At 70.1% G+C, this 111,319-nt stretch carries 107 protein-coding genes and 1 tRNA gene (1 of these 108 cut by a window edge); 65 read left to right on the forward strand and 43 right to left on the reverse strand.

Translation table 11 applies throughout. The features are described from left to right. Window positions 1–850 precede the first annotated feature (850 nt). Window positions 851–935 (forward strand) — tRNA-Leu (locus tag AC06E6_RS13815). A gap of 137 nt (window positions 936–1,072) precedes the next feature. Here AC06E6_RS13815 and AC06E6_RS13820 read toward each other — a convergent pair. Genes AC06E6_RS13820 through AC06E6_RS13835 form a run of 4 tightly spaced genes read right to left on the reverse strand, consistent with a single transcriptional unit; the run spans window position 1,073 to window position 5,769 of the window. Next, complete coding sequence (locus AC06E6_RS13820) at window positions 1,073–2,632, reverse strand: DHA2 family efflux MFS transporter permease subunit (protein ID WP_161614643.1); 1,560 nt, start codon at window positions 2,630–2,632, stop codon at window positions 1,073–1,075. A gap of 11 nt (window positions 2,633–2,643) precedes the next feature. Then, a complete protein-coding gene (locus tag AC06E6_RS13825; RefSeq protein ID WP_240211798.1) occupies window positions 2,644–3,816 on the reverse strand; it encodes an HlyD/EmrA/EmrK family protein in 1,173 nt (390 codons plus the stop codon). Window positions 3,817–3,826: 10 nt separating this feature from the next. Further along, window positions 3,827–5,329, reverse strand: coding sequence for an efflux transporter outer membrane subunit (locus AC06E6_RS13830; RefSeq protein WP_240211797.1), 1,503 nt, complete (start codon window positions 5,327–5,329; stop codon window positions 3,827–3,829). Then, the gene (locus tag AC06E6_RS13835) at window positions 5,326–5,769 is read right to left on the reverse strand and encodes a MarR family winged helix-turn-helix transcriptional regulator (RefSeq protein WP_104939183.1); all 444 of its coding nucleotides are present in this window, start codon (window positions 5,767–5,769) and stop codon (window positions 5,326–5,328) included. The genes AC06E6_RS13830 and AC06E6_RS13835 overlap by 4 nt, the downstream gene beginning before the upstream one ends. A gap of 213 nt (window positions 5,770–5,982) precedes the next feature. Here AC06E6_RS13835 and parC point away from each other — a divergent pair, with 213 nt between their 5' ends. Together parC and AC06E6_RS13845 are read left to right on the forward strand one after the other, a co-directional pair. Further along, a complete protein-coding gene (parC, locus tag AC06E6_RS13840) occupies window positions 5,983–8,226 on the forward strand; it encodes a DNA topoisomerase IV subunit A (protein WP_240211796.1) in 2,244 nt (747 codons plus the stop codon). 605 nt (window positions 8,227–8,831) lie between these two features. Then, window positions 8,832–9,491 carry a thiopurine S-methyltransferase gene (locus AC06E6_RS13845; protein ID WP_240211795.1) on the forward strand — a complete coding sequence of 220 codons (660 nt, stop codon included), beginning with the start codon at window positions 8,832–8,834 and terminating at the stop codon, window positions 9,489–9,491. A gap of 76 nt (window positions 9,492–9,567) precedes the next feature. Here the strand turns inward: AC06E6_RS13845 and AC06E6_RS13850 are convergent, their stop codons facing one another. After that, complete coding sequence (locus AC06E6_RS13850; RefSeq protein WP_104939187.1) at window positions 9,568–10,056, reverse strand: bacterioferritin; 489 nt, start codon at window positions 10,054–10,056, stop codon at window positions 9,568–9,570. Window positions 10,057–10,198: 142 nt separating this feature from the next. Between AC06E6_RS13850 and AC06E6_RS13855 the strand changes: the two genes are divergently transcribed. Next, window positions 10,199–12,619 carry a penicillin acylase family protein gene (locus AC06E6_RS13855; RefSeq protein WP_478061709.1) on the forward strand — a complete coding sequence of 807 codons (2,421 nt, stop codon included), beginning with the start codon at window positions 10,199–10,201 and terminating at the stop codon, window positions 12,617–12,619. A 37-nt stretch (window positions 12,620–12,656) separates the two neighbouring features. On the opposite strand, the gene AC06E6_RS13860 is transcribed toward AC06E6_RS13855, so the two are convergent. The 8 genes from AC06E6_RS13860 to map all read right to left on the reverse strand — a co-directional run bounded on the left by AC06E6_RS13860 (window position 12,657) and on the right by map (window position 21,296). Beyond that, window positions 12,657–12,872 (reverse strand): RidA family protein, encoded by a 216-nt coding sequence (locus tag AC06E6_RS13860; RefSeq protein ID WP_478061711.1) that lies wholly within the window; start codon window positions 12,870–12,872, stop codon window positions 12,657–12,659. A 6-nt stretch (window positions 12,873–12,878) separates the two neighbouring features. After that, window positions 12,879–13,082, reverse strand: coding sequence for a hypothetical protein (locus tag AC06E6_RS13865; protein ID WP_478061713.1), 204 nt, complete (start codon window positions 13,080–13,082; stop codon window positions 12,879–12,881). A 152-nt stretch (window positions 13,083–13,234) separates the two neighbouring features. Next, window positions 13,235–14,920 carry an asparagine synthase B gene (gene asnB / locus AC06E6_RS13870; protein ID WP_409475620.1) on the reverse strand — a complete coding sequence of 562 codons (1,686 nt, stop codon included), beginning with the start codon at window positions 14,918–14,920 and terminating at the stop codon, window positions 13,235–13,237. Between the two features lie 352 nt (window positions 14,921–15,272). After that, the gene (dapE, locus tag AC06E6_RS13875) at window positions 15,273–16,400 is read right to left on the reverse strand and encodes a succinyl-diaminopimelate desuccinylase (RefSeq protein ID WP_478061716.1); all 1,128 of its coding nucleotides are present in this window, start codon (window positions 16,398–16,400) and stop codon (window positions 15,273–15,275) included. A gap of 13 nt (window positions 16,401–16,413) precedes the next feature. Next, window positions 16,414–16,770: an arsenate reductase gene (locus tag AC06E6_RS13880; protein WP_104939190.1), complete on the reverse strand. Its 357-nt coding sequence runs from the start codon at window positions 16,768–16,770 to the stop codon at window positions 16,414–16,416. Between the two features lie 46 nt (window positions 16,771–16,816). Beyond that, the gene (gene dapD, locus AC06E6_RS13885) at window positions 16,817–17,860 is read right to left on the reverse strand and encodes a 2,3,4,5-tetrahydropyridine-2,6-dicarboxylate N-succinyltransferase (protein WP_478061718.1); all 1,044 of its coding nucleotides are present in this window, start codon (window positions 17,858–17,860) and stop codon (window positions 16,817–16,819) included. Then, window positions 17,860–20,508 (reverse strand): [protein-PII] uridylyltransferase, encoded by a 2,649-nt coding sequence (locus tag AC06E6_RS13890; RefSeq protein WP_478061719.1) that lies wholly within the window; start codon window positions 20,506–20,508, stop codon window positions 17,860–17,862. The genes dapD and AC06E6_RS13890 overlap by 1 nt, the downstream gene beginning before the upstream one ends. Beyond that, complete coding sequence (map, locus tag AC06E6_RS13895) at window positions 20,505–21,296, reverse strand: type I methionyl aminopeptidase (RefSeq protein ID WP_233996193.1); 792 nt, start codon at window positions 21,294–21,296, stop codon at window positions 20,505–20,507. Before map ends, AC06E6_RS13890 begins: the two co-directional genes overlap by 4 nt. 324 nt (window positions 21,297–21,620) lie before the next feature. On the opposite strand from map, the gene rpsB reads away from it, so the two are divergent. From rpsB to AC06E6_RS13980, 17 genes are all read left to right on the forward strand, one after another. After that, on the forward strand, window positions 21,621–22,427 hold the full coding sequence (gene rpsB, locus AC06E6_RS13900) for a 30S ribosomal protein S2 (protein ID WP_104939194.1): 807 nt from the start codon (window positions 21,621–21,623) through the stop codon (window positions 22,425–22,427). A gap of 131 nt (window positions 22,428–22,558) precedes the next feature. Next, window positions 22,559–23,440: a translation elongation factor Ts gene (gene tsf / locus AC06E6_RS13905; protein ID WP_104939195.1), complete on the forward strand. Its 882-nt coding sequence runs from the start codon at window positions 22,559–22,561 to the stop codon at window positions 23,438–23,440. 184 nt (window positions 23,441–23,624) lie between these two features. Continuing rightward, on the forward strand, window positions 23,625–25,130 hold the full coding sequence (locus AC06E6_RS13910) for a GGDEF domain-containing protein (protein ID WP_161614657.1): 1,506 nt from the start codon (window positions 23,625–23,627) through the stop codon (window positions 25,128–25,130). 109 nt (window positions 25,131–25,239) lie between these two features. Beyond that, window positions 25,240–25,968, forward strand: a complete 729-nt coding sequence (gene pyrH / locus AC06E6_RS13915) for a UMP kinase (protein ID WP_054666822.1) — start codon at window positions 25,240–25,242, stop codon at window positions 25,966–25,968. A gap of 131 nt (window positions 25,969–26,099) precedes the next feature. Continuing rightward, window positions 26,100–26,657, forward strand: a complete 558-nt coding sequence (gene frr, locus AC06E6_RS13920) for a ribosome recycling factor (RefSeq protein WP_104939197.1) — start codon at window positions 26,100–26,102, stop codon at window positions 26,655–26,657. Window positions 26,658–26,684: 27 nt separating this feature from the next. Beyond that, window positions 26,685–27,434: a polyprenyl diphosphate synthase gene (uppS, locus tag AC06E6_RS13925; protein ID WP_427851927.1), complete on the forward strand. Its 750-nt coding sequence runs from the start codon at window positions 26,685–26,687 to the stop codon at window positions 27,432–27,434. After that, entirely contained in the window at window positions 27,431–28,252 is an 822-nt protein-coding gene (locus tag AC06E6_RS13930) for a phosphatidate cytidylyltransferase (RefSeq protein WP_161614658.1), read from the forward strand. The genes uppS and AC06E6_RS13930 overlap by 4 nt, the downstream gene beginning before the upstream one ends. Window position 28,253: 1 nt before the next feature. Beyond that, on the forward strand, window positions 28,254–29,459 hold the full coding sequence (locus AC06E6_RS13935; protein WP_240211790.1) for a 1-deoxy-D-xylulose-5-phosphate reductoisomerase: 1,206 nt from the start codon (window positions 28,254–28,256) through the stop codon (window positions 29,457–29,459). Window positions 29,460–29,485: 26 nt separating this feature from the next. Next, complete coding sequence (gene rseP / locus AC06E6_RS13940) at window positions 29,486–30,835, forward strand: RIP metalloprotease RseP (protein ID WP_161614660.1); 1,350 nt, start codon at window positions 29,486–29,488, stop codon at window positions 30,833–30,835. Between the two features lie 71 nt (window positions 30,836–30,906). Then, on the forward strand, window positions 30,907–33,372 hold the full coding sequence (gene bamA / locus AC06E6_RS13945) for an outer membrane protein assembly factor BamA (RefSeq protein WP_240211789.1): 2,466 nt from the start codon (window positions 30,907–30,909) through the stop codon (window positions 33,370–33,372). Window positions 33,373–33,598: 226 nt separating this feature from the next. Beyond that, window positions 33,599–34,621, forward strand: a complete 1,023-nt coding sequence (gene lpxD, locus AC06E6_RS13950) for a UDP-3-O-(3-hydroxymyristoyl)glucosamine N-acyltransferase (RefSeq protein ID WP_104939202.1) — start codon at window positions 33,599–33,601, stop codon at window positions 34,619–34,621. Further along, window positions 34,618–35,076 (forward strand): 3-hydroxyacyl-ACP dehydratase FabZ, encoded by a 459-nt coding sequence (gene fabZ, locus AC06E6_RS13955; protein ID WP_104939203.1) that lies wholly within the window; start codon window positions 34,618–34,620, stop codon window positions 35,074–35,076. Before lpxD ends, fabZ begins: the two co-directional genes overlap by 4 nt. 19 nt (window positions 35,077–35,095) lie before the next feature. Further along, a complete protein-coding gene (gene lpxA, locus AC06E6_RS13960) occupies window positions 35,096–35,887 on the forward strand; it encodes an acyl-ACP--UDP-N-acetylglucosamine O-acyltransferase (protein WP_161614663.1) in 792 nt (263 codons plus the stop codon). Next, window positions 35,884–37,161, forward strand: coding sequence for a lipid-A-disaccharide synthase (gene lpxB / locus AC06E6_RS13965; protein WP_478061722.1), 1,278 nt, complete (start codon window positions 35,884–35,886; stop codon window positions 37,159–37,161). Before lpxA ends, lpxB begins: the two co-directional genes overlap by 4 nt. Further along, complete coding sequence (locus tag AC06E6_RS13970) at window positions 37,158–37,793, forward strand: ribonuclease HII (protein WP_104939206.1); 636 nt, start codon at window positions 37,158–37,160, stop codon at window positions 37,791–37,793. The genes lpxB and AC06E6_RS13970 overlap by 4 nt, the downstream gene beginning before the upstream one ends. An 88-nt stretch (window positions 37,794–37,881) precedes the next feature. Then, window positions 37,882–41,472, forward strand: coding sequence for a DNA polymerase III subunit alpha (gene dnaE, locus AC06E6_RS13975; protein WP_161614665.1), 3,591 nt, complete (start codon window positions 37,882–37,884; stop codon window positions 41,470–41,472). A gap of 76 nt (window positions 41,473–41,548) precedes the next feature. Further along, the gene (locus AC06E6_RS13980) at window positions 41,549–42,508 is read left to right on the forward strand and encodes an acetyl-CoA carboxylase carboxyltransferase subunit alpha (protein ID WP_104939208.1); all 960 of its coding nucleotides are present in this window, start codon (window positions 41,549–41,551) and stop codon (window positions 42,506–42,508) included. A gap of 79 nt (window positions 42,509–42,587) precedes the next feature. Here AC06E6_RS13980 and AC06E6_RS13985 read toward each other — a convergent pair whose 3' ends face one another. Further along, window positions 42,588–43,043, reverse strand: coding sequence for a CopD family protein (locus tag AC06E6_RS13985; protein ID WP_104939209.1), 456 nt, complete (start codon window positions 43,041–43,043; stop codon window positions 42,588–42,590). A gap of 62 nt (window positions 43,044–43,105) precedes the next feature. Between AC06E6_RS13985 and AC06E6_RS13990 the strand changes: the two genes are divergently transcribed. Both AC06E6_RS13990 and AC06E6_RS13995 read left to right on the forward strand, forming a co-directional pair. Continuing rightward, window positions 43,106–43,702, forward strand: a complete 597-nt coding sequence (locus AC06E6_RS13990; RefSeq protein WP_478061725.1) for a class I SAM-dependent DNA methyltransferase — start codon at window positions 43,106–43,108, stop codon at window positions 43,700–43,702. A gap of 294 nt (window positions 43,703–43,996) precedes the next feature. Beyond that, on the forward strand, window positions 43,997–45,313 hold the full coding sequence (locus AC06E6_RS13995; protein WP_478061727.1) for a polyhydroxyalkanoate depolymerase: 1,317 nt from the start codon (window positions 43,997–43,999) through the stop codon (window positions 45,311–45,313). A gap of 115 nt (window positions 45,314–45,428) precedes the next feature. Here AC06E6_RS13995 and AC06E6_RS14000 read toward each other — a convergent pair whose 3' ends face one another. After that, window positions 45,429–46,412, reverse strand: a complete 984-nt coding sequence (locus tag AC06E6_RS14000) for a sensor domain-containing protein (protein WP_478061728.1) — start codon at window positions 46,410–46,412, stop codon at window positions 45,429–45,431. Then, window positions 46,409–46,774, reverse strand: a complete 366-nt coding sequence (locus AC06E6_RS14005) for a PadR family transcriptional regulator (protein WP_104939213.1) — start codon at window positions 46,772–46,774, stop codon at window positions 46,409–46,411. The genes AC06E6_RS14000 and AC06E6_RS14005 overlap by 4 nt, the downstream gene beginning before the upstream one ends. Before the next feature lie 152 nt (window positions 46,775–46,926). Here AC06E6_RS14005 and AC06E6_RS14010 point away from each other — a divergent pair, with 152 nt between their 5' ends. Next, the gene (locus AC06E6_RS14010; RefSeq protein ID WP_478061730.1) at window positions 46,927–47,823 is read left to right on the forward strand and encodes a peptidylprolyl isomerase; all 897 of its coding nucleotides are present in this window, start codon (window positions 46,927–46,929) and stop codon (window positions 47,821–47,823) included. Between the two features lie 59 nt (window positions 47,824–47,882). On the opposite strand, the gene AC06E6_RS14015 is transcribed toward AC06E6_RS14010, so the two are convergent. Then, complete coding sequence (locus AC06E6_RS14015; protein WP_478061732.1) at window positions 47,883–48,755, reverse strand: DMT family transporter; 873 nt, start codon at window positions 48,753–48,755, stop codon at window positions 47,883–47,885. A 187-nt stretch (window positions 48,756–48,942) separates the two neighbouring features. Here AC06E6_RS14015 and AC06E6_RS14020 point away from each other — a divergent pair, with 187 nt between their 5' ends. Together AC06E6_RS14020 and AC06E6_RS14025 are read left to right on the forward strand one after the other, a co-directional pair. Continuing rightward, on the forward strand, window positions 48,943–49,236 hold the full coding sequence (locus AC06E6_RS14020; protein WP_478061734.1) for a hypothetical protein: 294 nt from the start codon (window positions 48,943–48,945) through the stop codon (window positions 49,234–49,236). A gap of 126 nt (window positions 49,237–49,362) precedes the next feature. Beyond that, a complete protein-coding gene (locus AC06E6_RS14025; protein WP_104939218.1) occupies window positions 49,363–49,593 on the forward strand; it encodes a hexameric tyrosine-coordinated heme protein in 231 nt (76 codons plus the stop codon). A gap of 283 nt (window positions 49,594–49,876) precedes the next feature. Here the strand turns inward: AC06E6_RS14025 and AC06E6_RS14030 are convergent, their stop codons facing one another. Continuing rightward, window positions 49,877–50,233: a GFA family protein gene (locus AC06E6_RS14030; RefSeq protein WP_104939219.1), complete on the reverse strand. Its 357-nt coding sequence runs from the start codon at window positions 50,231–50,233 to the stop codon at window positions 49,877–49,879. Window positions 50,234–50,339: 106 nt separating this feature from the next. On the opposite strand from AC06E6_RS14030, the gene AC06E6_RS14035 reads away from it, so the two are divergent. The 6 genes from AC06E6_RS14035 to AC06E6_RS14060 all read left to right on the forward strand — a co-directional run bounded on the left by AC06E6_RS14035 (window position 50,340) and on the right by AC06E6_RS14060 (window position 54,714). Then, complete coding sequence (locus AC06E6_RS14035) at window positions 50,340–52,142, forward strand: DUF885 domain-containing protein (protein WP_478061736.1); 1,803 nt, start codon at window positions 50,340–50,342, stop codon at window positions 52,140–52,142. Window positions 52,143–52,360: 218 nt separating this feature from the next. Continuing rightward, on the forward strand, window positions 52,361–52,834 hold the full coding sequence (locus AC06E6_RS14040; RefSeq protein WP_409476809.1) for a LuxR family transcriptional regulator: 474 nt from the start codon (window positions 52,361–52,363) through the stop codon (window positions 52,832–52,834). A gap of 107 nt (window positions 52,835–52,941) precedes the next feature. After that, window positions 52,942–53,280 carry a tRNA-binding protein gene (locus AC06E6_RS14045; RefSeq protein WP_240212082.1) on the forward strand — a complete coding sequence of 113 codons (339 nt, stop codon included), beginning with the start codon at window positions 52,942–52,944 and terminating at the stop codon, window positions 53,278–53,280. An 18-nt stretch (window positions 53,281–53,298) separates the two neighbouring features. After that, on the forward strand, window positions 53,299–53,550 hold the full coding sequence (locus AC06E6_RS14050) for a DUF6868 family protein (protein ID WP_104939223.1): 252 nt from the start codon (window positions 53,299–53,301) through the stop codon (window positions 53,548–53,550). Between the two features lie 46 nt (window positions 53,551–53,596). Next, window positions 53,597–54,094, forward strand: coding sequence for a hypothetical protein (locus tag AC06E6_RS14055; protein WP_478061737.1), 498 nt, complete (start codon window positions 53,597–53,599; stop codon window positions 54,092–54,094). 44 nt (window positions 54,095–54,138) lie between these two features. Next, on the forward strand, window positions 54,139–54,714 hold the full coding sequence (locus tag AC06E6_RS14060) for a TMEM175 family protein (protein WP_478061739.1): 576 nt from the start codon (window positions 54,139–54,141) through the stop codon (window positions 54,712–54,714). 215 nt (window positions 54,715–54,929) lie between these two features. On the opposite strand, the gene AC06E6_RS14065 is transcribed toward AC06E6_RS14060, so the two are convergent. The 4 genes from AC06E6_RS14065 to AC06E6_RS14080 form a co-directional block, all read right to left on the reverse strand. Continuing rightward, window positions 54,930–56,750 carry an ATP-binding response regulator gene (locus AC06E6_RS14065; protein WP_478061740.1) on the reverse strand — a complete coding sequence of 607 codons (1,821 nt, stop codon included), beginning with the start codon at window positions 56,748–56,750 and terminating at the stop codon, window positions 54,930–54,932. After that, complete coding sequence (locus AC06E6_RS14070; RefSeq protein WP_478061742.1) at window positions 56,743–57,396, reverse strand: LuxR C-terminal-related transcriptional regulator; 654 nt, start codon at window positions 57,394–57,396, stop codon at window positions 56,743–56,745. The genes AC06E6_RS14065 and AC06E6_RS14070 overlap by 8 nt, the downstream gene beginning before the upstream one ends. Before the next feature lie 87 nt (window positions 57,397–57,483). After that, window positions 57,484–58,188: a hypothetical protein gene (locus AC06E6_RS14075; RefSeq protein ID WP_478061744.1), complete on the reverse strand. Its 705-nt coding sequence runs from the start codon at window positions 58,186–58,188 to the stop codon at window positions 57,484–57,486. Between the two features lie 53 nt (window positions 58,189–58,241). Beyond that, window positions 58,242–59,468 (reverse strand): hypothetical protein, encoded by a 1,227-nt coding sequence (locus tag AC06E6_RS14080; protein WP_478061746.1) that lies wholly within the window; start codon window positions 59,466–59,468, stop codon window positions 58,242–58,244. A 183-nt stretch (window positions 59,469–59,651) separates the two neighbouring features. Here AC06E6_RS14080 and AC06E6_RS14085 point away from each other — a divergent pair, with 183 nt between their 5' ends. Next, window positions 59,652–60,005, forward strand: coding sequence for a hypothetical protein (locus AC06E6_RS14085; RefSeq protein ID WP_240212087.1), 354 nt, complete (start codon window positions 59,652–59,654; stop codon window positions 60,003–60,005). A 129-nt stretch (window positions 60,006–60,134) separates the two neighbouring features. On the opposite strand, the gene AC06E6_RS14090 is transcribed toward AC06E6_RS14085, so the two are convergent. Then, window positions 60,135–61,967: an ABC transporter ATP-binding protein gene (locus AC06E6_RS14090; RefSeq protein ID WP_478061749.1), complete on the reverse strand. Its 1,833-nt coding sequence runs from the start codon at window positions 61,965–61,967 to the stop codon at window positions 60,135–60,137. Between the two features lie 393 nt (window positions 61,968–62,360). Between AC06E6_RS14090 and AC06E6_RS14095 the strand changes: the two genes are divergently transcribed. Further along, the gene (locus tag AC06E6_RS14095; protein ID WP_478061751.1) at window positions 62,361–62,801 is read left to right on the forward strand and encodes a hypothetical protein; all 441 of its coding nucleotides are present in this window, start codon (window positions 62,361–62,363) and stop codon (window positions 62,799–62,801) included. Window positions 62,802–63,047: 246 nt separating this feature from the next. Here the strand turns inward: AC06E6_RS14095 and AC06E6_RS14100 are convergent, their stop codons facing one another. Further along, window positions 63,048–64,628: a serine hydrolase gene (locus AC06E6_RS14100; protein ID WP_478061752.1), complete on the reverse strand. Its 1,581-nt coding sequence runs from the start codon at window positions 64,626–64,628 to the stop codon at window positions 63,048–63,050. Between the two features lie 97 nt (window positions 64,629–64,725). Here AC06E6_RS14100 and AC06E6_RS14105 point away from each other — a divergent pair, with 97 nt between their 5' ends. The 3 genes from AC06E6_RS14105 (at window position 64,726) to AC06E6_RS14115 (ending at window position 67,049) form a co-directional block, all read left to right on the forward strand. Further along, entirely contained in the window at window positions 64,726–65,157 is a 432-nt protein-coding gene (locus AC06E6_RS14105) for a VOC family protein (protein ID WP_478061753.1), read from the forward strand. A gap of 64 nt (window positions 65,158–65,221) precedes the next feature. Further along, window positions 65,222–66,082, forward strand: a complete 861-nt coding sequence (locus tag AC06E6_RS14110) for a DUF72 domain-containing protein (protein WP_478061754.1) — start codon at window positions 65,222–65,224, stop codon at window positions 66,080–66,082. Between the two features lie 46 nt (window positions 66,083–66,128). After that, window positions 66,129–67,049: a DMT family transporter gene (locus AC06E6_RS14115; RefSeq protein ID WP_161615379.1), complete on the forward strand. Its 921-nt coding sequence runs from the start codon at window positions 66,129–66,131 to the stop codon at window positions 67,047–67,049. Between the two features lie 9 nt (window positions 67,050–67,058). Here the strand turns inward: AC06E6_RS14115 and AC06E6_RS14120 are convergent, their stop codons facing one another. The 4 genes from AC06E6_RS14120 to AC06E6_RS14135 all read right to left on the reverse strand — a co-directional run bounded on the left by AC06E6_RS14120 (window position 67,059) and on the right by AC06E6_RS14135 (window position 72,708). Next, window positions 67,059–68,123: a sensor domain-containing diguanylate cyclase gene (locus AC06E6_RS14120; protein ID WP_312346184.1), complete on the reverse strand. Its 1,065-nt coding sequence runs from the start codon at window positions 68,121–68,123 to the stop codon at window positions 67,059–67,061. Window positions 68,124–68,212: 89 nt separating this feature from the next. After that, window positions 68,213–68,935 (reverse strand): pseudouridine synthase, encoded by a 723-nt coding sequence (locus tag AC06E6_RS14125; protein ID WP_104939235.1) that lies wholly within the window; start codon window positions 68,933–68,935, stop codon window positions 68,213–68,215. A 7-nt stretch (window positions 68,936–68,942) separates the two neighbouring features. Beyond that, complete coding sequence (locus AC06E6_RS14130) at window positions 68,943–70,598, reverse strand: sensor domain-containing diguanylate cyclase (RefSeq protein ID WP_478061757.1); 1,656 nt, start codon at window positions 70,596–70,598, stop codon at window positions 68,943–68,945. Window positions 70,599–70,785: 187 nt separating this feature from the next. Next, on the reverse strand, window positions 70,786–72,708 hold the full coding sequence (locus AC06E6_RS14135) for a DEAD/DEAH box helicase (protein ID WP_240212095.1): 1,923 nt from the start codon (window positions 72,706–72,708) through the stop codon (window positions 70,786–70,788). Between the two features lie 325 nt (window positions 72,709–73,033). Between AC06E6_RS14135 and AC06E6_RS14140 the strand changes: the two genes are divergently transcribed. Then, window positions 73,034–73,246, forward strand: a complete 213-nt coding sequence (locus AC06E6_RS14140; protein ID WP_104939238.1) for an RNA-binding S4 domain-containing protein — start codon at window positions 73,034–73,036, stop codon at window positions 73,244–73,246. Window positions 73,247–73,262: 16 nt separating this feature from the next. Here the strand turns inward: AC06E6_RS14140 and ubiM are convergent, their stop codons facing one another. Then, entirely contained in the window at window positions 73,263–74,444 is a 1,182-nt protein-coding gene (gene ubiM / locus AC06E6_RS14145) for a 5-demethoxyubiquinol-8 5-hydroxylase UbiM (protein WP_478061759.1), read from the reverse strand. A gap of 101 nt (window positions 74,445–74,545) precedes the next feature. After that, a complete protein-coding gene (locus AC06E6_RS14150) occupies window positions 74,546–75,673 on the reverse strand; it encodes a COG3904 family protein (RefSeq protein ID WP_104939240.1) in 1,128 nt (375 codons plus the stop codon). Window positions 75,674–75,835: 162 nt separating this feature from the next. Between AC06E6_RS14150 and AC06E6_RS14155 the strand changes: the two genes are divergently transcribed. The 3 genes from AC06E6_RS14155 (at window position 75,836) to AC06E6_RS14165 (ending at window position 79,127) form a co-directional block, all read left to right on the forward strand. Continuing rightward, on the forward strand, window positions 75,836–77,305 hold the full coding sequence (locus AC06E6_RS14155) for an AlkA N-terminal domain-containing protein (RefSeq protein ID WP_478061761.1): 1,470 nt from the start codon (window positions 75,836–75,838) through the stop codon (window positions 77,303–77,305). Beyond that, window positions 77,302–77,811, forward strand: coding sequence for a methylated-DNA--[protein]-cysteine S-methyltransferase (locus AC06E6_RS14160; protein ID WP_478061763.1), 510 nt, complete (start codon window positions 77,302–77,304; stop codon window positions 77,809–77,811). The genes AC06E6_RS14155 and AC06E6_RS14160 overlap by 4 nt, the downstream gene beginning before the upstream one ends. A 62-nt stretch (window positions 77,812–77,873) precedes the next feature. Continuing rightward, a complete protein-coding gene (locus tag AC06E6_RS14165) occupies window positions 77,874–79,127 on the forward strand; it encodes an alkaline phosphatase family protein (protein WP_478061765.1) in 1,254 nt (417 codons plus the stop codon). Between the two features lie 120 nt (window positions 79,128–79,247). Here AC06E6_RS14165 and AC06E6_RS14170 read toward each other — a convergent pair whose 3' ends face one another. Continuing rightward, the gene (locus tag AC06E6_RS14170; RefSeq protein WP_054666917.1) at window positions 79,248–79,430 is read right to left on the reverse strand and encodes a 30S ribosomal protein THX; all 183 of its coding nucleotides are present in this window, start codon (window positions 79,428–79,430) and stop codon (window positions 79,248–79,250) included. 108 nt (window positions 79,431–79,538) lie between these two features. Further along, complete coding sequence (locus AC06E6_RS14175; protein ID WP_104939245.1) at window positions 79,539–79,949, reverse strand: MerC domain-containing protein; 411 nt, start codon at window positions 79,947–79,949, stop codon at window positions 79,539–79,541. Window positions 79,950–80,079: 130 nt separating this feature from the next. Between AC06E6_RS14175 and AC06E6_RS14180 the strand changes: the two genes are divergently transcribed. The 5 genes from AC06E6_RS14180 (at window position 80,080) to AC06E6_RS14200 (ending at window position 87,605) form a co-directional block, all read left to right on the forward strand. Continuing rightward, window positions 80,080–82,290, forward strand: coding sequence for a TonB-dependent receptor (locus AC06E6_RS14180; protein ID WP_478061767.1), 2,211 nt, complete (start codon window positions 80,080–80,082; stop codon window positions 82,288–82,290). A gap of 163 nt (window positions 82,291–82,453) precedes the next feature. Further along, a complete protein-coding gene (locus AC06E6_RS14185; protein ID WP_161613440.1) occupies window positions 82,454–83,020 on the forward strand; it encodes a TetR/AcrR family transcriptional regulator in 567 nt (188 codons plus the stop codon). After that, window positions 83,017–84,669 carry an MFS transporter gene (locus AC06E6_RS14190; protein WP_478061768.1) on the forward strand — a complete coding sequence of 551 codons (1,653 nt, stop codon included), beginning with the start codon at window positions 83,017–83,019 and terminating at the stop codon, window positions 84,667–84,669. Before AC06E6_RS14185 ends, AC06E6_RS14190 begins: the two co-directional genes overlap by 4 nt. 10 nt (window positions 84,670–84,679) lie before the next feature. After that, entirely contained in the window at window positions 84,680–85,813 is a 1,134-nt protein-coding gene (locus AC06E6_RS14195) for an HlyD family secretion protein (protein ID WP_478061769.1), read from the forward strand. 88 nt (window positions 85,814–85,901) lie between these two features. After that, window positions 85,902–87,605 carry an amidohydrolase gene (locus AC06E6_RS14200; protein WP_478061770.1) on the forward strand — a complete coding sequence of 568 codons (1,704 nt, stop codon included), beginning with the start codon at window positions 85,902–85,904 and terminating at the stop codon, window positions 87,603–87,605. Between the two features lie 45 nt (window positions 87,606–87,650). Here the strand turns inward: AC06E6_RS14200 and AC06E6_RS14205 are convergent, their stop codons facing one another. After that, window positions 87,651–88,139 carry a transcriptional repressor gene (locus tag AC06E6_RS14205; RefSeq protein WP_161613444.1) on the reverse strand — a complete coding sequence of 163 codons (489 nt, stop codon included), beginning with the start codon at window positions 88,137–88,139 and terminating at the stop codon, window positions 87,651–87,653. Between the two features lie 16 nt (window positions 88,140–88,155). Beyond that, the gene (gene gltX, locus AC06E6_RS14210) at window positions 88,156–89,559 is read right to left on the reverse strand and encodes a glutamate--tRNA ligase (protein WP_478061771.1); all 1,404 of its coding nucleotides are present in this window, start codon (window positions 89,557–89,559) and stop codon (window positions 88,156–88,158) included. Window positions 89,560–89,780: 221 nt separating this feature from the next. Here gltX and AC06E6_RS14215 point away from each other — a divergent pair, with 221 nt between their 5' ends. Beyond that, window positions 89,781–90,614: a S1 family peptidase gene (locus AC06E6_RS14215; protein ID WP_478061773.1), complete on the forward strand. Its 834-nt coding sequence runs from the start codon at window positions 89,781–89,783 to the stop codon at window positions 90,612–90,614. A gap of 48 nt (window positions 90,615–90,662) precedes the next feature. On the opposite strand, the gene AC06E6_RS14220 is transcribed toward AC06E6_RS14215, so the two are convergent. Continuing rightward, window positions 90,663–91,103: a copper chaperone PCu(A)C gene (locus AC06E6_RS14220; RefSeq protein WP_478061775.1), complete on the reverse strand. Its 441-nt coding sequence runs from the start codon at window positions 91,101–91,103 to the stop codon at window positions 90,663–90,665. 38 nt (window positions 91,104–91,141) lie between these two features. Here AC06E6_RS14220 and AC06E6_RS14225 point away from each other — a divergent pair, with 38 nt between their 5' ends. The 4 genes from AC06E6_RS14225 (at window position 91,142) to AC06E6_RS14240 (ending at window position 94,774) form a co-directional block, all read left to right on the forward strand. Further along, entirely contained in the window at window positions 91,142–91,924 is a 783-nt protein-coding gene (locus AC06E6_RS14225) for an enoyl-CoA hydratase/isomerase family protein (RefSeq protein WP_240212107.1), read from the forward strand. A 129-nt stretch (window positions 91,925–92,053) separates the two neighbouring features. Next, the gene (tesB, locus tag AC06E6_RS14230; RefSeq protein WP_104939254.1) at window positions 92,054–92,950 is read left to right on the forward strand and encodes an acyl-CoA thioesterase II; all 897 of its coding nucleotides are present in this window, start codon (window positions 92,054–92,056) and stop codon (window positions 92,948–92,950) included. 2 nt (window positions 92,951–92,952) lie between these two features. Beyond that, the gene (locus tag AC06E6_RS14235; RefSeq protein ID WP_478061777.1) at window positions 92,953–93,492 is read left to right on the forward strand and encodes a putative signal transducing protein; all 540 of its coding nucleotides are present in this window, start codon (window positions 92,953–92,955) and stop codon (window positions 93,490–93,492) included. Between the two features lie 67 nt (window positions 93,493–93,559). Continuing rightward, complete coding sequence (locus AC06E6_RS14240) at window positions 93,560–94,774, forward strand: RNA polymerase sigma factor (RefSeq protein ID WP_161613450.1); 1,215 nt, start codon at window positions 93,560–93,562, stop codon at window positions 94,772–94,774. An 82-nt stretch (window positions 94,775–94,856) separates the two neighbouring features. On the opposite strand, the gene AC06E6_RS14245 is transcribed toward AC06E6_RS14240, so the two are convergent. Continuing rightward, complete coding sequence (locus tag AC06E6_RS14245) at window positions 94,857–95,423, reverse strand: EF-hand domain-containing protein (RefSeq protein ID WP_293756572.1); 567 nt, start codon at window positions 95,421–95,423, stop codon at window positions 94,857–94,859. Window positions 95,424–95,583: 160 nt separating this feature from the next. On the opposite strand from AC06E6_RS14245, the gene AC06E6_RS14250 reads away from it, so the two are divergent. Then, window positions 95,584–96,342: an arginyltransferase gene (locus AC06E6_RS14250; protein ID WP_104939256.1), complete on the forward strand. Its 759-nt coding sequence runs from the start codon at window positions 95,584–95,586 to the stop codon at window positions 96,340–96,342. Window positions 96,343–96,392: 50 nt separating this feature from the next. After that, on the forward strand, window positions 96,393–97,595 hold the full coding sequence (locus AC06E6_RS14255) for an endonuclease/exonuclease/phosphatase family protein (RefSeq protein ID WP_293756575.1): 1,203 nt from the start codon (window positions 96,393–96,395) through the stop codon (window positions 97,593–97,595). Between the two features lie 78 nt (window positions 97,596–97,673). Here AC06E6_RS14255 and purT read toward each other — a convergent pair whose 3' ends face one another. Next, window positions 97,674–98,873 carry a formate-dependent phosphoribosylglycinamide formyltransferase gene (gene purT / locus AC06E6_RS14260; RefSeq protein ID WP_312346136.1) on the reverse strand — a complete coding sequence of 400 codons (1,200 nt, stop codon included), beginning with the start codon at window positions 98,871–98,873 and terminating at the stop codon, window positions 97,674–97,676. A gap of 118 nt (window positions 98,874–98,991) precedes the next feature. Here purT and AC06E6_RS14265 point away from each other — a divergent pair, with 118 nt between their 5' ends. The 7 genes from AC06E6_RS14265 to AC06E6_RS14295 all read left to right on the forward strand — a co-directional run bounded on the left by AC06E6_RS14265 (window position 98,992) and on the right by AC06E6_RS14295 (window position 103,365). Then, the gene (locus AC06E6_RS14265; protein WP_293756581.1) at window positions 98,992–99,873 is read left to right on the forward strand and encodes an SPFH domain-containing protein; all 882 of its coding nucleotides are present in this window, start codon (window positions 98,992–98,994) and stop codon (window positions 99,871–99,873) included. 10 nt (window positions 99,874–99,883) lie between these two features. After that, a complete protein-coding gene (locus AC06E6_RS14270; RefSeq protein WP_054666946.1) occupies window positions 99,884–100,171 on the forward strand; it encodes a hypothetical protein in 288 nt (95 codons plus the stop codon). Further along, window positions 100,168–100,350 (forward strand): type II toxin-antitoxin system antitoxin, encoded by a 183-nt coding sequence (locus tag AC06E6_RS14275; protein WP_054666948.1) that lies wholly within the window; start codon window positions 100,168–100,170, stop codon window positions 100,348–100,350. The genes AC06E6_RS14270 and AC06E6_RS14275 overlap by 4 nt, the downstream gene beginning before the upstream one ends. After that, window positions 100,347–100,529: a DUF4177 domain-containing protein gene (locus tag AC06E6_RS14280; RefSeq protein WP_054666950.1), complete on the forward strand. Its 183-nt coding sequence runs from the start codon at window positions 100,347–100,349 to the stop codon at window positions 100,527–100,529. Before AC06E6_RS14275 ends, AC06E6_RS14280 begins: the two co-directional genes overlap by 4 nt. A gap of 1 nt (window position 100,530) precedes the next feature. Then, window positions 100,531–101,832: an alpha/beta hydrolase gene (locus AC06E6_RS14285; RefSeq protein WP_478061779.1), complete on the forward strand. Its 1,302-nt coding sequence runs from the start codon at window positions 100,531–100,533 to the stop codon at window positions 101,830–101,832. A gap of 82 nt (window positions 101,833–101,914) precedes the next feature. Further along, window positions 101,915–102,475, forward strand: a complete 561-nt coding sequence (locus AC06E6_RS14290) for a PH domain-containing protein (RefSeq protein WP_237723409.1) — start codon at window positions 101,915–101,917, stop codon at window positions 102,473–102,475. A gap of 89 nt (window positions 102,476–102,564) precedes the next feature. Beyond that, on the forward strand, window positions 102,565–103,365 hold the full coding sequence (locus AC06E6_RS14295; RefSeq protein ID WP_478061780.1) for a M15 family metallopeptidase: 801 nt from the start codon (window positions 102,565–102,567) through the stop codon (window positions 103,363–103,365). 181 nt (window positions 103,366–103,546) lie between these two features. On the opposite strand, the gene AC06E6_RS14300 is transcribed toward AC06E6_RS14295, so the two are convergent. The 5 genes from AC06E6_RS14300 to AC06E6_RS14320 form a co-directional block, all read right to left on the reverse strand. Continuing rightward, a complete protein-coding gene (locus tag AC06E6_RS14300; protein ID WP_478061782.1) occupies window positions 103,547–104,218 on the reverse strand; it encodes a DNA-3-methyladenine glycosylase family protein in 672 nt (223 codons plus the stop codon). A gap of 4 nt (window positions 104,219–104,222) precedes the next feature. Continuing rightward, on the reverse strand, window positions 104,223–104,594 hold the full coding sequence (locus tag AC06E6_RS14305) for a DUF423 domain-containing protein (protein WP_478061806.1): 372 nt from the start codon (window positions 104,592–104,594) through the stop codon (window positions 104,223–104,225). 172 nt (window positions 104,595–104,766) lie between these two features. After that, window positions 104,767–105,903, reverse strand: a complete 1,137-nt coding sequence (locus AC06E6_RS14310) for a polyketide cyclase (protein WP_293756594.1) — start codon at window positions 105,901–105,903, stop codon at window positions 104,767–104,769. Between the two features lie 355 nt (window positions 105,904–106,258). Then, the gene (locus AC06E6_RS14315) at window positions 106,259–106,900 is read right to left on the reverse strand and encodes a response regulator (protein ID WP_054666964.1); all 642 of its coding nucleotides are present in this window, start codon (window positions 106,898–106,900) and stop codon (window positions 106,259–106,261) included. Then, window positions 106,900–108,099, reverse strand: a complete 1,200-nt coding sequence (locus AC06E6_RS14320; protein ID WP_161613459.1) for a sensor histidine kinase — start codon at window positions 108,097–108,099, stop codon at window positions 106,900–106,902. Before AC06E6_RS14320 ends, AC06E6_RS14315 begins: the two co-directional genes overlap by 1 nt. A 148-nt stretch (window positions 108,100–108,247) precedes the next feature. On the opposite strand from AC06E6_RS14320, the gene AC06E6_RS14325 reads away from it, so the two are divergent. Genes AC06E6_RS14325 through AC06E6_RS14345 form a run of 5 tightly spaced genes read left to right on the forward strand, consistent with a single transcriptional unit; the run spans window position 108,248 to window position 111,236 of the window. Beyond that, window positions 108,248–108,838 (forward strand): GNAT family N-acetyltransferase, encoded by a 591-nt coding sequence (locus AC06E6_RS14325; protein WP_161613460.1) that lies wholly within the window; start codon window positions 108,248–108,250, stop codon window positions 108,836–108,838. Window position 108,839: 1 nt separating this feature from the next. Continuing rightward, complete coding sequence (gene minC, locus AC06E6_RS14330) at window positions 108,840–109,598, forward strand: septum site-determining protein MinC (protein ID WP_240212118.1); 759 nt, start codon at window positions 108,840–108,842, stop codon at window positions 109,596–109,598. A gap of 36 nt (window positions 109,599–109,634) precedes the next feature. Further along, the gene (gene minD, locus AC06E6_RS14335) at window positions 109,635–110,444 is read left to right on the forward strand and encodes a septum site-determining protein MinD (RefSeq protein WP_161613462.1); all 810 of its coding nucleotides are present in this window, start codon (window positions 109,635–109,637) and stop codon (window positions 110,442–110,444) included. Window positions 110,445–110,446: 2 nt separating this feature from the next. Next, a complete protein-coding gene (gene minE, locus AC06E6_RS14340; protein WP_104939267.1) occupies window positions 110,447–110,704 on the forward strand; it encodes a cell division topological specificity factor MinE in 258 nt (85 codons plus the stop codon). Window positions 110,705–110,750: 46 nt separating this feature from the next. Next, entirely contained in the window at window positions 110,751–111,236 is a 486-nt protein-coding gene (locus AC06E6_RS14345; protein ID WP_312346118.1) for a hypothetical protein, read from the forward strand. Between the two features lie 73 nt (window positions 111,237–111,309). Here the strand turns inward: AC06E6_RS14345 and AC06E6_RS14350 are convergent, their stop codons facing one another. Next, on the reverse strand, window positions 111,310–111,319 hold the end of the coding sequence (locus AC06E6_RS14350; protein ID WP_313247814.1) for a sensor histidine kinase. Its footprint extends 1,268 nt past the window's final position; the window shows 10 of its 1,278 coding nt (coding positions 1,269–1,278); its start codon lies off the right edge, out of view; the stop codon is at window positions 111,310–111,312.

Genomic DNA, 111,319 nt, shown 5'->3' on the forward strand with positions numbered 1-111,319 from the left:
TTCGGTTTGTCGTGCTTCGTATTCCCAATCTTCCATTGCGTTCCTCACGGAGCATTGCGTTGCCGTGCTCTCGTGAGGTATTTGTAATGCGATTTTACATTTCGCAATTAGGAGCCGGATATGGCAAGGCCCGGAGGCAACCCAGACTTAAAGATGGTCCGGAACGAAGACACGGACAGCGCCAACGCGAAGCGGCGAGCACTCGCCCATGCCTATGCCATGAGTACCGCTGAAAAGCTCTTGGACGCTTCAAGACAGCAATCGGGGATGACCGATACGCAGTACGCCGAATGGCTCAACGCTGAAGGCTGGCCGACCCGACGCGGCTCCCTCTGGACCGCCACCCAAGTTCGTCGAGTATTTCGTCATTTGGGGCTGAGCAAGCCCCCTCGCGTCAAGAAGCCTCCACGACGGAAGGCCAACCAACCATAGCCAAGCCTGTGTCGATATGCGACGATGATATGTGACATCTGGGCACCAAAACCGAACACAAAGCTTTATCAATCAACAACTTGAGATGGATAGGACCGTCAGAGCGCCAGTCCTCTCCTGGGCACCACGACTCAACAGATCAAACCCGCGCAAGCGGGTTTTTTCGTATCTGCGACCATGCACCATGCGTCGGGCGCACGCCGGCAGACGGCGGCCCTGGTTTCATTCCCAGGCGCGTCGTCCGGAACCGGCTGCCATCTTCCGGCGGCGATCGACGCACGGCAGCGGAACCCCGCACCCGCTGCGGCGTGCACGCCCTGTATTGCACGCCTCCTTCCCTCCCTGCGCAGCGCGCACGAATGCCTGCACGAAGCGTTGACACCGCGTCCGGCCATCGGCACAATTGCCGCCCTGAGTCGCCCAGGTGGCGGAATTGGTAGACGCACTAGTTTCAGGTACTAGCGGGTAAAACCGTGGAGGTTCGAGTCCTCTCCTGGGCACCACGACTCAACAGATCAAACCCGCGCAAGCGGGTTTTTTCGTATCTGCGGCACGCTGCGACTCCGCCGGGGTTGCGCCCCGTCCACCGCCCCCGCCCGGATACGACGATCCCCGCCTTGCGGGCGGGGATCGCGGTGACTCAATGACCGCCGGCACTGGCCGCGCCAGCACCGGCGCCGAACGGCGGTTTGGCCAGCCACAGGAAGGCGATGATCGCCAGGAACGTCCAGCCCAGCAGATAGAAGATGTCGTTGAAGCCCATCTGCGAGGCCTGGTGGTCGATCATGCTGTTCAACAGCGCGGCGCCGTGCTGCAGGTCACCGTGCCCCATCGCCAGCACCTGCTCCTGCATGCCGGGCGTATACACCGATACATGTTCGGTCAGGTGCGCATGGTGCTGCTGGGTACGGTGCGCCCACAGCCAGGTGGTCAGCGACGCGGCGAAGCTGCCGCCCAGCGTGCGCAGGAAGGTGGCCAGGCCGGAGCCGGCGGCAATCTCGCGCCCGTCCAGGTCCGACAGCAGGATCTGCAGCACCGGCATGAAGAACAGGGCCACGCCCACGCCCATGATCAGCTGCACCCCGGCCACGTGCTGGAAATCCACCTGCAGGTTGAAACCCGAGCGCATGAAGCTGGTCAACGACAGGAACACGAAGGCGATGGAGGCGAGCATGCGCATGTCGTAGCGCGACGCGTACTTGCCCACCAGCGGCGCCAGGATCACCGGCAGCACGCCGATCGGCGCCGTCGCCAGGCCCGCCCAGATCGCGGTGTAGCCCATGTCGCGCTGCAGCCACAGCGGCATCATCAGCGCCACGCTGAAGAACGCCGCGTAGGCCACCACCATCGCCAGGGTGCCGGCGCGGAAGTTGCGGTGGCGGAACAGGCGCAGGTCGACGATGGGGTCCTTGTCGGTCAGTTCCCAGATCAGGAACACCGCCAGCGACACCACCGCCACGCACGACAGCACCACGATCTTGGTCGAGGCGAACCAGTCCTCGTCGTTGCCCAGGTCGAGCACCAGCTGCAGCGCGCCGACGCCGATCACCAGGGTGACCAGGCCGACGTAGTCCATCTTCGGCGTGTCGATGTGCTCGGGCCGGCCCTTGAGCTGGGCGCCGACCACCAGCGCGGCGAAGATGCCCAGCGGCACGTTGATCAGGAAGATCCATTCCCAGCTGTAGTTGTCGGTGATCCAGCCACCGAGGATCGGCCCGCAGATCGGTGCGACCACCGTGATCATGGCCAGCAGCGCCAGCGCCTGGCCGCGTTTCTCGCGCGGGTAGATCGACACCAGCAGCGACTGCGTGATCGGGTACATCGGCCCGGCGACGAAACCCTGCAGCGCACGCGACAGCACCAGCATGCCCATGCTCTGCGCCAGGCCGCACAGCAGCGAGGTGATGACGAACGCCAGCGTCGCCCACACGAACAGCCTGCGTTCGCCGAAACGGCGGCTGAGCCAGCCGGTCAGCGGCAGCGCGATGGCGGTGCTGACCGCGAACGAGGTGATCACCCAGGTCGCCTGCTGCGAACTGGCGCCGAGGTTGCCGGCGATGGTCGGCAACGAGACGTTGGCGATGGTGGTGTCGAGCACCTGCATGAACGAGGCCATCGCCAGGCCCACGGTACACAGCGCCACGCTGGGCGGCGCGAAACCGGCGGCCGGCTGCGGCATGGCCGGAGCTTGAGCGGACATGCGCGGCGACCTCAGCCGGCCTGGCGCGGCAGGTTGTCGTGGATGATCCGCGCGATCGCCGCGTCGGCGTCATGCAGTTGCCTGGCGTAGACGTCCGTATCGAACACGGTGCCCTCGGCCGGCTTGGCCGGCAGCACGCCGCCCTTCTGGTCGCGCAGGCTCACTTCGGCCTTCATCGACAGGCCGATGCGCAGCGGATGCTGTGCCAGCTGGCTGGCGTCGATGGCGATGCGCACCGGCACGCGCTGCACGATCTTGATCCAGTTGCCGCTGGCGTTCTGCGCCGGCAACAGCGAGAACGCCGAGCCGGTGCCCAACCCGAGGCTGGTGATGCGGCCCTTGTACTTCACATCGCCGCCGTACAGGTCCGAGCGCAGTTCCACTTCCTGGCCCAGGCGCATGTGCCGCAGCTGGGTTTCCTTGAAATTGGCGTCCACCCACATCTGCTCGGCGGGCACCACCGCCATCAGCGCCGTGCCCGGCTGCACGCGCTGGCCGACCTGCACCGAGCGCCGCGCGACATACCCGGCGACCGGCGCGACGATGCCCGCACGGGCGTTGTTGAGCCACGCCTGGCGCAGCTGCGCGGCGGCGGCCTTCACGTCCGGCTGGGTCGCGACCACGGTGTCGTCGACCAGCGCGCGGCTGCGTTCCACCGTCTCGCGCGAACCGGCCACCGCGGCCTCGGCCGCGGCCAGCTCGTCGCGGGCATGGGCCAGTTCCTCGTTGGAGATCGCGCCACTGGCGGCCAGGTCGCGGCGCCGGGCGAAGTCCTCGCGCACGCGCCGCAGGGTGACCTGGCGGGCGTTGAGGTCGGCCTGCGCGCCTTCCACGCTGCGGTACAGGCCGCGCACCTGGCGCACGGTGCGCGCCAGGTTGGCTTCGGCCTGCTGCAGCGCAACCTCGGTGTCGGCCGGGTCCAGCTGCACCAGCAGCTGGCCGCGCTCCACGCGCATGCCGTCGTCGGCGGCGATGGCGACCACGGTACCGGCCACCTGCGGGGTGATCTGCACCTGGTTGCCCTGCACGTAGGCGTCGTCGGTTTCCTCGAACCAGCGGCCGAAGGCGAAATACCACAGCGCGAACGCCGCCAGCAGCAGGACGACGAGGACAAGCAGGCCGCGCAGCAGCCGGCCACGGCGGCTGCCAACGACGGGAGCTTCAGGAGTGTGGGTCTGGCTCATGGGGTGTTTCTCAGGAATGCGGGGACACGGGGGAAGAGGAGGACAGCGGGGCGGCGACGCCGTCGGCCGACGGCGCATAGCCGCCGCCCAGCGCCTGGCTCAAGCGCGCGGCGGCGAGCAACTGCTGCGAATGCAGCGCGGTCAGCGCCTGCTGCGCACCGAGCAGCTGCGACTGCGCGGATAGCACGTCCAGGTAGTTGCCGATGCCCGCGCGGTAGCGTTGGCCGGCCAGCTCGAACGCCGAGCCGGCGGTGGCGACCGCCTGCTGCTGCGACTGCACCTGCTGCTCGAGCGAGCGCACCGCGTTGACCTGGTCGGCCACCTCGCGCAGCGCATCGACCACGGTCTGGTTGTAGCCGGCCACGGCCAGGTCGTAGCTGGCGTCGGCACCGGCAAGGCCGGCGCGCAGGCGGCCACCTTCGAAGATCGGCAGACTCAGTGCCGGACCAAGGTAGGCGAAAGTGGAACCACTCCTGAGCAGGTCGCCGACGTTGGGCGCGACCACCCCGGCCAGCGCGGTCAGGTTGAAGCTGGGGTAGAACCGGGCCTTGGCGACCTTGATCTGCCTGGCGGCCGCTTCCACCCGCCAGCGCGCGGCGACGATGTCCGGGCGGCGCCCAAGCAGCTCGCTGGGCAGCACGCCCGGCAGCTGCAGCGCGGTGACGTCCAGCGCCTGCGGACGGGCGATGACCAGGCCGCGGTCCGGGCCCTGGCCGAGCAACGCGGCCAGCGCGGTGCGCGCGGCGTCGATCTGCTGCTGCGCGGCCTGCAGCTGCTGCTGCGCGGCGGGAACCCGGGCTTCGGCCTGGCGCACCTGCAGGTCGCTGTCGATGCCGGCGGCGCGGCGCTGGCGCACCAGCTGCAGGGTCTTGCGCGCACGCTCCAGCTCCTGCTCGGCGATGTCGTGGGCGCGCCAGGCACGATCCAGTTCGACATAGGCCTGGACCATGCCCGAGGCCAGCTTCAGGCGCGCGGCCTGGGCATCGACGGCGGCGGCATGCGCCGTGTCCACCGCCGCTTCCCAGCTGGCGCGCTTGCCGCCCCACAGGTCGAAGCCGTAGCTGAAATCGAATGCGACCTGGCCACTGCCCATGTAGCGGCCACCGAGTTCCTCGCCGACCATCGATTCGGGCAGGCGCACGCCGGTGTAGCCGCCGGAGACGGACAGGCTCGGCAGGCGCTCGGCGCGGGCGATGCCGGCCTGCGCCTGGGCCTGGCGCAGGCGTGCGTCGGCCGCGTCCAGGCTGGGATGGCCGGCCAGCGCCTCGGCCACCAGCGCGTCGAGCTGCGGGTCGCCGAAGGCGCGCCACCAGTCACTGACCGGGAATGCGGCCACCGACAGGTCGCTGGTGGCCAGGGTGCGTTCGCTGTGCAGGCTGTCGGTGTCGAGCAGCCGCCCCTGCGGCTGCAGTCCGCCGCTGCTGGCGCAGGCGGCAAGCGCCAGCACCAGCGTCGCCGGCAACAGCGGCCGCGCGCGCTGGCGCATGGAGTGGGAGACGGGGAAAGGGATCATGGGGGCGTCAGGGAGTCGCGGATGCGGGTGAGAAGGGACATCAGCTGCGCGCGTTCGTCGGGGCTCAGGTCACGCATGGCGTAATCCATCACCGCGTCGCCGCGCTTCTTGAGCCGCGCGCACAGCTCGCGGCCCTGTTCGGTCAGCACGATCTGCAGCGCCCGCCGGTCCTGCGCATGCGCCTCGCGGCGCACGCAGCCCAGCGATTCGAGCTTGTCCAGCAGGCGGGTGACCGCGCTGGGCACCTGGTCCAGCGCCTGCGCCAGTTCGTTGGCGGTGCACGGCGCCATGTGCGCCAGCGTCTTCAGGCCCACGAAATGGGTGAAGCCGATGCCGATGTTCTCTTCGGCCATGGAGGCGTCGAGCTGCCGGGCCAGGCCGTCGCGGGTCTGGCGCAGCAGCAGGCCGAAGCTGGGAGGGTTGGTGGTCGCGCAGATCATGGGCGCGCATTTTATTGCATCCGGAATAATTCACAATGGAAATATTCCATCCGGCATGAAATGCGCCGTTGCAGCATTGGATCAATCGCGCCAGCGGCCGGCGCGGGCCCGGGCCCGGGCCCGTGGCTTGGCATCCCCGACCGCATCCGGATAATCACCGGCTCGCGGGGGCGACGGCCGTCGCCGCCCCCCAGCACCAGGTAACAGCCCCGCATGACCGAACTCGTACGCCCCGCCTTCCACGGCTTCGAGCAGCAGCCGCTGCGCGAGTACGCCGAGCGCGCCTATCTCGACTATTCCATGTACGTGGTACTGGACCGCGCCCTGCCCTTCCTCGGCGACGGGCTCAAGCCGGTGCAGCGCCGCATCATCTATTCGATGAGCGAGCTGGGCCTGAACGCCGCGTCCAAGCCGAAGAAGTCCGCGCGCACCGTCGGCGACGTCATCGGCAAGTACCACCCGCATGGCGACAGCGCCTGCTACGAAGCGCTGGTGCTGATGGCCCAGCCGTTCTCCTACCGCTACCCGCTGATCGACGGCCAGGGCAACTTCGGCTCCAGCGACGACCCCAAGTCGTTCGCGGCCATGCGTTATACCGAATCCAAGCTGACCCCGATCGCCGAGGTGCTGCTGGGCGAGCTGGGCCAGGGCACCACCGACTGGTCGCCCAACTTCGACGGCACGCTGGAGGAACCGAGCTGGCTGCCGGCACGGCTGCCACACCTGCTGCTCAACGGCACCACCGGCATCGCCGTGGGCATGGCCACCGACGTCCCGCCGCACAACCTCAACGAGATCGTCAGCGCGCTGGTGCGGCTGATCGACGACCCGGACGCGACCGTCGCCGACCTGTGCGAGCACGTGAAGGGCCCGGACTACCCGACCACCGCCGAGATCATCACCCCGGCCAGCGACCTGCGGCAGCTGTACGAGACCGGCAACGGCAGCGTGCGCGCCCGCGCCACCTTCCTCAGGGAAGGCAGCAACATCGTGATCACCGCGCTGCCGCACCAGGTGTCGCCGTCCAAGGTGATCGAGCAGATCGCCCAGCAGATGCGGGCCAAGAAGCTGCCCTGGCTGGAGGACATCCGCGACGAATCCGACCACGCCAACCCGGTGCGCGTGGTGCTGATCCCGCGCTCCAGCCGCGTCGACGCCGAGCAGCTGATGGGCCACCTGTTCGCCACCACCGACCTGGAGAAGAGCTACCGGGTAAACCTCAACGTCATCGGCCTGGACGGCCGCCCGCAGGTCAAGAACCTGCGGCAGCTGCTGGACGAGTGGCTGCGCTTCCGCCAGGACACGGTCACCCGCCGCCTCAACCACCGGCTGCAGAAGGTCGAGCGCCGCCTGCACCTGCTGGAAGGCCTGCTGGTGGCCTTCCTCAACCTGGACGAGGTGATCCACATCATCCGCACCGAGGACGAACCCAAGCCGGCGCTGATCGCCCGCTTCGGCCTGTCCGAGGACCAGGCCGAGTACATCCTGGAGACCAAGCTCAAGCAGCTGGCCCGTCTGGAGGAAATGAAGATCCGCGGCGAGCAGGACGAGCTGGCCGCCGAGCGCGAGAAGATCCTGTCCATCCTCGGCAGCGCCGCGAAGCTGAAGAAACTGGTCAAGGACGAACTGCTGGCCGACGCCAAGAAGTTCGGCGATGAGCGCCGTTCGCCGCTGGTGCAGCGCGACGCCGCCCAGGCCATCGACGAGACCGAGCTGGTCGCCAGCGAGCCGGTCACCGTGGTGCTGTCGGAGAAGGGCTGGGTGCGCGCGGCCAAGGGCCACGACGTCGACGCCGCCGGCCTGTCCTACCGCGAGGGCGACAGCCTGCTGGCGGCGGTGCGCGGGCGCAGCACGCAGCAGGTGGCGTTCCTCGACAGCGAGGGCCGCGCCTACTCCACGCCGGCGCACACCCTGCCCTCCGCGCGCGGCAACGGCGAGCCGTTGACCGGCCGCTTCTCGCCGGCCGCCGGCAGCAGCTTCGTCACCCTGGCCAGCGGCGACAACGACACCCGCTTCGTGCTCGCCTCCTCGCACGGCTACGGCTTCGTCACCCGCTTCGAGAACCTCACCGGCCGCAACAAGGCCGGCAAGGCCATGCTCAACCTGTCCCCCGGCGCGGCGGTGCTGCAGCCGATGGTGGTGGCCAACCCGCAGAGCGACCGCATCGTCGCGGTCACCAGCGCCGGCAACATGCTCGCCATCCCGGCCAGCGACCTGCCCGAGCTGGACAAGGGCAAGGGCAACAAGATCATCGAGATCCCCAAGGCCAAGCTCGCCACCGAGCGCGTGGTCGCGGTGGTCGCGGTATCGCCCGGCGCCACCCTGCAGGTGCGCAGCGGCCAGCGCACCATGAACCTGTCGTTCAAGGAGCTGGATGCGTACGTGGGCGCGCGGGCCAGCCGCGGGCACCTGCTGCCGAGGGGGTGGCAGAAAGTGGAAGGCCTCGACGTCCAGTAGCCCGTTTCACTGGCGCGCGGCGGCGCGGCCGGCATCGCCGTTGCCATGTGCATGCGTGGCGCGGCAGAAGGTGGAAGGCCTCGACGTCCAATAACCCGTTTCACTGGCGCGCGGCGGCGCGGCCGGTATTGCAGTCGCCACGCGCAGGCGTGGCGCGGCAGAAGGTGGAAGGCCTGGACGTCCAATAACCCGTTTCACTGGCGCGCGGCGGCGCGGCCGGCATCGCCGTTGCCATGCGCAGGCGTGGCGCGGCAGAAGGTGGAAGGGCTGGACGTCGAGCGCCGTCGTAGATGCGGGGCTTGCCCCGCATGGAGCATCGCCGGCAATGCCCCGTGCGGGGCAAGCCCCGCACCTACGGATGGCCTACCGCCGGGCGCAGGATGGCTATTGTTTCCCCCTTGCCCTCAACGCACCGGAAGCCCTGTGCGGGGCAAGCCCCGCACCTACGGATGACCTGCCGCCGGGCGCAGGATGGCTATTGTTTCCCCTTGCCCTCAACGCACCGGAAGCCCTGTGCGGGGCAAGCCCCGCACCTACGGATGGCCGGCCTTCGGGCGCATGAGGGTTATTGTTCTCACCTTGTCCCCAACTCATTGGAAGCTCCCATGCAACCCGAATTCTGGCTGCAGCGCTGGCAACAGGGACAAATCGGCTTTCACCGCGCCGAGGTGATGCCGCTGCTCGAGCGGCACTGGCCGTCGCTGCAGCTCGATCCCGGCAGCCGGGTACTGGTGCCGTTGTGCGGCAAGAGCCTGGACATGCACTGGCTGGCCGCGCAGGGCCACCGCGTGCTCGGCGTGGAGATCTCGCCGCTGGCGGTGACGCAGTTCTTCGCCGAGGCCGGGCTGCGGCCCGAACGCCGCAGCAGCGCGCTGGGCGAGCATTTCAGCGCCGGCCCGATCGAGATCATCCTGGGCGACGCCTTCACCCTCGATGACGCGACCCTGGCCGGTATCGCCGGGCTTTACGACCGCGCTGCGCTGATCGCGCTGCCGCCGGAACTGCGCCAGCGCTACCGCGACACCGTCTACGCACGGCTGCCGGCCGGCTGCCGCGCGCTGCTGATCACGCTCGAATACCCGCAGGCGGAAAAGGCCGGGCCGCCATTCGCGGTGGGCCAGACGGAAGTGGAATCGTTCGCGCCGGCGTGGCGGGTGGAACTGGCCGAGCGCCGCGACATCCTCGCGCAGGAGCCCGGCTTCCGCGCCGAAGGCGTCAGCGCGCTGTCCACCGCGGTCTACCGCATGCGGCGCGCCGGCGACTGACAGGCACGCTCCCTGCATCAACGAAAAGGCCGGGAATTCCCGGCCTTCGTCGCTCATGGGCGTGGGTTGGCCACGCTCAATGCGCCGGCGACCCCTTCGCATCCATCTTGCTGGCCTGGTACAGCTCCAGGCCGATGCGCTTGATCAGGCCCAGCTGCTGCTCCAGCCACCAGGCATGGTCTTCCTCGGTGTCGCGCAGCTGCGCGATCAGGATGTCGCGGCTGACGTAGTCACCGTGCGACTCGCACAGCTTCACCGCCGCGGCCAGGTTGGCGCGCACCTGATATTCAGTCTGCAGGTCCTTCTCCAGCATCTCGACCACGCTCTTGCCGGGGGCGAAGACGTGCGGGCGCATGTCCGGGTCGCCGCCCAGGAACAGGATCCGCCGCAGCAGCGCGTCGGCATGCCCGGTCTCCTCCTCCATCTCGTGGCCGATGCGCTCGTACAGCGCATGCAGACCCTGGTCTTCGTACCGGCGCGAATGGATGAAGTACTGGTCGCGCGCGGCCAGTTCGCCGCGCAGCAGCTCCTTCAGGCAATCGATGACTTCCGGGTGTCCCTGCATGGGGGTGCTCCTGATATGCGTAGGGGCACAGGATGCCCGATCCGGCACGGCGATGATCTAATCGGAATCAGTTTCAGTTGCGCCCTGCGTACGGCACCGCCCTCGCCTACAATCGCGCTTCCTGGGGCCGGGGGAGAGGCGCATGAGGCGCTGGCTGCTGCGTTCGCTGTGGGTCGTGCTGGGGCTTTCGATCCTTGTGCCGGGGGGGCTCTGGCTGCTGCTGCGCGGCAGCCTGCCGGAACTGGACGGCGAGCTCGCCCTGCCCGGGCTGTCGGCCCCGGTCCAGGTGCAGCGCGACGGCAACGGCATGGTCACGGTGGATGCCGCCGACGAGCGCGACATGGCCCGCGCGCTGGGCTACGTGCACGCCCAGGAACGCTACTTCGAAATGGACCTGATGCGGCGCTCGGCGGCCGGCGAGCTGGCCGAGCTGTTCGGCGCCAAGGCCCTGCCGCTGGACCGGCGCATGCGCGTGCACCGCCTGCGCACGCGCGCGCACGACACCCTGGACGTCGCCCTGGGCGAGCGCCGCGCGGTGCTCGAGGCCTACCGCGACGGCGTCAACGCCGGGCTGGCGGCACTGCCGGCACGGCCCTGGCCCTACCTGCTGCTGCGCCAGCAGCCGCGCCCCTGGCGCCTGGAGGATTCGGTGCTGGCCGGGCTGGCGATGTACGCCGACCTGCAGGACCCGGGCAACAGCCGCGAGCTGGCCCTGGCCCGCATCCGCGAAGTGGTGCCACCCGCGCTCTATGCCCTGCTCGCGCACGACGGCAGCAGCTGGGATGCGCCACTGTTCGGCGCCGCGCGCGGCGATGCACCGCTGCCCGATGCGGCGACGCTGGACCTGCGCCAGCTGGCCGGCAGTGGCGGCGGCGAGGCCACGGCCGCGCGTCCTGCCCCCGCGCCGCGGCGGGACAGCGGGATCGGCTGGCCACCGGTGGCGGCCGACAGCGCGCCGGGCAGCAACAACTTCGCCGTCGCCGGCGCGCTCACCCGCGATGGCCGCGCGATCCTGGCCGACGACATGCACCTGGCCCTGCGCGCGCCCAACCTTTGGTTCCGCGTGCGCCTGCGCCATCCCGATGCGGCCGCCCCGGGCGGCAAGGTCGACGTGGCCGGGTTCAGCCTGCCGGGGCTGCCGGTGGTGATCGTCGGCAGCAATACCCATGTGGCCTGGGGCTTCACCAACAGCTACATCGACACCGCCGATTTCGCGCGCCTGCCGGCCACCGCGCCGTTGCGCGAATACCACGAAACCATCGCCGTGGCCGGCGCGCCCGCCGACACCCTGGTCGTACGCGAAAGCGACTGGGGCCCGGTGCTGCACGACAACGCCGACGGCAGCCGGCTGGCGCTGCGCTGGACCGCACAGCTGCCGGGCGCGGTGCGCCTGGATTTCGCCGACATGGCCCGCGCCGGCGACCTGGACGCCGCGCTGGCGGTGGCCGACCGCGCCGGCATCCCCGCGCAGAACCTGCTGCTGGCCGACCGCCACGGCCGCATTGCCTGGCGCCTGGCCGGCGCACGCCCGGACCGCAGCGGGACGTGCACCGCCGGCGGCATCGCCAACACATCCGATGCGCCGTTGCCGCCGGGCACGTCGCCCTTCAACGAACCCTGCCATCCGTGGCCACTGCGCACGGATCAGGCGCCGTCGCTGGTCGATCCCGCCGACCACCGCCTGTGGACCGCCAATGGCCGCGTGCTCGATGGTGCCATGCTGGCCGAGGCCGGCGATGGCGGCTACGACCTCGGCGCGCGGGCACGCCAGGTCCGCGACGGCCTGTTCGCGCGCGAACAGTTCGACGAGCGCGACCTGCTCGCCATCCAGCTCGACGATCGTGCCGTGCTGATGGAGCGCTGGTGGAAGCTGCTGCGCGCCACCGTGGAGCACAGTGACGACCCGGCGCTGCGGCGGCTGGAAGCGGCCAGCCGCCACTGGGACGGCCGCGCCGCGGTCGACTCGGCGAGCTACCGCATCGCCCGCGGCTTCCGCGGCATCGTCCTGGATACGCTGGAGGACGGCCTGCTGGCGCCCGCGCGGCAGCGGCTCGGGGAGGACTTCGTGGCGCCGCGCCTGCCACAGCTGGAGGGCGTGGCCTGGCCGCTGCTGGAACAGCGCCCGCCGCACCTGCTGCCAGCGCCGTTCAAGCGCTGGGACGAACTGCTGGCGCACATCGCGCGGCAACTGGAAGCGGACCTGGCCGCGCAGGGCCACGACCTGGCCGCGCGTACCTGGGGCGAGCGCAACACCGCGGCGATCTGCCACCCGGTGTCGCGTGCGCTGCCTGCGCTGTTCAGGCGCTGGCTGTGCATGCCGGCACAGGCGCTGCCCGGCGACGGCAACATGCCACGCGTGCAGACGCCCGACTTCGGCGCGTCCGAGCGCATGGTGGTCTCGCCCGGCCATGAAGCCGACGGCATCGTGCACATGCCCGGTGGCCAGAGCGGCCATCCGCTGTCGCCGTTCTGGGGCGCCGGCCACGACGACTGGGTACACGGCCGGCCGACGCCATTCCTGCCGGGCGCCACCACCCACACCCTGGTGCTGCGCCCGCGCTGAAGCGGCGGGCGCAGCACGGATCAGCCAACGCGCGGCGCTATTTCAGGCGCACCGTCCATTCGACCTCGAGCATGTCCTCCGCGTTGAACAGGCGGCTGACCTGCACCCAGCTCGCGGCAGGGTACCTGCCGTCGGCGAAGAACGCCTTGCGCGCCGGAATGGCCTTGACCAGCGCATCCATGTCGGTGGTGTACGCGGTTTCCTTCACCACCTGGCTGCTGTCGGCGCCGAAGCGCTGCAGGATCTTCGTCAATTCGCCTTAGCACGCCCGCACCGCGGCCTGCATGTCCTGGCCGCGGCACGGCACGCCGGACACATACAGCGTGTCGCCATCGCGCACCACGCCGCTGTAGCCGATATCCGCTTCCCAACTGCCCAGCGCGTGGCGCTCCAGCGGCACCTCCGCGGCAGCGACAGGCACCGCGCACAGCAGACCGGACACCAGCAACGAATACGCACGCATCGAAAAACCCCCTTGAGCGCAACAGTGAGATGAGCCGCGGCGGCTCCAGGCAGGGACCGCCGCCGCGATGGATACGGACGCGCCGGCCCCAGGGACAGATGCGCCGTGCGATGAGGAAAGACCGGCGGCGCAGCAGCGCGCCGCCGCCCTAGTCATCCCGCCAGCGCCTGCGCGTGCACGCCGGCCACCGCGCGACCGGACGGATCGGCCATCGTCGCGAAGCTGGCGTCCCAGGCGATCGCCGCCGGCGAGGAACAGGCGATGGACTTGCCGCCCGGCACCGTCTCCGCCGCCGCCGGGCTGGGATAGAACTGCTCGAACAGGCTGCGGTAGTAGTACGCCTCCTTGGTCTGCGGCGGGTTGTACGGGAAGCGCTTGTCGGCGGCGGCGAGTTCGCGGTCGCTGACCTGCGCCTCGGCATGCGCCTTGAGCCCGTCGATCCAGCCGTAGCCGACGCCGTCGCTGAACTGCTCCTTCTGCCGCCACAGGATTTCCCTGGGCAGGTAGCCCTCGAACGCCTCGCGCAGCACCGCCTTCTCGATGCGGCCGCTGGCCTTGTCCACCATCTTGTGGCGGGCGTCCATGCGCATCGCCACGTCGAGGAAGGCGCGGTCCAGGAACGGCACCCGCGGCTCCACGCCCCAGGCCATCATCGACTTGTTGGCGCGCAGGCAATCGTAGTTGTTGAGCGCGTCGAGCTTGCGCACCAGCTCCTCGTGGAACTCGCGCGCGTTCGGCGCCTTGTGGAAGTACAGGTAGCCGCCGAAGATCTCGTCGCTGCCTTCGCCGGACAGCACCATCTTCACCCCCATCGCCTTGATCCGCCGCGCCAGCAGGAACATCGGCGTGGAGGCGCGGATGGTGGTGACGTCGTAGGTCTCGATGTGGCGGATCACTTCCGGCAGCGCATCCAGGCCTTCCTCGAAGGTGTACTCGAAGCCGTGGTGCACGGTGCCGAGCATGTCGGCGGCGATCTTCGCCGCGGCCAGGTCGGGCGAGCCGGCCAGGCCGATGGCGAAGCTGTGCAGGCGCGGCCACCAGGCTTCGCTGCGGTCGCCGTCCTCGATGCGATGGCGGGCGTAGCGCGCGGCCACCGCCGCCACCAGCGACGAATCCAGCCCGCCGGACAGCAGCACGCCATAGGGCACGTCGGTCATCAGCTGGCGGTGCACGGCGGCCTCGAAGGCTTCGCGCAGCGCCTGCCGGGACACCTCCACGCCCTGCACCGCGTCGTAGTCGCGCCACGGCCGCGCGTAGTACTGCAGCAGCTCGCCGGTGGCGCTGTCGTACCAGTGGCCCGGCGGGAACTGGGCCACGTCGGCGCAGGTATCGGCCAGCGATTTCATCTCCGACGCCACGCACAGGCGGCCCTGCTTGTCATGCCCCCAGTACAGCGGCACCACGCCGATCGGGTCGCGGGCGATGATCGCGCGCCCGGCGACCTTGTCCCACAGGGCGAAGGCGAAGATGCCGTTGAGCCGGTTGAGGAACGACGCGGGGTCGTCCTCGCGGTACAGCGCATTGATCACCTCGCAGTCCGAGCCGGTCTGGAACGCATAGGGCTGTACCAGTTCCTGCTTCAATTCGCGGTGGTTGTAGATCTCGCCGTTGACCGCCAGCGCCAGCGTGCCGTCCTCGGACAGCAACGGCTGCGAACCGCCGGCCGGGTCGACGATGGCCAGGCGTTCATGCACGAGGATGGCGCGCTCGTCCACGTACACGCCGCTCCAGTCGGGGCCGCGGTGGCGCTGGCGCTGCGATTGTTCGAGGGCCTGGCGGCGCAGCGCCTGCAGGTCGTCGCCCGCCTGCAGGCCGAAGATGCCGAAGATGGAACACATGGGGACTGCTCCTGGTTGTGGGGGCTTTTCGTTGAATCCCGGTCATGGCTGGCCGGGCGCTTGTGGAGGGACCCACGCACGCAACAAAAAACCCGCATCGGCCGATGCGGGTTTTCTGGTCACTGGGCGTATGGTGCTTGTGGCTCAGTCGCAGACCCGCATCGGCCGCGCGCGATTGTTCGCAACCGCATTATTGCGGTTGTTCGACACGTTCACGTTGGTGCGGGCGTTGCGGTTCATGGGGCCGACGATAGCGTGGCCCTGCGACGGCGTGCAACTGTTTCGTGGGCAACCGATGTGCCCGTGCGTGCGCGCCCGCGATCCCACGGCCGCCGCGGCGGCCGCGGGCGGATCAGACCAGCAGCCGCGCGATCAACTGGCGGTACAGGTCGGGAAGCGCCCGCAGGTCGTCCAGGCGCACGTGCTCGTCCACCTGGTGGATGCTGGCGTTGACCGGTCCCACCTCGATGCACTGCGCGCCCAGCGGCGCGATGAAGCGGGCGTCGGAGGTGCCGCCACCGGTGCTCTCCTCGGGCGTGGCGCCGGCAAACCCGGCCAGCACCTCGCGCGCGACGCTGCGCAGGCGTCCTTCCGGGGTGTAGAAAGGCTCGCCACTGCGGTGCCATCGCAGCGTGTAATCAAGGCCATGGCGGTCCAGCAGCGCGGCGATCTCCGCCTCCAGCCGCCCGGCATTCCAGTGCGGGTTGTAGCGCAGGTTGAACATCACCTGCAGGTCGCCGGGGATGACATTGCCGGCGCCGGTGCCGGCGTTGATGTTGGAAATCTGCAGGCAGGTCGGCGGGAAGCTCTCGTAGCCGTCGTCCCAGTGCCGCGCGACCAGTTCGGCCAGCGCCGGGGCGGCCAGGTGGATCGGGTTGCGCGCCTTGTCCGGATAGGCGACATGGCCCTGCACGCCCCTGACCTGCAGCGTCGCCGACAGGCTGCCGCGGCGGCCCACGCGCAGCAGGTCGCCCAGGGTCGCGGTGGACGACGGCTCGCCGGTGATGCACCAGTCGATGCGCTGCCCACGCTCGCCGAACAGGCGCGCGACGTGGCGCACGCCATCGATGGCATCGCCCTCCTCGTCGCTGGTCAGCAATACCGCCAGCGTGCCCGGATGATCGGGATGGGCAGCGACAAACTGTTCGGCGGCGACCACGAACGCGGCCACGCTGCCCTTCATGTCGGCCGCGCCGCGGCCGTAGAGCATGCCGTCGCGCACCTCCGGCTGGAAGGGATCGCTGGTCCAGGCCGCAACCGGGCCGCTGGGGACCACATCGGTATGCCCCAGCAGTACCAGTACCGGCGCGCCGCTGCCGTGGGTGGCCCACAGGTTGTCGACCTCGCCCAGGCGCAGGTGCTCGCAGTGGAAGCCGGCGGCGCGGAGGCGGCCGCCGAGCAGTTGCTGGCAACCGGCGTCGTCCGGGGTCACCGACGGCCGGGCAATCAGTTCGCAGGTCAGTTCGACCACATCGTCCATCGGCGCCATTGCCTCACCCGATGCCGAAGCGCTGCTTGAAGCCGTTGTCGGAAAAACCCTGGCTGAGCGCGCCGTCGTCGGTGACCACCAGCGGGCGCCGGATCAGCTGCGGGTACTCGCGCAGCAGCAGCTTCCACTCGGCGTCCGAGCCCGGCGCCTTGCGCGCATCGGGCAACTGCCGCCAGGTGGTCGAGGACTTGTTGACCAGCGCGTCGAAACCACCGGCCTTGCCGGCCCATTCGACCAGGGTCTCGGGGCTGGGCTTGTGCTCGCGGTAGTCGATGAAAGCATGGGCGACGCCGAAACGGTCCAGCCACTTGCTGGCCTTCTTGCAGGTATCGCAGTTCTTGAGTCCGTAGAGAGTGGTCATTGCAGGATCCAGGGCTTGCCCTCTCCGGCCAGGGAGAGGAGGAACATCAGTCGGCCAGGCCGCGCAGCAGGTCGTTGACGCTGGTCTTGCTGCGGGTGCGGGCGTCGACCTGCTTGACGATCACCGCGCAGTACAGCGAATGGGTGCCGTCCTTGCTCGGCAGCGAGCCGGACACCACCACGCTGTAGGGCGGGATGTAGCCGTAGCTGATCTCGCCGGTGGCGCGGTTGTAGATGCGCGTGCTCTGGCTCAGGAACACGCCCATGCCGATCACGCTGTGGTGGCCGACCACCACGCCTTCGACCACTTCCGAGCGCGCGCCGACGAAGCAGTGGTCCTCGATGATGGTCGGGCTGGCCTGCAGCGGTTCCAGCACGCCGCCGATGCCGGCGCCGCCGGACAGGTGGCAGTGCTTGCCCACCTGCGCGCACGAGCCGACCGTGGCCCAGGTATCGACCATGGTGCCCTCGCCCACGTACGCGCCGATGTTGGTGAAGCTGGGCATCAGCACCACGTCGCGGCCGAAGTGGGCGCCGCGGCGGGCGATGGCGCCGGGCACCACGCGCACCCCGGCGGCGCGGAATTCGGCCTCGCCATAGCCGCCGAAGCGCGATTCGACCTTGTCCCAGAACGGCGCCGGACGCCCGTCCATCACGCTCATGTCGTTGACGCGGAAGTACAGCAGCACCGCCTTCTTCAACCACTCGTTGACCTTCCAGCCGCCATTGCCATCCGGCTCGGCGACCCGGAACTCGCCCGACTCCAGGCCGTCGATGACGCGGTTGACCAGCGGCCGGGTGTAGCCCTCGATCTCGTCCATGGTCAGCATCGCGCGGCGTTCGAACGCGCTCTCGATGCCGAACTTCATTTCCGCCACGCCCGGCGCCGGCGGCTTGCGCAGGCTGCGCGGACCGATCGATTCGATCGCCTTCGGCCGGGCCGCGGGCGTCTTCCTGGGCGCCTTGGCCGGCTTCGCGGCCGGCGCCGCCGCAGCGGCGACCTTCTTCGGCGCGGCCTTCTTCGCGGCGATCCTGGTCGTAGCGGTCTTGGTCGGGGCGGGCTTCTTGGCGGCGTGCTTCCGGGTGGCCATCAGCGGGGGTCTCCTGGCGTTCTGTCGGGCTCCAGGCAGGCCAGCAATGCGTCGCGCAGTGCCTGCCGGGAAGTTTCGGTAAGGGGGCGATCGTGGCGATCGGTCAGCTGGAACTGGTCCTCGGCGCGTTCGCCGAAGGTGGCGATGCGCGCATCCTGCACCCGCAGCTGCTGGTCGCGCAGCACGTGCGCGACGTCGGCCAGCAGGCCCGGGCGGTCCGGCGCCACCAGGTTCAACACCGTGCGCGCATGCTCGGCGTTCTCGATGAACTCGATGCGCGGCGCGAAGCGGAAATGCCGGAGCTGGCGCGGGATCACCCGCCGCGCCGGCCGCAGGCATTGGATGTCGCCGGCCAGCGCCTTGCGCAGCAGCAGCTCCAGGCGCGCGGTATCGCCGTCGGCGAAGCTGCCGGCCGGGGTCACCTCGAAGGTATCGAAGATGGTGTCCTCCGGCCCGTCGAGCACCCGCGCGCGGTGGATGCTGTAGCCGGCGCGGTCCAGGGTCATCACGATCGCGGCGAACAGGCCGTCGCGGTCAGGCGAATGCACGAACACTTCCAGCGCGTCGCTTTCCGGTGCGATCCTGCGCGCCTTGACCAGGGTGCCGCCGCGCGCCACTTCCATCAGCGATGTGGCCTGCCACACCAGCTGCTCGGGCCGGAAGCGCACGAAGCTCTCGTCGGGCATCGCGCTGAACTGGCGCTCGATCACCGCATCGGCATGGCCGAGCGCGCGCATCAGTTCGCGCACGCTGGCGCGCGCTTCCTGTACCCGTTCGGCCTCGGGCAGCGGCTGTTCCAAGCCCTCGCGCAGGGCGCGGCGCGCGGCGAAATACAGGTCGGCCAGCAGCCGGTCCTTCCAGGCGTTCCACAGCTTCGGGCTGGTGCCGGCGATGTCCGCGCAGGTCAGCAGGTACAGGTAATCGAGCCGTTCGCGGCTGCCGACCAGCCCGGCGAAGCGGTGGATCACCTCGGCGTCGGTGATGTCCTGCTTCTGCGCGGTGACCGACATGCGCAGGTGCTGCTCCACCAGCCACGCCACCAGTTCGGTGTCGGTGGCGCTGAGGCCATGCGCGGCGCAGAACGCGCGCGCGTCCACCGCGCCGAGTTCGGAATGGTCGCCGCCACGGCCCTTGGCGATGTCATGGAACAGACCGGCAAGCAGCAGCAGCTCGGGCTTGCGCAGCCGCGGCCAGACCTCGTGGGCGATGGAGAAGCGCTCGTCGGCGCGGCCGGCGGCGAACACGCCGATGTTCCGCAGCACCATCAGCGTGTGCTGATCCACGGTATAGACGTGGAACAGGTCGAACTGCATGCGCCCGGACACCTGCGCGAACGCCGGTATCCACTGCCCGAGCACGCCCAGCCGCGCCATGCGCGCCAGCGTGTCCACCGCGCGCGGCCCGCGCAGCAGGGCGATGAACTGTTCGCGCGCCGCCGCGTCCACTTCGGTATAGGCGGGAATCTCGTCCAGCATCTCGGCCAGGCCGCGCGCGGTCAGCGAATGCAGCCCGCGCACCTGCGGGGTGCGCGCCCAGCAGGCGAACAGGGCGAAGATGCGGGCGATGTCGCCATGCGGCCACAACGGGTCGTCGGCCGACAGGTAGCCGCGGCGCAGCGAAAAACCGTCGCCGACCGGCTCGGGCGATGCCTCGCCGTCGAACTGCTCCTCGAACCGCTGCAGCAGGCGGTCGCTGATCCGCCGTACCACCGCCGCGCTGCGGTAGAAGCCCTGCATCATCTTTTCCACGCCCAGGTTGCCGGCGTCGTCGGCAAAACCCATGCGCTCGGCCAGCGCCTTCTGGTGGTCGAAGCGCAGGCGCTCCTCGGCGCGCTGCGCGACCAGGTGCAGGCCGAAGCGCAGCCGCGCCAGCACCGCGCGCTCGCGCTTGAGCGCGGCGGCCTCGTCCAGGCCCAGGTGGCCCAGCCCGACCAGCGCGTCGATGTCGCTGACGCCGAACGCGCGCAGCGCCATCCAGCCCAGGGTATTGAGGTCGCGCAGGCCGCCGGGGCCATCCTTGATGTCCGGCTCCAGGTTGTCGGCGGTATCGCCGAACCGCTGGTGCCGCAGCAGCAGCTCCTCGCGCTTGGCCAGGAAGTAATCGCGCGCCGGCCAGATCAGGGTCGGCGATACCGCGCGCGCCAGCGCCTGCTGCGCGCCCGTCGCCACGCACAGCGGCCGCGCCTCGATCAGCGCGGTGAGCACGGTCTGGTCGGCCGCGGCCTGCGCGCACTGCGCGGCCGAGCGCACCGCGTGGCTGGCCGGCAGCCCGGCGTCCCACAGCAATGCGAACAGGCGCGCCAGCGCGGCCTCGCTGGCCTGCTGCACCTGGGGCTCGCCCAGCACCAGCAGGTCGATGTCCGAACGCGGGAACAGTTCGCCACGGCCATAGCCGCCGACCGCGAACAGCGACAGTCCACCCTCGCCCGCCAGGCAACGCCGCCAGGCCTGCTGGATCAACTGGTCGACGCAGCGCGCACGCAGTGCCAGCAGCCGCTCGATGTTGTCACCCTGCTCGAAGCGCCGGCACAGCCGCGCGTCGGCCTGGGCCAGCGACTGCCGCGCCGCGGCAGCCCACTGCGCATCGCCCGCGGGGTCGGCCGGCGCGTCCGGTACGTGCTGGACCAGATCCGCCGGCAACAGGCTCATGCCGCCCCGGGTTGCGCGTGCCCGGCCTCGGCCGGCGACAGCGTCAGCACCTCGACGCCGTCCTCGGTCACGGCGACCATGTGTTCCCACTGCGCCGAGAGCTTGCGGTCCTTGGTGACCACGGTCCAGCCGTCGGGCAGCACCTTGGTGTAACGGGTGCCCTCGTTGATCATCGGCTCGATGGTGAAGGTCATGCCCGGCTTGAGCACCAGCCCCTGCCCGGGACGGCCGTAATGCAGCACCTGCGGCTCGTCGTGGTAGACCTTGCCGATGCCGTGGCCGCAGTACTCGCGGACCACGCTGAAGCGTTCGGACTCGGCGTATTCCTGGATCGCATGGCCGATGTCGCCGAGCGTGGCGCCCGGCCGCACCGCGCGGATGCCGCGCCACATCGCTTCCCGGGTCGTCTCCACCAGGCGCCGGGCCATCACCGAGGGCGTGCCGACGTAGTACATGCGGCTGGTGTCGCCGTGCCAGCCATCCTTGATGACGGTCACGTCGATGTTGACGATGTCCCCGTCCTTGAGCACCTTGGCCTCGCTGGGGATGCCATGGCAGATGACGTTGTTGACCGAGGTGCACAGGGTCTTGGGAAAGCCGCGGTAGCCGACGTTGGCCGGGATCGCGCCCTGCACGTTGACGATGTGGTCGTGGCAGATGCGGTCCAGTTCCTCGGTGGTGACACCGGGCTTGACGTGCGCGCCGATCATGTCCAGCACTTCGGCCGCCAGGCGGCCGGCGATGCGCATCTTGGCGATTTCTTCGGGGGTTTTCAGGTTCACGCTCATGGCCGCCATTATCACCCATCGGCGCCTGCCTGAACGAGTTTTCCGGCGCCGCCGTCGCCCGCCCGGCCCGGCAATTTGCGTGGCGCCCCCGCGCACCCTATAATTCGGCGGCTGCGTTGCCGGCCCCGCGCCTGCCCAGGCCGCCCACACCGGGCGTCACCGGTGAATCCACACCTGCTGCCCCCATCCGTGCCGGGGTGCTCCGCGAGGAGTTCGGCCACGGAGGCAACAGGGAAGCCCAACCCCGGAACCCATCGCGCTTCCACGCGTCCCGCACACTTTGCCCGCGGGCGGAATCGCCGGTTCCCCGTCAGGAGTTCTGCAATGTCCCAGATCACCATGCGCCAGATGCTGGAAGCCGGCGTCCACTTCGGCCACCAGACCCGTTACTGGAACCCGAAGATGGCCCCGTACATCTTCGGCGCCCGCGGCAAGATCCACATCATCAACCTGGAAAAGACCGTTCCGCTGTTCAACGACGCGATGAACTTCATCTCGTCGGTTGCCCAGAAGCGCGGCACCATCCTGTTCCTGGGCACCAAGCGCAGCGCGCGCGATGCCATCAAGGAAGAAGCCGAGCGTTGCGGCATGCCGTTCATGAACCAGCGCTGGCTGGGCGGCACCCTGACCAACTTCCGCACCGTCAAGCAGTCGGTTGCGCGCCTGAAGGAGCTGGAAGCCGGCGAAACCGACGGCACCTTCGACCGCCTGGTCAAGCACGAAGTGCTGGGCCTGCGCCGCGAGCGCGACAAGCTGGAAGCCTCGCTGGGCGGCATCAAGGACATGAACCGCCTGCCCGACGCGATCTTCGTGATCGACATCGGCCATGAGGACATCGCCATCAAGGAAGCCAAGAAGCTGGGCATCCCGGTGATCGCGGTGGTCGACACCAACTACAACCCGGAACTGGTGGACTACGCCATCCCGGGCAACGACGACGCCATCCGCGCCGTGCAGCTGTACGCCCGCGCCGCCGCCGACGCGGTGCTGGAAGGCAAGGCCGCCGCCCCGCACGCCGCCTCGGTGCGCGAGGAAGAGTTCGCCGACGCCGCTGCCGCCGAAGAAGCCAAGCCGGCCCGCCGCGCTCCGGCCAAGAAGGGCGCCAAGAAGGGCGACGAGGCTTCGGCCTGATGCACCCGGCGGGTGGCGCCCCCACCCGCCTCCCCTGCGGCAGCGCCACCGGCGCCGGCCACTGACAGGGCCACGTAACAACGGCCGGCGATCATCGCCGGCCTGCCCCTTTCTATCGTTGAGGTAATCCCATGGCTGAAATCACCGCCTCCCTGGTCAAGGAACTGCGCGAGCGCACCGGCGCCGGCATGATGGAATGCAAGAAGGCTCTGGCCGAAAACAACGGCGACATCGACGCCGCTGCCGAAGCCCTGCGCAAGTCCGGCGCCGCCAAGGCCGACAAGAAGGCCGACCGCGTCACCGCCGAAGGCCGCATCGGCGTCGCCGTGAACGGCGGCAAGGCCGTGCTGGTCGAAGTGAACTCGGAAACCGACTTCGTCGCCAATGACGTCAACTTCAAGGCGTTCGTCGACGCCGTCGCCGCTGCCGCGCTGGCTTCCGGCGCCGCCGACGTCGAGTCGCTGAAGTCGGCCAAGCTGGCTTCCGGCGAGACCGTCGAGGAATCCCGCACCGCCGCCATCCAGAAGCTGGGCGAGAACATCCAGATCCGCCGCCTGGCCAAGGTCGACGGCAACAACACCGTCGGTGCCTACGTGCACAGCAACGGCAAGATCGGCGTGCTGGTCGACCTGGCCGGCGGCAACGCCGAGCTGGCCAACGGCCTGGCCATGCACGTGGCCGCGATGAACCCGCCGCACAACAAGGCCGCCGACGTGCCGGCCGAGTTCGTTGCCAAGGAAAAGGAAATCGAGCTGGCCAAGATGAGCGAAAAGGACAAGGCCAAGCCGGCCGAAATCCTGGAGAAGATCATCAGCGGCAAGATCAACAAGATCATCAGCGAAGTCACCCTGTACGGCCAGAGCTACGTGCTGGACAGCGACAAGACCGTCGAGCAGGCCGTGAAGGCCGCCGGCGGCGACGTCGTCGGCTTCCAGCGCCTGGTGGTCGGCGAAGGCATCGAGAAGGTGGTCGAGGACTACGCCGCCGAAGTCGCCAAGGCGATGCAGGTCTGACCCGGCCCCGATCCGGAGCCCAGAAGAAGCCGCGGACTCCGCGGCTTCTTTTTTTTTCCGCCATACGGCGGCCGGACCGGCTTTTGCTGTGGACTTCAAGTCCCTTTGCCCGATACTGTGACGCAAACCCGCCCGCCCCCGCCCTGCCTGTATCCTTGATGGCCTGCTGAACACCTCCCCCGACATGTCCCCCGAGCTCAACGCAGCGCTGTCACTCTGCCGCAACCTGCCCTCGCCGCCGGGCATCGCCATCCGCATCATCGAGCTGGCGCAGGATCCGGAGACCGACATCGCCACCGCGGCCGATGCCATCGCGATGGACATGGCGCTGAGCGCGCGGATGCTGCGCATCGCCAATTCACCGCTGTATGCCAGCCGGCGCCGCATCGAGAACCTCGGGCAGGCGCTGACCATGCTCGGGCTGAACGCGACCCTGCAGCTGGCACTGGGCTTCTCGCTGGCCAACGCGATGGACAAGGAGGGGCTGGACCCGCGCCTGCTGGAGCGCATCTGGCGCCGCAGCGTGCTCTGCGCGCTGGCCGCGCGCTTCCTTGGACTCGGCAGCGGGGTACGCCGGGTCGAGGAACTGATGCTCGCCGGGCTGCTGCAGGACGTCGGCACCCTGGCGCTGATGCAGGCCAGCCCGGACATCTACCCGGCGCTGTTCGACAAGGCCACCTGCAACGAGGAACTGCTCGCCCACGAGCGCGCCATCCTCGGCTGCAGCCATGCCGACATCGGCGCGCAGCTGTGCGAGCAATGGCACCTGCCCCGGTACCTGGTCGAGGGCATCGCCCGCAGCGAACCCCCGGCCGAACCCGAAGACCTGTTCCAGCGCTGCATCGCCCTGTCCGGCTGCGTGGCCGAAATCTGGCTGGCGGCCGATGCCGACGCCGCGCGCAGCCATGCGCTGCAGCGCGCCTACCGCGAGCTGGGCATGGACAGCCAGGGCTTCGAGCTGGTGCTGCAGCGGGTCAGCCAGATGCTGCCCGAGCTGTGCGCGCTGCTCGACGTGCCGGTACCCAGCTCCGCGCGCCTGCGCTTCCTGCTCGACCACGCCGACGAACTGAAGGAACTGCGCAACCTGCGCGAGCTGCAGGACGCCTCCGCCAGCCGCCGGCGCGCCGATGATTTCGAACTGATGGCCCGGCGCCTGGCCGAACAGGCGCACCTCGACGCGCTGACCGGGGTACTCAACCGGCGCCACCTGGAAACGGTGCTGGAGCAGGAGTTCGCCCGCGCCGCGCACATGAACCGGCCGCTGTCGATCGCCTTCATCGACCTGGACGACTTCAAGAAGATCAACGACGCCCATGGCCACCTGGCCGGCGACCAGGTGCTGCAGTCCTTCGCCTCGCACCTGCAGGAGCAGCTGCGCACCAGCGACACCGTCGCCCGCTTCGGCGGCGAGGAGTTCGTGGTGCTGTTCCCCGACACCAACGAACGCATCGCGCTGGAAGTGGTGCGGCGGGTGCTGGACACCATCGCGCAGACGCCGATGGCGGAGATCGAGGGCGCACCACTGCACGTGACCTTTTCCGCGGGCGTGGCCACCCACGGCGACTATGAGCGCTTCGCCAACGTGCAGGACCTGCTCAAGGCCGCCGACGACGTGCTCTACCGTTCCAAGAGCCTGGGCCGCAACCGGGTGATCGCCCGCGCCCCCGAGCCGCAACCGGCTTCCGGCTGAACGCGCGCGGGTGCGGCACCGGGCCGGTCATTGCAGTGCAACAAAAGCGCTGCCCGGCGGGCCTTCGATCCGTTAGAATTCCCGCGTTTTCCAGCCATCGAGGTCGTCCATGTCCCAGCTCGCCTACCAACGCATCCTTCTGAAGCTTTCCGGGGAGGCGCTGATGGGAGACGAGGACTACGGCATCGACCCCAAGGTCATCAACCGCCTGGCGCGCGAGGTCATCGAAGCGCAGCAGGCCGGCGCCGAGGTGGCGCTGGTCATCGGCGGCGGCAACATCTTCCGCGGCGCCGGCCTGGCCGCCGGCGGCATGGACCGGGTCACCGGCGACCAGATGGGCATGCTGGCCACGGTCATCAACGCACTGGCCATGCAGGACGCGCTGGAGAAGCTCGGCGCCAAGGCGCGGGTGATGAGCGCGATCAAGATCAATGACGTGTGCGAGGACTACATCCGCCGCCGCGCGATCCGCCACCTGGAGAAGGGCCGGCTGGTGATCTTCGCCGCCGGCGTCGGCAGCCCGTTCTTCACCACCGATTCGGGCGCCGCGCTGCGCGCCATCGAGATCGGCGCCGACCTGCTGCTCAAGGCCACCAAGGTCGACGGCGTCTACGACAAGGACCCGAACAAGCATGCCGACGCGGTGCGCTACGACACCCTGAGCTACGACCAGGTCATCAGCCAGGGGCTGGAAGTCATGGACACCGCCGCCTTCGCCCTTGCCCGCGACAGCGACCTGCCGCTGCGCGTGTTCGACATGGGCCAGCCCGGCGAGCTGCTGAAGATCCTGCGCGGCGAGAACATCGGCACCCTGGTGCACGGCCGCGACGCCCACTGACCCCGGCCCGCGCCGCGGGACCACGCACCGGGCGCGCGGGATCGGCCGCGCCCGGCTTCACGATTCCCGTCCGGCCGGCAGGGCTGTTCGCCTATAATCGGCCGGTTCCAGAAACATCCAGGATTCCGGCGATGATCAACGACATCAAGCAAGATGCGCAGGCGCGCATGGCCAAGAGCATCGACGCTCTGCGCCACACCCTCACCACCATCCGCACCGGCCGCGCCTCGCCGGCCCTGCTGGACGGCATCAAGGTCAAGGCCTACGGCACCGACACGCCGCTGAACCAGGTGGCCAGCATCAGCGTCTCCGAAGGCCGCTCGCTGGTCATCACCCTGTTCGACAAGAACATGATCAAGGAAGTGGAGAAGTCCATCTACGCTTCCGACCTGGGCCTGACCCCGACCACCGTGGGCACCACCATCCGCCTCAACCTGCCGCCGCTGACCGAAGAGCGCCGCCGGGAACTGGCCAAGACCGTGAGCAAGGAAGGCGAGGACAGCAAGGTCGCCATCCGCAACATCCGCCGCGACGCCAACCAGGAAGTGGCCCGGCTGCTCAAGGACAAGGCGATCACCGAGGACGAGGACCGCCGCGCGCAGGACGAGATCCAGAAGCTGACCGACAAGGCGATCAAGGACGTCGACGAGGTGGTCAAGCTCAAGGAACAGGAACTGATGGCGGTCTGACCGGTGCCGTCCGTCATGCCCGACGGCATGCCAGCACCCGGCGTGCCCGCGCACGTTGCCATCATCATGGATGGCAACGGCCGCTGGGCGCAGCAGCGGCGCCGCCCGCGCATGATCGGCCACCGCGCCGGCGCGCGCGCGGTCAACCGCACCATCGACTTCTGCCTGGAGCGCGGCGTCGCCGCGCTCACCCTGTTCGCGTTCTCCAGCGAGAACTGGGGACGGCCGGCGGAAGAAGTGGACGCCTTGATGAAGCTGTTCCTGGGCGCGCTCGACCGCGAGGTGGACGAACTCGACCGCCGTGGCGTGCGCGTGCGTTTCATCGGCGACCGCGCGCGTTTTGCCCCCGGCATCGTCCAGCGCATGGCGCGGGCTGAACAGCGTACCGCCGGCAACGGCGCGATGACCCTGAACGTCGCCGCCAGCTATGGCGGCCGCCAGGACATCGCCCATGCCGCGCGGCTGCTCGCCGAGCAGGTCGCCGCCGGTGCGCTGCAGCCCGCGCAGATCGACGAAGACCTTCTCGGCCGCCACGTGGCGCTCGCCGACCTGCCGCCGCCGGACCTGTTCATACGCACCGGCGGCGACACCCGCATCAGCAATTTCCTGCTGTGGCAGTTGGCGTATACCGAACTGTGGTTCACCGACGTGCTGTGGCCGGACATCGATGCCGGCATCCTGCAGCAGGCCCTGGACGACTACGCGCGGCGCGAACGCCGCTATGGATTGACCAGCGCACAGGTCGCCGCGGCGGCCACGGAGACCGTTTCCCCATGACCAAGACCCGTGTCATCGCCGCGCTGATCATGGCCCCGGCGGCCATCTGCGCGATCCTGCTGCTGCCGCCGCAATGGCTGGCCGCGGCCGCCGCGCTGGTGTTCCTCACCGGCTTATGGGAATGGTTCCGCCTGGCCGGCGTCGATGGGCTGCCGCGCACCGTGCTGCTGGTGCTGAACCTGCTGCTGATGGTGCTGCTGGTGTGGGCATCGGCCGGCAGCCTGGTGCTGTTCCAGCTGGCCACGCTGGCCGGAATCGGCTTCTGGCTGCTGGCGCTGCTGTGGCTGCGTTTCTTCGATTTCGGCGCCCACGAGGAAAGCAGCGCGCGCATGCTCAAGCTGGCCGCCGGCACCCTGGCGATCGTTCCGGCCTGGGCCGCGCTGGTGTTGATCCACGCCGGCGAACCGCACGGCAACCGCTGGCTGCTGACCGCGCTGGCGGTGGTCTGGGCGGCCGACTCAGGGGCGTACTTCGCCGGGCGCGCGTTCGGCAGGCACAAGCTGGCGCCACGGGTGAGCCCGAACAAGACCATCGAAGGCCTGCTGGGCGGGCTGGTGGCCGGCCTGGTCGTCGCGGTCGGCTTCGGCTGGCTGGCCGGCGTGCAGCCCGGCGCCATCGGCTGGCTGCTGTTGGTGGCAACGGCGACGGTGCTGGCCTCGGTGCTCGGCGACCTGTTCGAAAGCCTGCTCAAGCGCCATGCCGGCTTCAAGGATTCGGGCAACGTGATCCCCGGCCACGGCGGCGTGCTGGACCGCATCGATGGCGTGCTCGCGGCGCTGCCGGTGTTCGCGCTGGGCAAGGAAATCTTCGGTTTCTGACATGTCCGCCGCCCCGCTCCCTCTCCCGCGCCGGGTCGCGATCCTGGGCGCCACCGGCTCGATCGGCACCTCCGCGCTGGACGTCATCGCCCGCCACCCGGGGCAGATGCGCGCCAGCGTGCTGGCCGCCGGCAACAACGTGGACGCGCTGCTCGCGCTGTGCCGCAGCCACCGCCCCGAACACGCCGCCATCGCCGACCCGGCGCTGTATGCGCGCCTGCGCGACGGGCTGCGCGATGCCGGCCTGGCCACCCAGGCGCACGCCGGGGCCGGGGCCATCGACGCACTGGCCGCCGGCGACGCCTGCGACACCGTGGTGGCGGCCATCGTCGGCGCCGCCGGGCTGTCCTCGACCCTGGCCGCCGCCCGCGCCGGCAAGCGCCTGCTGCTGGCCAACAAGGAATCGCTGGTGCTGGCCGGCGAACTGCTGACCCGCGAAGCGGCCGCCGCCGGTGCGGACATCATCCCGATCGACAGCGAACACAACGCCATCTTCCAGTGCCTGCGCTCGCGCGACGCCAGCGTCGAGGGCGCGGGCGTACGCCGCATCCTGCTGACCGCGTCCGGCGGCCCGTTCCGCGGCCGGCGTCGCGCCGAACTGGAAGCGGTCACCCCGGCACAGGCCGTGGCGCACCCGAAGTGGTCGATGGGGCCGAAGATCTCGGTCGATTCGGCCACGCTGATGAACAAGGGCCTGGAAGTGATCGAGGCCCACCACCTGTTCGGCGTGCCGGGGGCGCGCATCGAGGTGCTGGTGCACCCGCAGAGCCTGGTGCATTCGCTGGTCGAGTTCATCGACGGCTCCACCCTGGCCCAGCTCGGCCTGCCGGACATGCGCACCACCCTGGCGGTGGGCCTGGGCTGGCCGCGGCGGGTCGAATCGGGCGTGGCCGGGCTCGACCTGCTGGCCCAGGGCCGGCTCGATTTCGAGGCGCCCGACCTGGAGGCCTTCCCCTGCCTGCGCCTGGCCTGGCAGGCCATGGAGGCCGGCGGCAGCGCCCCGGCGATCCTGAACGCCGCCAACGAAGTCGCCGTTTCAGCCTTTCTTCAGGGCCGCATAGGCTTCCTGTCGATCCCGGCGCTGGTGGAACATGCGCTGTCCACCCTGCCTGACATGGCTGCCGATACACTGGACGCCCTGCTGGCGGCCGACGCCCGCTCCCGCCAGGTCACCTCCACCGCCATCGCCCGCCTGCCCCATGCCTGACCCCGTCTTCCAACCGAGCCGCGCCCATGGCTGACTTCCTCGGTTCCGTGTGGTGGATGATCGTCAGCCTCGGCGTGCTGGTGACCTTCCACGAGTTCGGCCACTACTGGGTGGCGCGCCGCTGCGGGGTGAAGGTGCTGCGCTTCTCGGTCGGCTTCGGCCGCCCGCTGTGGAGCCGGCGCAACCGCAACGGCACCGAGTTCGTCATCGCCGCCATCCCCCTGGGTGGCTACGTGAAGATGCTCGACGAGCGCGAGGTCGAAGTGCCGGCCGGCGAGCGCGCCGTGGCGTTCAACAACAAGAGCGTCTGGCAGCGCATCGCCATCGTGGCCGCCGGCCCCGCCGCCAACCTGCTGCTGTGCATCGCGCTGCTGTGGGCGATGTTCGTGATCGGCCGCCAGGACTATTCGGCCACCGTCGGCCGCAGCAGCGGCATGGCCGCCAGCGCCGGGCTGGCGGCGGGCGACCGCATCATCGACATCGACGGCCGGGCGGTCGCGACCTGGGCCGAGGCCAGCATGGCCCTGACCACGGCCGCGATGGACCGCCAGGATGCCCGCGTGCGGGTGCTCGACGCGCTGGACACCCCGCACACCCGGGTGCTGCCGCTGTCCACCCTGCCGGCCGGATTCGACGAACGCACGGTCCCGCAGCAGGCCGGGCTGGCCTGGCGCTTCATGCTGCAGCCGGCGCAGGTCGAGTCGGTGGCCGAGGGTTCGGCCGCCAGCGGCCAGCTGCAGCGCGGCGACCTGATCCTGGCCATCGACGGACAGCGCGTGGAGAGCGCCGACCAGGTCGCGCCGCTGGTGCAGCAACTGGGCGAGCGCGGCGGCCCGGGCATGGTCGAGGTCGAACGCGACGGCCAGCGCATGGCCCTGGAAGTGCTGCCGCGCAAGGCGCCGGGCGACGGCCGCTGGCTGCTCGGGGTGGGCTTCGTCACCGGCCAGGCGCCGGCCTACGACGCCCGCCAGCAGTACGGGCCGCTGGCGGCGCTGCCGGCCGCGGTACGCGAAGCCGGCCGCCTGGCCGGCGACTCGCTGGGAATGATGCGACGGATGCTGACCGGGCACGCCTCGGTCAAGAACATCTCCGGCCCGATCACCATCGCCCGCGTCGCCAATGCCTCGGCCGAGCGCGGGGTGGACTGGTTCCTGTACTTCCTGGCCCTGCTGTCGCTGAGCCTGTGCATCATCAACCTGCTGCCGATCCCGATCTTGGACGGCGGTCACCTGCTGTATTACCTTATCGAGTTGCTCAAGGGCAGCCCGTTGAGCGAGCGCGCCATGGCCGCCGGGCAATATGTCGGCCTGGCGCTGCTGGCCGGACTGATGGGGCTGGCGTTCTACAACGACATCCTCGGGCTGTTCCCGCGATGAACTTTTTCCCGCTGACGTCGTCATACGCCGGCACCCACGCAACAATGAAATCGACTCCAACCGGACGTGACATGACGCGACTTCCCAATCGCCGCCTGCTTGCCCTCGCCCTCGCCGCCGGTCTGGCCGCGCCCGCGCTCGCGCAGGCAGCCGAGCCCTTCACCGCCAGCGACATCCGCGTGGACGGCCTGCAGCGCATCTCATCCGGTACCGTCTTCACCTACCTGCCGGTGGAACGCGGCGACCGCGTCGACGACGCCAAGGTCGGCGAGACCATCCGCGCCCTGTACAAGACCGGCTTCTTCGAGGACGTGCAGCTGGACCGCCAGGGCGACATCCTGGTGGTCACGGTCAAGGAACGCCCGGCGATCAACAAGCTCACGGTCACCGGCAACAAGGACATCAAGAGCGAGCAGCTGCTCAAGGGCCTGGCCGACATCGGCCTGAGCGAGGGCGGCACCTTCGACCGCCTGAGCCTGGACCGCGTGACCCAGGAGCTGCGCCGCCAGTACAACGACCGCGGCAAGTACAACGTCGAGATCACCCCGACGGTGAGCCCGCTGGACCGCAACCGCGTGGACGTGGCCATCGCGGTCAAGGAAGGCAAGGCGGCCAAGATCCGCCACGTCAACCTGGTCGGCACCGAGAAGTTCGAGGCCGCCGACATCCTCGATACCTGGGAGTCCAAGGAGCACAACTGGGCCTCGTGGTACCGCCGCGACGACCAGTATTCCAAGGAAAAGCTGTCCGGCGACCTGGAGAAGCTCAACTCCTGGTACCTGGACCGCGGCTACATCGATTTCAGCGTCGACTCGACCCAGGTCTCGATCAGCCCCGACAAGCGCGACATGTTCATCACCGCCGGGGTGACCGAGGGCGAGCAGTACAAGATCTCCGAGATCAAGGTCACCGGCGACACCATCCTGCCGCAGGAAGACGTCGAGCGCATGGTGTTCCAGAAGGCCGGCGACACGTTCTCGCGCGGCCTGCTGGAGTTCAGCGCCGACGCGATCACCAACACCCTGTCCAACATCGGCTACGCCTTCGCCAAGGTCAACCCGATCCCGACCAGCAACCGCGCCGAGCGCACGGTGGCGGTCAACATGCAGGTGGTGCCCGGCCCGCGCGTGTCGGTGCGCCGCATCGTGTTCAAGGGCAACACCCGCACCGCCGACGAGGTGCTGCGCCGCGAGATGCGCCAGTTCGAGAATGCCTGGTACTCGCAGGCCGCCATCGACCGCTCCAAGATCCGCCTGCAGCGCCTGGGCTACTTCGAATCGGTCGACGTCGAGACCTCGCCGGTCACCGGCAGCAACGACCAGGTCGACGTGGTCTACAACGTCAAGGAAACCACCTCCGGCAGCTTCGTGTTCGGCCTGGGCTATTCGCAGTCCTACGGCATGACCACCTCGGTGCAGCTGTCGCAGAACAACTTCCTGGGCGGCGGCAACCGCGTGTCGGTCGAGGCCTCGCGCAGCAGCTACCTGCAGCGCTACGGCTTCTCGTACATGAACCCGTACTTCACCGACGACGGCGTCTCGCTGGGCTACAACCTGTCCTGGCGCGAGCTGGACTACTCGGACTTCAACACCGCCCAGTACAACAGCACCAACGGCTCGGCGCAGATGATCTTCGGCGTGCCGATCACCGAGAACGACAGCTTCTCGCTGATGTTCGGCATCGACAGCAACCAGATCACCACTTACAGCGGCTACACCCCGCAGTCGATCATCGACTACATCGATGCGATGGGCACGCGCACGTTCCACTCCTGGCGCACCGAGCTGGGTTGGGCGCGCGACACCCGCAACGACTACTTCATGCCGACCCGCGGCACCTACCAGCGCCTGGGCCTGGAAGCCACCCTGCCCGGCTCCACCGCCGAGTACTACAAGCTCAGCTACCAGATCTCCAAGTACTGGCCGATCATGCCGTCGCTGGTGATCAACACCCGCGTCGAGTTCGGCTACGGCGACTCCTACGGCAACGACAAGGTGCGCGACATCTGCTGGTTCGAGACGCCCGCCGTCCCCGGCACCCCGGCCGATGGCGACAAGCCGGCCGTCCCGGGCACGCCGGCCACCACCGAGGTGGTGGACTGCGCCACCAACCCCACCGCCAAGCACCGTCAGGTCAAGGCGTCGGGGCTGCCGTTCTTCGAGAACTTCTACGCCGGCGGCACCAACTCGGTGCGCGGCTTCCGCGACAACACCCTGGGCCCGCGCTCGGAGATCTTCGGCGGCTACTACCGCGGCCAGCCGCTGGGCGGCTCGCTGAAGACCGTCGGCTCGGTCGAGGCGTACTTCCCGAAGCTGTTCGACAGCCCGTCGGCGCGCGTGTCGGCGTTCCTCGACTTCGGCAACGTCTACAACGGCACCGACAACTTCGACGCGGGCGAACTGCGCGCCTCGGCCGGTGTCGCGCTGCTGTGGCGCGCCCCGGTCGGCCCGATCTCGATCAGCTATGCCTTCCCGCTCAAGAAGAAGGAAGGCGACGAGATCGAGCGGCTGCAGTTCACCTTCGGCGGACAGTTCTAGGGAACTGCCCGCGCGCCCAAGGCGTCGCCTTGGGCACCCCAGGTTTCGCTGAGCGAAACCTGGGGACGCGCCCTGGCCTTCCGATCCCCCCGCCTTCGGCGCACCCCCTTACCAAGGGGGCTCTTCTCCAGAATCATTCCGGCGGTTCCAAGCCGAGCCGGCCTGCGCGCGGCCTGTGCCCCACCTGCCGCATGACCGCGCCACTTCCAGACGCTAAACTCCCGGCGTGAATACTCCGACCCATACCGCACAGGAACTGGCCGACCGTTTCGGGCTGCAGGTGCACGGCGATCCGTCCACCGCGATCCACGGCGTGGCCACGCTGGCCCATGCCGGCCCCGGACAACTGACCTTCCTGGCCAATCCGCGCTACCGCGCGCAGCTGGCCGAGAGCAGGGCCGGCATCGTGGTGCTGCGCGCCGACGACGCCGAGGCCGCGCCCGGCACCGCCCTGGTCGCCAAGGACCCCTACACCACGTTCGCCAAGATCGGCGCGCTCTTCGAGGCGGTGCCGCTGCGCGAGCCCGGCATCCATCCCAGCGCGGTGATCGACCCGTCCGCGCGGGTGGCCGCCAGCGCCCATATCGGCCCGTTCGTCAGCATCGGCGCGCGCAGCGTGGTCGGCGAGAACTGCATCGTCGGCGCCGGCAGCATCATCGGCGAGGACTGTTCGCTGGACGCCGGCTGCGAGCTGGTCGCCCGCGTCACCCTGGTCACCCGCGTGCGCCTGGGCAAGCGCGTGCGCATCCACCCCGGCGCCGTGCTCGGCGCCGACGGTTTCGGCCTGGCGATGGACGCCGGCCACTGGATCAAGGTGCCGCAGCTGGGCGGGGTGCGCATCGGCGACGACTGCGAGATCGGCGCCAACACCTGCGTGGACCGCGGCGCACTGGAAGACACCGTGCTGGAAGAAGACGTGCGCCTGGACAACCTGGTGCAGATCGCCCACAACTGCCACATCGGCGCGCACAGCGCGATCGCCGGCTGCACCGGCATCGCCGGCAGCGCCCGGATCGGCCGCTACTGCCTGCTCGGCGGCGCGGTCGGGGTGGTCGGCCACCTGGAGATCTGCGACCACGTGGTCGTCACCGGCAAGTCGGTCGTGCGCAACTCCATTACCGAACCGGGCGAGTACTCGTCCGGCACCCCATTGACCGACAACCGCACGTGGCGCAAGAACGCCGCGCGCTTCAAGCAGCTGGACAGCCTGGCGCGCCGGGTCCTGGCTGTGAGCAAGGAGAAGGAATGAACTCACCGCTGCCGTTGCCCATCGACGTCAACACGATCCGCACGCTGATCCCCCACCGCTACCCGTTCCTGCTGGTGGACAAGGTGGTCGCGCTGGATACCGAGGCAAGGACGATCGTCGCGCACAAGAACGTCACCATCAACGAGCCGTTCTTCCAGGGGCATTTCCCCGGCCAGCCGATCATGCCGGGGGTGCTGATCATCGAGGCGCTGGCGCAGGCCGGCGGCGTGCTGACCCAGCTCAGCCTCGGCCGCGACGCGCAGTCCAAGCTGTTCTACCTGGTCAAGGTGGACAACGTGCGCTTCATGAAGCAGGTGGTGCCCGGCGACGTGCTGGAGCTGCACGTGCAGGTCAAGCGGGTGATCCGCAACATGGCCGTCTACTACGGCGAGGCCAAGGTGGACGGCGAAGTGGTGGCGCATGCCGAGGTGCTGTGCGCCGGCACCCGCGAATGATCCCGACCGGAGCCCGCGCATGAACGACAGCGCCCCCCTGATCCACCCCACCGCGGTCATCGACCCGTCGGCACGGCTGGCCGACGACGTCCGCGTGGGCGCGTTCTGCCTGATCGGCGCCGACGTCGAGATCGGCGCCGGCACCGTGGTCGGCCCGCACTGCAGCATCCACGGCCCGACCCGGATCGGCCGCGACAACCGCTTCATCGGCCACGCCGCCATCGGCGGCGAGCCGCAGGACAAGAAGTACGCCGGCGAGCGCACCGAGCTGGTGATCGGTGACCGCAACGTGGTCCGCGAGTTCGTCACCGTCAACCGCGGCACCGGCGGCGGCGGCGGCATCACCCGCATCGGCAACGACAACTGGCTGCTGGCCTACACCCACGTCGCCCACGACTGCCAGGTCGGCGACCACTGCGTGTTCTCCAACAACACCACCCTGGCCGGCCACGTCAGCGTCGGCAACTGGGTGATCATCAGCGGCTTTGCCGGCGCCCACCAGTTCTGCCGCATTGGCGACCACGCCTTCCTCGGCATGGGCGCGCTGGTGACCGGCGACATCCCGCCGTTCACCATGGTCGGCATCGACGGCCACGGCCGTCCGCGCGGCATCAACAGCGAAGGCCTCAAGCGCCGCGGCTTCGATACCGCGCGTATCGGCGCGATCAAGCGCGCCTACCGTACCCTGTACGTGGCCGGCATTCCGCTGGCCGAGGCCAAGCAGCAGCTGGCCGAGCAGGCGCGGGACAGCGACGACGTGCGGCAGATGCTGGACTTCATCGAACACGCGGACCGTCCGCTGCAGCGATGAGCGCCGAAGGCAGCACCGGGAACGGGCACGCAGGGCCCGGGGACGGCGGCGACGGGACACCCATCGCCGTCGCCCGTGAGCGCGTGGCGCGCGGCCCGCGGATCGCGCTGGTGGCCGGGGAAACCTCCGGCGACCAGCTCGGCGCCGGCCTCATCGCCGAACTGCGCCGGCACTTCCCCGACGCCGAATTCGCCGGCATCGGCGGCGATGCCATGCGCGGCGCCGGCTGCCAGACCTGGTTCGATGCCAGCGAGCTGGCGCTGATGGGCCTGGCCGAGATCCTGCGTCACCTGCCGCGCCTGCTCAAACTGCGCCGCGCGTTCCGCGAGCGCGTGCTCGACTGGCGCCCGGACGTGTTCATCGGCATCGACGCGCCCGACTTCAACCTTGGCGTCGAACGCTGGCTCAAGCAGCGCGGCATCCGCACGGTGCACTACGTCAGCCCCTCGGTCTGGGCCTGGCGTGAGAAGCGCGCCGAGAAGATCGGCGCCAGCGCCGACCGGGTGCTGTGCCTGTTCCCGATGGAGCCGCCGATCTACGCGCGGCATGGCGTGGACGCACGCTTCGTCGGCCACCCCATGGCCGATGCGATCCCATTGGACAGCGACCGCGCCGATGCCCGCACCCGGCTCGCACTGCCCGCCACCGCGCCGATCCTGGCGGTGCTGCCGGGCAGTCGCCTGGGCGAGATCGGGCGGCTCGGCCCGGCGTTCTTCGAGGCCGCCTGGCAGGTGGCCGAACGCATGCCCGGCCTGCACATCGTGGTCCCGGCGGCCAATGCCCGCTGCCGGCAGCTGATCGACCAGCAGATCGCCGCCTCGGCGCTGCCGGCGGCGCGCCTGCACGTGCTCGACGGCCAGGCCCGCGACGCGCTGACCGCCGCCGACGTGGTGCTGCTGGCTTCGGGTACCGCCACGCTGGAAACCATGCTGGTCAAGCGGCCGATGGTGGTCGGCTACCGCGTGTCGGAGCTGACCTACCGCATCGCCCACGCACTGAAGCTGGTCAAGGTCGACCGCTACGCGCTGCCCAACGTGCTGGCCAGGCGCGACCTGGCGCCGGAACTGATCCAGCACGACTGCACGCCGGAGCGCCTGGCCGCGGCCGTGCTGCGCTGGTTCCAGCATCCCGGCCACGTGCCGGGGCTGCAGGACGACTACCGGCGCCTGCACCTGGAGCTGCGCCAGGACGCGTCGGCACGCGCCGCCGACGCGGTGGCGGAGTTGCTGGGTCCGGAAGCCGGCGGCCAGCAGCCCGAGGCGCACCCGCGATGAAGGCCGACACCGGCAGCCTGCCGCTGTTCCCCTCGGCCCCGGCCGCCGGTCCCGGGCTCCTGCCCTATGCCGGCATCGACGAGGCCGGGCGCGGCCCCCTGGCCGGCCCGGTGGCCGTGGCCGCGGTGGTGTTCGACCCGCAGCGGCCGCGCATCAACGGTCTGGACGACTCCAAGGCACTCACCGCCGCGCGCCGCGAACAGCTTTTCGAGCGCATCGTCGAACGCGCCCTGGCCTACAGCATCGTGCTGGTGGACGTGGCCGAGATCGACGGCATCAATATCTTCCAGGCCACCATGCAGGGCATGCGCCGGGCCGTGCAGGGCGTGGCGCACGTGGCGCAGTTCGCGCGCATCGACGGCAACAAGGTGCCCAAGGGCCTGCCGTGCCCGGCCGAGGCGCTGGTCGGCGGCGACGCCCTGGACCGCGCGATCATGGCCGCCTCGATCCTGGCCAAGGTCAGCCGCGACCGCTACATGCTGGACCTGCACCTGCGCCATCCCGAGTACGGCTTCGACCAGCACAAGGGCTACGGCACCCCTGCCCACTTGGCCGCGCTGCGCGCGCATGGCCCGTGCCCCGAGCACCGCCGCAGTTTCGCACCGGTGCGCGACGCCCTGGCCGTGGCCTAGCCACGGCCGCGGGTGCATTGGCCGCCCGTCAAGCCTTGTCCGCTCCCGCCCCCGCCGCTACCCTGCCCGTTCACCGCAGTGATCCGGCATGAGCACTCCCCGCTTCGTCCACCTCCACGTCCACACCGAATTCTCGATGGTGGACTCCACCATCCGCGTCCCGGCCAAGCCGGACCAGGCCGATCCGAAGAAGGCCAAGCAGGCCAACCTCCTCAGCCGTTCGGTGGAAATGCAGGCGCCGGCGCTTGCGGTCACCGACCTGAACAACATGTTCGCGCTGGTGAAGTTCTACAAGGCCGCCGAAGGCGTGGGCATCAAGCCGATCGCCGGCGCCGACGTGCTGATCGCCGAGGACGGCCACGACCCGTGGCGCATGACCCTGTTGTGCCGCGACCGCGACGGCTACCTGAGCCTGTCGCGGCTGCTCAGCCGCGCCTGGCTGGAGGGCCACCGTCCCGAGGGCGGCGTCGCCATCCACCCGCAATGGCTCAAGGACGGCTGCCACAACCTGTTCGCGCTGGCCGGGCGCCAGAGCCTGGCCGGGCGCCTGGCCGGCGAAGGCCGCCATGACCTGGCCGAACAGCAGCTGGCCGACTGGCAGCGCGTGTTCGGCGATGGCCTGCACCTGGAACTGACCCGTACCGGTCGTGACGGCGAGGAAGCCTTCAACCAGTTCGCGCTGATGGCCGCCGGCCAGCGCGGCCTGCCGGTGATCGCCAGCAACGACGTGCGCTTCCTGTCGCCGCAGGACTTCGACGCGCACGAGGCGCGGGTGTGCATCTCCACCGGGCGCGTACTCGACGACCCCAAGCGCCCGCGCGAGTACAGCCGCGAGCAGTACCTGAAGTCGCCGGAACAGATGTGCGAGCTGTTCGCCGACATCCCCGACGCCATCGACAACACGCTGGCGCTGGCGCAGCGCTGCAACCTGGAGATGCGGCTGGGCACCTACTTCCTGCCCAACTACCCGGTGCCCGACGACGAGACCCTGGACACCTGGATCCAGAAGCAGTCGCGCGACGGCCTGGAAGAACGCCTGCAGAAGAACCCGCTGGCGCCGGGCAAGACCCGCGAGGACTACTTCGAGCGCCTCGAGTTCGAGCTCGACACCATCATCAAGATGGGCTTCCCCGGCTACTTCCTGATCGTGGCCGACTTCATCCAGTGGGGCAAGAACCAGGGCATCCCGATCGGCCCGGGGCGTGGTTCGGGCGCCGGCTCGCTGGTGGCCTGGGCGCTGAAGATCACCGACCTGGATCCGCTGCCATACAACCTGCTGTTCGAGCGCTTCCTCAACCCGGAACGCGTGTCGATGCCCGACTTCGACATCGACTTCTGCATGGACCGCCGCGACGAGGTGATCGACTACGTCGCGCGCAAGTACGGCCGCGAGCGGGTCAGCCAGATCATCACCTACGGCACCATGGCCGCCAAGGCGGTGGTGCGCGATTCCGGGCGCGTGCTCGGCTTCCCGTACGGCCTGGTCGACGGCGTGTCCAAGCTGATCCCCAACATCCTGGGCATCGGCCTGAAGGACGCGCTGGGCAAGGGCAAGGAAGGGCCGGATTCGGAAATGGCCTCGGCCGAGCTGATCCAGCGCTACCAGAACGAAGACGACGTCCGCGACCTGATCGACCTGGCGCTGCAGCTGGAAGACCTGACCCGCAACGCCGGCAAGCACGCCGGTGGCGTGGTCATCGGGCCCGAGCCGCTGTCCGAGTTCTGCCCGCTGTACGCCGAACACGACGAAGGCAGCCTGGGCAAGAACCCGGTCACCCAGTTCGACAAGAACGACGTGGAGGAAGTGGGCCTGGTGAAGTTCGACTTCCTCGGCCTGCGCACGCTGACCATCATCGACTGGGCGGTGAAGGCGATCAACAAGCGCCATGCGCGCGCCGGCATCCCGCCGGTGGACATCGCCGCGATCCCGCTCGACGACGCGCCCACCTACAAGGACATCTTCGCCAACGGCAACACCGGCGCGGTATTCCAGTTCGAATCCTCGGGCATGCGCCGGCTGCTGAAGGACGCGCGCCCGGACCGCTTCGAGGACCTGATCGCGCTGGTGTCGCTGTACCGCCCCGGCCCGATGGACCTGATTCCCTCGTTCAACGCGCGCAAGCACGGCCAGGAAGAGATCATCTATCCCGATCCGCGCACCGAAGCCATCCTCAAGGACACCTACGGCATCATGGTGTACCAGGAGCAGGTGATGCAGATGGCGCAGATCGTCGGCGGCTACTCGCTGGGCGGCGCCGACCTGCTGCGCCGCGCGATGGGCAAGAAGGTGCCGGCGGAAATGGCCAAGCACCGCGAGATCTTCCGCGAGGGCGCGGCCAAGGGCGGCGTCGACGGCCCCAAGGCCGACGAGATCTTCGACCTGATGGAGAAGTTCGCCGGCTACGGCTTCAACAAGTCGCACGCCGCCGCCTACGCGCTGGTCAGCTACCAGACCGCCTGGCTCAAGCGCCACTACCCGGCCGAGTTCATGGCCGCGACGCTGTCCTCGGACATGGACAACACCGACAAGGTGGTCGGCTTCCTGGCCGAGGTGCGCAACCTCGGCCTGCGCGTGGAGCCGCCGCGGGTCAACGAATCGGCGTACATGTTCGAGGCGTCCTCCGCCGACACCATCCGCTACGGCCTGGGCGCGATCAAGGGCGTCGGCCAGGGCGCCTGCGAAGCGGTGGTGGCCGAGCGCCTGCGCGGCGGCGAGTACACCACGCTGCTGGATTTCTGCGCGCGGGTGGAATCGGCCAAGCTCAACCGCCGCACCCTGGAAGCGATGATCCAGTGCGGCGCGCTCGACGGCCTCGGCCGCAACCGCGCCTCGCTGATGCTGCAGCTGCCCGAAGTGCTCAAGGCCACCGACCAGATGGCGCGCGAGAAGGCATCGGGCCAGAACTCGCTGTTCGGCGCGCCCGATCCGGTCAACGCCGCCGCGCAGCTGGACCTGCCGGAAAGCCGCGAATGGCCGGTGGCGCAGCTGCTGGGCGGCGAACGCGAGACTCTGGGCTTCTACCTCAGCGGGCATCCGTTCGACCCGTATGCCGATGACGTCAGGGAGCTGGTCGGCACCGACCTGGGCGCGCTGGACAAACTGGTCGCGCCGGCCCCGCCGCCGCGCGACGGCGAGAAACGCGGCTGGCGCCAGGAAGCGCAGGTGATCCTGGCCGGCATGGTCGTGGGCATGCGCCGCAAGGGCGACAGCCAGGTGTTCGTGCAGCTGGAGGACGGCAAGGGCCGGGTCGAGTGCAGCGCCTTCTCCGACGGCCTGGCCGAGTTCGGCCACCTGATGACCAAGGACCGCATCCTGGTGGTCAAGGGCGGCCTGCGCGAGGACGAATTCAACGGCGGCTACGCGCTGCGCATCCGCCAGTGCTGGGATTTCGAACAACTGTGCGCCGACCACGCGGTGCGCCTGTCGCTGCGCGTGGACGGCCGCGGCGGCCCGGTATGGCAGCGCATCGAACCGCTGCTGGCCACGCACCGCCCCGGGCGCACCCCGATCCGCCTGGACCTGTTGCTGAAGGGCAAGGACGGCGGCGGCGTGGCCGGCATGCTCGACCTCGGCGGCGCCGGCGCGGTGCGGGTCAGCACGCAGCTGCTCGACGCCCTGCGCGAGGACCCGGCGGTGCGCCGGGTCAAGCTCGCCTACAGCCCGCCCTGGGCCAGCTGAAGGTCCGGACGGCCGCGTACGGGTGCACCCGACGCGTTCGGCTACACTTCCCCACTTTCATTCAAGACGGTTTCCGATGAACCCGAATTACCTCGATTTCGAGCAGCCCATCGCCGATCTGGAAGCCAAGATCCAGGAGCTGCGCAGCGCCAGCGCGGGCCCGGCGGTCAATGTCGAGGCCGAGGTCCGGGCACTGCAGGACAAGCTGCGCCTGCGTACCGCGCAGATCTTCCGCAACCTCTCGTCCTGGCAGGTGCTGCAGGTCGCGCGCCACCCCTCGCGCCCCTACACCCTGGATTACATCGGCATCTTCTGCGACGAGTTCCAGGAGCTGGCCGGCGACCGTGCGTTCGCCGACGACAAGGCCATCGTCGGTGGCCTGGCCCGCATCGGCGGCCGCCCGGTGATGCTGATCGGCCACCAGAAGGGTCGCGACACCAAGGAAAAGATCAAGCGCAACTTCGGCATGCCCAAGCCCGAGGGCTACCGCAAGGCGCTGCGGCTGATGAAGATGGCCGAACGCTTCGGGCTGCCGGTGCTCACCCTGATCGACACCGCCGGCGCCTGGCCGGGCATCGACGCCGAGGAGCGCGGCCAGTCCGAGGCCATCGCCCGCAACCTGATGGAAATGGCCGAACTGAAGGTGCCGGTGATCTGCACCGTGATCGGCGAGGGTGGCTCCGGTGGCGCGCTGGCGCTGGGCGTGGGTGATCGCACGGTGATGCTGGAATACAGCGTCTACTCGACCATCAGCCCGGAAGGCTGCGCCTCGATCCTGTGGAAGGACGCCGGCAAGAACAAGGAAGCGGCCGAGCAGCTGGGCATGACCGCACCGCGGCTCAAGCAATTGGGCCTGATCGACAAGGTCGTGCGCGAGCCGATCGGCGGCGCCCACCGCAACCCGAAGCAGATGGGCCGGCGCCTGAAGGCGGTCCTGCTCAACGAACTGGACGCGCTGGAAAAGCTGCCGGTCGACGCGCTGCTGGCCAAGCGCTACGCACGGCTGCGCGGCTATGGTGCCTACGAGGCCGCTTGAGCCGGTTCCGGCGGCGCGCGCGAAAAGGCCGGCATCCGCCGGCCTTTTTCGTTTTCAGCACGGTGTGCGTGCCGGCGGGTCAGAACGGCTTGGCCAGCACCAGGTAGACGATGGCGATGAACAGCACCAGCGGCAGTTCGTTGAACCAGCGCAGCGCGCGCGCCGACGGCAGCGCGCGGCCGGCATCCACGCCCTTGAGCCAGCGCCCGGTGAAGATGAAATACACCAGCAGCAGCACCACCAGGCCGAGCTTGGCGTGCAGCCAGCCGGCGGCGCCGGGCGCGACCATGGTCGGGAAATCCGGCAGCACCCGGTAGCCCAGCCACAGCACCAGCCCCAGCACGAAGGCCAGGCCGAACATGACGTGGCCGAAGCGGTACAGCCGCCGCCCCATCAGCTGCAGGCGCTGCCCGACCTGCGCCTGGCCGGCGGCCTCGGCCAGGTTGACCAGGATCCGCGGCAGGTAGAACACCGCGGCCATCCACGCCACCACGAACACGAGGTGGAAGGTCTTCACCCAGAAATACGACTGCATGCGCTGGCTCCATCGGCGGCGTAGGATGGCCGCATTTTCGCCCATCCGCCGCCGACACGCACATGCAGGAAAAGCACTACGACGCCGCCTATTTCCACCACTGGTACCGCCGCGGCGACATCGGCGGCCCGGCGCGGCTGGCACGCAAGGTGCAGCTGGCCGTGGCCACCGCCGAGTACTACCTGGAGCGGCCGATCCGCAGCGTGCTCGACATCGGCTGCGGCGAAGGCGCGTGGCGCGCGCCGCTGCTCAAGCTGCGGCCGAAGCTGCAGTACATGGGCTTCGACGGCAGCGAGTACGCGGTGCAGCGCTACGGCCGCACCCGCAACCTGCACCTGGCCCGCTTCGGCGATTTCCAGTGGCTGCGCCCGTGCGCGCCGGTGGACCTGCTGGTCTGCGCCGACGTCATGCACTACGTGCCCAGCCGCGAACTGCGCCAGGGCCTGCCCGGGCTGGCCGAGCTGTGCGGCGGCGTGGCGTTCCTGGAAACCTTCACCGCCGACGACGAATTCCATGGCGATCACCAGGGATTCCAGCCACGCCCGGCGCGCTGGTACCGCCGCCAGCTGGCGCAGGCCGGCTTCCGCGCCGCCGGCTCGCACTGTTGGCTGGGGCCGCACTGCGCCGACGACATGGCCGCGCTGGAGCGCGGCGGCTGAACCCGCGCTACGCCATCACGTCGCGCGGTCGCCCCACGGCCTGCACCGCACACCGCCGGCCCCGTCTTTCGCCTGCCACACCCCGCGGCTTGCGGCGCGCCCCTGATTCAGCGGGCTTTTCTCCGGACACGTTCCGCAGGTACGGAGCTCTGCCGCCCCGCCGGTCCTGCAGGGCCCCACTCCGCGCACCGGCCGGATCCGGCCGGCGCCGCGCCCGTCATTCTCCGCTTAACGCCGCGCCCGCCTGTTTGCGTTATGCTGCAAGGCACCATATGACCATACATATTGCCCGGCATGCTCTATCAACTGCATGAGATGACCCGCAATCTGCTCGCGCCCTGGGTCCACCAGGCGCAGGCCAACGCGGCGTTCTTCAACACGCCGGGCCACTGGTGGTCGTCCATGCCCGGGGCCGACCGGCTGGCGGCGATGAACGAACTGTTCCACCGCCTCGGCAAGGATTACGAGAAGCCGGAGTGGGACATCCACGAGCTCGAGCTCGATGGCGAAGTCGTGCCCGTGGCCCAGCTCACCGAACTGGAAAAGCCGTTCTGCCGCCTGCTGCGCTTCAAGCGCCACAGCAACGACGGCGCCCGTGTCGAAGCCCTGCTTGCCCAGCCCGCGGTGCTGGTGGTGGCGCCGTTGTCCGGCCACCACGCCACCCTGCTGCGCGACACCGTGCGTACCCTGCTGCGCGCCCACCGCGTGTATGTCACCGACTGGATCGACGCGCGCATGGTGCCGGTGGAACAGGGCGAGTTCGGGCTGGACGATTATGTCGAGTACGTGCAGGCGTTCATCCGCCACCTCGGCGCCGCCAACCTGCACGTGGTCAGCGTCTGCCAGCCGACCGTGCCGGTGCTGGGCGCGGTGTCGCTGATGGCCGCCCGCGGCGAAACCACGCCGCGCTCGCTGGTGATGATGGGCGGGCCGATCGATGCCCGCCGCAGCCCCACCGCGGTCAACAATCTGGCCACGCGCAACCCGCTGTCGTGGTTCGAGAACAACGTCATCCACACCGTGCCCGCCCCCTACCCGGGCCAGGGCCGGCGCGTGTACCCAGGCTTCCTGCAGCACGCCGGCTTCGTGGCGATGAACCCCAGCCGCCACCTGATGTCGCACTGGGATTTCTACACCGACCTGGTCAAGGGCGACCTGGACGACGCCAACGCCCACCGTCGTTTCTACGACGAGTACAACGCGGTGCTGGACATGCCCGCGCGCTTCTACCTGGACACCATCCGCGTGGTGTTCCAGGAGTTCCTGCTGCCGCGCGGGCAGTGGCACGTGCGTGGCGAGCGCGTGGACCCGTCGGCGATCCGCGACACCGCGCTGCTGAGCATCGAAGGCGAACTGGACGACATCGCCGGCCTCGGCCAGACCGAAGCCGCGCAGGCGCTGTGCACCGGCATCCCGGCCGCGCGCCGCAGCCACTTCATCGTCGAGGGCGCCGGCCACTACGGCATCTTCAGCGGCCGCCGCTGGCGCGAGGTGGTGTACCCGAAGGTGCGCGACTTCTTCATCGCGCAATCGCAGCCGGCGGCGGCGAAGAAGCCGCGCAAGGCCGCCGCCAGCAACGTCACCCCGCTGCGCCGCCGCGCGCAGCGCTGAGCCACCGCGCCCGTCCCGCACGCGCCCGCGAACCGGGCGAACCGCGGGCAGCGCTGCCGACAAAAAAAAAGCGGGGCACCCAGGTGCCCCGTCGTTCGTCGCCCCGCCGGTCCGCCTACAGCCGCACCAGCAGGTGCTTGGCGATGGCCCCGTGCAGCCGGCCGATGGCACGCGCCAGGTGCAGGGTCGCCAACAGCAGTACCAGCCCCACGGCCACCGACAGCGGCCATACCCACAGGCCGCCGCCCAGGTTGACATCGTTGATCCAGATGCCGACGGGCTGGTCCAGCGCCACGTCGGCCAGCGGCGCGAACACCAGTGCCAGCGAGGTCGAGAGCAGGGTCGTGGCGACGCTGAAATAGACCACGCCCAGCGGCAGCATCAGCACGAAATACAGCATGGTCAGCCAGGTGCGCACGTCGGTGAACATCGCCCCGATCCGCGCCAGCCAGCCCTGGCTCCGGTCGGTGTACATCGGCCGGCGCGGCATGCGCACGCCCAGCAGCGCCTCGATGATGCGCCCCTCCACCAGCGACAGCACCCGTACCGACCCCAGGAACAGCAACAGCACCGGGATGCCGATGATCAGGATCAGCAGCGACACCGACAGCGACAGCCCGGTCACCACCCAGGTGAAGAAGAACACGCCCGTGACCAGCGACAGCAGCATGTAGAACAGCGCGCCATAGGTATGCGGGTCCAGCACCACGCCGAAGAAGCGTGCGGCCGCCGGGCGCGGCCTGGCGGTGGGCGCGGCCGGGGCGGTGGCGGCCACGCCCGCCGCGGGCGTGGCGAGCGGCGGCGTTGGCGGCCGGCGACCCGGCAGTGGCGTGCGCAGCGCGCGGTTCACCGTCACCTCGGTCTCGCGGTAGATCTCGGCCACCTCCTCCGGCGCGCCGTAGCTGCCGGCGACACCGGCGATCACCTCGGCCTCGCTCTTGCCGGGCTGCTCGGCCAGCTCCGAGCGCAGGTACTCCTCGGCGTCGTACAGCGCGTCCTGGACCATCGCCGGGTCGGCACCGGCCAGCGCGGCGCGCAGCTGCTCCAGGTATTCGGGAATCGTGGTCGGCAGCGGCCGTGGGTTGGTCTCGTTGTTCATCGTTCGACTCCCTCCAGTACGGACTCCAGCGAGTCCCGGGTGGCATTCCAGGCCGCGATCCACTGCTTCAGCACGGCGCGTCCCTCGTCATTGATGCGGTAGTAGCGCCGTGGTGGCCCGGCCACCGACGGCTCGACATGGCTTTCCAGCAGGCCGGCGCCTTCCAGGTTGCGCAGTACCGGGTACAGCGCGCTCTGCTTGCCACTGAGCACGCCATCGCCGGTGCGCTCCAGTTCCTTGGCGATCAGGTACCCGTACAGCGGCTCCCCGGCCTTGGCCAGCACCGCCAGCAGTGCAAGCGACACCGTGCCGGCGCTGAGTTCCTTCTGGAATTTGCGCAGTTGGGCCTCGAAATCACCCATCGTCCCGCTCCTGCCAACTAGCCTGAAGCCAACACTATTACTCACTTCGCTATAGCGGATGTGCCGGTAGTCACCCCACTCCCGGCATGGTCTGGCGGCGGCCCCTGGCGATCCGCCAGAATCGGCCCACACCCGATCACGGAACGCGCCCGATGACGCTACGCCCGACCCTGCTGGCCCTGGCCCTGATGCTGCCCCCGCTGCCAGCACTGGCCGCCGACGCGCCGGCCAGGTACCGCAGCGCGCAGGAGATCCTCGCTGCCTCGCCCGACAGCGACTGGCACGTGCCCGCCGCCGACAACCTGCTGTACATGGACCTGGACGGCGGCCGCGTCATCATCGAACTGGCCCCTGAATTCGCCCCCGAACACGCCGGCAACATCCGCACCCTGGCGCGCGAGGGCTTCTGGAACGGCACCAGCATCTACCGTTCGCAGGACAACTTCGTGGTCCAGTTCGGCGACGCCGATGCCGACGACCCGGCCCGGGCGCGGCCGCTGGGCAGCGCGAAGACCCATCTGCCGGCCGAGTTCCAGCGGCCGTCCCGGGGGCTGGCGTTCACCGCGCTGCCCGACCGCGACGGCTGGGCTGCGAAGACCGGCTTCGTCGGCGACTTCGCCGTTGCCGGCGACGGCGAACACACCTGGCTGGCGCACTGCTACGGCGCGGTCGGTGCCGGCCGCAGCAACGACGAGGACAGCAGCATCGGCGCCGAGCTGTACGTGGTCACCGGGCAGTCGCCGCGCCAGCTCGACCGCAACATCACCCTGGTCGGGCGCGTGCTCAAGGGCATGGAACTGCTCAGCACGATCAAACGCGGACCCGAGCCGATGGGCTTCTACGAAGACCCCGCGCAGCGCACGCCGATCCGTTCCATCCGCCTCGCCAGCGACGTGCCCGCCGCGCAGCGCACGCCGCTGCGGGTGCTGCGCACCGACTCCAGGACCTTCGCCGACATGGTGGAAGCGCGCCGCAACCGCCGCGACGATTTCTACAAACGCCCGGCCGGCCATATCGACCTGTGCAACATCCCGCTGCCGATGCGCTGAGCCGGGCCGCATGCGGGTGACGCCAGCGGCCACCACCGCCTGCGGTCACCGGCCGCTGCCTAGCGCTGGCTGACCGCCACACTGCCCAGGACCAGGCCGCCGGCGAGCAGCATCTGCAGGGTCACCGGCTCGCCCAGGAACAGCCAGGCGAACAGCGCCCCGAACAGCGGGATCAGGTAGGTGACGGTGGCCGCGCGCGACGCTCCGATCCGCCCGATCAGGCGGTAGAACACCAGGAACGCCAGGCCGGTGCAGAGGATGCCCAGGGCGACGGCACTGGCCCAGGAGGCGGCCGGCACCGGCTGCCGCGGCCAGTGGCGCAGCGCCATCGGCAGCATCCACAGCGAAGCGCAGCCCAGCGTAGCCGCCGCCGCCGCGGCCGGCGGCAGTCCGCCCATGTGGCGACGGACCAGGTTGGCGCCCAGCCCGTAGAGCAGCGCCGCCACCGTGCCGGCCGCCACCGCCGCGCCGATCGCCAGGCCCGACACCTTGGCCGTGGCCAGCACCACCACGCCGGAAAAGCCGACCAGCAGCGCGAACGCCCGGCGCGGGCCGATCTTCTCGCCGAAGAACAGGAAGCCGATCAGCGCGGCGAACAGTACCGTCATCGCGTTGCAGATCGCGCCGATCGCCGCCGGCGCACGCTCGGCCGTCCACGCGAACAGCACGAACGGCAGCGCCGAATTGACCAGGCCGACAGGCGCCAGCCACAGCCAGCGCCGCGCCGGGAAAAGCGCGCGTGCACGCCACAGGAACGGCATCAGCACCAGCGCGCCGAGCAGCAGGCGCACCTCCACCAGCGCGTACGGGCCGAAGTCGTGCACCGCGATGCGCATGAACAGGAACGAGGCGCCCCACACCATGCCCAGCCCCAGCAGTTCCAGCGGCGTGGACCAGTCGCGCGCCACCGGCGCCGGCGTCGCCCCGCTCATGGGCCCGGCTCCCTCACCATCGTTTCCGCCCGCACCGCGCCTGCCATCGACATCCCTCCGTGGGTGGAACGCAAGCATCCCTGCAACCGCGCCCGCTGACAAACAGCGCGCGCCCGCGCCGCCGCGTTTCACGTTGCCTTGCCCGCCCGATGCCCAGGCTGGGGGCCCCTTCCCACGGAGCTCCCCCATGCCCCTGCTGCGCATCCGCATCACCGGCGACGCCGACGACGCCCTGGCCGTGACCGACCTGCTGCACGGCCTGGAAGGCATCGAACACGTCGAGGAGACCGACGATCTGATGCCGCACATGGACGACGAGGACTCCAGTTCGGCCGGCCTGTCCGACGACATCGGCCCCGGCATCCACGAACTGGAAGTGGAGGTCGGCAACACGGCCACCGCGGACAAGGCGCGCCGGGCGGTGGAACTGCTGGCCAGCGAACGCGGACTGGTCATCGAGTACGAGCAGGACGAGGGCTGAGCCGCGCCACGGCCCGGGCGGGCGCTGGCAGGCGCGGCGCCGCCGCGGTTTGATCCTGGTCAAGACATCGCGGCCGGCGGCAGCGCACATTCCGCTGTCCATCCACCGCTACAGGAGACCACCGCGATGACCGACCTTTGGCTCGACACCCTGATCACCGCCACCCCGCAGGAAGGCTTCGAGCTCGCGGTCCTGTTGAGCCGCCGCAGCGTCAAGTACACCCAGCCGGACCTGTCCATCCTGCAGAAACTGCGGCCGGAGTATGCCGACTCCACCGACGCGCTGACCGCCGCCGCCCAGGTGCTGGCACTCAATTTCCAGACGGTGGCCGCGGCCAACAATTACTGGCGGCCGTGAGGTCGCTGGCGCACCCCGGTGCGCCCTGCGACCGGCTCACCCCTGCTGCTGGCGCCGGCAACGGCGCCACGGCTGCATCCGCCGCACCGCAGCACGGCGACGGCAGACCGCCGGGGGAAGATGCCGCGGACGCCTCCAGCGCGCGATCGCTCTGTCCCGGAGCCGTGAATGCACGGTCCGTGGCCGCCGCGGTCAGCCCGGTGGCCACGCCGGCCGCAACGGCGTCGTGCCCGGCGCAGCCCGCGGCCGGCAATGGCAGCGGGTCAGCCCGGCCGCGCAGCCGTCAGCGGCTGGCGCCGTCGTAAGGGTGGATCTCCAGCGCCTCCAGATCAACGTCCGGCACGCAGCGCAGGTTGATCGCCACGGTCGGCTGGCCACTGCGCGGGTCGACCGCTTCGCTGAACGGGGCAACGCCGCAGACATGGCAGTGGTGGTGATCGATGTGCCTGGAATTGAAGCGGTAGCTCTCCAGGTGCGCCGGATCGGTCCGGAGTTCGAAACCGCTGCGCGGGCCGAACCACAGCAGCGAACCGCGGCGCCGGCAGATCGAACAGTTGCAGGACACGGCACTGGCGATCGGCTCGGCCGACTCGAACGCGAACGCGATGCGCCCGCAGTGGCAACTGCCTTCGTAATGCATCGCATCCCCTCCACCGGCGTGTCTGGCGGACATGGTAAGCCAATGGCAGGGGCGTCCGCCGCGGCACTGGCCTATGCTGGAGGTTTCCTCCGCAACAGGTATCCCGATGCGCAAGCACCTGCTCGCCGCCGCCCTGCTCGCCAGCCTGGCCGGTTGCCAGAACAGCGACGCCCCGTCCTCCCCGTCCGCCACCACCGAACAGGCCGGCCAGAGCCAGGCCGACGCGCAGTTCGCCGAACTGTCGAAGAAGGCACTCGATACCTGGATGCAGCTGTCCCCGGTCAGCGCCACCCAGATCGGCGACCACCGTTACGACGCCGAGCTGGATGACCTCAGCGCCGCCGGCCAGCAGAAGGGCCTGGAGGCCAGCAAGGCGCTGCTCGCCGAGCTGGACCGGATCGACACCGGCAAGCTCGGCCGCGAAAACCAGGTGGACGCGGCGATCCTGCGCAACCAGCTGCAGTCCGACATCTGGAGCAACGAAACCCTGCAGTCGTGGAAGTGGGACCCGCAGGTCTACACCGGGCTGGCCGGCAGCGCCATCTACGGCCTGATGGCGCGCGAGTTCGCGCCCCTGCCCGAGCGCCTGAAGTCGGCCACCGCGCGGATCGAGAAGATCCCGCAGATCTTCGCCGCCGCGCGCGCCAACCTCGACCCGGCGCGCGTGCCGAAGATCCACGCCGAAACCGTGGCCAAGCAGAACCGCGGCATCCTCAGCCTGGTGGAGACCTTCATCGTCCCCAACATCGGTCAGCTCGAAGCCGCCGACCAGGAACGCCTGAAGACCGCCATCGCCACGCTGACCACCGCCGTCGAAGAGCAGCAGGCGTGGCTGGACAAGACCCTGGTGCCGAACGCCCGCGGCGACTTCCGCATCGGCGCGGAGAAGTACGACCAGAAGCTGAAGTTCTCGCTCAACTCCTCGCTCTCGCGCGCCGAGATCGGCGAACGCGCCCGCGCCGAACTGACCCGCGTGCGCAAGGACATGTACGGCATCGCCCAGGTGGTGCTCAAGGACAAGCCGGGCGCGCCGGACATGCCGGCCAACCCGACCGACGCGCAGCAGCAGAAGGCGATCGAGGCCGCGCTGGAACTGGCCTATGCCGAGAAGCCGGCCCGCGACAAGGTCGTCGACGACGCCAAGGCCGCGCTGGCGCAGTCCACCGAATTCGTGCGCACGCATGACCTGATGACCCTGCCCGACGCCCCGGTCGACATCATCCTGATGCCCGAATTCCAGCGCGGCGTGGCGGTGGCCTACTGCGATTCGCCCGGCCCGCTGGACAAGAACCTCAAGACCTTCTACGCGGTCTCGCCGATCCCCGACGACTGGAGCGACAAGCAGGTCGATTCGTTCCTGCGCGAATACAACAGCCGCATGATCCACCTGCTGTCGATCCACGAAGGCACCCCCGGGCACTACCTGGAAGGCTGGCACTCGGGCAAGTTCCCGTCGACGCTGCGCGCGGTGCTGCGCTCGGGCCTGTTCGCCGAGGGCTGGGCGGTCTACACCGAACGCATGATGCAGGAGCAGGGCTACCTGGACAGCGACCCGCTGTTCCACCTGGTGCAGCTGAAGTTCTACCTGCGCACGATCGCCAACGCCATCCTCGACCAGGGCGTGCACGTGGACAACTGGAGCCGCGAGCAGGCCATGCAGCTGATGACCCACGACGCCTTCCAGCAGGAGAGCGAGGCCGCGGGCAAGTGGGTGCGCGCGCAGCTGACCTCGGCGCAACTGCCGACCTATTTCGTCGGCGCGCAGGAGCACTTCGACACCCGCAAGGCGGTGCAGGACAAGCTCGGCGCCGACTTCAAGCTCAAGGCTTACCACGACCAGATCCTGTCCTACGGCGCGCCGCCGGTGCGCTTCGCACGCCAGCTGATGCTGGACCAGCCGATCGAGTGACCGCCCCGCGAGGGGACGCGCAAAGGCCCGGGGATTCCCGGGCCTTTGTCGTTGCGGCGCCCGCCAGCGCCGCCCGCGCCGCGCGCAGGCCTGCACGCGATCGCCGGCCTGTCCGGCCACCGCGCCGCCGCGTTCATGCAGGCCGGTACCGCGCCGGGGCATGATCGGCCCCAGGCAACCTGCCTCCAGGAGATCGCATGAACGTGATGCTTGCCGCGCTGCTGTCCACCGCCCTCACCGCCACCCCCGCGTTGGCCGCCGCGCCCGCCGTGCCGGCCGACTCGCCGCTGGTGGGCCAGTGGCTGCTGGACGTGGACAGCCTGCCGATGCCGCCGGAAGCGCGCCCGAAGCGCGTGGACCTGGTGTTCGCCGCCACGCCCGACGGCCGCTGGAACGAGCGCGTCCAGATCGTCGGCCAGGACGACAAGATCATGCATGCCGAATCCACCCTGGCGCTGGACGGCACCCCCGGCCGCGCGTCGGGCACGTACTGGGTCGACGTGCTGGCCGCCAAGATGCCGGCGCCGAACGTCCTGGTCATGCAGTTCGTCTACGAAGGCATCCCGCGCTCCACCCGGGTGTACTCGGTCAGTGCCGACGGCAACGTCATGACCGAGACGGAGTCCTACTTCAAGGACGGCACGCCGGTACTGCGTACGGCGCTGTTCAAGCGCGCCGGGCGCGCCCGCTGACCGCGCCCGCCGCCCTGTCGCGGACGCGGACCGCCACCGGCGCCGGCGCGGTTGACGCCCGCCCGCGCCGGCGCCAATGATCGGCACTCATCCCGCCGGCGCACGCCATGCAAACGATCGACTGGAACGACTTCAGCAAGGTGGAACTGCGCGTGGGCCGCATCGTGGCCGCCGAGCCGTTCGCCAAGGCACGCCGGCCGGCATACATCCTGCAGGTCGATTTCGGCCCGGAGATCGGCGTGCGCAAGTCCAGCGCCCAGATCACCGACCTGTATGCGCCCGAGGCGCTGGTCGGCAAGCAGGTGGTGGCGGTGGTGAATTTCCCGCCCAAGCAGATCGGCCCGCTGATGTCCGAATGCCTAGTCACCGGGTTCCACAATGCCCACGGCCAGGTATCGCTATGCGTGCCCGAACACGATGTCCCGCTCGGCACCCGCCTGCTGTAACGCGCTTCGGAGAACCCCATGGACAGCGATTTCCTGTGCCGCTTCCTGCTGTGGTCGCTGGCGTTCAACTACGCCGTCCTGCTGGCCTGGTTCCTTGCCTTCGTGACCGCGCGCGACGCGCTGCGGCGGTTGCATGGCCGCTGGTTCGCGCTGCCCGATGCCAGCTTCGACGCCATCCATTACGGCGGCATGGCCGCGTACAAGATCGGCATCCTGCTGTTCAATCTCGCTCCGCTGGCGGCGCTGTGGCTGGCGCGCCGCGGTGGCTGATCCGGTGCCTTCGCCGGCCGCCAGGGTTTTCCCGCCGGGGACGCACATGGCCCGCACCGCCACCGACCGGCGCGGCGCGCGCGGCGGGACGGCCAGCGCAGCGCGCGCCGGTGGCTTCACCAGCGAAGACCCGGCGGCGATGGAAGCCCGGGCGTGGGAACGCAGGGCCGAGGTCCGCGGCAACCGCGGCAGCGCCGGGGGCGAGGCCGGGCTGCCGGCGCGGGCCGACGGGATGCATGCGGCCGGACGCGACAGGGCACGGCGCATCCATGCGCTCATCGTGGCTGCCGCAGGCGGCCTGCAGCCACGCACCGGGCATGGCATGCCGACGTGGGCGCGGGACGCCAGGGCGCGGCGCCTGTTGCAGGGCGCGGGCAGATTCGACACCCGTTACGCCAGCTGCGGCTTCAGCGACCAGGCGGCGCTGGACAAGGGCGGTGGCCAAGAGCCCTCGCCATCCACCGGTTCGGCGCTGCCGGGGCCGCCATGCCGACCGCACCGGTGCGCCGGGCCGCCGGCTGAACCGGCCCCGGCGCCCCGCTGATCCGCGGCAGCGCCACCCACCACCACAAGCCACGGGGACAACGCATGGGCAAGGGACGTCTTGAAGCCTTCAGTGACGGCGTACTGGCGATCATCATCACCATCATGGTGCTGGAGATGAAGGCCCCGGAAGGCGCCACGCTCGATGCGCTGCTGCCGCTGGCGCCGTCGTTGCTGAGCTATGTGCTCAGCTTCATCTACGTGGGCATCTACTGGAACAACCACCATCACCTGCTGCAGGCCTGCAGGCGGGTCACCGGCAGCGTGCTGTGGGCCAACCTGCACCTGCTGTTCTGGCTGTCGCTGCTGCCCTTCGCCACGCGCTGGATGGGCAACAACCACCTGGCGCCGCTGCCCTCGGTGGCCTATGGCGTGGTCCTGCTGGCCACGGCCATCGCCTACTGGCTGCTGCAACGGCGCATCATCGCCGCCGACGGCAGTGAATCGGTGCTGCGGCACGCGCTGGGCGTCGACTGGAAAGGCAAGCTGTCGCCGGTGCTCTATCTCGCCGGCATCGGCGCCACGCTGGTCGATGCGCGGCTGGGCCAGGCGCTGTACGCGCTGGTCGCGCTGCTGTGGTTGATTCCCGACCGGCGCATCGAGCACGAACTCGAACACTAGTGCGCGCATGTCACGCGCCGGCGGCTGATGCAGGCCGGGCGCCCGCGACCGCGGCCTGCACCCGTGTCGATGGCGGTGCATCCGCGCCGCAGGGGCGGCCCGGCCTGCGCCGCTCCCTTGCGGCGCCGCCGGTATCCGCGGGGGTGCGGTACCCGCGCGCCGGCGCATCGTCCGGCGGCCGGCCCGCTCCCCGCACACGCCGCGCTGGCAGGCGCTCAAGGAGGCGAGCCAGCCGCCGGCGCGGGCAGCCAGTAGCCCAGCACCGCCTGCAGCTCGGCAGTCTCCACCGGCTTGCGCAACACCAGATAGCCCTGTTCCTGGGCCTCGGCCAGCTCGGCCGAATCCAGCTCGCCACTGATCATGGCCCCGCGCGCGTCCGGCAGCCGCCCGAGCAGTTCGCACAGCAGCTCGAAGCCGTTTTCGCCCGAACGCAGCCGCTGGTCGCAGAACACCACATCCGGCCGCAAACCGGACTCGAGCAGGCGCAGGGCCTGGCTGCCGGATTCGACGCAGGTCGCCTCAAGCCCCCAGGACCGCATCAGGGTCTGCCAGGCGCTGCGCACCAACGGATCATCGTCGACGACCAGGCAGCTGCCCGACCATTGCGGCAGCATCCGCGGTGGCGGCGGGTCCAGCGACCGCGGGACCACCAGCGCCGCCGCCTGCGCCGCGTCGGGCTGGATCCAGAAACACGACCCCTTGCCCTCGCGCGAGCGGAAACCGTGCCTGGCCCGCATCATGGCGCAGCAGCGGGCAACCACGGCCAGCCCCAGCCCGTGGCCGGCGCTGTCGATGTCCCAGGCGTGCTCGTTGCGGAAGAACGGCGAAAAGATGTCGGTGCCATCGCGCATCGCGATGCCGATGCCGGTATCCCAGACTTCGCACCGCCAGCCGCCCGCCCGCCGGCGCACGGCCAGCAGGATGCCGCCGCGGCGCGTGTAGCGCAGGGCGTTGTGCAGCAGGTTGTTCAGCGCCTGGCGCAGCAGCGTGCCATCGGCCACCACCACGGCCGCGCCCGGGGGAAGCCGCACGCGCAACGCCAGCCCGCGATCGCGCGCCTCCTCGCGGAACAAGGTCGCGACGTTGGCGATCATGCCCGCCAGATCGACCGCCTCGGTGCTGATCTGTACCCGGCCACTCTCGATCCGGGACAGGTCGAGCAGCGCGTCGAACATCTGCGTGGCCGACTGCACGCCCTGGCGCAGGTCCGCCAGGGCACCATCGAGCGCCGGATCCCGGTTGCTGCGCGAGATGGACGCCACCAGGAAGCCCATCGCATGCACCGGCTGGCGCAGGTCGTGGCTGGCCGTGGTCAGGAACAGGTTCTTGTCGTACAGCGCCTGCTCGGCCTGTTCCTTGGCCCGGCGGAAGTTCTCGGCCAGGCGCACGCCCTCCTCCTGCAACACGACGTTCTGCACGAAGAAGCGCAGCGAGATCGCCGAATGCCGCAGGATGGTGAGGATGTAGACCAGGGCCAACGGCATCACGTAATGCCAGTGGTCCGGGAAGGTGTAGGGCACCAGCAGGGTCACGCTTCCCCAGCCGGACAGGAAGAAGCAGCGGAACACCGACAGCACCGGCGAGGCATGCACCGAGTTGCTGGCCACGATGGCCGCGATCGTCACCAGATACAGCAGCTGGAACTCGAAGGTGGCGTGTGCGGCGGTCAGCAGCGGCGGCACCGCCATGCTGCTGCCGTATACCAGCGCCACGCCATGGATCAACGGCGACCAGCGGCGCAGCACCGCCTCCGGTGCATCCTGGATACAGGCGCGCTGGTAGCGCCGGTACAGCCCGCGCACGCCCCAGAAGCCGACGAAATACCAGGCCGACCACAGCACCAGGCCCAGCGGGTCCTGCCCGAGATGGGCGTACCAGGCGATGAACGGCAGGCTGACCACGACCATCGCGCCGAAGCCGTAGTTGACCCGGGCGAAAGCCACCTCGAGCAGGCCCACCCGGCGCGCCGGGCTGATGTCGGCGTAGCCCGGCGGGCTGTCGGCAGCGGCCGGTGCGGACTGGCCCGGCTCAGACATCGATCCGCTTTCCGCGCAGCCGGGTTATCAGTTCGATGCGGGTGCGCGCGCCCAGCCGGGACAGGATGCCGCTCACGTGCTCCTTCACGGTCTGCTCGGTCAACGACAGCTGTTGCGCCACGCGCTTGTTCGGCAACCCCTTGAGCATCAGCGCCAGCACCTCCCCCTGGCGCGGGGTCAGCCCCAGTTCGGCCGGACTCAGCGGCAGGCTGCGCGCATCGCCGTTCCACCGGCCGGGTACCGATGCGTCGTCGAACCAGCCATCGCCGCGCAGCACCGCGGCGACCGCCGACGCAAACACCGCGGGCTCGGCGTGCTTGAGCAGGAAGCCATCCACGGCCAACCGGCGTACCTTGTCGCGTATGGCCGGATCATCGTCACCGCTGATCACCAGCAGGCGGACCGCGGGGCAGGCGTCGCGCAGGCGCGCCAGCAGCGGCAGCGCGGTGCCGTCCGGCAGCCAGAAATCCACCAGCGCCAGTGTCGGTACCCCGGCCTGCTCCAGGTGGGCCCACAGCGCACCGGCACCGCAGATACCCTCGGCGCGCGCGAACCCGCAATGCGTACGCAGATAGTCGGCAATACCGCGCGCGACCAGCGGATGATCGTCCACTACCACGGCCGAGGGTGGGTACCAGGGCGTCATCGCGATGCCGGCGTGGCCGGACGAAGGCCGCGATTCACGTGCGGTGCCCGGGTGCTGCGCTTGCCAGCCATCTCTCCGTCCCCCTTGTCACGGCCGCCGCGTTCCGGGGCGCCCGCCGTCGCCCGCGCCGGCCAGGCAGCGCTTCAGTGCATCGCGTGCCTTGAGCCCATCGTGCCAGGCGATGTCGGCGATCGACGCGCCCTGGTAAATCACCTCGAAATGCCAGTCGTCCTCCATCCCGGCCAACAGCGCCTCGATGCTCGGTACCGCGAACAGCAGCATCGGCGACGCGGTTGCGCTTGTCTGCGCGTAGATGGCGTTCAAGGTGGCCGGCTGCAGATTACCCTGCCTGAGGGTCACGCGCACCGGCGTGCCGTTGCCGAGCCGCGGAAAGGCGTGCTCCTGGGTCAGGGGCGAAAAGCCCAGCAGCGCGCCGCGGTAGCCGCCGCCCGGCCCGAACAGGGTCACCACCACGCCATCGCTGATGCCATCGACGCGTTCGCGCTTGACCCGCTTGCCGCGCAGGAACGAGGCCGCACAGTACTCGCCCGGGCGGGCGCCGGACCTGGCCTGCATGAACTCCCACCAGCCGGCGATGACTTTCTCCCGGTAGCGGATCGCCTCCTCCTTGTTCGATTCCAGGATGTCCGCGGAATTGATCTGCGCCCGCCGGGTTTCCATCATCGATCCCAGCACGTCGAACGAAGCGGCGTTCACGCCGGAGGCGGCCGCGCACGGCACGCTCGCCAGCAGCAGTCCCGCGGCCAGCACCATGTTCCTGATCATCGCCATCCTCCTTTTTCCACTGTCGTGTACCGCCGCACCCGGCACCGTGGCGGGCGCGCTCAAGGCCCGGCCGCCTGGCGCGCCAGCGCCTCGCACATGTTGCGGGTGCGTCCCAGGCCGGCGCCTTCGTAATCGGACCGGATCAGGATGTCGTCCACCTGCCACTGCCCCTGTGCGTCAGGCCGGGTCCGGAACTCCAGGAAGCACATCGCAAAGCCGCCGGCATCGCCGCCCACCACGCCCTGGCTGCCGTAGGCCGTCACCGCCTCCCGCTCCCAGGTCTGGGTGTAGCGCAGGAAACGGGTGTCCCCGGCCTGGTGGAACTGCGGGTTGCCCATGAGCGCGACGACGTCCTGCTCGGGCCGGCCCTTCCAGAGCGGCAGCAGGCTGGATTCCAGCGGCGTCAGCGTGCGCCCATCGGCGCCCCTGCCACCGCCGCGCGCGGCCTGCGTGTCGGCCTGGATCTGTGCCTGCAGCTGCGCGATGTCCCGGCCCAGCCCGGCCTGGATCGACGCGGTGCCCGTTTCCAGTTCCCGCTGCTTCTGCTTCAGCTTCTCCATCGCGGCCTGGCGGTCGGCCTCGGACAGCGGCGTGGCCCACTTGCCGCTCGGGTCGGGACGCCTGCCGGAGAGGACTTTCTCCCACCAGAAATTCTCCCAGGCGAACGCCAGGAACTCGGACGGCAGCGTCTCCGCCAGCAACGGCAGGTCCGCCGGCAAGCCCAGCGCGGCCATGCGCTTGCCGAACGCACCGGCGTCGAACGTGCCGCCGGCCTTGATGGCGGCATGCAGCGCGTGGTCGAAGGCGATGTGGTTGCAGGCAATGGCGCCGGCCCGCGAGAGCGCCGGGGCGGCGGAGCTGTTCCAGCCGGTGGCGGCGACCGGTTCGGTTTCCAGGTCCGCGCGCCTGAGCTGGTAGCTGCCGGGCCCGATGCGGAAGGTGACCACATCGCCGGCGCGCACCGGCGGCACGCGGTCCCCCGCGCGCACGCCGGCTTTGTCCAGCGGCGCGGCGTTGGGGCACTGGAACTGCAGCTTCATGTGCACGAATTCGGGTTTGTCCGCGCTCTCGTACACGGCCGTCACGTCGATCTCGCGTATCTCGTGCGCGCCGCCGACGTCGGCGGGCGGCGTGCGATTGGCGATGACCCGGACATCCGCGAAATAGGCGATGCGATCATCCGCGGTGCCCTCGTACTGCAGCACCACGGCAAAGGCCCACGCCTGCGCCGGCCACAGCAGCAACGCGGCAACCAGCGGCATCCACAACCAGCGCGTGGCGATCATTCGCACATCCGGATCCGGCCGATGACGGGAACGCGCGAGGCCGTCGGCAACCGCCAGGCGCGGCCAATTATGCGGAGCCGCCCCGCCCCGGGCGGAACCCTACCGCAGTAGGGTTGAACCACTCCGGCAGCGCTGGACATCCTGCGTCTCCTTTCAAAAACCGCATGGAAAAGGAGCTCCACGATGAACAAACCGATCGCGCTGGCTACGGCGGCCACCCTCGTTGCGCTGACATCGGCCTGCGCCTCGTTCTCGGTCACCGACGATGCCATCGAGCGCAACACCGCCCAGTCGCTCGGGCTGGCCAAGGGCACGTTCACCATCACCGATCGCAGCAACGACGGGGTCAAGGCGAGTTATCTGGTCAGGACCGACAGCGGAAAACAGTTCTCGTGCTACGTCACTGGCGGCATATCCGTCACCGGGCGCGCGGCATCCGATGCGATCTGCTCCGAGCTCGGCAAGGGCGGCATGAGCGGCAAGCCCGCGACCGACGGCGCGTGCAATGCGCTGCTGAAGGCCGCCGGCAAGTGCTGAGCCGCCCGCGCGGCGACGACACCGCACCGCCCCGCGCGGGCGGTGGTGCCCACCCGCGGTGCCCTGGCTGATGCGCGGCATCGTCTGCCGGCGGCCCACGCCGGCAGACGCGACGCCGTAGCGACGCGCTTACGCCTCGGCGGCGACGAAGCCGCCGGTCTGGCGCGCCCACAGCCGCGCGTACAGGCCGTTGGCGGCGATCAGCCCGGCATGGGTACCGGTCTCGACGATGCGGCCGTGGTCCATCACCACCAGCCGGTCCATGCGCGCGATGGTCGACAGGCGGTGGGCGATGGCGATCACCGTCTTGCCGCCCATCAGTTCGTCCAGGCTTTCCTGGATCGCCGCTTCCACCTCCGAATCCAGCGCCGAGGTCGCCTCGTCCAGCACCAGGATCGGTGCGTCCTTGAGCAGCACGCGGGCAATGGCGATGCGCTGGCGCTGGCCACCGGAAAGCTTCACCCCGCGCTCGCCGACATGCGCGTCGTAGCCGCTGCGGCCCTCGCTGTCGCGCAGCTCGGCGATGAAGTCGGCGGCACGCGCCTTGGCCACGGCCGCGCGCAGCTGTTCCTTGCTGGCGTCGGGGCGGCCGTACAGCAGGTTCTCGCGGATGGAGCGGTGCAGCAGCGAGGTGTCCTGGGTGACCACGCCCACCTGCGCGCGCAGCGAGTCCTGCTGCACCGTGGCGATGTCCACGCCATCGATGAGGATGCGGCCACGCTCCACGTCGTGGAACCGCAGCAGCAGGTTGACCAGGGTGGACTTGCCCGCGCCGGAGCGCCCGACCAGGCCGATCTTCTCGCCGGCGCGCACGTGCAGGTCCAGTCCCTCGATCACCCCGTGGTGCTTGCCGTAGTGGAACGACACGCCCTCGAAACGGATGTCGCCGCCGACCGCGCTCAGCGCCGGGGCTCCGGGCGCGTCGTCCACGGTGGGCGGCAGCGAGATCGAATTGATGCCGTCGTGCACGGTGCCGATGTTCTCGAACAGCGCCGACAGTTCCCACATGATCCACTGCGACATGCCCAGCATGCGCAGCACCAGCGCAACCGCCACCGCCACAGAACCGGCGCTCACCGCGCCGCCGTGCCACAGCCACAGGCCCAGCGCCACCGCGGAGAACAGCAGCAGCATGTTCAGCGCGTACAGCAGCGAGTAGACGCGCGTGGCCAGCCGCATCTGCGGGTGCACCTTGTCCAGGAAGCCGCTCATCGCCTCGCGCGCGTAGGCCTGCTCGCGCCGCGAATGCGAGAACAGCTTGACCGTGGCGATGTTGGTGTAGCTGTCCACGATGCGCCCGGTCATTTCCGAGCGCGCATCGGCCTGCTCGCGCGAAATACGCTCCATGCGCGGCACGAAATGCCACATCAGCAGCGCATAGCCGACCAGCCAGGCCACGAACGGCAGCATCATCCGCCAGTCGGCGGCGCCGGCCACCGCCAGTGTTCCGATGAAGAACACCAGCACGTAGTTGCCGATGTCGAACAGCTTGACCACCGTCTCGCGCACCGCCAGCGAGGTCTGCATCAGCTTGGTGGCGATGCGCCCGGCGAATTCATCCTGGAAGTAGCCCATCGACTGCCGCAGCAGGTAACGATGCACGCTCCAGCGGATGCGCATGGGGAAGTTGCCGAGCAGGGTCTGGTGCTGCACCAGCGAGTTGAGCAGCACCAGCAGCGGCAGCGCGACCACCACCAGCAGCCCCATCCACAGCAGGCGCCGGCCTTCGGCGTCGAGGAAGGTGGCCGGGGTGCTGGCGCCGAGGCGGTCCACCAGCGCGCCGACATAGGCATACAGCGCCAGCTCGGCCACGGCGATGCCGGCCGTGGTCAGCGCCATCAGCACCAGCCACTTTTCCGCGCCGCGCGTGTAGTGCCGGCAGAACGCATAGAGCCCGCGCGGCGGCTGCGCCGGCGGATCGGACGGGAACGGATCGAGGCGGGATTCGAACCAACGGAACATGGAGACGGGCCAGCGGACGGACGGAGCCTGTCATTGTCGCGTATCCCCGCGGCGCAGGGGGCTGGGCGGGCGCCGGTGCCCCGCCAGGCCTTGACGATGCCTGGCCCGCGCGGGCGGCAACCAGGCGCCAATGGGCCGGGACGCAGGGGCAACCGGCCCGTCCACCGGTTCCGCATGCAGCACCGCGGGGAACCGCTGCCCTGCGGCAGTGCATGGCTGGCGGACGGCACTTTCGCAGCCAGTACGCATCCCGATGGCGATGGCATGGCGCCTTCCACCCTGCCGGCTGGAAGCCGGGACCGCAATGAATCGATAATCGGCGCCGATGCGCGACGCCGCACCGGCGCCCGCGGACACGGCAGTTGAATCGACACTCATGGAAAGGAGACGGCAATGCGCTGGTGGACACTGCTTCTCATCGCGGCCGGGCTGGCGGGCGGCTACAACTGGTGGAGCCAGCGCGCGCCTGGCGGCGTCGCGCCGGCAACGGCAACGGCAACGGCAGGCACCGACGGCTTCGTCGCGGTGGAAATGCCGACAGGCACACCGCGTGACACGGTGCTGGTACTGGCGCCGCCCAACTGCCCATCCGAGCAGGCGCAGCGGGCCGAAGCCCTCATCCGCGAGCTGACCGACATCGGCATCCCGGTGAAGCGCGGCAGTTCCTTTTCCTTCAACATCGAAAACCCCAGCCCGGAACAGCGCGCTGCCGTGGACCGCACCGTCGAGGTGTTCCAGCAGGGCGCGCCCGCGGTCTTCATCAATGGCATGGGCATGTCCAATCCCACCACGTCGCAGGTCGTGGCGGTCTACCGCAGCACCCGAGGCGGTTAGGCGCGCGCAGAAAGAACCCGACCGCCGACGGAAGCCGGGCAACCCGGCCTGCCATCAGGCTGACGCCGGGCCGGTCCACGACCGTCCCGGCGCCGGCCACGGCGCATGGCCTGCATCACCGGCAGGCCACACGAACACGGCTCCCTCCCGGCGTCGGTACGCACGAGCGGACGCGGGAGCGGCAGACCCGCACGCCCTGCCGCGCATCGGCATGCCACGGTGCAGGCCCCGCCCCGGCACCGACCATCACGGCGGCGTCGGCACCAGCAGCAGGTCCTGGAAGTCGAAACTGAAGTCGGTGAGCGAGGAGACCGCCTGCATGCGCACGTCGCGTACCTTGCCGTCCGGGTCGAGACTGAAGTTGACGAAGGCGTCGGCATTGAGCGAGCGGTTGTCCCAGCGCACGATGAAGGTGTCGTGCTGCCAGTGCTCCAGGGTGCCGACCAGGTCGGCGGTGGCGCCGAAGCGCAGGCGCAGGGCACCGCCCTTCTGCTCCACGTGCACGTCCCCGTACCACGCATCGCGATAGGTGCCGGCATAGCGCGGCAGCGGCAGCGATGGCCGGCTCTTCGCATCGCGCGCGGCGAGGTGCTTCTGCCAGCCTGCGTCGGCATTGTCCTGGGCCTTGGCCACGCCCGCGGCGTAGGCGGCCACCCAGTCGTGCGCGGGCGCACCCAGCATCGCGTCGAGCACGCTCATGGTGATGGCATTGAATGCCGCGCCGGATTCCTGGTTGGTGAGCACCACCACGCCCAGCTTCTGCTCGGGCACCAGGGTCAGCCGCGACACCTGCCCCGGCCAGCCGCCGGTATGCCAGACCAGCTTCTGCCCGCGGTAGTCACTCAGGCTCCAGCCTTCGCCGTAGCCGGCGAAGTTGGGCCTGGCCGGCGCCAGTTCCGGCACCGATGGCGCGGGCACCACCTGCGGGATCTGCATCTGCCACATCTGCTGCTGGGTCTTTTCCGAGAACAGCGGCGTGCCATCGGCCAGCCTGCCGCCGGCCAGCTGCACGTTCATCCACAGCGCCAGGTCATGCACGCTGGAATAGAGGCCGCCGGCGCCGGCGTTGTTGGACCAGGTCAGCGGTGCCACCGGGCGCAGGTCCCTGAAGTCGAACTTGGCGTGGCCGACGGCGGCCTTGTCGCCGGGCTTGAGGTGGTCGGCGTTGTAGCGGGTACCGGCCATGCCGACCTTGTCGAAGATGCGCTGCTGCAGGAAATCGGCGAAGGACTGGCCGGATACCGTCTCGATCACCTGCTGCGCCACCGCGTAGAGGATGTTGTCGTAGGCGTAGCGGTCGCGGAAGCCATTCTTCAGCGGCACGTGCGCCAGCCGCGCCACCACTTCGGCGTTGCTGTAGGTGGTGGTCGGCCAGAACAGCAGGTCGCCGGCCCCCAGGCTCAAACCGCTGCGGTGCGAGAGCAGGTCGCGGATGCGCATCTCGCCGGTCACGTACGGGTCGGACATGCGGAAACCGGGCAGGTGGTCGACCACCCGGTCGCTCATCTTCAGCTTGCCTTCCTCGGCCAGCAGGTTCAGCGCGGTGGCGGTGAAGGCCTTGGTGTTGGAGGCGATGGCGAACAGGGTATCGGCCTGTACCGGTTCGGGCTTGCCGATCTCGCGCAGGCCCCAGCCGCGCTCCAGCACCACCTTGCCGTCCTTGACCACCGCCACCGCCACGCCCGGCACGTCGAACTGCTGACGCACCCGCTCGACCGTGGCATCGAGCTGCTGCAGTTCCGCCGGCATCGCCGCCTCCTGTGCGTCCGCCACCTGTGCCGCCATGCCCATCGCGAGCACCAGCCCGCCCCCCAGCCACTTGTTCAATGCCTTCTCCCTCGGGATCGATGCCGGCAGGCCGGCCTTCTCGCGATGGTAACGCGGCCACCGCCACCCTCGCCTTCCACGCCATCGGAGCCCCGCCATGGATCTCGCCGCCGCGACCACCACCACCCTCGTCCCGTGCCTGCGCTACCGCGATGCACCGGCGGCGATCGACTGGCTGTGCCGCGCCTTCGCCTTCCAGCGCCACGCCGTCTACCAGGACGGAGCCACCGTCCATCATGCGCAGCTGGTGTTCGGCAACGGCATGGTGATGCTGGGTTCGGTACAGCCCGGCGCCTGGGGCAGCCACATGGTCCAGCCCGACGAGGTGGGCGGCATGCAGACCCAGAGCACCTGCGTGGTGGTCAGCGACGCCGACGCCCACTACGCGCGCGCGACCGCGGCCGGCGCGGAGATCGTCATCGACATCGCCGACCAGGACTATGGCGGCCGCGGCTATGCGTGCCGCGACCCGGAAGGCCACCTGTGGTGGTTCGGCAGCTACGACCCGTGGAAGGCGCAGGCAACCTAGGCCGGCGACCGCCTGGCCGCGCGGCGCCGCAATGCAGGCGCGGCGTGCCGGTAGAATCGCGGCGATGACGCCCCGCCCCGCCGCCACCGACGACCTGTTCGCCCGCGCGCCCGGGGCGGCCGCCGCCGTGCCGGGCGTGCACGTCGGCATTGGCGGCTGGACCTACGCGCCCTGGCGCGGCGGCATGTTCTACCCGCCCGGGCTGGTGCAGCGGCGCGAGCTGGAGTACGCCAGCCGCCAGCTGACCGCCATCGAGATCAACAGCACCTATTACGGCACGCAGAAGCCGGCCATCTACGCCGGCTGGCGCGACGCCACCCCCGAAGGCTTCGTGTTCTCGGCCAAGGCGCCCAAGCGCATCACCGGCGCGCGGCGGCTGGCCGGCACCGGCGCGCAGGTGGAGGACTTCATCGCTGGCATCGCCACGCTGGGCGACCGGCTGGGGCCGCTGGTCTGGCAGTTCGAGGCCGGGCGCACGCTGGACCGCGACGACCTTGCCGCCTTCCTCGAGCGGCTGCCACCGCAGGTGGCGGGCCGGCCACAGCGGCATGCGCTGGAGATCCGCGATCCGGCGGTGCTCGATGCCGCGCTGGTGGCGCTGGCGCGGCAGCGCGGGATGGCACTGGTGTTCACCGATTCGCCGGACCACCCCAACGCCGCCGACCTGTGCGCCGACTTCGTCTACGCGCGGCTGATGCGCAGCCGCGACGAATGCGCCAGCGGTTACCCGCCGGCGGAACTGGCGCGCTGGGCCGGGCGCATCGGCGACTGGCGGCAGGGCCGCGACCCGCACGAGCTGCCGCACGCCAGCCCGGTCGGTGCCGCTTCCGCGCCACGCGAGGTGTTCGTCTACTTCATCGGCGCGGCCAAGCACCGCAATCCCGCCGCGGCACGCCAACTGCTGCACCTGCTGGGCGAAAACTGAAGCATCCGCTGCAGCGCCGGCAACCCACATCGGCGACAATCCGCGGATGTCCAGTCCCGATACACGCAAGGCCCTGCTGCAGATCCACTTCTGCGTACTGCTGTGGGGCGTGACCGCCATCCTCGGCAAGCTCATCACCCTGCCCGCGCTGCCCCTGGTGTGGTGGCGCATGCTGCTGGTGGTGGCGATGCTGGCGCTGCTGCCGCGGGTGTGGCGCGGCCTGTCGGCGCTGACCCCGCGGCTGGCGCTGGGCTACTGCGGCGTCGGCGCATTGGTGGCGTTGCACTGGCTCACCTTCTATGGCGCGGTGAAGCTGGCCAACGCCTCGGTGGCGGCCACCTGCATCGCGCTGGCGCCGGTGTTCACCGCCATCGTCGAACCATGGATCGCCCGGCGGCCGTTCCAGCCGCGCGAGCTGGCCTTCGGCCTGGCGGTACTGCCGGGCGTGGCGCTGGTGGTGGGTGGCGTGCCCCATGGCATGCGCCTCGGGGTGGCGGTGGGCGCCTTGTCGGCGCTGCTGGTGGCGGTGTTCGGCTCGTTCAACAAGCGCCTGGTCAGCCATGCCGACCCATTGACCGTCACCGCGCTGGAGCTGGGCGCCGGCACCCTCACCCTGACCCTGCTGGCACCGGCCCTGCCACTGCTGCTGCCCGCCCTGGCCAGTGACCTGTGGGTGATCCCCGGCCTGCACGACGGCGTCCTGCTGCTGGTGCTGGCGGGCCTGTGCACACTGCTGCCGTTCGCGCTGGCGCTGGTGGCCCTGCGCCACCTCAGCGCCTACACCGTGCAGCTGGTGACCAACCTGGAGCCGGTGTACGCGATCGTGCTGGCGATGCTGTTCCTGGGCGAACAGCGCGAACTCACGCCGCTGTTCTACCTGGGCGTGGCCATCATCATCGGCGCGGTGTTCCTGCACCCGCTGCTCAACCGCGCGCGGCCCGCCCCCGCGGCCGGCGCGCAGCCGTGACAGCCGCCCTCATCCCGCGACCACCACCCGGTCGCGGCCCTGCGCCTTGGCCTGGTAGAGCGCCGCATCGGCACGGCGCAGCGTTTCCTGGGCCGATTCGCCGGCGCGCTGGGCCGCCAGCCCGATGCTGATGGTGACCGGCAAGCCCAGTGGCAGGTGCGCCACCGCCTGGCGCAGGTACTGGCACTGCAGTTCGGCCTGGGCCAGCGGGGTGTCCGGCATCAGGATCACGAACTCCTCCCCCCCGTAGCGCGCGGCCATGCCGCGGCCGGCGAACTGCGCCCGCAGCACCGCGGCCAACTCGACCAGCACCCGGTCGCCCTCGGTGTGGCCGTGGATGTCGTTGATCTGCTTGAAGTGGTCGATATCGACGATGGCCACGGCCGGCGGCACGCCGGCATCCCGCGCGATCGCCTCCGCCAGTGCCGCGGACAACGCGCGGCGGTTGGGCAGAGCGGTCAGCGGATCGGTGCGGGTCTGCTCGGACAGTTCCAGGTTCTGCTGCTCCAGTTGCACGTAGTACTCGGTCAGGCGCGCCTCGTACCAGTCGTGCTCGCTCTGGTGGTGGTCGATGAGGCGGCGCAGGCGGCGCATTTCCAGCAGCCGCGACACCTGCCGCGACAATGCCTGCAGTGCCTGCTTCTGGGTGTCGGCGAGCTGCCCGGGGCTCGTATCGAACACGCACAGCGTGCCCAGCGCGTAGCCATCGCTGCTCAACAACGGCGCGCCGGCGTAAAAGCGGATGAACGGGTCGTCGGTGACCGAGGGATTGCCACGGAAACGCGCGTCCTGCAGCGCGTCCTCGACCACGGTCAGGTCGGCCGGCCGCAGGATGGCATGGGCGCAGAACGCCTCCTCACGCGGGGTCTGCTCGCCGTCCATTCCCTGCAGCGACTTGAACCACTGGCGCTCGCCGTCGATCAGCGACACCGCGCCCATCGATGTGCCACAGATCGCGCGGGCGATGGTCACCAGGTCATCGAACGCCTGTTCGCGCGGGGTATCCAGGATGCGATAACGCTGCAACGCGGCCAGACGCTCGGCCTCGTTGGCGGGAAGGGGCGGCTTGATCATCCGGGCCGGGCCTGTGTCCTTGGGCGTGACGGAAACAGGGCGAGTCTAGCCTCACCCCGCCGTAGTCAGCGCGGCGAACCGGTCACATTTCACCACTCCCGCTGCTGCGGCAGCAGCCCGCGCAGTTCCTGCTCGGTGAGGTTGCGCCACTGGCCGGGCTTGAGCGCGCCGATCTTGATGTTGTCGATGCGCACCCGGCGCAGCTGGGTGACGCGGTAGCCGAAGGCGGCGGCCATCAGCCGGATCTGGCGGTTGAGGCCCTGCTGCAGCACGATGCGGAAACCGAACTTGGCGATGCGGGTGGCGCGGCACGGCAGCGTCATCTGGTCGTGGATGCGCACGCCGCGCGCCATGCCGCGCAGGAACTCCTCGGTGACCGGCTTGTTCACCGCCACCAGGTACTCCTTCTGGTGGCCGTTCTCGGCGCGCAGGATCTGGTTGACGATGTCGCCGTTGCTGGTCATCAGGATCAGGCCTTCCGAATCCTTGTCCAGGCGCCCGATCGGGAAGATGCGCTGCTCGTGGCCGACGAAATCGACGATGTTGCCCTTGACCGCGCTCTCGGTGGTGCAGGTGATGCCCACCGGCTTGTTCAGCGCGATGTACACGTGCCTGCGGCCGGTGCTCTTCTGCACCGCGCGCGCGCGCAGCGGCTGCCCATCGACGCGTACCTCGTCGCCCTCGCCAACCACCGCGCCGGTGCCGGCCACCGTGCCGTTGACGGTCACGCGGCGGGCGCCGATCAGGCGGTCGGCCTCGCGGCGGGAACAGAAGCCGGATTCGGCGATGTGCTTGTTGAGTCGGGTCGTCATCGACCCATTATCCGCCATCGCCCGGGGCGGCGGACAGCGCGGCGGCATCGTCGCCGGCAGCGACCACGCGGTCGCGGCCGCCGCGCTTGGCCTGGTACATGGCATTGTCGGCACGCCGCAGCAGCGCGGTCAGGTCGTCGCCCTGCGCGAGCATTTCCGCCAGGCCGATGCTGACCGTGACCACGAGGCCGTCGTGGCGCAGGTCGGCCGCCTGCCGCGCGATCTTCTCGCGCAACTGCTCCAGCCGCGGCAGCGCCACCTCGGCGCGGGTACCCGGCAACAGCACCAGGAACTCCTCGCCGCCCATGCGGATGACGTCGTCGCGGTCACGCACCGCGGCGAGCAGCGCATTGGCCACCGACACCAGCACCGCATCGCCGACCTCGTGGCCGAAGCGGTCGTTGATCTGCTTGAACAGGTCGATGTCGAGAAAACCGATCGACAGCGGCAGGCCGTCCTTGCGCGCGCGCAGCATGTGGCGCTCGAGCTGGCGCAGGCCGGCGCGGCGGTTGGGCAGCCCGGTCAGCGCATCGGTGTCGGCCAGCTGGCGCATCTCGTCGCGCTGCTGGCGCAGGTTGCCAAGCCGGCGGTTGAGACCGTAGGCATACATCATCACGAACCAGGTCACCGACAACTGCACCGCCTCGACCCGGAACCGCACGAGTTCGCGGCTGCCGGCCATGTCGGCCAGGGCCATCAGCAGCAACGGCGCCACCGCGGCGATGCCGTCCACCGCCTGGTAGTCGCCGCGGCGCAGCGACGCGATACCGGCCACCAGCGCCAGCACGCAGACCAGGGTGAAAGCGTGGTCCAGGGTGGCGGCCACCCATGCCAGCCCCGCCCACGGCAACAGCGGCGTGACCAGCGCCAGCAGCATCAGCAACAGCGCCAGGCGCCGCACCCACGGGCGCGAGCGCGGCCAGGTCTGCAGTCCGCCGCACAGCCGCCACAGCACCCAGCCCATCACCCCGATGCCCAGCGCCGAAGCCGACACCATCCACCACGAGGCCAGGCTGCCCACCGGCAGCCAGGGTTCGGGGTAGCCACTCAACCCGCTGAGCACCGACTGCCACACCACCAGCAGGACGGTGGCCAGCGTGTACACCAGGAAATCGCGGTCGCGGGTGGTGAAGAAACCCATCAGCGCCGACAGCGCCAGGGCAATGGCGATGGCGATGCAGGCGGTGCGCACCAGCAGGCGCATGGTGTCGATCTGCTGCACCGGGCTGGGCGCGCCGAGCTGCAGCGTGGGAATGAAGCGCGCCTTGAGCGGCTTTTCCCAGGCCACCCGGATCGGCTCCATGTCACCGGGCTTGGGCACCATGACCATGCCGATGCCGGCGCGGAAACGCGAGTCGCGGGTGCGCGCGTCCTGCATGTTGCCGCATATCTGCCGGTCGCCGTGGGAGATCATCACCTCGCCGGCGAATACGTTGAACACGTCCACGGCCTGGGGCGCGCCGGACCAGCCGCCGACCGGCGCGGGAATCAGGATGCCGTCGCCCAGCCGCTCCAGCACGCCGGGCGGGCAGGCGCGGATCGGTGTTTGTTCGGCGGTCGGTTCGCCGATCAGCAGGTAATCATGGTCGAGCTGGGGGCGCTGCGCGAAGCTGGCCAGCGGCAGCAGCAACAGCAGCAGCGACAGCAGCCTCTGTCCCACCATCACCCGCGCCCGCGCCCTCGCCCCACACCCCGCGATCACCATCCCTTCCCCTGCGCACACCCCATGCGTCGGCGATTATCGCATGCGGCCATTGCGCCGCCGTCACGCCGCTCCTGCTGCCGGAGTCGCCGCCGGCAGTGGCGCGCACGCAGCCGCCGCCATGGCGGCCGGCCGCGTGCGCCGTGGCTCAGGCTCCGCGCGGACCGCGCGGTTTGAAGCCGCCCGGGCGACCGCCCGGGGCGCGCGGGCCACCGGGACGCCCGGCAGGCCGGGGGCCCTTGCCGAAGCGCGGCTTGAACCCCGGCGCGGCGCCCTGCGCCTCGCCCGGCTCCACCCTGCGCATGCGCAGCTGCTGGCCGGACACCCACACCTTCTGCAGGTGCTGCAGGGTGTCCGCGGGCATTTCCGCCGGCAGGTCGAGTACCGAGTGGTCGTCGTGGATATCGATGCGGCCGATGTAGCGGCTCTCCAGCCCGGCCTCGTTGGCGATGGCGCCGACGATGTTGGCCGGCTTCACGCCGTGCATGTGGCCGACCTCGATGCGGTACGTCTCCATGCCGAATTCCGGCGCGCCGCGCGGCGGCATTTCGCGCCGCTGGCGCGGCTCGAAGGCGCCTTCGGCACGTGCCGCGCGCTCGCCGTCATCGGCCTGCGGGGCACGCTCGAAGCGCGGTTCGAACCGTGCCGGACGCTCACCGCGGTCCTCGCGCTGGCGCGGGAAACCGCCATCGCGCGCCGGGCGCTCGCCGCGGCCGGCCGGCGGCTCGCGGCGCTCGCGCACCGGCGGCGCCAGCAGGAACGGGGCGTCGCCCTGCAACAGGCGCGCCAGCGCCGCGGCGATCTCCACCGCCGGCACGTTGTGCTCGTTCTCGTAACGCTGCACCAGGTCGCGGTAGAAATCGGTGTCGCCATCGGCCAGGGTCTGGCTGATGCGCTCCATGAACTTGGCCACGCGGTGGTCGTTGACCGCGTCCACGCTTGGCAGCTGCATTTCCTCGATCGGCTGCCGGGTGGCGCGCTCGATCTGACGCAGCATGCCCTTCTCGCGCGGGGTGACGAACAGGATCGCCTCGCCGCTGCGCCCGGCGCGGCCGGTACGGCCGATGCGGTGCACGTAGCTCTCGGTGTCGTACGGGATGTCGTAGTTCAGCACGTGGCTGATGCGCTCCACGTCCAGGCCGCGCGCGGCCACGTCGGTGGCGACCAAGACGTCGAGCTTGCCTTCCTTCAGCTGGCCGATGGTGCGCTCGCGCTGGGCCTGCTGCATGTCGCCGTTGATGGCGGCGGCGGCCAGGCCGCGCGCCTGCAGCTTCTCGGCAAGCTCCTCGGTGCCGGCCTTGGTGCGCGCGAAGATGATCATCGCGTCGAACGGCTCCACTTCCAGGATGCGGGTCAGCGCATCGAGCTTGTGCATGCCGCTCACCCACCAGTAGCGCTGGCGGATGTTGGCCGAGGTGGTGGTCTTGGAGGCGATGGTCACCTCCACCGGCTCGCGCAGGTAGGTCTGCGCGATGCGCCGGATCTGCGACGGCATGGTCGCCGAGAACAGCGCGACCTGGCGGCTCTCCGGCAGCTTCTTGAGCACCGCCTCGACGTCGTCGATGAAGCCCATGCGCAGCATTTCGTCGGCTTCGTCCAGCACCAGGGTCTTCAGCTCGGACAGGTCCAGGGTGCCGCGGTCCAGGTGGTCGATGACGCGGCCGGGGGTACCGACCACGACGTGCACGCCGCGGCGCAGCGCCGACAGCTGCTGGCCATAGGGCTGGCCGCCGTACACCGGCAGCACCCGGAAGCCGGGCATCGACGCCGAATAGGTCTGGAACGCCTCGGCGACCTGGATGGCCAGCTCGCGGGTCGGGGCCAGCACCAGTACCTGCGGCTTGGTGGCGGAAAGATCGATGTTGGACAGCACCGGCAGCGCGAAGGCACCGGTCTTGCCGGTACCGGTCTGCGCCTGGCCGAGCACGTCGCGGCCTTGCAGCATCGCCGGAATGGTGGCGGCCTGGATCGGCGACGGGGTTTCGTAGCCGACGGCGGCCACCGCCTTCATCACAGCGTCGGACAGGCCGAGGTCTGCGAACAGCAGCGGCGCGGGGGATTCTTGGGACATGGGGACTCCGGGGGCACCGCGGCGAACGCAGCGGGCAGGAAAATGGGGCGTATTGTGCGCCTTGCGCGGCCCCCTGTCGAAAGCTGCCGATGGCATCCGTTCAGCTGTCCTCCCCAGCAGCCACCGGCAGGTGCCTGTCGCGGCCGGTTCCCGCCAGGCACGGGCGAATCCCGGCCCCGGCGCGCCGCGCGGGTGAGGCGGCCACCGGCGGCACCGTGACGCCGGCGCCCGCCGCCGGACGCTGGCCCGCCGGGTGGCCACCGCGGTTACAGCGGTTCACGGCCGCGGCAGGCGATAATCGCCCCCTTTCCCCGCCGGCCTCCCCATGCAGACCATCGATTTCGAACTGGACCGCGAGTACGTGGAACTCAAGCAGTTGCTCAAGCTGACCGACCTGGTGGCCAGCGGCGGCGAAGCCAAGATGATCATCGGCGAGGGCCAGGTCCGGGTCGACGGCGCGGTCGAACTGCGCAAGGCCTGCAAGATCCGCGCGGGCCAGCAGGTGGAGCTGGGCGACGTGCGGATCCGGGTGCGCTGACGCCGGCTGCGGGCGCTCAGCCCGTGGCGCGCTGGGTCAGGTGCGCGGCGATCATCTTCCTGAAGGGCGCCACCCCGTGCGCTGCCCGCAGCGCGGCGCCGCGCAGCAGCCGTGCCGGCAGGCGGCTGTCGTTGTACAGCGCGGCAATGGCATTGGTCGCCTCGTACAGTGGCCGCGTCGCCAACCGGTGCCCCCGCTCGTAGCGCGCCAGCACCGCCGCCGCGCCGATGTCGGCGCCGCGCGCGGCCGCGGCCGCGACTTCCCTGACCAGCCGCTGCTGACTCTGCAGCCCGAAATTGAACCCGTGCGCGGTCACCGGGTGCATGCCCACCGCGGCATCGCCGGCCAGCGCATAGCGGTGCCCAGCGAAGCGGTGCGCGTACACGCCCACCAGCGGATAGGCATGGCGCGTGCCGACCGGGCGCATCCGTCCCAGGCGCTGCTCGAAGAAGCCGGTGACGGCCTCGCCGAAGGCGGCCTCGTCCATCGCCATCAGTTCCTGGATGCCCTGCGGCGGCAGGGTGATCACCGCCGAGCACTGGTCGCCGGGCAGCGGCAGCATGGCCAGGGTGCGGCCGTAGCCGAACCATTCCCACGCGGTGTGCTGGTGCGGCAGCTCGTGGGCAAGCCGGCATACCAGCATCGACTTGCCGAAATCGCGCATCTGCGCGCCGATGCCCATCATCCGCCGGGTCGCCGAGAAGCGGCTGTCGGCGGCGACCACCAGCCGCGCCGACAGGCGGCGGCCATCGTCCAGCACCACCGTGTTGGTGGCCTCGCCGGTCTCGATCGCGGTCACCCTGGCGCCGTCCACCAGTTCCAGCCCGGCCTGGCCCTGCACCGCCTCCCAGGCGGCGCGGCGGATCAGGTGGTTGGGAACCAGCCAGCCCAGCGGATCGGCGTCCTCGTTGCCGGCGGCGAAGCCGAGCGCGAATGGCGATGCGCCGTTCATGACCCTGGCGCTGCACAGCGGCGAGACCTGCGCCGGATCGATCCGCTCCCACAGCCCCAGGGTGCGCATGATCTGCCGCGAGGCGTGGGTCAGCGCGATCTCGCGGCCATCGAAGGCCGGCTCGGCCAGCGCCGCGGCCGGCTGCAGTTCCACCAGGGTCACCGCCAGCCCGGTATCGGCCAGCCCGCGCGCCAGGCACAGCCCTGCCGGGCCCGCGCCCACCACCAGTACATCGACAGCCCGCATCTTCCGCCTCCGCATTCCGTGTCCGGCACAGCCTAGGGCCGGCGACCGGCGGCGGCCTTGATCCGGATCATGTCAGGCCCGGGTCGCCCCGGCGCGGGTGTTCACAGGTCGCCGCGGCGCGGCTCCACGCCTGCCGTGGCCGGCGTCAGCGGCGGCCGCGGCGCGGCGTCGGCCGGCATCTCCAGCAGCGCGGTGTCGATCTCCGACAACGGGCTCTCGTCCGGGCAGGCCTCGTCGGGAAAGCCGAAATGCTCCTTCAGCGCCTGCCCGCAGCTGGTCACCGCGTCCAGCTCGGCGCCCTCGAGCTTGCACTGGCGGTCGAAGGCGATCAGGAACGCATCCTTGCGGCGCACGAAGTCGTCGCCGCACTTGCGCATCTGCTTGATCCGCTCCAGGTCGTCCTGCACCGCGTTGGTGCCATCCAGGCCGTACTGCTTGAGTTCTTCGCTGGTGAGCAGGCGCAGGCTGCGGTTGGGCACGGTCATCATCAGGTCGGCCACGCCCACCGCCACGCCGTTGCGCTGCAGGTAGTCCTTCACGTTGTCGTAGACCTCGTGCAGTTCCTTGTTCAGTTCGGCGCGCGAGGTGGCGGTGGAACTGATGCGCATCATCCGGTGGATGCCGACCTTGCCGGAGATCAGGCGGTTGTCGCCGGCGGCGAGCACGAACACGCAGGCGCTGTGGCAGATGGAGCCCTCGCGCACCCAGATGGTCCAGCCGGATTCGCCGATGCTGTCGCCGGCCACGATCGCCGCTTCCACCTGGCCGCCGCTGGAGTCCAGGTCGAGCACCCGCTTGCCGATCTTCTTGGCGTCGGCCACCACCGCCAGCCGCGACACCATCGCGGCGAACGACGGGTTGATCTTGCCGGCGTAGCGCACCCGCAGCAGCCCGCGTTCGCGGCACGGCTCCAGCGCCGCGTCCAGGGTCTTGCGGTCCAGCGCCTCCAGCGCGGCGCCATCGCCGGCTTCGCCGGTGTAGTCGGTATCGCAGCTGACCCAGGCCTTGCCGTTCTCCAGCACCACCTCCGGCCAGGCCTTGTCCCGCGCCGGCTTCACCGGCGGCGGCGGCGGCGGTGCGTCGGCCGCGTTGATCGACACCATGTGGTCGCCATCGGCGGCCAGCGCCGCGGCCGGATCGGCGGCCGCCACCGGCCTGTCCTTGTCGCCCCCGGTGCAGGCGAGCAACCCAGCACCCAGCAACGGCAACCACCAGAATCTGCGCAACATGGACAACGATCGGATCCGGAGCAAGGCGCCGCGCGCCAGGGGCTAACAGTCTAGTCCGCATCGGCAGCGGTGCCGCAATGCGCCCTGAACCGCGCGGCCCGGCCGCGCATTGATGTCCGGAAATGGCCAGTCCGGATCCTGCTTCGGGCCTAGACTGGCCCCATGAGCACTCACGCGCTGCCCAGCCACGACCAATGCGAACAGGCCCGCCTGGCCCGCGACGCGCGCTTCGACGGGCTGTTCTTCACCGCCGTGCGCAGTACCGGCATCTACTGCCGGCCGGTGTGCCCGGCACCGCCGCCGCGCCGCGACAACGTCAGCTATTACCCCACCGCCGCGGCGGCCGCGGCGGCCGGCTATCGCCCCTGCCTGCGCTGCCGCCCGGAACTGTCGCCGGACGACGCCAATTTCATGCAGGACCACACCCTGCACCGGGCGCTGGCGCTGCTGGACGAAGGCATCCTGCAGGACCAGCCGGTCGCCGCGCTGGCGCAGGCCATGGAGCTGAGCACGCGCCAGCTGCAGCGGCTGTTCGTCGCCCGGCTCGGCGCCACCCCCGCGCAGTTGCACGCGACCCGGCGCCTGCTGCTGGCCAAGCAGCTGCTCACCGAAACCCACCTGCCGGTGACCGAGGTGGCGCTGGCCGCTGGCTTCAACAGCCTGCGCCGCTTCAACGACGCCTTCCTCGCCGGCTGCGGCATGCCGCCCAGCGCCCTGCGCAGGCGCCATGGCGCGGTGGCCGGCGGCGAGCCGGTGCTGCGGCTGGCGTACCGTCCGCCGCTGGATTTCCCCACGATGCTCGAGTTCCTGCGCAGGCGCGCGATCCCCGGCATCGAACGCATCGACGCCGACAGCTACCGGCGGGTGATCGTCGCCAATGGCCGCGCCAGCCTGATCCGGGTCAGTGCCGACCCGAAGCGGCCGGAGCTGCGCCTGCAGCTCGGCACCACCGACGCGCGCGCGATCCCGGCGATCGTGGCCAGGGTGCGGCGGGTGTTCGACCTGGATGCCGACCTGGCCACCGTGCATGCCTGCCTGGCGCGCGAGCCGCTGCTGGCGCGGGGCATCGCGCGGCGCCCCGGCCTGCGCATCCCCGGCGGCTGGGACGGCTTCGAAGTGGCCGCGCGCGCCGTGCTGGGGCAGCAGGTCAGCGTCGCCGCGGCCACCACGTTGGCGCGGCGGCTGGTCGAACGCTTCGGACAGGCGCTGGCGGACCTGCCCGACGGCCTGGACCGTCAATTCCCCACCCCGGAAGTACTGGCCGAGGCGCCGCTGGAAAGCATCGGCCTGCCGCGCACCCGGGCGGCCACGCTGCGGGCGGTGGCGCGGGCCTGCAGCGAAGGCCGGCTGCAGTTCAGCCGCGCCCAGACCCTGGAGCAGTTCGTCCAGCAGGCCACCGCGCTGCCCGGCATCGGCCCGTGGACGGCCCACTACATGGCCCTGCGCGCGCTGGGCACGCCCGACGCCTTCCCTGCCGGCGACCTGGTGCTGCAGCAGGTGCTCGGCGAAGGCCAGCGCCTGAGCGAGCGCGCCACCGAGGCCCGTTCGCAGGCCTGGCGCCCCTGGCGCGCCTATGCCGTCCTCCACCTGTGGCACCTGGCCGCCGAACCCGACAAGGAACCGACGCAATGACCCTCTTCTACGATCGCTTCGACACCCCCATCGGTCCCCTGACCGTCGCCGCCGACGCGGCCGGCCTGCGCCACATCCTGTTCGCGCGCAACCGCCACGATGCCAAGGGCCGCGACCAGTGGCAGCACGCGCCGGACGCCGTCGCCGAACCCCGCCGGCAATTGCTGGACTACCTGCATGGCCGCCGCCGCATCTTCGACCTGGCGCTGGCCCCGGTCGGCACCGAGTTCCAGCTGCAGGTCTGGCACGCGCTGGCCGACATCCCGTTCGGCGGCACCTGGAGCTATCGCCAGCTGGCACAGCGCATCGGCCGCCCCAGTGCGACCCGCGCGGTGGGCGCGGCCAATGGCCGCAACCCGCTGCCGATCGTGCTGCCCTGCCACCGGGTGATCGGCAACGACGGTTCGCTGACCGGCTTCGGCGGCGGCCTGCCGACCAAGGCCGCGCTGCTGCGGCTTGAAGGCGCGCTGCCCGACACGGTCGCCGCGCCGGCCCTGTTCGACTAGACCGCGACGACGAAGCACCCGGCGTCTGCCTGCTGTCATCATGGCGGGACTATCATTGGCGCATGATTCAATTCCGCACTTCCCTCGCGCTGCTCGGCACCTGCCTGCTCGCCGCCTGCGCCTCGACCGGCCCCACCCCCGCTACTCCCGTTGCCGCCACGGCGCCGCCCACCGTCCTGCTGCTGTCCATCGACGGCCTGCGCGCGGACATGGTCGAGCGCGGCCACAGCCCCAACCTGGCCCGCCTGGCGCGCGAAGGCGTGCGCGCGGTCGGCATGTCCCCGTCCTACCCGTCGCTGACCTTCCCCAACCACTACACCCTGGTCACCGGCCTGCGCCCGGACCACCACGGCATCATCCACAACAGCATGCGCGCCGAGGACCTGGGCGATTTCCGCCTGGACAACCGCGAGGCGGTGACCAACCCGGCCTGGTGGGGTGGCGAGCCGATCTGGGTCGGCGTCGAGAAGGCTGGCTACAAGAGCGCGACCTGGTCATGGCCCGGCAGCGAGGCCGCCATCCAGGGCGTGCACGCCAGCCAATGGCACGCCTACGACGAAAGCGTGCCGCTGCCCGAACGCATGCAGTTGGTGCTGTCGTGGCTGCAGGGCGCGCCCGACGGCCACAAGCCGCGCCTGGTCGCGGCCTACATGGAGCAGGTCGACAAGGCCGGGCACACCTACGGCCCGGACTCACCCGAGTACGCCGCCGCGCTGCAGCAGGTGGACGCCGCCATCGGCCAGCTGCTGGACGGCATGCGCCGCGACGGCCTGCTCGACCAGACCAACGTGATCGTCGTGTCCGACCATGGCATGGCCAATGTCGCGGACGGACAGGTGATCGCCACCGAGGACATGGTCGCGCCGGAGATCGCGCGCGAGGTATCGGTCGGCCAGTCGATCGGCTTCGCGCCGCAGCCGGGGCGCGAACGCGAGGCGGAAAAGACCCTGCTCGGCGCGCACCCGCACTACGACTGCTGGAAGAAGGAACAGCTGCCGCCACGCTGGCACTACGGCACCCACCCGCGTATTCCGCCGATCGTCTGCCAGATGCACGAAGGCTGGGACGCGCTGACCCGCAAGAGCATCGCCCGGCGCCCGCCCGGCAACCGCGGCTCGCACGGGTACGACCCGGCGCTGCCCTCGATGCAGGCGGTGTTCGTCGCCCGCGGCCCCGCGTTCCGCCAGAGCGTACTGCTGCCCCGCTTCGACAACGTCGACGTCTACCCGCTGCTGGCGCGGTTGACCGGCATCACCCCGGCGCCGAACGACGGCGATCCGCAGGCGCTGCTGCCGGCGTTGCGCGGACAGGATTGAATGGCGGCCGCCGCTCGATCGCGGCGCGGCACACGCCATGACCGGCGCCGGCAGGCAGGGCGCGAGGCAGGCATAAAAAAGCGGCGCAAGCGCCGCTTTTTCGCTGATGCCAGCCCGGGATCAACCGGCCTTGGCCACCGTCTTCTTGGCCACGGCCTTCTTGGCCGGTGCCTTGGCGACAGTCTTCTTGGCAACCGGCGCAGCTGCGCCCACGGCCACCTTGCTCACCGAATGCGAGCGCGCATTGCCATAGCTGGCGTTGTAGCGCTTGCCCTTGGCGGTCTTACGGTCACCCTTACCCATGTCGTCAACTCCTTAGTGTGAAATCAGATTGCCCCGTACTGACACGGGTTCGGCGAGGCCGCTGTAGCAGCGCCCCCGCGCGTGAAGTGAAAGCCTACCATGCGCCCCTCAATGCGCGCAGCTGGCGTCGTGCACGTGCAGGTGGTTGAGCCGCAGGTTCATCAGGTGCGCCAGCCCCACCAGCACGCCGCCGAGCGTCATCACCACCGCGTGCGGCAGCTGCGAATGATGCAGCCCGGCATGCAGCAACCCGGCCCACAGCAGCGCCAGCCCCGGCACCAGCAGCGCCAGCGCGCGCAGCGCGCGGTGGCGGCGATAGCCCCAGAGCAAGCTGAACAGGCCAAGGAAGGTCACGAACACCACCACCGCCTGTTCGACCCCGTCGCTCAACCAGAACGACAGGCCCAGCGACGGCGCCAATGCCAGCAGCGCCGGCAGTGCCGCACAGTGCACCGCGCACAGCAGCGACCCGGCGGCACCGAAGCGGTCGAGGAACTGGCGGGACGATTTCAGCGGCATGACTTCCAGCAGGGGCGGTGGCGCGTTATGGAATAATATAACATTATCCATCGGCCCGCTTGAGCTCCCTGCTTCTCGTTTCCCGTTCCGGCCGTCCCTCGCCCCTCAATTGATACAAAGTAACAACACCATGACCCGACCCGCCCACTCCCGCCGCTTTCCGCGTCTCGCCCGCCACGCCCTGTCCGTGGCGCTTGTCGCCGCCCTTCCGGCCGCCGCCCAGGCCGCCGACGAAACCGATGGGCAGAGCCATCACCTGACTGAACTGTCCACGGTCAAGGTCACCGCCTCGCCGCTGCAGAGCGATGCCGAATCGCTCGCCCGGCCGGTCGCGGTACTGGCCGGCGAGGAGCTGGATGCACGCAAGGGCGCCACCCTGGGCGACACCATCGCGCGCATGCCCGGGGTGCAGACCAGCAATTTCGGCCCCGGCGTGGGCCGGCCGATCATCCGTGGGCAGGAAGGCCCGCGCGTGGCGGTGGTCGCCAACGGCGTCGGCAACATGGACGCGTCCACCGTCAGCGCCGACCACGCCACCAGCATCGAGCCGTTCCTGGCCGACCAGATCGAAGTGCTGAAGGGACCGGCGACCCTGCTGTTCGGCAGCGGCGCCATCGGCGGCGCGGTCAACGTGGTCGACGGGCGCATCGCCCGCGACCTGCCCGACCGCCCCCTGAGCGGCCGCGCCGAGCTACGCGGCAACAGCGTCAACGACGAGCGCAGCGGCATGTTCCGGCTCGATGGCGTCAGCGGCGGCAACCTGGTGCTGCACGTCGATGGCCTGGTGCGCAACGGCGACGACTACCGCATTCCCGGCCGTGCGATCGACCCTGCGGCGCTGGACGACGACCATGACGATCACGCCGATCACGGTGACGAGCTTGGTCCGCGCGGACGCCTGGAGAACAGCGCCATGCGCACCCGCGCCGGCGGCGTCGGTGCCACCTGGCTGGGCGAATCCGGCTTCCTCGGCGCCTCGCTGGGCACCTACCGCAGCAACTACGGCATCCCCAACGGCGCCCATGTCCACGCCGGCGACGATCACGACCATGACCATGACCATGACGACCACGGCGAAGAAGCGGCTGGCGAGCACGACGTGCGCATCGACATGGTGCAGAACCGCTTCGACGTGAAGGGCGGTGTCTACGATCCGCTGCCGTTCCTGCAGAGCGTCACCGTGCGCGCGGCCTGGACCGACTACGAGCACACCGAACTGGACGCCGGCACCCCGTCCACCCGCTTCACCAACAAGGGCGTGGAAGGCCGCGTGGAAGCGGTGCAGACCCCGCTGGCCGGCTGGAACGGCGCGTTCGGCCTGCAGTTCGGCGACAGCGACTTCGGCGCGCACGGCGAGGAGGCCTTCGTCCCCGGCACCACCACCCGCAGCCTGGGCCTGTTCGTGCTGCAGGAAAAGCAGTTCGGTCCGCTCAAGCTGGAACTGGGCGGCCGCCACGACCGGGTCCGGCTGAGCCCGGAGGGCACCGCGCCCGACCGCGACTTCGGCGCCACCAACCTGTCGGCGGCCGGCATCTGGACGGTCAACGACCATGTCGACCTGCGCTTCGGCGTGGACCGCTCCGAGCGCGCGCCGACCAACGAGGAGCTGTACGCCGCCGGCGCCCACATCGCCACCCGCTCGCTGGAGATCGGCGACGCCAACCTGGACACCGAGCGCGGCCACCGCATGGAACTTGGCCTGCACGCGCACAGTGACCGCATCGACGTCTCGGCCGCGGTCTACCAGACGAAGTTCAAGGACTTCATCTATCTGGCCGACACCGGCGTGGTCGAGCAGGGCCTGCCGGTCCGGGTCTGGACCCAGCAGGACGCCACCTTCAAGGGCGCCGAGGCCGAGGCCATGTTCCATCTGGTCGAAGGCGACGGCGGCGACTGGGACCTGCGCGTGTTCGGCGACTACGTCAAGGCCGAACTGGACGGCAGCGGCAGCCGCCGCGCGGACATCGCCGTGCCGCATGGCGACCACAGCCACGCTTACAGCGTGGACCTCGCCAACGGCGGCCATCTGCCGCGGATCGCGCCGGCACGCGTCGGCGCCGACCTGCGCTGGGCCCGCGACGGCTGGCGCGCTTCGCTGGGCGCGATCCGCTACGGCAGCCAGCGCGACGTCGCCGCGAACGAGGCACCCAGCCCCGGCTACACCCTGGTCGACGCGCACCTTGCCTACCGCTGGGACCGCAACGGCAGCAACAGCTACGAGCTGTTCCTGGACGGCAGCAACCTGGGCAACCGCCAGGTGCGCCCGCACACCTCGCTGCTGCGCGACTACGCACCGCTGCCCGGCCGTGGCGTCGCCTTCGGCATCCGCGCCTGGTTCTGACCGGCCGCTGCCGACGACGGCATGCAGGAAGGGGCCGCAAGGCCCCTTCCGCTTTTCCGGCACCCGGCCGCCACCGCCGCGCAGGTGAGCGCCCGCCCGGGCGGACACTGCGTTTCACGCCGCGCCCATTGCAAGCGGACACTTTTGTCCGGATCATGTGCGCATGACCTCGATCCGTTCCGATGCCGCCGCGCGTCGCGCCCAGCTGCTGGACGCGGCCGACGCCGTGTTCGGCGAACACGGCATCACCGCGCCGCTGGACCTGGTGGTGGAACGGGCCGGCGTCGGCCGCGCCACGCTGTACCGCAACTTCCCCGACCGCGCCGCGCTGATCGAGGCGATGCTGCAGCGCACGGTGGAGAAGATCCAGGCGCACGTGGCCGAACTGGGCGAGCGCGATGACGCCCTGTTCGCGCTGCTCGAGGGCATGGCCCGGCGCATCGTGCACTCGCCGGCGCTGGCCGATTACTGGCGCGCCGTGGACCAGAACGACCCGCCGATCCGCGCCGCGCGCCAGCGGGTCCTGAAGCTGATGGAGCCGGCCCTGGAGCGGGCGCGGGCGGCGGGCCTGTGTCGCCCGGACCTGGCGCTGGCCGACCTGTCGCTGGTATCGAGCATGCTCGGCGCCGCGCTGCGCGGACGCACCCGCGCCGAGCGTGCGCGGCTCGCCAGCCGCGCACTGCAGTTGCTGCGCCCCGGGCTGGCCGCGACCGGGAGCGCCGGCGAATGAAACCGCTCAAGCCGATCCCGGACTGGGAGGAACACGAAAAACCCACCCTGCCCGGCTCCGCGTCGATGCCCTGGCATCCGCCGCACCGGCGCGCGGCCTACGCCGCGGTGGCGGTACTGGTGGCGATCACCGGCGGCCTCGGCAACGCGCTGCTCAGCGCCAACCTGCCGTGGATCCAGGGGCAGATGGGCCTGCAGCCCAGTGAAGCCAACTGGCTGGTGGCGTCCTACGTGATGGTCAACGTCACCGCCAACCTGCTGGTGTTCAAGTTCCGCCAGGAGTACGGCATCCGTCTGTTCGCCGAACTGGGCCTGGGGGTCTACGCAGCGCTGGCGGTGCTGCACCTTGCGGTGGGCGGGCTGGCGACGACGATCCTGGTGCGCGCGGCCAGCGGGTTCGCGGGCGCGGCCTGCACCACCCTGGGCACGCTGTACATGCTGCAGGCGCTGCCACGCAGGTACGTGGGCAACCTGCTGGTGGTCGGCATGGGCCTGTCGCAGCTGGCGGTGCCGCTGGCATGGCTGCTGTCGCCGGGCCTGCTCGACCACGGCGAATGGCACAACCTGTACCTGTTCGAGGCCGGGCTGGCGCTGTGCGCGTTCGCCGCGGTGGTGATCCTGAAGCTGCCGCCGGGCATCCAGATCAAGGTGTTCGAGCCGCTGGACTTCGTCACCTTCGCCATCCTCGCCCCGGCGCTGGCGATGCTGGTCATCGTGCTCAGCCAGGGCTACCTGCACTGGTGGTTCGACACGCCGTGGCTGGGCGGGCTGCTGGCCGCGGCGACGCTGCTGGTGCTGGTGGCGTTCCTGATCGAACACTACCGGCGCAACCCGCTGCTGCAGATCCGCTGGCTGATGGGGCCGACGATGCTGCGCTTCATCGCCGGCGCGTTCCTGATCCGCTTCCTGACCAACGAGCAGTCCTACGGCATGGTCACGATGATGCGCACCCTGGGCATGGGCCCGGAGCAGATGGCGCCGCTGTTCGCGGTGATCCTGCTCGGCGTGCTCACCGGCATCGCCGCCGGCGCGCTGACCTTCGGCCCGAAGGCGCTGATACCGCAGTTGCTGGCGTCGATCATCCTGCTCGGCAGCGCCGCTTTCCTCGACCAGCACCGCACCAGCCTGGACCGGCCGATGGATTTCGCGCTCAGCCAGTTCCTGGCGGCGGTGGGCAGCGGCATGTTCATGGGCCCACTGATGCTGACCGGGATCCGCCAGGCCATGGCGCGCGGGCTGGACCACATCGTGTCCTTCATCGTGGTGCTGTCGCTGACCCAGACCTTCGGCGGCCTGGCCGGCTCGGCCCTGCTGGGCAGCTACCAGTTGCATCGCGAGCACGTGTACTCCAGCCAGCTGGTCAGCCAGCTGGATCCGACCGATCCGACCGTGGCCCAGCGCCTGCACGCGCAGCAGCAGGGCTACGCCCGCCTGGTCACCGACCCGGTACAGCGCCAGGCCCAGGCCGCCGCGGCGCTGGCGCAGGCCGCCAGGCGCGAGGCCAACGTGCGCGCGTTCAACGACGTGTTCGCGCTCAGCGGCTGGCTGGCGATCGGCTTCCTCGGCTGGCTGCTGCTGGAAGTGCTGTTCCGCAACCCCACCGTGAAAAAGGCGATCCGGCCGGCCACGGCCGCAACGCCCTCCAAGTGAAACCAACGACATGAGCGACAAACAGCAGACACCCGGCGATGCCGACGCGCAGATCACCGACGCCAGCGATGGCGAGGCGGCGGCGGCGCCGGCACCGGTCTCCAAGTACAACACGCCCAGCCGCGCCAGCGTGGTGGTGATGGTCGCCATCGCCCTGCTCGGGCTGACCCTGATCCTGCGCGCCTGGCAGCTGTGGCCGTTCACCAGCAGCCACGTGCATACCGACGACGCCTACGTGCGCGGCCAGGTCACGGTGCTGGCGCCGCAGGTCAGCGGCTACGTGACCGACGTGCTGGTGAAGGACTTCGACCACGTGAAGCAGGGGCAGCCGCTGCTGCGCATCGACGACCGCAGCTACCGGCAGAAGGTCGACCAGGCCGAGGCGGCGCTGGCCGAGGCGCGCGCGCAACTGGCCAACTCCGACCAGAGCCAGGCGCAGGGCCGCGCGCAGATCGCAGCGGCACGGGCCAACCTGTCCGCCGGCCAGGCCGAGCGGCAGCGCAGCGGTACCGAACTGCAGCGCTACGAAACCCTGGCCGCGCAACAGCTGGTATCCAGCAGCGACCGCGACAAACTGCGCGCCAGCGCGCAGGCGGCCAGCGCCGGGGTGGCGCAGTCGCAGGCGGCCATCCGCATCGCCGAGGAGAACCTCACCGTCACCCGCGTCGCGCGGCAGGGGCTGGAAGCGCGCGTGGCCAGTGCGCAGGCGGCGCTGGAGCTGGCGCGGATCGACCTGGACAACACCGTCATCCGCGCCCCGCGCGACGGCCAGCTGTCCGAGGCCTCGGTGCGGCTGGGCCAGTACGTCACCGCCGGCACCCAGCTGCTGTTCCTGGTGCCGGACAGCCTGTGGGTCGTGGCCAACTTCAAGGAAGGCCAGACCTGGAAGATGGCCATCGGCCAGCCGGCCACCTTCAGCGTCGACGCCTTCCAGGGCCAGCGCCTGCACGGCCATGTCGAACAGATCGCCCCGGCCACCGGCTCGGAGTTCACCGTGCTCAAGCCGGACAACGCCAGCGGCAACTTCACCAAGGTGGTGCAGCGGCTGCCGGTGCGCATCGCCATCGACCCGGACCAGCCGCTGGCCGCGCGCCTGCGCCCGGGCATGTCGGTGGTGGTGGAAGTGGATACCGCACAGCGCTGAGCCCCCCGGCCGGGCACCACGCCGCCGACACACCGGCATCCACCGGGCTGCGCTAGGCTGTTGCCTCGCCCCCGGTTCGGATATCCCGATGAAATCGCCTCTGGCCCTCGCCGTGCTCGCCGCCTGCACGCCCGCCGGCGCCCTTGCCGCCGATACGCTGTACTCGGGCGGCACCATCCTCACCGTCAACGACCGCCAGCCGCAGGTCGAAGCGGTGGTGGTGCGCGACGGGCGCATCGCCTTTGTCGGCACGCGTCGGGCGGCACTGGACTTCAGCCCCGCCGCACGCCAGGTCGACCTGCAGGGCCATACCCTCACCCCCGGCTTCATCGACGGCCACAGCCATGTCTCCGGCACCGGCCTGCAGGCGCTGTCGGCCAACCTGCTGCCCGCCCCCGATGGCGAGGGCAACTCGATCCCGGACCTGCAGCGGATCATGCGCCGGTTCCTGACCGGCATCGCCATTCCCGGCGGCTACAAGGTGCTGATCGGCTTCGGCTACGACGATTCGCAGCTGGCCGAACGGCGCCACCCTACCCGCGAGGAACTGGACGCCATCACCACGCAGATCCCGGTGATCCTGATGCACCAGTCCGGCCACCTGGGGGCCTACAACAGCAAGGCGCTGGAGGTGGCCGGCATCACCGCCGCCACGCCCGACCCGGAAGGCGGGGTGATCCGCCGCGAACCCGGCTCGCGGGTGCCCAACGGGGTGATGGAGGAAAACGCGCACAACCTCACCCTGGCCAAGCTGATGCCCACGCTCGGCCTGGACGAGGCCATGGCGATGCTCGAGGCCGGCCAGGCGCTGTACATGAAGCACGGCTACACCACCGCCCAGGACGGCAATACCGATGCCGGCACACTGGCGATGCTGCCGCTGGCCGGCAAGAGCGGGAAGCTGAAAATCGACGTGGTCGCCTACCCCAACATCGAGGTGGCGCTGAGCAACCCGGCGATGCAGGGGCCGTACTACAGTCGCCAGTACACCGACCACTTCCGCATCGGCGGGGTCAAGATCACCCTGGACGGCTCGCCGCAGGGCAAGACCGCCTGGCTGACCCAGCCCTACTACAAGGTGCCCGACGGCCAGAAGCAGACCTACGCCGGCTACCCGATCTTCACCAACGCCCAGGCCGACGACCTGATCAACCGCGCCTGGGAACACGGCTGGCAGGTGCTGGCCCACGCCAACGGCGATGCCGCCATCGACCAGTTCATCCACGCCGTGAGCGCGGCCGAAAAAGCCCACCCGGGCAGGAAACTGCTGCCGGTGCTGATCCACGGCCAGACCCTGCGCAGGGACCAGGTGCCGCAGATCGCCCGGCTCGGCATCTTTCCCTCGCTGTTTCCGATGCACACCTACTACTGGGGCGACTGGCACCGCGAATCGGTACTGGGCCCGGCGCGTGCCGAGAACATCTCGCCCACCGGCTGGGTACTGGATGCCGGCATGAAGTTCACCTCCCACCACGACGCGCCGGTGGTGTTCCCCGACGCGATGCGGGTGCTGGACGCCACCGTCAACCGCACCACCCGCAGCGGTCATGTGCTCGGCCCGGACCAGCGGGTCACCCCGCTGCAGGCGCTCAAGGCCCTCACCCTGTGGGCGGCCGAGCAGTATGGCGAGCAGGACAGCAAGGGCTCGATCGAAACCGGCAAGCGCGCCGACCTGGTGGTGCTCTCGGACAATCCGCTGACCATCGCGCCGGCCGAACTGCACACCATCAAGGTGCTGCAGACGATCAAGGACGGCGAGGTCGTCTATCGCGCGGACGAGGCGGCGAAGTAAGCCGCCCCGCGCTGTTCCGGTGCCGGCCCGGGGCCAGCTCCGCGATCAGCCGGCGCACTCCGCGCACAACCCGTGTACTTCCAGGGTCTGTGCCTGCGGCTTGAAACCCAGTTCGCGGGCGCGGTTCTCGAGCTGGCGCACGATGTCCCGGTCCTCCAGCTCGACCGCGCTGTGGCAGCGGTCGCAGATCAGGAACGGCACCGAGTGCTGGTTGCTGCTGGGGTGGTGGCAGGCGACGAAGGAATTGACCGACGACAGCTTGTGCACGAAGCCGTTGGCCATCAGGAAATCCAGCGCGCGGTACACGGTGGGCGGGGCATCTGCGCCCACGCCCTTGCCCTCGCGTACCCAGTCCAGCAGTTCGTAGGCCTTGACCGGCTTGCCGGCTTCGGCGATCAGCCGCAGCACGTTGGCGCGGATCGGCGTGAGCCGCAGCCCGCGCTCGCGGCACACCCGTTCGACCACGGCGATGAAATCCGCCGCGTCGTCGACATGGTGGTGGGGGGCGGTGCAGCTGTGCTCGTGTCCGGTCATGTCTGCCTCGGCGGGATCAACCCTTCGGGACCTTGATGAGTGCGGCGTCGATGCGTTTCAAGGCTTCGTCGCGGCCGGCCAGGTACACCGTGTGCGAGATGTCCGGGCTGACCTGGGTGCCGGTGATGGCCACGCGCAGCGGTTGCGCCACCTTGCCCATGCCGATCTCCAGCGCGGCGGCGGTGTCGTGCAGGGCCACGCCCACGCTCTCCGCGGTCCACTGCGGCAGCGCCGCCAGCAGCGCGCGCGCCTTGCCCAGCGCCAGCTCGGCACCGGGCTTGAAGTGCTTGGCCACGGCCGCCTCGTCGTATTCGGTCAGCGGCTGGTACCAGACCACCGCCTTCTCGGCCATTTCCTTCAGCGTCTGCACGCGCTCGCGCAGGGCGATGACCACGTCCACCGGCGCCGGGCCGGCGGCCAGGTCCAGGCCCAGCTTTTCCAGCTGGTAGACCAGGTGCGGCGCGATGCGCTCCGGCGCCTCGGTCTTGAGGAAGTGCTGGTTGACCCAGCCAAGCTTGGCCATGTCCAGGCGCGAGGCCTTGGAGTTGCAGTTCTTCACGTCGAACAGGTCGATCAGCTCCTGGCGGCTGAACAGTTCCTGGTCGCCGTGCGACCAGCCCAGCCGTGCCAGGTAGCTCAGCAGCGCGTCGGGCAGGTAGCCGGCGTCCCGGTACTGCATCACGTCCGCCGCGCCGGTGCGCTTGGACAGCTTGGCGCCCTGCTCGTCCAGGATCATCGGCATGTGCCCGAACTTCGGCACCGGCGCACCGATGGCCTCGTACAGGTTGATCTGGCGCGGGGTGTTGTTGATGTGGTCGTCGCCGCGGATGACCTCGGTGATGCCCATGTCCCAGTCGTCCACCACCACCGCGAAGTTGTAGGTGGGGTAACCGTCGGGACGGAAGATCACCATGTCGTCCAGTTCGCTGTTGGCGATCTCGATGCGGCCCTTGATCAGGTCGTCGAATACCACGCTGCCGTCGAGCGGGTTCTTGAAGCGGATCACCCGGTTCGGGTCGTCCTTGAACGGCAGGCCCAGGTCGCGCGCGGCGCCGTTGTAGCGCGGCTTTTCCTGCCGGGCCATCGCGGCCTCGCGCATGGCATCGAGCTCCTCGCGGGTCTCGTAGGCGTAGTAGGCCTTGCCGGCGGCGATCAGCTGCTCGGCCACTTCCTTGTAGCGGGCGACGCGGTCGGTCTGGTAGACCGGGCCTTCGTCGTAGTCCAGGCCCAGCCAGTCCATCGCTTCCAGGATGGCGTCGATCGCCGCCTGGGTGCTGCGCTCGCGGTCGGTGTCCTCGATGCGCAGCACGAATTCGCCGCCACGGTGGCGGGCCTCCAGCCAGCAGTACAGCGCGGTGCGGGCGCCACCGATGTGCAGGTAGCCGGTGGGACTGGGGGCGAAGCGGGTGCGGACGGTCATGACGGGCGTGGAAGTGGGAATGGGCGCATTTTACCGCGTGATGGCTGCAACAAGCCGCTCCTGTCCTTTGCCCGGAAATCCACCCAATCCGCCATGTGCGCGCAGGAGCGCGCGAGCGAATACGATGACGGGGACTTATTCCGGGGATATGGCCGGCCGCATCCGCGGAACGGGACGGTACCTCCCTGGACATTCCATCGCCGCCCACTCCGGAACCGCCCATGCGCCGATTCGCCTGGCTCCTGCTGCTTCTCACCGTTCCCCTGGCTGCCGGCGCCGTCGTGATCCGGCACGACGTCGACGATGCGAAGTACCGCGTGCCCGCCTCAGCCTTCCCGGCACTGGTCGACATGCCCGGCGAGGGCCATGGCGTGCTGATCGCGCCGCGTTGGGTGGTGACCGCGGCGCATACCCTCCCGGCCCATTTCCCGCTCGGCCAGGTCGTGGTCGACGGGCGGCCGCGCGAGGTCGCGCGTGTCGTCGTCCATCCGGGCTACCGGACGCTGCCGCAGGCACTGGTCGACCAGGCCATGGCCAGCGGCGAGGCGATGCTGATCGTGGCTTTCCTCGCCACCTCCGACGACATCGCGCTGATCGAACTCAGGCAACCGGTGGCGGGCGTGGCGCCTGTCGCGCTCTACCCGCGCGGCGACGAGCCTGGCCGGACCATCGCGATCGTGGGAATGGGCGCCACCGGCACCGGCGCCACGGGGCACGATCCCGCCGGCCCCAACCGCACCGAGCTGCGCCGCGCGTTCAATATCGTCACCAGCGCCTATGACCGCTGGCTCTGCTATGTGTTCGACGAACCGCCCGCCGCCCTGCCCCTGGAAGGCATGCTGGGAAACGGGGACAGCGGAGGCCCGCTGCTCATCGAGGACGGCGGCCAATGGCGCCTGGCCGGCCTCGGGTCATGGAAGGTGATGGCAGGCGACGTGCGCACCGCGCGGCCGGGCCGTTACGGCCAGACCGCGTGCAACGTGCGTGCGAGCCACTACGCCGACTGGATCCAGGCGGTGATCTCCGGGCGCCCGCCGGCGCAGGTGGGAAGCTGAGCACCGCGCCGGCTGGCGCGGCCTTGGCGGCACACCCCGGCTTCCATCTCAGGGCCTGCGCACCACCAGCTCGCCGGGCACTTCGGTACCGTCGGACAGCACCAGCGACACCGGCACGCGCTGGCCTTCCTGCAGCGGGCCGTTGCCATCCATCAGCATCAGGTGCAGCCCGCCGGGCTTGAGCTCGACGCCCTTGCCCGCCGCCAGCGGCAGGCGCTCGATCGCGCGCATGCGGCTGACCCCATCGACCAGCGTGGTTTCATGCACGGACACGTCCTTGAACGCCGGGCTGCGCACCGCGGTCACCGCCACGTCGGCCTTGCAGGTGTTGTCGATGCGACCGAAGCCACCGGCCATGTGCGCCATCGCCGGGAAACGGATCCAGCCGCCATCCAGGCGCACGCATGACGACGGCGCGGCCTGCGCCAGCGCACTGGCGGCGAAGCCGGCCATGCCCAACAGTACGCACGCGAATGGTTTGGTTATCATCGGACCCTCGACTCCCTGCCGTAATTCGAGGCCGCAGCATGACAACGCTTATCGACACGATCAACCACGGCCCCGTGCGCGAACTGCGGCTGGCACGGCCGCCGGTCAACGCGCTGGATACCGAGCTGTGCCGCGCGCTGATCGCGGCGATGAACCAGGCCATGGCCGAGGACGTGCAGGGCGTGGTGCTGTCCGGCAGCGAGCGCGTCTTCACCGGTGGCATGGACGTGCCCTACCTGCTGCGCCATGGCGAAGACCGGCAGCGGCTGATGGACAGCTGGCAGGCGTTCTTCGGTGCCGCGCGCACGCTGGCCGACAGCCGCATCCCGGTGGTGGCCGCATTGACCGGGCACTCCCCGGCCGGCGGCTGCGTGTTGGCGCTGTGCTGCGATTACCGGGTGATGGCGCGCAGCGTCGATCCGGCCAAGCCGTACCTGATCGGCCTGAACGAAGTGCAGGTGGGACTGGTCGCGCCGGAAGGCATCCAGCGGCTGATGCGGCGCGTGGTCGGTGCGCACCGGGCCGGGGTGCTGCTGGCGGGTGGGCAACTGGTCAGCGCCGAGCGCGCGCTGGAGATCGGGCTGGTGGACGAACTGGCCGACGGCGCCGACGCCGTGGTCGCGCGCGCACTGGCCTGGCTGCAGGCGCAGCTGACGCTGCCGCGGCAGCCGATGCTGCAGACCCGCGCCATTGCCCGCGCCGACCTGCACGAGGCGATGCAGCCGCAGCACATCCAGCTGGAGCGCTTCGTCGAGGCCTGGTATTCGGCCGACGCCCAGGCCGCGCTGCAGGCCCTGGCGGCCAGGCTGGGCAAAAGCTAGGAACGGGGTGGCGAGGAACCAGAAACGGAGAGAGGCACGGCACGCTGCCGCCGCTTTCACCCGGCTCTCGTTCCTCTGCACGCGTTTCTGCTCCAAAATGGCGGCCTGTCGAACCCCAGGCCCGCCCTCTTGTCCGCCAACGCCGACCCCGTGGTACCCGAACTGATCGACCTGCTGTCGCTGGAGCGGCTCGAGGACAACCTGTTCCGGGGCCAGAGCCGCGACATCGGCACCAAGTACGTGTTCGGCGGGCAGGTGCTGGGGCAGGCGCTGGCCGCCGCCCAGGCCACCATCGACAACGGCCGCCACGTGCATTCGCTGCACGCCTATTTCCTGCGCGCCGGCAACATCGACCACCCGATCATCTACGACGTCGACCGCACCCGCGACGGCGGCAGCTTCTCGGTGCGCCGGGTCACCGCGATCCAGCACGGCAAGGTGATCTTCTTCTGTGCGGCGTCGTTCCAGCAGGCCGAACGCGGCGCCGAGCACCAGCACAAGATGCCCGAGGTCCCGCAGCCGGAAGACATCGAGCCCAACCGCCCGCTACCGCCGGAGGTGCTCGAACGACTGCCGGTGAAGGTGCAGCGCTGGCTCTCGCGCGGCGGCCCGTTCGAGTTCCGCCACGTCTACCCGCGCGATGAACTGCATCCGCCCAAGCGCCCGCCCTACCACCAGGTGTGGATGCGCCTGAACGAGCGCGTCGGCGATGCGCCGGAGCTGCACCAGGCGCTGCTGGCCTATGCCTCGGATTTCCACCTGCTGGGCACCGCGACCTTCCCGCACGGCATCAGCTACTACCAGCCGCACGTGCAGATGGCCTCGCTCGACCACGCGCTGTGGTTCCACCGCCCGTTCCGCGTGGACGACTGGCTGCTGTATTCGCTGGACAGCCCCAGCGCGCAGGACTCGCGCGGCCTGGCCCGCGGCCAGTTCTTCACCCGCGACGGCGTGCTGGTGGCCAGCACCGCGCAGGAAGGCCTGATCCGGGTCGCGCCGGCGGCCGGCGAAGGCGGCGGGGAGTAAGCATGCGCAAGATCTTCACCAGCCAGCGCGTGGAGAACGCCGAAGGCGTGGCCGCCCTGCTGCGCGAGGCCGGCATCGAGGTCCGCATCACCAACGGCCGCTCGTACCAGAGCAGGCGCCGCGGCCAGTTCAGCTATCTGGACAAGAAGGACGACAGCCAGTTGCCCACCGTCTGGGTGGTACGCGCCGACGACCAGCCGCGCGCCCGCGAGATCCTGCGCGACGCACGCCTGCTCGACACCACCCGCCGCGACCACCCGGTCGCCGAATACGCATTCCGCGACCCGCCGGCGGCGTCCGGCAGCCGCAGCTGGGCCTGGCGCATCCGCATCGCGCTGCTGCTGGTGATCGCCGCCGTCGCGCTGGTGGTCATGCTGCGCCACCGCGCCGCACCGCCGGCCGCACCGGTGTCCGCACCGGCGCCGCAGGTGCAACCGGCCCCCGGCCAGGACAACGCGGACGGCTTCCGGGTACGCATCCAGCCCAGCCAACCGGCCCCGGCCCCAACGCCAGCCGCACCGGCAACGCCACCGAAGCCCTGACCGGCAGGCGGGCAGTCACATCGGCCGGCGGGCTCCGTCCGGTAATGCAGACCACCGGGAGCCGCCCATGACCGCTGCCACGCTCGAATCGCTGCTGCACCACGAACTGCCCGCCGCCCGCGGCGGCTGCACCCAGTCCTATGGACGCATCGTGGTGGCCTGCCAGAACACGGTGACCGCCATCGCCCTGGCCATGACCCGCGACGTACAGGCCAGCGAGGACATCGCCCAGGAGGCCTTCATCAAGGCCTGGCAGCAGCTCAACCAGCTCAGCAATCCGTCCAGCTTCCTGCCCTGGCTGCGGCAGATCACCCGCAACCTCGCCCGCGACTGGCTGCGCGCCAACCGCAACCGCCCGCTCAGCGGCGAAGCCGCCGAGATCGCCATCGGCATGGCGGCCGACCCCGCCCCCGGCGCCGCCGAAGCCATGGCGCGGGTGGAGGAGGAACTGGCTGCCGAAGAGATCATCTCCGCCCTGCCCGAGGACAGCCGCGAGGCGTTGCTGCTGTTCTACCGCGAGGGCCAGAGCTCGCAGCAGGTCGCCGCGCTGCTGGGCTTGAGCGACGCGGCGGTGCGCAAGCGCCTGTCGCGCGCGCGCGCCACCGTGCGCGAGGAAATGCTGCGCCGCTTCGGCGAGTTCGCGCGCGCCAGCGCGCCGGGCACCGCGTTCGCCGCCACCCTGTGCTCGCTGCTGATGGTGGCCGCGCCCGGCACCGCCAGCGCGGTGGTGATCGGCAGTACCGCCGGCCTGGCCAGCGCCGGCAAGCTGGGCGCCGGGGCCGGCGGCATGGGCGCCAGCGCGGTGGGCGGCGGCGCGGCGGGCGGCTCGGTCGGCATGCTGGCCAATACGCTGATGGCCGATGGTTTCCACTTCGGCCTGGCCGTGGGCGCCACCCTCGGCGGCACCGCGGCCGCCTGGCTGGGCGGGTTGTACCTGCTGCACTACGCCGAATCGGCCGCCGAGCGCGCGCAGGTGCAGCGCTTCATGCGCCTGCACACCGCCACCGCCGCCCTGTTCTGCGGGGGCACGCTGCTGGTGGTGCTGCTGCACCTCGGGCTGGTGGTGTCGCTGGCATCGCTGCTGGTGGGCATGTGCGCGATCAACTACCAGTACCTGGTCACGCTGCCGCGGATCATGGGCCCGATGCTGGCCCGCGACGCCGCCCGCCATGGCCGCAGCGGCCCCACCCGCCTGTACAACAGCCTGTTCGGCCGCAGCGCGGTGGCGGTATCCAGCGTGCTGGTGGTCGCCTCGGTGCTGTACGTCCTGCTCACCCGCTGACCCGCCGCGCCCGCGGCCAATGCGGCGGGCGCGAAAAGCAGCGCCCCGCACGATGGCGGGGCGCTGTTTCATCGGGACTGGCTTACTTCGCCGCTGGCGCCGGCATCGGCTGCGGACCGCGCGTGCCCATCCTGGCACGGGCAGCCTCCAGCTCGGCAGGGCTCAACTTGCCGTCCTTGTCTGTATCGGCATTGCGGAACCATTCCTCGCGGCGCTGCTTGGCGCGCGCCTCGCGGTCGGCCTGGTCGATGAAGCCGTCCTTGTTGACGTCCATGCGCTGGAAGAAGGCCTGGTACTCGGCGGCGCTGACGCGGCCATCGTGGTCGCTGTCCATCATCCGCAGCATCCCCTGGCCTCCCGGGCCGCGATGGTGGCGGCCCATGCCGCGGTGGCCGTCGCCGCCACGGGCGTGCCAGCGCGGCATCTCATCGCGCGACAGCCTGCCGTCCTTGTTCGTGTCCCGTGCGTCGAAGCGCTGCGCCAGCCGCGGGTGCGCCGCGGCTTCCTGGCGGTCGATCGCGCCGTCGCCGTTGGCATCCATGCGCGCCGGCGCCGGCTTCTGCGTGGGCGCGGTGGCGGCCAGGGTGGCGCCGGTGGCGGAAGCGGCCAGCAGTACGGCCAGCAGGATCAGGGGTTTGCGGTGGGTCATGGTCGGGCTCCGGTGGTGGAAGATCGGGCGCATGGCTGCGTCCTCATGGCAATCAACGCGCGCCGGACGCCTGCGTTGACGCCGATACCGGCGGTGTTCACGGCGCAGACAGCCCACGCCGGACGCGCGTACTGAGACCGCCGGCCGCTATGCTGTGGCCATGGCCCTGCATGGCGACTCCCACGAAGAACTGCGCCTGTTCCAGACCGGCGAACACCCCTGCGGCTACTTTCCCGAGCGGCGCGCGCGCGACCTGGTGCTCGACCCGCAGGACAGCCGGCTGGGCGAGCTCTACCCGATGGCGCTGGGCTGGGGCTTCCGCCGCTCCGGCGACCTGGTCTACCGGCCACACTGCCAGCAATGCCGCGCCTGCGTGCCGGTGCGGGTGCCGGTGGACCGCTTCGCGCCCGACCGCAGCCAGCGCCGCTGCCTGGCGCGCAACCACGACCTCGAATGCCGGGTGCTGCCGGCCGCACGCACCGACGAGCAGTTCGCGCTGTACCGGCGCTACCTGGCCGCGCGCCATGCCCGCGGCGGCATGGACGACCATGGTCCGCACGAGTTCGACCAGTTCCTGATCGGCGGCTGGTCGCATGGGCGCTTCCTGGAGATCCGCGCCCCGGGCGCCGCCGGGCAGCGCGGCCCGCTGCTGGCGGTGGCCGTCACCGACGTCACCCCGCTGGGGCTGTCGGCGGTGTACACGTTCTTCGATCCGGACCAGCGCGCACGCGGCCTGGGCACCTACGCGATCCTGCAGCAGATCGACTGGGCGCGCCGTTGCCGCGCTCCCCACCTGTACCTGGGGTACTGGATCGACGGCCACCGCAAGATGGACTACAAGCGCCGCTACCGGCCGCTGGAGTGCTTCGACGGCCGCCGCTGGCTCGACATGGACACCGGTGCCGCGCCGGTCGCATAGGCCCATACGCTGCCATCCCACCTTCATCGCCCGGGTGCGAGAATGCGGCCATGAACAAACACACCCTGCTCCTGGCCCTGACGATGCTCTGCGCCGCCTGCACCAGCACCGCCCCGGCCGCCGCGCCGGCAGCACCGGCCACTGCCCAGCTGCGGCTGGCGACCTACAACACGTCGTTGTATTCGGACGATGCCGGCGGCCTGATCCGTGAACTGGAAGGTGACAGCGCGCATGCGCGCAAGATCGCCGCGGTGCTGCAGCGGGTCCGTCCCGACCTGGTGCTGCTCAACGAGTTCGATTTCGACGAGGCCCATCGCGCCGCCGACCTGTTCCAGCAGCGCTATCTGGAAACCGCGCAGGCCGGTGGCGGCGACCCGTTGCGTTATCCCTACCGCTACCTGGCACCGGTCAACACCGGGGTGCCCAGCGGCCTGGACCTGGACAACAACGGCAGCGTCGGCGGCAAGGGCCGCGAGCGCGGCAACGATGCCTGGGGCTACGGCCTGCACCCGGGCCAGTACGGCATGCTGGTGCTGTCGAAGTACCCGATCGACACCGCGGCCGTGCGCAGCTTCCAGCTGTTGAAGTGGAGCGCCCTGCCCGGCGCGATCCGCCCGATCGACCCGGATACCGGCAAGCCGTTCTGGAACGACGCGGTCTGGTCGCAGCTGCGGCTTTCGTCCAAGTCGCACTGGGACGTGCCGGTGCGCACCCCGCTGGGCACGGTGCACGTGCTGGCCGCGCACCCGACCCCGCCGGTGTTCGATGGCCGGGAAAAGCGCAACGCCGCGCGCAACCATGACGAACTGCGGCTGTGGAAGGACTACCTGGACGGCGGCGACGCGCCGTGGCTGTGCGACGACCAGGGCCGCTGCGGCGGGCTGGCCGCGGATGCGCGCTTCGTGATCGTCGGCGACCTGAACAACGACCCGGTGGATGGCGACGGCCGCCACGATGCCATCGTCGAGCTGCTGGAACACCCGCGGGTGCTGCGCTACCCGACCCCGGCCAGCGCCGGCGGCGAGCAGACCAGCCTGGCCTATGCGGAAAAAGGCATCGTGCGCCGCGGCGCGCCGCAGCATGCCACCGGTGATTTCGGCCCGCGCTCGGGCACGATGCGGCTGGATTACGTGCTGCCCTCGACCGGCTTCAGCTACGTCGACGGCGGCGTGTTCTGGCCGGCGGCCGGCACCGCGGAGGCGGCGATCGCCGACGGCAGCGACCACCACCTGGTATGGGTGGACGTGCGCTGAGCCTGCCCGCAGGCAGCAGCGACTGAAGAAAAAAACGCCGGCGACCGCCGGCGTTTTTCTGTCATGCCGAGCGGCCGGTCAGCGCAGCTCGATGCCGATGGCCGCGGCCGCGTCGCGGGCGATGGCGCGGGCCTGGTCCACGTCCGCGGCACGGGCCAGGGTGACGCCGACCCGGCGCTGGCCCTGCACCACCGGCTTGCCGAACAGGCGCAGCGCCGAATCCGGGTGCGCCAGCGCGTCGGCCACGTTGCTGAAGAACGGCACGCCGTTGCCCTGCGCCAGCAGCGCGCATGACGCCGCCGGCCCATAGTGGCGGATCAACCCGCCCTCGCCGGCATCGACCGGCAGCCCGAGGATCGCCCGCGCATGCAGCGCGAACTCGCTCAGCGCCTGCGATGCCAGCGTCACCAGCCCGGTGTCATGCGGGCGCGGGCTGACCTCGCTGAACCACACCTCGTCACCCTTCACGAACAGCTCCACGCCGAACACGCCCCAGCCGCCGAGGTCGTCGGTGATCGCGCGCGCCACCGCCTGCGCGCGCGCCAGCGCCGCGGCCGACATCGCCTGCGGCTGCCAGCTTTCGCGGTAGTCGCCGTCGCGCTGCAGGTGGCCGATCGGCGCGCAGAACGCGGTGCCGCCGGCGTGGCGCACGGCAAGCAGGGTGATCTCGTAGTCGAAATCGATGAAGCCCTCGACGATGCAGCGCCCGGCGCCGGCGCGGCCACCGGTCTGCGCGTACTCCCAGGCCGGGCCGATGTCGGCCGCGCTGCGCAGCGTGCTCTGGCCCTTGCCCGACGACGACATCACCGGCTTGACCACGCACGGCAGGCCGATGGCCTCTACCGCGGCGCGGTACTCGGCCTCGGTGTCGACGAAGCGGTACGGCGACGTCGGCAGGCCCAGGGTTTCGGCCGCCAGCCGGCGGATGCCCTCGCGGTCCATGGTCAGGCGCGCCGCGCGCGCGGTGGGAACCACGCGCAGGCCCTGCGCGGCCTCGAGCTCCACCAGGGTCTGGGTGTGGATGGCCTCGATCTCGGGCACCACCAGGTGCGGCTGTTCGCGCGCGATCACCGCGCGCAGCGCCTGCGGATCGAGCATGTCGATGACATGGCTGCGGTGCGCGACCTGCATCGCCGGGGCATCGGCATAGCGGTCCACGGCGATCACTTCCACGCCAAAGCGCTGCAGTTCGATCGCCACTTCCTTGCCCAGTTCGCCCGAACCGAGCAGCAGCACGCGGGTGGCGGAAGGGGACAGCGGGGTACCAAGCGAGGTCATCGGGCGGATCCGGAGGGCAACGGGGGCGCACATTCTAGCCGCGGGCAAGCGATCGCCCCCTCTTGCATGTTGATATCAATTTGATATCTTTCATCGCAACCACCACGGATGACGCGCCATGAAAGAGAAAGCCCTCGGTTCCCTGCCCGGCATTCCCAGCCTGCTGGGCTCGCTGCTGTTGATGCTGGCCGGCGCCGCCGCGCTGGTCTACGCGGTGGTCCTGGCCAAGTCCGGGGCCGGCGGTGCCGGCCTGCTGGTGGCCGCTGGCCTGGTGCTGCTGGTCGTGGGCCTGTTCCTGAGCTGCGGCCTGTACATGGTCCAGCCCAACCAGGCCGCGGTGGTGAGCCTGTTCGGCAAGTACGTGGGCACGGTCAAGGACAACGGCCTGCGCTGGAACAACCCGTTCTTCACCAAGAAGAAGGTCAGCCAGCGCGTGCGCAACTTCGAGAGCGGCAAGCTCAAGGTCAACGAACTGGACGGCTCGCCGATCGAGATCGCCGCGGTGATCGTGTGGCAGGTGGTGGACGCCTCCGAGGCGGTCTACAACGTCGACGACTACGAGAGCTTCGTGCACATCCAGTCCGAGTCGGCGCTGCGCGCGATGGCCACCAGCTACCCCTACGACCAGCACGAGGACGGCCAGCTGTCGCTGCGCAGCCACGCCAGCGAGATCTCCCAGCACCTGAAGGACGAGCTGGCCGAGCGCCTGGCCGATGCCGGGGTGCAGGTGCTCGACGCGCGCATCAGCCACCTGGCCTATGCCCCCGAGATCGCCCAGGCGATGCTGCAGCGGCAGCAGGCCAACGCGGTGATCGCCGCGCGCCAGCGGATCGTCGCCGGCGCGGTGGGCATGGTCGAGATGGCCCTGGCCGAGCTGCAGAAGAGCGGCCTGGTCTCGCTGGACGAGGAACGCAAGGCGCAGATGGTCGGCAACCTGCTCACCGTGCTGTGCTCGGACCGCGGCACCCAGCCGGTGGTCAACACCGGTTCGCTGTACTGAGGCAGCATCGATGAATGACCTGCTCGCCGCGCTGATCGTCGCCCTCACCGGCCTGCCCGCCCTGGGCATCGCCGCCTGGAGCAGCCGCGATGGCAGCCGCCACGCGCGCGGCCTCGGGCTGCGCTGGGCGCTGATCGCGCTGAGCCTGTTCCTGGGCGCCACCGGCCTGTACCTGGCCGCCGGCAACCGCATGGCCACCTATGCCGTGGTGATCGCGCTGGTGGTGGTGGTCAACGCGCTGGGCGTGGCGCTGGTCCTGCACCTGCGTCGCGCACCGGTGGGGACGGGACGCCGGTGAGCGAGAAGAAGGCCTATCCGCTGCGCATCAACGCCGACGTGCTGGCGGCGGCGCAGCGCTGGGCCGACGACGAGCTGCGCAGCCTCAACGCGCAGATCGAGTACGTGATACGCGATGCGCTGCGCAAGGCCGGGCGGCTGCCCACCCCCAGAAACGAATCCACCGAGGAAGAACCATGAGTACGCAATGGAAGTATCTCGTCGTCAAAGTGAAGACCGGCATGCTCGGCGACTTCAAGATGGAGACGCTGCAGGAAGAGCTGGACCGGCATGGCCGGCTCGGCTGGGAACTGGTCAACGTGGTACACGCCACGCCCACCATCTCCTCGCCCACCCTGATCTTCAAGAAGGAAGTCTGAGATGAAGCGACTGCAGGCATGGATCGCCGGCATGGCGACCGCGGTCGTGATCGCGGCCGGTGCAGCGGCCGCCGATTCCCCCGCCGCGCTGGCCACGCGGCTGCTCGACCAGCTCGACGCCGGCCAGTACGCCGCGGCCGAGGCCACGTTCTCGCCGCAGATGAAGGCCGCGGTTCCTGCGCACAAGCTCAAGGCCATGTGGGAGTCGCTGCCCGTGCTACTGGGCGCGGCGGGTGCGCGCGGCGAAGCGACCGTCAGCGAGGCCGACGGCTTCCGCATCGTGGCCATCCCGCTGGCCTACGCACGCGACAACGTGCTGGCGCGCGTGGTGCTGGACGGCGACGACCGCATCGCCGGCTTCCTGGTGCAGCCCCCGCCGCCCCCGCCACCGCCGCCGGCCGCGGATGCGTCCTTCAGCGAACAGGCCATCACCCTGCCGGCGCTGGCGTCGGGCAAGCCCGGACTGCCGGGCACGCTGACCCTGCCGCGGGGCAAGGGCCCGTTCCCCGCCGTGGTGCTGGTGCATGGCTCCGGCCCGCAGGACCGCGACGAGACCATCGGCGGCAACCGCCCGTTCCTGGACATCGCCCGCGGCCTGGCCGCACACGGCATCGCCTCGCTGCGCTACGACAAGCGCACCCGGGCGCGGCCGCAGGATTTCAGCGGCACGTTCGGCATCGATGACGAAACCACCGACGACGCCGTCGCCGCCGTCGCCGCGCTGGCCGGCAATGCCGCCATCGCCCACGACCGCATCCACGTGCTCGGCCACAGCCAGGGCGGCCTGCTGGCCGGCCGCATCGCCGCCAGGAGCCAGGGCAAGGTGGCCGGGCTGATCCTGCTGGCGGCACCGGCGCGCCCGATCCTCGACCTGCTGGGCGAACAGAACCGCTACCTGGCCCATCTCGACGGCAGCGTCAGTGCCGAAGAACAGGCGCACCTGGACGCCCTGGATGCGGCCATCGCCAAGGTGCGCCACGATCCCGCGGCGACGCTGCTGGAGCTGCCCGGCCACTACTGGCAGCAGCTTGAACGCATCGACCCGGTGGCCGATGCGCGCGCCAGCCAGCTCCCGGTGCTGTTGCTGCAGGGCGGCCGCGACTTCCAGGTGGTCGATGCCGACTGGCAGCGCTGGAAACAGGGACTGCAGGGGCCACGCTACCGCTTCCACCTGTACCCCGCGCTCAACCACCTGGGCATCGCCGGCGAAGGCAAGGGCACCCTGGACGAATACAGCAAGCCGGGCCATGTCGATGCCACGCTGATCCAGGACATCGTGCGCTGGGTACAGGCGCAGGAATGACACCACGGTGTCCCGATGCCGGGGTGATGATGCCGGCACCGGACACCCGCGGCCCACGACCACCGGAACAGGAACCCGCGAAATGGCGACTGCGACACCCCTGCCGAAGGACTATCCGCTCGCGCCACAGGGCGGCATGCCGCTGCTGATCCTGTGGGCCATCCTGCTGGCGGCGATCGGGCTGCCGCTGGCGTTCCTGGCCGGCGACAAGGGCGTGGCGGCACTGGCGAGCCCACGCGCCTGGGTGGGCCCGCTGCTGGTGTCGCTGACCGGCGTGGCGGTGAGCCTGGCCTACCTGCGCAAGCGCATCACGCTCGATGCCGGCGGCCTGGTGGTCCGCTCCACGTTCTATACCCGGACCGTGGCCATCGGCTCGCTGCAGCTGGAGCGCGCGCGCATCGTCGACCTGGGCGAACACCGCGCCTTGAAACCGGCGCTCAAGACCAACGGCTACAGCCTGCCCGGCTTTCGCTCCGGCCACTACCGCATGGGCGATGGCAGCAAGGCGTTCTGCCTGATCACCGACCCCAGCCGCGTCCTGGTGCTGCCGCTGCGCGATGGCGCGCAGTTGCTGCTTTCGCCCGAGCAGCCACGTGCCCTGCTCGACGCACTGAAGCAGCGCGCCGGCGACGGCGCGGCGTAGAAGCGACCAACGCGCATTGCCGGCGGGCACGACTGCATGCGCCAGCGCCGGCAATCGACAGCCCCGCGGCGATGGCCCAAGCTAACGCCATGCGCACCGCTCCCCGCCTGCTGCTCAATACCCCGGATATCGAACTGTGGCCTGGCGGCCTGCTGCGCGCGCGCAGCAACCACGATGCACGGCTGCTGTCCCGTGCGCGCACGGTGCTGCGGCGCAAGCGCGACGGGCGCTACCTGGCCGCGCAGCTGCCGGAAGGACTGATGCCGATGGTCGAACGCCTGGCCCGCGAGCCGGGCATCGACGCGGCGCTGCAGTGCCTGGAAACCCCGCTGCCGCGCGGCGGTCCGCCCGCGCAGGCATCGCTGCCGCTGGATCGCCTCAACGAACGCCTGCAGCGCCTGGGCCTGGACCAGCGCTATGCCGCCGGCAGCGGCCTGCCGCTGGTGGCGGAGCCGGCCTGGCTGCATTTCGCCGGCCTGGACCGCTACCGGCGCGCGCTGTGGCTGACCCGCGGCGCCGCGCGCGCGTGGCAGCGGCTGCGCGCGGCCGCGGCGGTTGACGGCGTCGCGCTGGATGCGATCTCCGGCTACCGCAGCCACGACTACCAGCTGGGCATCTTCGAACGCAAGCTCGCCCGCGGCCTGCGCGTGGCGGAGATCCTCACCGTCAACGCGGCGCCGGGCTACAGCGAGCACCACGGCGGCAACGCACTGGACATCGGCACGCCCGGCGAGCCGCCGGCGGAAGAATCGTTCGAGCGCACCGCGGCCTTCGCCTGGCTGCAGGCGCATGCCGGGGAGTTCGGCTTCCACATGAGCTACCCGCGCGGCAACCCGCACGGCATCGTCTACGAACCCTGGCACTGGTGCTTCAGCGGCCCCACGGGGTGAACCCGCCAGCGGCGGCCGCTGGCGCACGCGCCGCAGCCGCGCGCGCAGCCTTGGCCACCCGCGGCGCCTGCGCGAGGTCGCCCCCCCCCCCGGCGTACGGCGAACCCGCCCCGGCAGCATCCGGCCGCCTTGGCATGCACCGCACCGGCGCACCCAGCGGACGACAGCGCTGATGCGGTGCTCAGTCCTGCGAGCGGTTGGTGTCCGCGCCGCCGTCGGCCATGTCGGCGATCCGCCACAGGTACAGGCTGGCCAGGGTGCGGTACGGCCCCCAGCACTGGCCACGGGCCTGCAGTTCGCGCGGCGTGGGCAGCCCCGCCCCGCCATCGACCCGCTGCGCACCCTTGCGGACGCCCAGGTCGTCCACCGGCAGTATGTCCGGCCGGCCGAGCCGGAACATCAGCATCATCTCCACCGTCCAGCGGCCGATGCCGCGGATCGGCAGCAGCGCCTCGACGATGGCCTCGTGGTGCATCCACGCCATCTGCCGGGTCGAGGGGATGTCCCCGGCCAGCTCGCGCCGCGCCAGGTCGCGCAGCGCCAGTGCCTTGTTGCCCGATACGCCGCAGGCGCGCAGCCCGGCGTCGTCGATGCGGGCCAGCGTCGCGGCGTGCAGGCGCTGGCTGCCGATCGCCGTTTCCACCCGCCCGACGATGGTCGTGGCCGCCTTGCCGCTGAGCTGCTGGAACACGATGGCGCGCGCCAGCGCATCGACCGGATCGAACGGACGCCGCCACCCGGGCGGCGCATCCAGCGGGCCGACGCGGCGGATCCAGCGCGCCAGGCGCCGGTCGTGGCGCTGCAGGTGCGCCAGCCCCTGCCCGAGGTCGAAACCGCGCGGGTGCCGGGGCACGCGGCTAGCGCCTCAGCGCGCTGAGCGCCAGCAACACCCAGCCGGCCATCAGCGCGGTGCCGCCGGCCGGCGCCAGGCGCGCCGGCCACCAGCCCAGCGCACCGCCGGCCACGCTGCCGGAGAACAGCAGCACGCCCAGCAGCAGCACATACAGCGCGGTACGCCCGGCGGCGTTCAGCGATGCCGGGCCGAGTATCGCCAGCACCGCGCCATGGCCGAAGGCGTACAGGGCCGCCGTCTCCAGGTGGGACCGCGCCAGCGGATCGCCCACCGCATGCGACGCGTAGGCCGACATGCCCACCGCCGATGCCGCCAGCAGCGCCCCGCAGAACGCCAGCAGCGACGGCCTGCGCACCCTCCGTTCCAGTCCCAGCATCATCTTCCCCCGGTTGCTCGGCCACCACGGCGTGGCCATGTACATGCGGACGCCGGGCGCATCGCCTGCCCGGGCCGGCGTCCGCGTGCCACCGGGCAGCAGGCAACAAAAAACGCGCCGCTGGGGGCGGCGCGTTTTCTGTGCATCACTTCATTCTTCCGCGACAGGCCGGTTACTTGACCGACCAGTACACGTCGTAGGTGCCGTCGGTGGTGAACGCCTTGTCCACGCCGCCCTTCCACGATTCGTACGGACGGTCGGTCACTTCGTAGCCGGCAGTGGTCGCCCAGGCGCGCAGCGCGTTGCGCGCCACGTCCAGGCCCGCCATGTGGCCGGTGTAGGAAGCGAACGCCGAACGGTGCGCGTCGGCATGCACGTAGGTCACCGGGTTGCCGGACGGGATCTTGACGTCGAGCTTGCCACCCGTGGCGGCAACCGGGGCGGCCTCGGCCTTGTCGGCCTCGCCTTCCTTCTTGTCGCCGGCAGCGGCGGCAGCGCTCTTCTTGCGCACCGGCTGGGCCACGTCGAAAGCGTACTTCTCGGCGCCGAAATCGGTGGTCACGATGCGCACCGGGCCGGCGGCCTCCAGGCCGTTGGCTTCCATCGCGCGCTTGATCCACTCCTGGTTGTCCAGGATCGACTTGCGGATGCTCTCGTTGCTGCGGTCGATGTTGCCGGCGTTGACCACCAGCAGATCCTCGACCGGAACGTCCACGACCTTCAGGTCGGTCAGCGGGGCTTCGGCGGCGCGGTAATCGACGTTCGGCACCGAGGCCAGCATGTTGGCCATGCGCGACAGGCCCAGCTTCAGGTCGTCGCCGATGTGGCGGCTGACGTACAGGCCGGCGTAGCGGCCGAACAGGTCGAACCCGTAGTTGACCGAGTAGTCCTGGGTGATCTTGACGTTGCGGTCGTTCTTGCCGGTCGGCTCCAGGGTGAAGGTGGTGACCTTGTCCTTGCCCTTGGTCTGGTCCTCGATCGCGATCACCACGCGCTTGTTCTGCTCGGTGTCGGTGATTTCCCAGCTGCCCTGGCCCAGCGCGCTGTCCTTGGACGAATACTCCAGGCGGGCGCCCTTGCCGGCGTCCGGACCGCTGTACTTCAGCTCGATGCCCTTGTCACGCAGCACCAGCGGGTTCCAGTCCTTGAAGCGGCGCAGGCTGTTGACCGTGTCGTACACGATCGTCATCTTGCGGTTGGTTTCGATGCTTTCGGAAATGTGGCGCTCGCCCGGCAGGCACACGCCAATGATGACGAACAGGCCAGCCACGATCCCCAAGGCGATCAGGAACTCGATAATACGGGTCATTCAGGAGTCTCCGGGGCCGATCCCACGGCCGGGTTGATTGAAGCGAAGCCCCCATCCTATCAGGCTTTGCGCAGGTTGTTGACGGATTTGGCGCACCGGTTTCCGTGTCCGGTGCAGGCATGCGGGCCGAAGGCCGTAAAGGCTGCCACCCCGCCGCCGGGGCCCTGCACGATGCCATGCGCGGGCCGGGCTGGCGAGGGGTGCGACGCCGCTTATTTTCCCTCTACCGGCGGCCTCCGCACCAGTCGTTCCATGAGATTCATTCGAAAGCAGATTCCGCCATACCGGCATCCGCCGGCGCGGCAACGCCCGCCGGACGCAGCCGTATGGCCCGGGCGCGCGGCGCGGTGGCCGCTCACACCAGTTGCAGCTCGAACGCCTTGAGCACCGCCCGGGTGCGGTCGCGCACGCCCAGCTTGCTCAGTATGTTGGACACGTGGTTCTTGATGGTGCCCTCGGCCACGCCCAGTGAATTGGCGATCTCCTTGTTGGAAAAGCCGCTGGCCATCAGCCGCAGGATCTCGGTCTCACGGTCGGTCAGCGGATCGGGCCGGTCGAGGCTGACGAACTCGTTGCGCATGTGCTCCAGCCCGGACAGCAGGCGCTGGGTCACCGCCGGCTGCACCAGCGAGCCGCCTTCGGCCACGGTGCGGATCGCGCCGACCAGCTGCTCCAGGGTCACGTCCTTGAGCAGGTAGCCCTTGGCACCGGCCTTGAGCCCGGCCAACACCAGCTGGTCGTCGTCGAACGTGGTCAGGATGATCGCCGGCGGCAGCTGCCCCAGCCGCGACAGGGTCTGCAGCGCCTCCAGCCCGGACATCACCGGCATGCGCATGTCCATCAGCACCACGTCCGGCGCCACCTGCGGGATCATTTCCACGGCCTGGCGGCCATCGGTGGCCTCGGCCACCACTTCGATGCCGTCGTCCAGCGCCAGCAGCGAACGGATGCCCTGGCGTACCAGGGTTTGGTCATCGACCAGACAGACGCGGATCATCAGTTCACTCCTTGCGGCCCGGAGGCCAGCATCATATGGGTTGCCACCGGCAGCGAGGCACGAAGGTGGAAGCCTTCGCCGCGCCGTGCCGACACGTCCAGTTCGCCGCCATACTGCGCCAGGCGTTCGCGCATGCCGCGCAGCCCATTGCCGGGCAGGATGTCCTCCACCTCGCCACCGACGCCATCGTCGCGGGCGTCGATCACGATCCGCCCATGGGCGCGCTCGACCCGGATCCACAGGTTGCGGGCGCCGGCATGGCGCACCGCGTTGGTGATCACTTCCTGGGTGCAGCGCAGCAGCACGTGGGCGCGCTCGGGGTCTTCCACGCTCAGCGGGTCGTCCATGTCCAGGTGGATCTCGAGCGAAGGCACCCGCTCGGCCAGCGGCCGCAGCGCCGCGGCCAGGTCGATCGCCCCGCTCTCGCGCAGCTGGCTGACCGCCTCGCGCACGTCGGTGAGCAGCAGTTTGGCCAAGGTGTGCGCCTGGCGCACGTGTTCCTGCGCCTGGCCCTCGGTGATGTGGCCGGCCACTTCCAGGTTCAGGCTCAGCGCGGTCAGGTGGTGGCCGAGCAGGTCATGCAGTTCGCGCGAGATGCGGGTGCGCTCGTTGACCCGCGCGCTCTCGGCCAGCAGCAGGCGGGTCGCGCGCAGCTCGGCGTTGAGCCGGCGCTGTTCCTCGCGGGCCTGGGTCTGCTGCCGCGCCACCAGGCTGGTCACGAAGATGAACATCGAGAACCCGGCATACAGCAGCGACTGCAGCAGCGCCTCGAACAGCGGCAGCCCCATGATCAGGTGGTAGACCGGCAGCACCGCCAGCTGGCTGAGCACCAGCCAGACCACCCCGACCCGCTTGCTCAGCAGCCACGGGATCACCCCGGCCGCGACCATCAGCAGGATGCTGCCCAGCCCGGTGACGCTCAGGTAGCTCACCGCCAGTCCGGACAGGGTCAGCACCAGCAGGGCCAGGCGGTCGTACCAGCTGGTGTGGCCACCGGCGGTCAGCCCGCGGGTCAGCCAGAAGTAGCACACGCCGAACGCCAGGTACGCGGCCAGCAGCCAGGTGGCTTCGCCCAGGCTCGGCGGCAGCTCGCCCTCGGCCGGCGCGTACTGGGTGTAGAGCAGCGGCAGGCTGACCAGGCCCCAGGTGAACAGGCCGGCCAGGCGCAGGACGCGGGTATGGCTGAGATATCCCAACATGGGTGCATGGTAAGGACCGCGGCGGCTTTGCGCCCTCCCACGGAAGTCATGCCCGGATGGCGCTCGCCCGGTCCGGCCGGCCATGCGATAATCGCCGGCCAGCCCCCACCCCTCACTCGGGGCCGACCGCTTCACCCACGGAGTCACAATGTCGATCGTCATCCGCGACGTGCGCGAGCACGAGCTCGATTCCGTCCTGGCACTGAACAACAACGCCGGCCTGGCCATCCTGCCGCTGGATGCCGCCAAGATCCGCCGCTTCTACGAAACCGCCGAGTATTTCCGCGTCGCCGAGCGCGACGGCAACATGGCCGGCTTCCTGGTCGGCTACGGCAGCAGCGCCGAGCACGACAGCTGCAACTTCGCCTGGTTCCAGCAGCGCTACCCCAGCTTCTTCTATATCGACCGCATCGTGGTCGCCAGCCGCCGCCGCGGTGGCGGCGTCGGCCGTGCGTTCTATGCCGACGCGCAGAGCTACGCCGAGCTGCGCTACCCGCAGATGGCCTGCGAGGTGTTCCTGGACCATGGCGCCGACGCCGCGCTGCTGTTCCATGGCAGCTTCGGCTTCCGCGAGGTCGGGCAGAACACGATGCCGGCCGTGGACGTGCGTGCCAGCATGCTGCTCAAGGACCTGTGCAGCTATGAGTGGGTGAAGGAAACCTATGGCGACAACCTGCCCGACGTTCCGTGGGCGGGCCACACACGCCGGCCCATGCAGCAGCGGCCGACGGGAACCTGAGATGGCAGTGAATCCGGATTACGAACAGGCAGGCGAACTGAAGATCGGGCAGGTGGGCATCGCCAACCTGCGCATCCGCACCCTCGACGTGGAGCGGCTGGTACAGGAAATGCGCGAACGCGTGGCGCGCGCGCCCAAGCTGTTCGGGCGCGCGGCGGTGATCCTTGATTTCGGCGGCCTCAGCCGCGTTCCCGACCGGGCCAGCGCGCAGGCGCTGCTGGACGGGCTGCGCGATGCCGGCGTGCTGCCGGTGGCGCTGGCCTATGGCACCAGCGAAGTCGAGCAGCTCTCGGTCCAGCTCGGGCTGCCGCTGCTGGCCAAGTTCCGTGCCCAGTACGAACGCGCCGATGCCGCCCCGCCGGCACCGGCCCCGGCGCCCGCTCCGGCCCGGCGCGCGCCCGAACCCGCACCGGCACCGGCACCGGCCGCGCAACCCGGGCGCATGCAGCTGGGCGCGGTGCGTTCGGGCCAGCAGCTGTACGCCGAGAACTGCGACCTGACCGTACTCTCAACGGTGGGCGCCGGCGCCGAGGTGATCGCCGACGGCAGCATCCATATCTACGGTACGCTGCGTGGCCGCGCCCTGGCCGGCGCGCAGGGCAATACCGGTGCCCGCATCTTCTGCCGCGACTTCCACGCTGAACTGGTCGCGATTGCGGGACGCTACAAGGTGCTGGACGATATTCCCGACAACCTGCGCGGCAAGGCCGTGCAGGTCTGGCTGGAGCAGGACCAGATCATGATCGCTGCGCTGGATTGACGCGCAGCCCACCACGGAACATTCAGGAGAAATCCTTTGGCTGAAATCATCGTAGTCACCTCCGGCAAGGGCGGCGTCGGCAAGACCACCTCCAGCGCCAGCATCGCGTGCGGCCTGGCCCGGCGCGGCAAGAAGGTCGCCGTCATCGACTTCGACGTCGGCCTGCGCAACCTGGACCTGATCATGGGCTGCGAACGCCGGGTGGTGTACGACTTCGTCAACGTCGTCCACGGCGAGGCCACGCTGAAGCAGGCCCTGATCAAGGACAAGCGTTTCGACAACCTGTACGTGCTGGCCGCCTCGCAGACCCGCGACAAGGACGCGCTGAACAAGGAAGGCGTGGAGAAGGTGCTCAAGGACCTGGCCGCCGACGGCTTCGACTTCATCATCTGCGATTCGCCGGCCGGCATCGAGAAGGGCGCGTTCCTGGCGATGTACTTCGCCGACCGCGCCGTGGTCGTGGTCAACCCGGAAGTGTCCTCGGTGCGCGACTCGGACCGCATCATCGGCCTGCTCGACTCCAAGACCGCCAACGCCGAGGCCGGCAAGAGCGTGCCCGCCTTCCTGCTGCTGACCCGCTACAGCCCGGCGCGCGTGGAAAGCGGCGAGATGCTCAGCATCGGCGACGTGGAGGAAGTGCTGGGGCTCAAGGCGATCGGCGTGATCCCCGAGTCCGGCGACGTGCTCAACGCCTCCAACAAGGGCGAGCCGGTGATCCTGGACACCGAATCCATGGCCGGCCAGGCCTATGAGGACGCGGTGGGCCGCATCCTGGGCGAGGAGCGCCCGATGCGCTTCATTTCGGTGGAGAAGAAGGGCTTCTTCAGCAAGCTGTTCGGAGGGTGACGATGGGACTGTTCGACATCTTCAAGGCGAAGAAGAGCACGGCCGAAACCGCCAAGAACCGCCTGCAGATCATCATCGCGCAGGAGCGCAGCACCCGCGGCGGCCCGGACTACCTGCCGCTGCTGCAGCGCGAGCTGCTGGAAGTGATCAAGAAGTACGTCAACATCGACGCCGACGCGGTCAAGGTGGACCTGGTCAAGGACGGCGAGCACGACGTGCTCGACATTTCCGTGGCCCTGCCCGAAGGCCCGCAGGGCTGATGCCGCGAGCCGGGACCGGGCGACGGTCCCGGCCCCGCCTGTGACGATGTCGACTCCGCCGGCCAACGCAGCCGCCGCCATCCTGTGCGTGGGCGATATCGCCTGGGACGCCGCGGCCACCCTACTCGCGCGCCACGGCCTGCGCCTGAACCGGGTCGAGGACGGCGCGAAGATCCCCGGCAGCTACTGGGGCGAACCCGAAGCCGGGATCATCGCCAGCGACGTCTACGTGCGCGCCGACACCCCGGTGCACTCGATGCTGCACGAAGCCTGCCACCTGATCGTGCTGCCACCGGAGCGGCGCGCGCTGGTGCATACCGACGCCACCGATTCGGTGCCCGAGGAAGACGCCACCTGCTACCTGCAGATCGTGCTCGCCGGGCAGCTGCCCGGGGTCGGCAGCGCGCGGCTGATGGCCGACATGGACGCCTGGGGCTATACCTACCGCCTGGGCTCCACCCGTGCCTGGTTCGAGCACGATGCCGACGACGCCCGGCAATGGCTGCTCGAACGCGGCCTGCTGCCGGCCTGAGGCGGCCGCCCCGGGCCTGCGGCGAAAACACACCCGCGGCGCACGCGTGCCGTCGCTCCCGCGCGACACCCGGCTACGGCCGC

This window comes from Stenotrophomonas sp. Steno-Z10-HUANG, assembly GCF_056393075.1.

Coding starts and splice junctions, on each gene's coding strand:
- AC06E6_RS14225 (WP_240212107.1), top strand. CDS start 91,142: ATGACAACGCTTATCGACACGATCAACCACGGCCCCGTGCGCGAACTG.
- AC06E6_RS13850 (WP_104939187.1), bottom strand. CDS start 10,056: ATGCAGGGACACCCGGAAGTCATCGATTGCCTGAAGGAGCTGCTGCGC.
- AC06E6_RS14180 (WP_478061767.1), top strand. CDS start 80,080: ATGACCCGACCCGCCCACTCCCGCCGCTTTCCGCGTCTCGCCCGCCAC.
- AC06E6_RS14130 (WP_478061757.1), bottom strand. CDS start 70,598: ATGGTGGGACAGAGGCTGCTGTCGCTGCTGCTGTTGCTGCTGCCGCTG.
- AC06E6_RS13855 (WP_478061709.1), top strand. CDS start 10,199: ATGAGGCGCTGGCTGCTGCGTTCGCTGTGGGTCGTGCTGGGGCTTTCG.
- AC06E6_RS14345 (WP_312346118.1), top strand. CDS start 110,751: ATGTCGACTCCGCCGGCCAACGCAGCCGCCGCCATCCTGTGCGTGGGC.
- AC06E6_RS13970 (WP_104939206.1), top strand. CDS start 37,158: ATGAAGGCCGACACCGGCAGCCTGCCGCTGTTCCCCTCGGCCCCGGCC.
- tsf (WP_104939195.1), top strand. CDS start 22,559: ATGGCTGAAATCACCGCCTCCCTGGTCAAGGAACTGCGCGAGCGCACC.
- frr (WP_104939197.1), top strand. CDS start 26,100: ATGATCAACGACATCAAGCAAGATGCGCAGGCGCGCATGGCCAAGAGC.
- AC06E6_RS13880 (WP_104939190.1), bottom strand. CDS start 16,770: ATGACCACTCTCTACGGACTCAAGAACTGCGATACCTGCAAGAAGGCC.
- parC (WP_240211796.1), top strand. CDS start 5,983: ATGACCGAACTCGTACGCCCCGCCTTCCACGGCTTCGAGCAGCAGCCG.
- AC06E6_RS14195 (WP_478061769.1), top strand. CDS start 84,680: ATGAGCGACAAACAGCAGACACCCGGCGATGCCGACGCGCAGATCACC.
- AC06E6_RS14295 (WP_478061780.1), top strand. CDS start 102,565: ATGCGCACCGCTCCCCGCCTGCTGCTCAATACCCCGGATATCGAACTG.
- AC06E6_RS14110 (WP_478061754.1), top strand. CDS start 65,222: ATGACGCCCCGCCCCGCCGCCACCGACGACCTGTTCGCCCGCGCGCCC.
- AC06E6_RS14215 (WP_478061773.1), top strand. CDS start 89,781: ATGCGCCGATTCGCCTGGCTCCTGCTGCTTCTCACCGTTCCCCTGGCT.
- asnB (WP_409475620.1), bottom strand. CDS start 14,920: ATGTGTTCCATCTTCGGCATCTTCGGCCTGCAGGCGGGCGACGACCTG.
- AC06E6_RS13990 (WP_478061725.1), top strand. CDS start 43,106: ATGCAGGAAAAGCACTACGACGCCGCCTATTTCCACCACTGGTACCGC.
- AC06E6_RS14235 (WP_478061777.1), top strand. CDS start 92,953: ATGCGCAAGATCTTCACCAGCCAGCGCGTGGAGAACGCCGAAGGCGTG.
- AC06E6_RS14200 (WP_478061770.1), top strand. CDS start 85,902: ATGAAATCGCCTCTGGCCCTCGCCGTGCTCGCCGCCTGCACGCCCGCC.
- AC06E6_RS14325 (WP_161613460.1), top strand. CDS start 108,248: ATGTCGATCGTCATCCGCGACGTGCGCGAGCACGAGCTCGATTCCGTC.
- AC06E6_RS13935 (WP_240211790.1), top strand. CDS start 28,254: ATGTCCGCCGCCCCGCTCCCTCTCCCGCGCCGGGTCGCGATCCTGGGC.
- purT (WP_312346136.1), bottom strand. CDS start 98,873: ATGACCTCGCTTGGTACCCCGCTGTCCCCTTCCGCCACCCGCGTGCTG.
- AC06E6_RS14050 (WP_104939223.1), top strand. CDS start 53,299: ATGGACAGCGATTTCCTGTGCCGCTTCCTGCTGTGGTCGCTGGCGTTC.
- AC06E6_RS14255 (WP_293756575.1), top strand. CDS start 96,393: ATGAACAAACACACCCTGCTCCTGGCCCTGACGATGCTCTGCGCCGCC.
- AC06E6_RS13980 (WP_104939208.1), top strand. CDS start 41,549: ATGAACCCGAATTACCTCGATTTCGAGCAGCCCATCGCCGATCTGGAA.
- AC06E6_RS14010 (WP_478061730.1), top strand. CDS start 46,927: ATGACGCTACGCCCGACCCTGCTGGCCCTGGCCCTGATGCTGCCCCCG.
- AC06E6_RS14075 (WP_478061744.1), bottom strand. CDS start 58,188: ATGGCGATGATCAGGAACATGGTGCTGGCCGCGGGACTGCTGCTGGCG.
- AC06E6_RS13890 (WP_478061719.1), bottom strand. CDS start 20,508: ATGAGCCTGTTGCCGGCGGATCTGGTCCAGCACGTACCGGACGCGCCG.
- AC06E6_RS14205 (WP_161613444.1), bottom strand. CDS start 88,139: ATGACCGGACACGAGCACAGCTGCACCGCCCCCCACCACCATGTCGAC.
- AC06E6_RS14070 (WP_478061742.1), bottom strand. CDS start 57,396: ATGACGCCCTGGTACCCACCCTCGGCCGTGGTAGTGGACGATCATCCG.
- AC06E6_RS14270 (WP_054666946.1), top strand. CDS start 99,884: ATGAATGACCTGCTCGCCGCGCTGATCGTCGCCCTCACCGGCCTGCCC.
- AC06E6_RS13820 (WP_161614643.1), bottom strand. CDS start 2,632: ATGTCCGCTCAAGCTCCGGCCATGCCGCAGCCGGCCGCCGGTTTCGCG.
- AC06E6_RS14120 (WP_312346184.1), bottom strand. CDS start 68,123: ATGATCAAGCCGCCCCTTCCCGCCAACGAGGCCGAGCGTCTGGCCGCG.
- AC06E6_RS13995 (WP_478061727.1), top strand. CDS start 43,997: ATGCTCTATCAACTGCATGAGATGACCCGCAATCTGCTCGCGCCCTGG.
- AC06E6_RS14250 (WP_104939256.1), top strand. CDS start 95,584: ATGGCCCTGCATGGCGACTCCCACGAAGAACTGCGCCTGTTCCAGACC.
- AC06E6_RS14175 (WP_104939245.1), bottom strand. CDS start 79,949: ATGCCGCTGAAATCGTCCCGCCAGTTCCTCGACCGCTTCGGTGCCGCC.
- AC06E6_RS14035 (WP_478061736.1), top strand. CDS start 50,340: ATGCGCAAGCACCTGCTCGCCGCCGCCCTGCTCGCCAGCCTGGCCGGT.
- minE (WP_104939267.1), top strand. CDS start 110,447: ATGGGACTGTTCGACATCTTCAAGGCGAAGAAGAGCACGGCCGAAACC.
- AC06E6_RS14135 (WP_240212095.1), bottom strand. CDS start 72,708: ATGTCCCAAGAATCCCCCGCGCCGCTGCTGTTCGCAGACCTCGGCCTG.
- AC06E6_RS14125 (WP_104939235.1), bottom strand. CDS start 68,935: ATGACGACCCGACTCAACAAGCACATCGCCGAATCCGGCTTCTGTTCC.
- AC06E6_RS14000 (WP_478061728.1), bottom strand. CDS start 46,412: ATGAACAACGAGACCAACCCACGGCCGCTGCCGACCACGATTCCCGAA.
- AC06E6_RS14005 (WP_104939213.1), bottom strand. CDS start 46,774: ATGGGTGATTTCGAGGCCCAACTGCGCAAATTCCAGAAGGAACTCAGC.
- AC06E6_RS14090 (WP_478061749.1), bottom strand. CDS start 61,967: ATGTTCCGTTGGTTCGAATCCCGCCTCGATCCGTTCCCGTCCGATCCG.
- AC06E6_RS13830 (WP_240211797.1), bottom strand. CDS start 5,329: ATGATCCCTTTCCCCGTCTCCCACTCCATGCGCCAGCGCGCGCGGCCG.
- AC06E6_RS14085 (WP_240212087.1), top strand. CDS start 59,652: ATGAACAAACCGATCGCGCTGGCTACGGCGGCCACCCTCGTTGCGCTG.
- AC06E6_RS14160 (WP_478061763.1), top strand. CDS start 77,302: ATGACCCTCTTCTACGATCGCTTCGACACCCCCATCGGTCCCCTGACC.
- rseP (WP_161614660.1), top strand. CDS start 29,486: ATGGCTGACTTCCTCGGTTCCGTGTGGTGGATGATCGTCAGCCTCGGC.
- AC06E6_RS14245 (WP_293756572.1), bottom strand. CDS start 95,423: ATGACCCACCGCAAACCCCTGATCCTGCTGGCCGTACTGCTGGCCGCT.
- bamA (WP_240211789.1), top strand. CDS start 30,907: ATGACGCGACTTCCCAATCGCCGCCTGCTTGCCCTCGCCCTCGCCGCC.
- AC06E6_RS14105 (WP_478061753.1), top strand. CDS start 64,726: ATGGATCTCGCCGCCGCGACCACCACCACCCTCGTCCCGTGCCTGCGC.
- AC06E6_RS13930 (WP_161614658.1), top strand. CDS start 27,431: ATGACCAAGACCCGTGTCATCGCCGCGCTGATCATGGCCCCGGCGGCC.
- minC (WP_240212118.1), top strand. CDS start 108,840: ATGGCAGTGAATCCGGATTACGAACAGGCAGGCGAACTGAAGATCGGG.
- dnaE (WP_161614665.1), top strand. CDS start 37,882: ATGAGCACTCCCCGCTTCGTCCACCTCCACGTCCACACCGAATTCTCG.
- AC06E6_RS14015 (WP_478061732.1), bottom strand. CDS start 48,755: ATGAGCGGGGCGACGCCGGCGCCGGTGGCGCGCGACTGGTCCACGCCG.
- AC06E6_RS14115 (WP_161615379.1), top strand. CDS start 66,129: ATGTCCAGTCCCGATACACGCAAGGCCCTGCTGCAGATCCACTTCTGC.
- AC06E6_RS14025 (WP_104939218.1), top strand. CDS start 49,363: ATGACCGACCTTTGGCTCGACACCCTGATCACCGCCACCCCGCAGGAA.
- pyrH (WP_054666822.1), top strand. CDS start 25,240: ATGTCCCAGCTCGCCTACCAACGCATCCTTCTGAAGCTTTCCGGGGAG.
- AC06E6_RS13845 (WP_240211795.1), top strand. CDS start 8,832: ATGCAACCCGAATTCTGGCTGCAGCGCTGGCAACAGGGACAAATCGGC.
- AC06E6_RS14080 (WP_478061746.1), bottom strand. CDS start 59,468: ATGATCGCCACGCGCTGGTTGTGGATGCCGCTGGTTGCCGCGTTGCTG.
- rpsB (WP_104939194.1), top strand. CDS start 21,621: ATGTCCCAGATCACCATGCGCCAGATGCTGGAAGCCGGCGTCCACTTC.
- AC06E6_RS13835 (WP_104939183.1), bottom strand. CDS start 5,769: ATGATCTGCGCGACCACCAACCCTCCCAGCTTCGGCCTGCTGCTGCGC.
- AC06E6_RS14305 (WP_478061806.1), bottom strand. CDS start 104,594: ATGCTGGGACTGGAACGGAGGGTGCGCAGGCCGTCGCTGCTGGCGTTC.
- dapD (WP_478061718.1), bottom strand. CDS start 17,860: ATGGCCACCCGGAAGCACGCCGCCAAGAAGCCCGCCCCGACCAAGACC.
- AC06E6_RS13910 (WP_161614657.1), top strand. CDS start 23,625: ATGTCCCCCGAGCTCAACGCAGCGCTGTCACTCTGCCGCAACCTGCCC.
- gltX (WP_478061771.1), bottom strand. CDS start 89,559: ATGACCGTCCGCACCCGCTTCGCCCCCAGTCCCACCGGCTACCTGCAC.
- AC06E6_RS14190 (WP_478061768.1), top strand. CDS start 83,017: ATGAAACCGCTCAAGCCGATCCCGGACTGGGAGGAACACGAAAAACCC.
- AC06E6_RS14065 (WP_478061740.1), bottom strand. CDS start 56,750: ATGTCTGAGCCGGGCCAGTCCGCACCGGCCGCTGCCGACAGCCCGCCG.
- AC06E6_RS14320 (WP_161613459.1), bottom strand. CDS start 108,099: ATGTTGGGATATCTCAGCCATACCCGCGTCCTGCGCCTGGCCGGCCTG.
- map (WP_233996193.1), bottom strand. CDS start 21,296: ATGAGCGTGAACCTGAAAACCCCCGAAGAAATCGCCAAGATGCGCATC.
- ubiM (WP_478061759.1), bottom strand. CDS start 74,444: ATGCGGGCTGTCGATGTACTGGTGGTGGGCGCGGGCCCGGCAGGGCTG.
- AC06E6_RS14285 (WP_478061779.1), top strand. CDS start 100,531: ATGAAGCGACTGCAGGCATGGATCGCCGGCATGGCGACCGCGGTCGTG.
- AC06E6_RS14265 (WP_293756581.1), top strand. CDS start 98,992: ATGAAAGAGAAAGCCCTCGGTTCCCTGCCCGGCATTCCCAGCCTGCTG.
- lpxA (WP_161614663.1), top strand. CDS start 35,096: ATGAACGACAGCGCCCCCCTGATCCACCCCACCGCGGTCATCGACCCG.
- AC06E6_RS13865 (WP_478061713.1), bottom strand. CDS start 13,082: ATGCGTGCGTATTCGTTGCTGGTGTCCGGTCTGCTGTGCGCGGTGCCT.
- uppS (WP_427851927.1), top strand. CDS start 26,685: ATGCCAGCACCCGGCGTGCCCGCGCACGTTGCCATCATCATGGATGGC.
- fabZ (WP_104939203.1), top strand. CDS start 34,618: ATGAACTCACCGCTGCCGTTGCCCATCGACGTCAACACGATCCGCACG.
- AC06E6_RS14170 (WP_054666917.1), bottom strand. CDS start 79,430: ATGGGTAAGGGTGACCGTAAGACCGCCAAGGGCAAGCGCTACAACGCC.
- AC06E6_RS14315 (WP_054666964.1), bottom strand. CDS start 106,900: ATGATCCGCGTCTGTCTGGTCGATGACCAAACCCTGGTACGCCAGGGC.
- AC06E6_RS14310 (WP_293756594.1), bottom strand. CDS start 105,903: ATGACCCGTATTATCGAGTTCCTGATCGCCTTGGGGATCGTGGCTGGC.
- AC06E6_RS14240 (WP_161613450.1), top strand. CDS start 93,560: ATGACCGCTGCCACGCTCGAATCGCTGCTGCACCACGAACTGCCCGCC.
- AC06E6_RS14030 (WP_104939219.1), bottom strand. CDS start 50,233: ATGCATTACGAAGGCAGTTGCCACTGCGGGCGCATCGCGTTCGCGTTC.
- AC06E6_RS14290 (WP_237723409.1), top strand. CDS start 101,915: ATGGCGACTGCGACACCCCTGCCGAAGGACTATCCGCTCGCGCCACAG.
- AC06E6_RS14055 (WP_478061737.1), top strand. CDS start 53,597: ATGGCCCGCACCGCCACCGACCGGCGCGGCGCGCGCGGCGGGACGGCC.
- lpxB (WP_478061722.1), top strand. CDS start 35,884: ATGAGCGCCGAAGGCAGCACCGGGAACGGGCACGCAGGGCCCGGGGAC.
- AC06E6_RS13985 (WP_104939209.1), bottom strand. CDS start 43,043: ATGCAGTCGTATTTCTGGGTGAAGACCTTCCACCTCGTGTTCGTGGTG.
- AC06E6_RS14185 (WP_161613440.1), top strand. CDS start 82,454: ATGACCTCGATCCGTTCCGATGCCGCCGCGCGTCGCGCCCAGCTGCTG.
- AC06E6_RS14140 (WP_104939238.1), top strand. CDS start 73,034: ATGCAGACCATCGATTTCGAACTGGACCGCGAGTACGTGGAACTCAAG.
- AC06E6_RS14220 (WP_478061775.1), bottom strand. CDS start 91,103: ATGATAACCAAACCATTCGCGTGCGTACTGTTGGGCATGGCCGGCTTC.
- AC06E6_RS14280 (WP_054666950.1), top strand. CDS start 100,347: ATGAGTACGCAATGGAAGTATCTCGTCGTCAAAGTGAAGACCGGCATG.
- dapE (WP_478061716.1), bottom strand. CDS start 16,400: ATGGACGATGTGGTCGAACTGACCTGCGAACTGATTGCCCGGCCGTCG.
- AC06E6_RS14150 (WP_104939240.1), bottom strand. CDS start 75,673: ATGTTGCGCAGATTCTGGTGGTTGCCGTTGCTGGGTGCTGGGTTGCTC.
- AC06E6_RS14020 (WP_478061734.1), top strand. CDS start 48,943: ATGCCCCTGCTGCGCATCCGCATCACCGGCGACGCCGACGACGCCCTG.
- AC06E6_RS14060 (WP_478061739.1), top strand. CDS start 54,139: ATGGGCAAGGGACGTCTTGAAGCCTTCAGTGACGGCGTACTGGCGATC.
- AC06E6_RS14045 (WP_240212082.1), top strand. CDS start 52,942: ATGCAAACGATCGACTGGAACGACTTCAGCAAGGTGGAACTGCGCGTG.
- AC06E6_RS13825 (WP_240211798.1), bottom strand. CDS start 3,816: ATGAGCCAGACCCACACTCCTGAAGCTCCCGTCGTTGGCAGCCGCCGT.
- AC06E6_RS14155 (WP_478061761.1), top strand. CDS start 75,836: ATGAGCACTCACGCGCTGCCCAGCCACGACCAATGCGAACAGGCCCGC.
- AC06E6_RS14095 (WP_478061751.1), top strand. CDS start 62,361: ATGCGCTGGTGGACACTGCTTCTCATCGCGGCCGGGCTGGCGGGCGGC.
- AC06E6_RS14165 (WP_478061765.1), top strand. CDS start 77,874: ATGATTCAATTCCGCACTTCCCTCGCGCTGCTCGGCACCTGCCTGCTC.